The sequence below is a fragment of the Shewanella livingstonensis genome, from assembly GCF_003855395.1.
GTDB classification, from domain to species: domain Bacteria; phylum Pseudomonadota; class Gammaproteobacteria; order Enterobacterales; family Shewanellaceae; genus Shewanella; species Shewanella livingstonensis.
The window spans coordinates 4,493,980-4,609,322 of sequence record NZ_CP034015.1 but is presented as its reverse complement, the minus strand read 5'-3'; the positions used below and the strand labels follow the sequence as shown (position 1 = coordinate 4,609,322).

Annotated in this window: 97 protein-coding genes, 1 tRNA gene and 10 pseudogenes (2 of these 108 only partly in view); 57 read left to right on the top strand and 51 right to left on the bottom strand. The window is 40.8% G+C overall.

Going from position 1 to position 115,343, the window contains the following annotated elements:
• Both EGC82_RS20130 and EGC82_RS20125 read right to left on the bottom strand, forming a co-directional pair.
• A protein-coding gene (locus EGC82_RS20130) for a GGDEF domain-containing protein (protein ID WP_124732329.1) crosses the window boundary here: on the bottom strand, positions 1-511 show its beginning. Its footprint begins 656 nt before the window's first position; the window shows 511 of its 1,167 coding nt (coding positions 1-511); the start codon lies at positions 509-511; the stop codon falls past the left edge of the window.
• Positions 512-716: 205 nt separating this feature from the next.
• Entirely contained in the window at positions 717-1,715 is a 999-nt protein-coding gene (locus EGC82_RS20125; RefSeq protein ID WP_124732328.1) for a phosphotransferase, read from the bottom strand.
• Between the two features lie 266 nt (positions 1,716-1,981).
• On the opposite strand from EGC82_RS20125, the gene EGC82_RS20120 reads away from it, so the two are divergent.
• On the top strand, positions 1,982-2,548 hold the full coding sequence (locus tag EGC82_RS20120) for a porin family protein (protein WP_124732327.1): 567 nt from the start codon (positions 1,982-1,984) through the stop codon (positions 2,546-2,548).
• 62 nt (positions 2,549-2,610) lie between these two features.
• On the opposite strand, the gene EGC82_RS20115 is transcribed toward EGC82_RS20120, so the two are convergent.
• The 4 genes and pseudogenes from EGC82_RS20115 to EGC82_RS20100 all read right to left on the bottom strand — a co-directional run bounded on the left by EGC82_RS20115 (position 2,611) and on the right by EGC82_RS20100 (position 5,339).
• The gene (locus tag EGC82_RS20115; protein ID WP_244212500.1) at positions 2,611-3,177 is read right to left on the bottom strand and encodes a flavin reductase family protein; all 567 of its coding nucleotides are present in this window, start codon (positions 3,175-3,177) and stop codon (positions 2,611-2,613) included.
• Positions 3,167-4,288: an ISAs1 family transposase gene (locus EGC82_RS20110; RefSeq protein ID WP_124732326.1), complete on the bottom strand. Its 1,122-nt coding sequence runs from the start codon at positions 4,286-4,288 to the stop codon at positions 3,167-3,169. The genes EGC82_RS20115 and EGC82_RS20110 overlap by 11 nt, the downstream gene beginning before the upstream one ends.
• A 77-nt stretch (positions 4,289-4,365) precedes the next feature.
• Positions 4,366-4,470, bottom strand: a pseudogene (locus EGC82_RS20105) (flavin reductase family protein); the annotation flags it as partial.
• 125 nt (positions 4,471-4,595) lie between these two features.
• The gene (locus EGC82_RS20100; RefSeq protein WP_124732325.1) at positions 4,596-5,339 is read right to left on the bottom strand and encodes a sulfite exporter TauE/SafE family protein; all 744 of its coding nucleotides are present in this window, start codon (positions 5,337-5,339) and stop codon (positions 4,596-4,598) included.
• Positions 5,340-5,574: 235 nt separating this feature from the next.
• Between EGC82_RS20100 and EGC82_RS20095 the strand changes: the two genes are divergently transcribed.
• The 4 genes from EGC82_RS20095 to EGC82_RS20080 all read left to right on the top strand — a co-directional run bounded on the left by EGC82_RS20095 (position 5,575) and on the right by EGC82_RS20080 (position 10,166).
• Positions 5,575-6,453 (top strand): alpha/beta fold hydrolase, encoded by an 879-nt coding sequence (locus tag EGC82_RS20095; protein ID WP_124732324.1) that lies wholly within the window; start codon positions 5,575-5,577, stop codon positions 6,451-6,453.
• 310 nt (positions 6,454-6,763) lie between these two features.
• Positions 6,764-7,408, top strand: a complete 645-nt coding sequence (locus EGC82_RS20090; RefSeq protein WP_124732323.1) for an OB-fold-containig protein — start codon at positions 6,764-6,766, stop codon at positions 7,406-7,408.
• Positions 7,409-7,493: 85 nt separating this feature from the next.
• Positions 7,494-9,257: a flotillin family protein gene (locus tag EGC82_RS20085; protein ID WP_124732322.1), complete on the top strand. Its 1,764-nt coding sequence runs from the start codon at positions 7,494-7,496 to the stop codon at positions 9,255-9,257.
• 303 nt (positions 9,258-9,560) lie between these two features.
• Entirely contained in the window at positions 9,561-10,166 is a 606-nt protein-coding gene (locus tag EGC82_RS20080) for a 2-hydroxychromene-2-carboxylate isomerase (protein ID WP_124732321.1), read from the top strand.
• A 76-nt stretch (positions 10,167-10,242) separates the two neighbouring features.
• Here the strand turns inward: EGC82_RS20080 and EGC82_RS20075 are convergent, their stop codons facing one another.
• The 3 genes from EGC82_RS20075 to EGC82_RS20065 form a co-directional block, all read right to left on the bottom strand.
• Positions 10,243-11,811, bottom strand: coding sequence for a putative bifunctional diguanylate cyclase/phosphodiesterase (locus EGC82_RS20075; protein WP_124732320.1), 1,569 nt, complete (start codon positions 11,809-11,811; stop codon positions 10,243-10,245).
• Positions 11,812-12,098: 287 nt separating this feature from the next.
• Positions 12,099-12,290 carry a DUF3185 family protein gene (locus EGC82_RS20070; RefSeq protein ID WP_124732319.1) on the bottom strand — a complete coding sequence of 64 codons (192 nt, stop codon included), beginning with the start codon at positions 12,288-12,290 and terminating at the stop codon, positions 12,099-12,101.
• A gap of 220 nt (positions 12,291-12,510) precedes the next feature.
• The gene (locus EGC82_RS20065; RefSeq protein ID WP_124732318.1) at positions 12,511-12,963 is read right to left on the bottom strand and encodes a DUF1499 domain-containing protein; all 453 of its coding nucleotides are present in this window, start codon (positions 12,961-12,963) and stop codon (positions 12,511-12,513) included.
• A gap of 943 nt (positions 12,964-13,906) precedes the next feature.
• Between EGC82_RS20065 and EGC82_RS20055 the strand changes: the two genes are divergently transcribed.
• Complete coding sequence (locus EGC82_RS20055) at positions 13,907-14,551, top strand: peroxiredoxin-like family protein (protein ID WP_124732317.1); 645 nt, start codon at positions 13,907-13,909, stop codon at positions 14,549-14,551.
• A 143-nt stretch (positions 14,552-14,694) separates the two neighbouring features.
• Positions 14,695-15,015 (top strand): putative quinol monooxygenase, encoded by a 321-nt coding sequence (locus tag EGC82_RS20050; protein ID WP_124732316.1) that lies wholly within the window; start codon positions 14,695-14,697, stop codon positions 15,013-15,015.
• Between the two features lie 345 nt (positions 15,016-15,360).
• Here the strand turns inward: EGC82_RS20050 and EGC82_RS20045 are convergent, their stop codons facing one another.
• The 5 genes and pseudogenes from EGC82_RS20045 to EGC82_RS20025 form a co-directional block, all read right to left on the bottom strand.
• On the bottom strand, positions 15,361-16,338 hold the full coding sequence (locus tag EGC82_RS20045) for a transposase (protein ID WP_124732315.1): 978 nt from the start codon (positions 16,336-16,338) through the stop codon (positions 15,361-15,363).
• An 83-nt stretch (positions 16,339-16,421) separates the two neighbouring features.
• A pseudogene (locus EGC82_RS20040) lies at positions 16,422-16,961 on the bottom strand (transposase); the annotation flags it as partial.
• Between the two features lie 2 nt (positions 16,962-16,963).
• Positions 16,964-17,230: a hypothetical protein gene (locus EGC82_RS20035; protein ID WP_124732313.1), complete on the bottom strand. Its 267-nt coding sequence runs from the start codon at positions 17,228-17,230 to the stop codon at positions 16,964-16,966.
• 398 nt (positions 17,231-17,628) lie between these two features.
• Positions 17,629-17,859: a DUF7683 domain-containing protein gene (locus EGC82_RS20030; protein ID WP_124732312.1), complete on the bottom strand. Its 231-nt coding sequence runs from the start codon at positions 17,857-17,859 to the stop codon at positions 17,629-17,631.
• Positions 17,860-17,868: 9 nt separating this feature from the next.
• The gene (locus EGC82_RS20025) at positions 17,869-19,803 is read right to left on the bottom strand and encodes a colicin E3/pyocin S6 family cytotoxin (RefSeq protein ID WP_124732311.1); all 1,935 of its coding nucleotides are present in this window, start codon (positions 19,801-19,803) and stop codon (positions 17,869-17,871) included.
• Between the two features lie 85 nt (positions 19,804-19,888).
• On the opposite strand from EGC82_RS20025, the gene EGC82_RS20020 reads away from it, so the two are divergent.
• The gene (locus tag EGC82_RS20020) at positions 19,889-20,614 is read left to right on the top strand and encodes a zeta toxin family protein (RefSeq protein WP_124732310.1); all 726 of its coding nucleotides are present in this window, start codon (positions 19,889-19,891) and stop codon (positions 20,612-20,614) included.
• A 21-nt stretch (positions 20,615-20,635) separates the two neighbouring features.
• On the top strand, positions 20,636-20,800 hold the full coding sequence (locus tag EGC82_RS21305) for a hypothetical protein (RefSeq protein ID WP_164839172.1): 165 nt from the start codon (positions 20,636-20,638) through the stop codon (positions 20,798-20,800).
• 409 nt (positions 20,801-21,209) lie between these two features.
• Here the strand turns inward: EGC82_RS21305 and EGC82_RS20015 are convergent, their stop codons facing one another.
• The 3 genes from EGC82_RS20015 to EGC82_RS20005 all read right to left on the bottom strand — a co-directional run bounded on the left by EGC82_RS20015 (position 21,210) and on the right by EGC82_RS20005 (position 25,087).
• Positions 21,210-22,541 carry a tyrosine-type recombinase/integrase gene (locus EGC82_RS20015; protein ID WP_124732309.1) on the bottom strand — a complete coding sequence of 444 codons (1,332 nt, stop codon included), beginning with the start codon at positions 22,539-22,541 and terminating at the stop codon, positions 21,210-21,212.
• Positions 22,542-22,628: 87 nt separating this feature from the next.
• Positions 22,629-22,718 (bottom strand) — tRNA-Ser (locus tag EGC82_RS20010).
• Between the two features lie 212 nt (positions 22,719-22,930).
• Positions 22,931-25,087, bottom strand: coding sequence for a M3 family metallopeptidase (locus EGC82_RS20005; protein WP_124732308.1), 2,157 nt, complete (start codon positions 25,085-25,087; stop codon positions 22,931-22,933).
• 329 nt (positions 25,088-25,416) lie between these two features.
• Between EGC82_RS20005 and EGC82_RS20000 the strand changes: the two genes are divergently transcribed.
• Positions 25,417-25,677, top strand: coding sequence for a DUF5062 family protein (locus EGC82_RS20000; RefSeq protein WP_124732307.1), 261 nt, complete (start codon positions 25,417-25,419; stop codon positions 25,675-25,677).
• A 109-nt stretch (positions 25,678-25,786) separates the two neighbouring features.
• On the opposite strand, the gene EGC82_RS19995 is transcribed toward EGC82_RS20000, so the two are convergent.
• Positions 25,787-26,476, bottom strand: coding sequence for a DUF3157 family protein (locus tag EGC82_RS19995; RefSeq protein WP_124732306.1), 690 nt, complete (start codon positions 26,474-26,476; stop codon positions 25,787-25,789).
• Positions 26,477-26,795: 319 nt separating this feature from the next.
• Here EGC82_RS19995 and hcp point away from each other — a divergent pair, with 319 nt between their 5' ends.
• Positions 26,796-28,454, top strand: a complete 1,659-nt coding sequence (gene hcp / locus EGC82_RS19990) for a hydroxylamine reductase (RefSeq protein ID WP_124732305.1) — start codon at positions 26,796-26,798, stop codon at positions 28,452-28,454.
• Positions 28,455-28,567: 113 nt separating this feature from the next.
• Complete coding sequence (locus tag EGC82_RS19985) at positions 28,568-29,779, top strand: FAD-binding oxidoreductase (protein WP_124732304.1); 1,212 nt, start codon at positions 28,568-28,570, stop codon at positions 29,777-29,779.
• 125 nt (positions 29,780-29,904) lie between these two features.
• Here EGC82_RS19985 and EGC82_RS19980 read toward each other — a convergent pair whose 3' ends face one another.
• Positions 29,905-30,441, bottom strand: coding sequence for a GNAT family N-acetyltransferase (locus EGC82_RS19980; RefSeq protein WP_124732303.1), 537 nt, complete (start codon positions 30,439-30,441; stop codon positions 29,905-29,907).
• A gap of 242 nt (positions 30,442-30,683) precedes the next feature.
• Here EGC82_RS19980 and EGC82_RS19975 point away from each other — a divergent pair, with 242 nt between their 5' ends.
• Together EGC82_RS19975 and EGC82_RS19965 are read left to right on the top strand one after the other, a co-directional pair.
• Positions 30,684-31,478 carry a polysaccharide deacetylase family protein gene (locus tag EGC82_RS19975; protein ID WP_124732302.1) on the top strand — a complete coding sequence of 265 codons (795 nt, stop codon included), beginning with the start codon at positions 30,684-30,686 and terminating at the stop codon, positions 31,476-31,478.
• 306 nt (positions 31,479-31,784) lie between these two features.
• The gene (locus tag EGC82_RS19965) at positions 31,785-32,294 is read left to right on the top strand and encodes a peptidylprolyl isomerase (protein ID WP_124732301.1); all 510 of its coding nucleotides are present in this window, start codon (positions 31,785-31,787) and stop codon (positions 32,292-32,294) included.
• Positions 32,295-32,433: 139 nt separating this feature from the next.
• Here the strand turns inward: EGC82_RS19965 and EGC82_RS19960 are convergent, their stop codons facing one another.
• A complete protein-coding gene (locus EGC82_RS19960; RefSeq protein ID WP_124732300.1) occupies positions 32,434-33,642 on the bottom strand; it encodes a porin in 1,209 nt (402 codons plus the stop codon).
• Positions 33,643-34,011: 369 nt separating this feature from the next.
• On the opposite strand from EGC82_RS19960, the gene EGC82_RS19955 reads away from it, so the two are divergent.
• Positions 34,012-35,487 (top strand): MBL fold metallo-hydrolase RNA specificity domain-containing protein, encoded by a 1,476-nt coding sequence (locus tag EGC82_RS19955; protein ID WP_124732299.1) that lies wholly within the window; start codon positions 34,012-34,014, stop codon positions 35,485-35,487.
• A 58-nt stretch (positions 35,488-35,545) separates the two neighbouring features.
• On the opposite strand, the gene EGC82_RS19950 is transcribed toward EGC82_RS19955, so the two are convergent.
• The gene (locus EGC82_RS19950) at positions 35,546-35,881 is read right to left on the bottom strand and encodes a winged helix-turn-helix transcriptional regulator (RefSeq protein WP_124732298.1); all 336 of its coding nucleotides are present in this window, start codon (positions 35,879-35,881) and stop codon (positions 35,546-35,548) included.
• Between the two features lie 105 nt (positions 35,882-35,986).
• Here EGC82_RS19950 and EGC82_RS19945 point away from each other — a divergent pair, with 105 nt between their 5' ends.
• The 3 genes from EGC82_RS19945 to EGC82_RS19935 all read left to right on the top strand — a co-directional run bounded on the left by EGC82_RS19945 (position 35,987) and on the right by EGC82_RS19935 (position 38,912).
• Positions 35,987-36,754, top strand: a complete 768-nt coding sequence (locus EGC82_RS19945; RefSeq protein WP_124732297.1) for an SDR family NAD(P)-dependent oxidoreductase — start codon at positions 35,987-35,989, stop codon at positions 36,752-36,754.
• 588 nt (positions 36,755-37,342) lie between these two features.
• Positions 37,343-37,867: a DUF3087 domain-containing protein gene (locus EGC82_RS19940; RefSeq protein ID WP_124732296.1), complete on the top strand. Its 525-nt coding sequence runs from the start codon at positions 37,343-37,345 to the stop codon at positions 37,865-37,867.
• A gap of 34 nt (positions 37,868-37,901) precedes the next feature.
• On the top strand, positions 37,902-38,912 hold the full coding sequence (locus EGC82_RS19935; RefSeq protein ID WP_124732295.1) for an LLM class flavin-dependent oxidoreductase: 1,011 nt from the start codon (positions 37,902-37,904) through the stop codon (positions 38,910-38,912).
• 152 nt (positions 38,913-39,064) lie between these two features.
• Here EGC82_RS19935 and ohr read toward each other — a convergent pair whose 3' ends face one another.
• Entirely contained in the window at positions 39,065-39,487 is a 423-nt protein-coding gene (gene ohr, locus EGC82_RS19930; protein WP_124732294.1) for an organic hydroperoxide reductase Ohr, read from the bottom strand.
• Between the two features lie 391 nt (positions 39,488-39,878).
• On the opposite strand from ohr, the gene EGC82_RS19925 reads away from it, so the two are divergent.
• Positions 39,879-41,636 carry an alkaline phosphatase D family protein gene (locus EGC82_RS19925; protein ID WP_124732293.1) on the top strand — a complete coding sequence of 586 codons (1,758 nt, stop codon included), beginning with the start codon at positions 39,879-39,881 and terminating at the stop codon, positions 41,634-41,636.
• 83 nt (positions 41,637-41,719) lie between these two features.
• Here EGC82_RS19925 and EGC82_RS19920 read toward each other — a convergent pair whose 3' ends face one another.
• From EGC82_RS19920 to EGC82_RS19905, 4 genes and pseudogenes are all read right to left on the bottom strand, one after another.
• Positions 41,720-42,727, bottom strand: a complete 1,008-nt coding sequence (locus tag EGC82_RS19920) for a class I SAM-dependent rRNA methyltransferase (RefSeq protein ID WP_124732292.1) — start codon at positions 42,725-42,727, stop codon at positions 41,720-41,722.
• 91 nt (positions 42,728-42,818) lie between these two features.
• The gene (locus EGC82_RS19915; protein ID WP_124732291.1) at positions 42,819-43,211 is read right to left on the bottom strand and encodes a DUF3859 domain-containing protein; all 393 of its coding nucleotides are present in this window, start codon (positions 43,209-43,211) and stop codon (positions 42,819-42,821) included.
• A gap of 12 nt (positions 43,212-43,223) precedes the next feature.
• Positions 43,224-43,676, bottom strand: coding sequence for a type II 3-dehydroquinate dehydratase (gene aroQ / locus EGC82_RS19910; protein ID WP_124732290.1), 453 nt, complete (start codon positions 43,674-43,676; stop codon positions 43,224-43,226).
• A gap of 156 nt (positions 43,677-43,832) precedes the next feature.
• Positions 43,833-44,033 (bottom strand): annotated as a pseudogene (locus tag EGC82_RS19905) (alternative ribosome rescue aminoacyl-tRNA hydrolase ArfB); the annotation flags it as partial.
• Between the two features lie 140 nt (positions 44,034-44,173).
• Between EGC82_RS19905 and EGC82_RS19900 the strand changes: the two are divergent.
• The 6 genes from EGC82_RS19900 to EGC82_RS19875 all read left to right on the top strand — a co-directional run bounded on the left by EGC82_RS19900 (position 44,174) and on the right by EGC82_RS19875 (position 54,607).
• Entirely contained in the window at positions 44,174-46,525 is a 2,352-nt protein-coding gene (locus EGC82_RS19900; protein ID WP_124732289.1) for a hypothetical protein, read from the top strand.
• Complete coding sequence (locus EGC82_RS19895; RefSeq protein ID WP_124732288.1) at positions 46,516-48,909, top strand: integrase; 2,394 nt, start codon at positions 46,516-46,518, stop codon at positions 48,907-48,909. Before EGC82_RS19900 ends, EGC82_RS19895 begins: the two co-directional genes overlap by 10 nt.
• Positions 48,910-48,918: 9 nt before the next feature.
• A complete protein-coding gene (locus tag EGC82_RS19890; protein ID WP_124732287.1) occupies positions 48,919-49,443 on the top strand; it encodes a hypothetical protein in 525 nt (174 codons plus the stop codon).
• Position 49,444: 1 nt separating this feature from the next.
• On the top strand, positions 49,445-50,839 hold the full coding sequence (locus tag EGC82_RS19885; protein WP_124732286.1) for a site-specific integrase: 1,395 nt from the start codon (positions 49,445-49,447) through the stop codon (positions 50,837-50,839).
• Positions 50,840-50,943: 104 nt separating this feature from the next.
• The gene (locus EGC82_RS21820) at positions 50,944-51,021 is read left to right on the top strand and encodes a hypothetical protein (RefSeq protein ID WP_341867787.1); all 78 of its coding nucleotides are present in this window, start codon (positions 50,944-50,946) and stop codon (positions 51,019-51,021) included.
• A 790-nt stretch (positions 51,022-51,811) separates the two neighbouring features.
• Positions 51,812-54,607: a type I restriction endonuclease subunit R gene (locus EGC82_RS19875; protein ID WP_124732285.1), complete on the top strand. Its 2,796-nt coding sequence runs from the start codon at positions 51,812-51,814 to the stop codon at positions 54,605-54,607.
• Between the two features lie 3 nt (positions 54,608-54,610).
• Here the strand turns inward: EGC82_RS19875 and tnpC (EGC82_RS19870) are convergent, their stop codons facing one another.
• From tnpC (EGC82_RS19870) to EGC82_RS21880, 4 genes and pseudogenes are all read right to left on the bottom strand, one after another.
• Complete coding sequence (gene tnpC, locus EGC82_RS19870) at positions 54,611-56,113, bottom strand: IS66 family transposase (RefSeq protein WP_124732284.1); 1,503 nt, start codon at positions 56,111-56,113, stop codon at positions 54,611-54,613.
• Positions 56,114-56,203: 90 nt separating this feature from the next.
• Positions 56,204-56,548, bottom strand: a complete 345-nt coding sequence (gene tnpB / locus EGC82_RS19865; protein WP_124732283.1) for an IS66 family insertion sequence element accessory protein TnpB — start codon at positions 56,546-56,548, stop codon at positions 56,204-56,206.
• Positions 56,545-56,844: an IS66 family insertion sequence element accessory protein TnpA gene (tnpA, locus tag EGC82_RS19860; protein WP_124732282.1), complete on the bottom strand. Its 300-nt coding sequence runs from the start codon at positions 56,842-56,844 to the stop codon at positions 56,545-56,547. The genes tnpB and tnpA overlap by 4 nt, the downstream gene beginning before the upstream one ends.
• 174 nt (positions 56,845-57,018) lie before the next feature.
• A pseudogene (locus tag EGC82_RS21880) lies at positions 57,019-57,310 on the bottom strand (IS3 family transposase); the annotation flags it as partial.
• A gap of 552 nt (positions 57,311-57,862) precedes the next feature.
• On the opposite strand from EGC82_RS21880, the gene EGC82_RS19855 reads away from it, so the two are divergent.
• Positions 57,863-59,149, top strand: coding sequence for an IS4 family transposase (locus EGC82_RS19855; protein ID WP_124732281.1), 1,287 nt, complete (start codon positions 57,863-57,865; stop codon positions 59,147-59,149).
• A 51-nt stretch (positions 59,150-59,200) separates the two neighbouring features.
• Here EGC82_RS19855 and EGC82_RS19850 read toward each other — a convergent pair whose 3' ends face one another.
• Together EGC82_RS19850 and tnpC (EGC82_RS19845) are read right to left on the bottom strand one after the other, a co-directional pair.
• Positions 59,201-59,710, bottom strand: coding sequence for a hypothetical protein (locus tag EGC82_RS19850; protein ID WP_124732280.1), 510 nt, complete (start codon positions 59,708-59,710; stop codon positions 59,201-59,203).
• A 310-nt stretch (positions 59,711-60,020) separates the two neighbouring features.
• Positions 60,021-61,092: pseudogene (gene tnpC, locus EGC82_RS19845) on the bottom strand (IS66 family transposase); the annotation flags it as partial.
• Positions 61,093-61,141: 49 nt separating this feature from the next.
• Between tnpC (EGC82_RS19845) and EGC82_RS19840 the strand changes: the two are divergent.
• From EGC82_RS19840 to EGC82_RS19830, 3 genes and pseudogenes are all read left to right on the top strand, one after another.
• Positions 61,142-62,274 (top strand): annotated as a pseudogene (locus EGC82_RS19840) (ISAs1 family transposase).
• A gap of 95 nt (positions 62,275-62,369) precedes the next feature.
• Positions 62,370-62,882 carry a hypothetical protein gene (locus tag EGC82_RS19835; protein ID WP_124732279.1) on the top strand — a complete coding sequence of 171 codons (513 nt, stop codon included), beginning with the start codon at positions 62,370-62,372 and terminating at the stop codon, positions 62,880-62,882.
• Positions 62,869-63,582, top strand: coding sequence for a polymorphic toxin type 44 domain-containing protein (locus EGC82_RS19830; protein WP_124732278.1), 714 nt, complete (start codon positions 62,869-62,871; stop codon positions 63,580-63,582). The genes EGC82_RS19835 and EGC82_RS19830 overlap by 14 nt, the downstream gene beginning before the upstream one ends.
• 288 nt (positions 63,583-63,870) lie before the next feature.
• On the opposite strand, the pseudogene EGC82_RS19825 reads toward EGC82_RS19830, so the two are convergent.
• Positions 63,871-64,585 (bottom strand): annotated as a pseudogene (locus EGC82_RS19825) (ISAs1 family transposase); the annotation flags it as partial.
• A 194-nt stretch (positions 64,586-64,779) separates the two neighbouring features.
• Here EGC82_RS19825 and arfB (EGC82_RS19820) point away from each other — a divergent pair.
• Positions 64,780-65,193 (top strand): alternative ribosome rescue aminoacyl-tRNA hydrolase ArfB, encoded by a 414-nt coding sequence (gene arfB / locus EGC82_RS19820; RefSeq protein WP_124732277.1) that lies wholly within the window; start codon positions 64,780-64,782, stop codon positions 65,191-65,193.
• A 353-nt stretch (positions 65,194-65,546) separates the two neighbouring features.
• Here the strand turns inward: arfB (EGC82_RS19820) and arfB (EGC82_RS19815) are convergent.
• A pseudogene (gene arfB, locus EGC82_RS19815) lies at positions 65,547-65,783 on the bottom strand (alternative ribosome rescue aminoacyl-tRNA hydrolase ArfB); the annotation flags it as partial.
• Between the two features lie 326 nt (positions 65,784-66,109).
• Between arfB (EGC82_RS19815) and EGC82_RS19810 the strand changes: the two are divergent.
• The 5 genes from EGC82_RS19810 to EGC82_RS19790 all read left to right on the top strand — a co-directional run bounded on the left by EGC82_RS19810 (position 66,110) and on the right by EGC82_RS19790 (position 71,891).
• The gene (locus EGC82_RS19810) at positions 66,110-66,475 is read left to right on the top strand and encodes a SpoIIAA family protein (protein ID WP_124732276.1); all 366 of its coding nucleotides are present in this window, start codon (positions 66,110-66,112) and stop codon (positions 66,473-66,475) included.
• A 164-nt stretch (positions 66,476-66,639) separates the two neighbouring features.
• Positions 66,640-66,816 (top strand): DUF3012 domain-containing protein, encoded by a 177-nt coding sequence (locus EGC82_RS19805; RefSeq protein ID WP_124732275.1) that lies wholly within the window; start codon positions 66,640-66,642, stop codon positions 66,814-66,816.
• Positions 66,817-66,860: 44 nt separating this feature from the next.
• Complete coding sequence (locus tag EGC82_RS19800; RefSeq protein ID WP_124732720.1) at positions 66,861-67,271, top strand: hypothetical protein; 411 nt, start codon at positions 66,861-66,863, stop codon at positions 67,269-67,271.
• Between the two features lie 182 nt (positions 67,272-67,453).
• Entirely contained in the window at positions 67,454-68,686 is a 1,233-nt protein-coding gene (locus EGC82_RS19795) for an efflux RND transporter periplasmic adaptor subunit (RefSeq protein ID WP_244212499.1), read from the top strand.
• 16 nt (positions 68,687-68,702) lie between these two features.
• On the top strand, positions 68,703-71,891 hold the full coding sequence (locus EGC82_RS19790; RefSeq protein ID WP_124732274.1) for an efflux RND transporter permease subunit: 3,189 nt from the start codon (positions 68,703-68,705) through the stop codon (positions 71,889-71,891).
• Positions 71,892-72,055: 164 nt separating this feature from the next.
• Here the strand turns inward: EGC82_RS19790 and EGC82_RS19785 are convergent, their stop codons facing one another.
• Both EGC82_RS19785 and EGC82_RS19780 read right to left on the bottom strand, forming a co-directional pair.
• On the bottom strand, positions 72,056-73,282 hold the full coding sequence (locus EGC82_RS19785; protein WP_124732273.1) for a type II toxin-antitoxin system HipA family toxin: 1,227 nt from the start codon (positions 73,280-73,282) through the stop codon (positions 72,056-72,058).
• On the bottom strand, positions 73,282-73,539 hold the full coding sequence (locus EGC82_RS19780; protein WP_124732272.1) for a helix-turn-helix domain-containing protein: 258 nt from the start codon (positions 73,537-73,539) through the stop codon (positions 73,282-73,284). Before EGC82_RS19780 ends, EGC82_RS19785 begins: the two co-directional genes overlap by 1 nt.
• A gap of 420 nt (positions 73,540-73,959) precedes the next feature.
• On the opposite strand from EGC82_RS19780, the gene EGC82_RS19775 reads away from it, so the two are divergent.
• Positions 73,960-74,334 carry a BlaI/MecI/CopY family transcriptional regulator gene (locus EGC82_RS19775; RefSeq protein WP_059745746.1) on the top strand — a complete coding sequence of 125 codons (375 nt, stop codon included), beginning with the start codon at positions 73,960-73,962 and terminating at the stop codon, positions 74,332-74,334.
• Complete coding sequence (locus tag EGC82_RS19770; RefSeq protein WP_124732271.1) at positions 74,334-75,551, top strand: M56 family metallopeptidase; 1,218 nt, start codon at positions 74,334-74,336, stop codon at positions 75,549-75,551. The genes EGC82_RS19775 and EGC82_RS19770 overlap by 1 nt, the downstream gene beginning before the upstream one ends.
• Before the next feature lie 61 nt (positions 75,552-75,612).
• On the opposite strand, the gene EGC82_RS19765 is transcribed toward EGC82_RS19770, so the two are convergent.
• The gene (locus tag EGC82_RS19765; protein ID WP_124732270.1) at positions 75,613-76,821 is read right to left on the bottom strand and encodes a potassium/proton antiporter; all 1,209 of its coding nucleotides are present in this window, start codon (positions 76,819-76,821) and stop codon (positions 75,613-75,615) included.
• Between the two features lie 305 nt (positions 76,822-77,126).
• Between EGC82_RS19765 and EGC82_RS19760 the strand changes: the two genes are divergently transcribed.
• The 7 genes from EGC82_RS19760 (at position 77,127) to EGC82_RS19730 (ending at position 87,295) form a co-directional block, all read left to right on the top strand.
• Entirely contained in the window at positions 77,127-77,333 is a 207-nt protein-coding gene (locus EGC82_RS19760; protein ID WP_124732269.1) for a hypothetical protein, read from the top strand.
• A 408-nt stretch (positions 77,334-77,741) separates the two neighbouring features.
• Entirely contained in the window at positions 77,742-80,576 is a 2,835-nt protein-coding gene (locus EGC82_RS19755; RefSeq protein ID WP_124732268.1) for a hypothetical protein, read from the top strand.
• Positions 80,577-80,660: 84 nt separating this feature from the next.
• Complete coding sequence (locus EGC82_RS19750; RefSeq protein ID WP_124732267.1) at positions 80,661-83,345, top strand: TonB-dependent receptor domain-containing protein; 2,685 nt, start codon at positions 80,661-80,663, stop codon at positions 83,343-83,345.
• Positions 83,346-83,673: 328 nt separating this feature from the next.
• Positions 83,674-85,214 (top strand): IS3 family transposase gene (locus EGC82_RS19745; protein WP_124732266.1). Its coding sequence is split into 2 segments (ribosomal slippage): positions 83,674-84,139 and positions 84,139-85,214, totalling 1,542 coding nucleotides; the frame shifts between segments, so codons are not numbered across the junction.
• 180 nt (positions 85,215-85,394) lie between these two features.
• The gene (locus tag EGC82_RS19740) at positions 85,395-85,700 is read left to right on the top strand and encodes a hypothetical protein (protein WP_124732265.1); all 306 of its coding nucleotides are present in this window, start codon (positions 85,395-85,397) and stop codon (positions 85,698-85,700) included.
• Positions 85,697-86,197 carry a hypothetical protein gene (locus EGC82_RS19735; protein ID WP_124732264.1) on the top strand — a complete coding sequence of 167 codons (501 nt, stop codon included), beginning with the start codon at positions 85,697-85,699 and terminating at the stop codon, positions 86,195-86,197. The genes EGC82_RS19740 and EGC82_RS19735 overlap by 4 nt, the downstream gene beginning before the upstream one ends.
• Before the next feature lie 129 nt (positions 86,198-86,326).
• Positions 86,327-87,295, top strand: a complete 969-nt coding sequence (locus EGC82_RS19730; RefSeq protein WP_124732263.1) for a hypothetical protein — start codon at positions 86,327-86,329, stop codon at positions 87,293-87,295.
• A gap of 141 nt (positions 87,296-87,436) precedes the next feature.
• Here the strand turns inward: EGC82_RS19730 and EGC82_RS19725 are convergent, their stop codons facing one another.
• Together EGC82_RS19725 and EGC82_RS19720 are read right to left on the bottom strand one after the other, a co-directional pair.
• Complete coding sequence (locus EGC82_RS19725) at positions 87,437-88,111, bottom strand: hypothetical protein (RefSeq protein ID WP_124732262.1); 675 nt, start codon at positions 88,109-88,111, stop codon at positions 87,437-87,439.
• A gap of 96 nt (positions 88,112-88,207) precedes the next feature.
• Positions 88,208-88,786, bottom strand: coding sequence for a protein tyrosine phosphatase family protein (locus EGC82_RS19720; RefSeq protein ID WP_124732261.1), 579 nt, complete (start codon positions 88,784-88,786; stop codon positions 88,208-88,210).
• A gap of 396 nt (positions 88,787-89,182) precedes the next feature.
• Between EGC82_RS19720 and EGC82_RS19715 the strand changes: the two genes are divergently transcribed.
• Positions 89,183-89,650 (top strand): hypothetical protein, encoded by a 468-nt coding sequence (locus EGC82_RS19715; protein ID WP_124732260.1) that lies wholly within the window; start codon positions 89,183-89,185, stop codon positions 89,648-89,650.
• 177 nt (positions 89,651-89,827) lie between these two features.
• On the opposite strand, the pseudogene EGC82_RS19710 reads toward EGC82_RS19715, so the two are convergent.
• Positions 89,828-89,986: pseudogene (locus EGC82_RS19710) on the bottom strand (IS110 family transposase); the annotation flags it as partial.
• A gap of 185 nt (positions 89,987-90,171) precedes the next feature.
• On the opposite strand from EGC82_RS19710, the gene EGC82_RS19705 reads away from it, so the two are divergent.
• Positions 90,172-90,633: a lysozyme inhibitor LprI family protein gene (locus tag EGC82_RS19705; protein ID WP_124732259.1), complete on the top strand. Its 462-nt coding sequence runs from the start codon at positions 90,172-90,174 to the stop codon at positions 90,631-90,633.
• 132 nt (positions 90,634-90,765) lie between these two features.
• Here EGC82_RS19705 and EGC82_RS19700 read toward each other — a convergent pair.
• Positions 90,766-90,976, bottom strand: a pseudogene (locus EGC82_RS19700) (IS4 family transposase); the annotation flags it as partial.
• A gap of 82 nt (positions 90,977-91,058) precedes the next feature.
• On the opposite strand from EGC82_RS19700, the gene EGC82_RS19695 reads away from it, so the two are divergent.
• Positions 91,059-92,066: an MBL fold metallo-hydrolase gene (locus EGC82_RS19695; RefSeq protein WP_124732258.1), complete on the top strand. Its 1,008-nt coding sequence runs from the start codon at positions 91,059-91,061 to the stop codon at positions 92,064-92,066.
• Between the two features lie 276 nt (positions 92,067-92,342).
• On the opposite strand, the gene EGC82_RS19690 is transcribed toward EGC82_RS19695, so the two are convergent.
• From EGC82_RS19690 to EGC82_RS19680, 3 genes are all read right to left on the bottom strand, one after another.
• The gene (locus tag EGC82_RS19690) at positions 92,343-92,705 is read right to left on the bottom strand and encodes a tyrosine-type recombinase/integrase (protein WP_244212498.1); all 363 of its coding nucleotides are present in this window, start codon (positions 92,703-92,705) and stop codon (positions 92,343-92,345) included.
• A 151-nt stretch (positions 92,706-92,856) separates the two neighbouring features.
• Positions 92,857-93,717, bottom strand: coding sequence for an NAD(P)-dependent oxidoreductase (locus tag EGC82_RS19685; RefSeq protein WP_124732256.1), 861 nt, complete (start codon positions 93,715-93,717; stop codon positions 92,857-92,859).
• 246 nt (positions 93,718-93,963) lie between these two features.
• The gene (locus EGC82_RS19680) at positions 93,964-94,398 is read right to left on the bottom strand and encodes a dCMP deaminase family protein (protein WP_059745733.1); all 435 of its coding nucleotides are present in this window, start codon (positions 94,396-94,398) and stop codon (positions 93,964-93,966) included.
• 416 nt (positions 94,399-94,814) lie between these two features.
• Here EGC82_RS19680 and EGC82_RS19675 point away from each other — a divergent pair, with 416 nt between their 5' ends.
• From EGC82_RS19675 to EGC82_RS19665, 3 genes are all read left to right on the top strand, one after another.
• A complete protein-coding gene (locus EGC82_RS19675; RefSeq protein WP_124732255.1) occupies positions 94,815-95,381 on the top strand; it encodes a sugar O-acetyltransferase in 567 nt (188 codons plus the stop codon).
• 791 nt (positions 95,382-96,172) lie between these two features.
• A complete protein-coding gene (locus tag EGC82_RS19670) occupies positions 96,173-97,303 on the top strand; it encodes a DUF3800 domain-containing protein (protein ID WP_124732254.1) in 1,131 nt (376 codons plus the stop codon).
• A 105-nt stretch (positions 97,304-97,408) separates the two neighbouring features.
• Positions 97,409-97,972 carry a hypothetical protein gene (locus tag EGC82_RS19665; RefSeq protein WP_124732253.1) on the top strand — a complete coding sequence of 188 codons (564 nt, stop codon included), beginning with the start codon at positions 97,409-97,411 and terminating at the stop codon, positions 97,970-97,972.
• Positions 97,973-98,529: 557 nt separating this feature from the next.
• Here the strand turns inward: EGC82_RS19665 and EGC82_RS19660 are convergent.
• The 3 genes from EGC82_RS19660 to EGC82_RS19650 all read right to left on the bottom strand — a co-directional run bounded on the left by EGC82_RS19660 (position 98,530) and on the right by EGC82_RS19650 (position 102,223).
• Positions 98,530-100,464 (bottom strand): B12-binding domain-containing radical SAM protein, encoded by a 1,935-nt coding sequence (locus EGC82_RS19660; RefSeq protein ID WP_124732252.1) that lies wholly within the window; start codon positions 100,462-100,464, stop codon positions 98,530-98,532.
• 242 nt (positions 100,465-100,706) lie between these two features.
• Positions 100,707-101,384: a monofunctional biosynthetic peptidoglycan transglycosylase gene (gene mtgA, locus EGC82_RS19655; protein WP_124732251.1), complete on the bottom strand. Its 678-nt coding sequence runs from the start codon at positions 101,382-101,384 to the stop codon at positions 100,707-100,709.
• Positions 101,385-101,578: 194 nt separating this feature from the next.
• On the bottom strand, positions 101,579-102,223 hold the full coding sequence (locus EGC82_RS19650) for a DsbA family protein (RefSeq protein ID WP_124732250.1): 645 nt from the start codon (positions 102,221-102,223) through the stop codon (positions 101,579-101,581).
• A 280-nt stretch (positions 102,224-102,503) separates the two neighbouring features.
• Here EGC82_RS19650 and EGC82_RS19645 point away from each other — a divergent pair, with 280 nt between their 5' ends.
• The 4 genes from EGC82_RS19645 (at position 102,504) to EGC82_RS19630 (ending at position 107,589) form a co-directional block, all read left to right on the top strand.
• Positions 102,504-103,730 carry a glycerophosphodiester phosphodiesterase family protein gene (locus EGC82_RS19645; RefSeq protein WP_415837597.1) on the top strand — a complete coding sequence of 409 codons (1,227 nt, stop codon included), beginning with the start codon at positions 102,504-102,506 and terminating at the stop codon, positions 103,728-103,730.
• Positions 103,731-104,071: 341 nt separating this feature from the next.
• Positions 104,072-105,025: a TAXI family TRAP transporter solute-binding subunit gene (locus EGC82_RS19640; protein ID WP_124732248.1), complete on the top strand. Its 954-nt coding sequence runs from the start codon at positions 104,072-104,074 to the stop codon at positions 105,023-105,025.
• A gap of 105 nt (positions 105,026-105,130) precedes the next feature.
• The gene (locus EGC82_RS19635) at positions 105,131-107,185 is read left to right on the top strand and encodes a TRAP transporter permease (RefSeq protein ID WP_244212497.1); all 2,055 of its coding nucleotides are present in this window, start codon (positions 105,131-105,133) and stop codon (positions 107,183-107,185) included.
• Positions 107,185-107,589: a DUF1850 domain-containing protein gene (locus EGC82_RS19630; protein WP_124732247.1), complete on the top strand. Its 405-nt coding sequence runs from the start codon at positions 107,185-107,187 to the stop codon at positions 107,587-107,589. The genes EGC82_RS19635 and EGC82_RS19630 overlap by 1 nt, the downstream gene beginning before the upstream one ends.
• Positions 107,590-107,671: 82 nt before the next feature.
• On the opposite strand, the gene EGC82_RS19625 is transcribed toward EGC82_RS19630, so the two are convergent.
• Together EGC82_RS19625 and EGC82_RS19620 are read right to left on the bottom strand one after the other, a co-directional pair.
• A complete protein-coding gene (locus EGC82_RS19625; protein ID WP_124732246.1) occupies positions 107,672-108,595 on the bottom strand; it encodes a manganese-dependent inorganic pyrophosphatase in 924 nt (307 codons plus the stop codon).
• A gap of 404 nt (positions 108,596-108,999) precedes the next feature.
• Positions 109,000-109,461 (bottom strand): NanQ anomerase/TabA/YiaL family protein, encoded by a 462-nt coding sequence (locus EGC82_RS19620; protein WP_124732245.1) that lies wholly within the window; start codon positions 109,459-109,461, stop codon positions 109,000-109,002.
• A gap of 106 nt (positions 109,462-109,567) precedes the next feature.
• Here EGC82_RS19620 and EGC82_RS19615 point away from each other — a divergent pair, with 106 nt between their 5' ends.
• The 3 genes from EGC82_RS19615 to EGC82_RS19605 all read left to right on the top strand — a co-directional run bounded on the left by EGC82_RS19615 (position 109,568) and on the right by EGC82_RS19605 (position 112,529).
• Positions 109,568-110,623 carry a patatin-like phospholipase family protein gene (locus EGC82_RS19615; protein WP_124732244.1) on the top strand — a complete coding sequence of 352 codons (1,056 nt, stop codon included), beginning with the start codon at positions 109,568-109,570 and terminating at the stop codon, positions 110,621-110,623.
• 223 nt (positions 110,624-110,846) lie between these two features.
• Positions 110,847-111,425, top strand: a complete 579-nt coding sequence (locus EGC82_RS19610; protein ID WP_124732243.1) for an LON peptidase substrate-binding domain-containing protein — start codon at positions 110,847-110,849, stop codon at positions 111,423-111,425.
• Positions 111,426-111,548: 123 nt separating this feature from the next.
• A complete protein-coding gene (locus EGC82_RS19605; protein ID WP_124732242.1) occupies positions 111,549-112,529 on the top strand; it encodes a pseudouridine synthase in 981 nt (326 codons plus the stop codon).
• A 109-nt stretch (positions 112,530-112,638) separates the two neighbouring features.
• On the opposite strand, the gene EGC82_RS19600 is transcribed toward EGC82_RS19605, so the two are convergent.
• Both EGC82_RS19600 and EGC82_RS19595 read right to left on the bottom strand, forming a co-directional pair.
• Positions 112,639-114,033, bottom strand: a complete 1,395-nt coding sequence (locus EGC82_RS19600) for a tetrathionate reductase family octaheme c-type cytochrome (protein ID WP_124732241.1) — start codon at positions 114,031-114,033, stop codon at positions 112,639-112,641.
• A gap of 56 nt (positions 114,034-114,089) precedes the next feature.
• On the bottom strand, positions 114,090-115,343 hold the 3' portion of the coding sequence (locus EGC82_RS19595) for a DUF3373 domain-containing protein (protein WP_124732240.1). 459 nt of this gene lie beyond the right edge of the window; the window shows 1,254 of its 1,713 coding nt (coding positions 460-1,713); its start codon lies beyond the right edge, outside the window; its stop codon occupies positions 114,090-114,092.

The following is a 115,343-nucleotide window of genomic DNA, read 5'->3' as shown; positions in this document are numbered from 1 at the left end:
TGCTAGCGGCAATAAACAGACATACGGCAAAAATAAAATGTAACGCAGATGCGCCAATTTCAGCTGGGCGAGACTTGATACGATGTTGAATTATCACCACGCTAGTAATCATTAATAACACGACATCAATGTACAAATACAACGACATTCTCAGGCCTAGGTGTGGACTTATGTAGGTAAAGTAATAAGTTAGCGCCATCCCAAACACACCAAGACTTAACAGTGTCGCAGGATTTATTTTGGTGTTGGTGCGTAAGCAATGTCCCCAAGTACCGAGTAATACAGACAACATGGAGACGCTGCAACCGATCATCCAATATAGATTATGAGAAAGAAATAAGCTTTTAAATAAGCTATTAGCCCAAAGCACGCTAGAGGCTAAAAAAGACAATGAAAACATCAGCGCATATTTTTGCTTGCCCATGGTCTGCCAAGTCATTAAAAATATAATGGACAGTAAAATACTAGAAAAAAACAAGGTGATTAAAATATACGTAAAGGGACTTTCCATAAGGTTAATTCCTAGCGTATGGCCCAATAGTCAGTGAACCGAATAGAATGCGTTGTACGCTCAAATAAAGAGAGTCGGGTTTGTTGCATAATCAATCATAAGGAGGGGCAACAATGACTACAGCGTTGGTAAACTGTAGACGTCAATAGCAAGCTTAGCCAATCGTAAAACAACAATAGCCTTTAGGTGGTCAATTAATCTTCGATTAGTGGTTTTTTACTAGGGTAAGTAGTGTAATGGCCTGCTCGGTTAGCGCTTCGGTATAGGGGTTTATTTTGAAATGTTCCACACTCCAGCCTTTGACAAAACGCTGAAAATCAGCCCAGGCGACACAATATAGTGGCTGCCATGCCTGTTGTACATCAAGTGGATTGAGATGAGGATGAAACTCAGTGAGTCCTTGTGCCAGAGCAACAAAGTAATGATCAAGATAGTCATTAATTAAGCTTTCTGGCTCGTTATAGTTCAAAACACTGCTTAGTAACATGACCACGTCTTTCATCCCGCAGCCTTGACCAATATATTGAAAGTCTACCGCCGCAGCGCGATCATCGGTACTAAAACAAAAGTTAGCTAATTTTGCATCACCATGGACTAGGGTTTGGTATGTCACTTGTTTCAGGGTTTGGTCAATAAGATGAGCCGCGGACTTAAGTGGACTGTCGGCTAAAGCCGCTAACTCGTCTGGTCGTGTATCTAAATGCCAGTATGTACCAATAGGCCAAAGCTCTTTTGGCTCTACGTGCATGTATTTAGCATGAAAATGCCCTAACCACGTTAAGCACGCGAGTACGGTGGCAGTTGTGGCGGTTTTTCTAACTTGGGTAAACCCCAGGGTATGCAAGTCCTGTAATACTAATAGGGTTTCATTGGCTTGTTGGTCTACATATAAGTAACGCGGCACTGGGCAAAATGAATTAAGTGCGTGTGCATTAGCATAGTGTTGATACCAATTAGCTTCTACTTGATATGACTGTAATTTACGGTGATGCGATAGCGGCGTGTTCCACCCTTTAGGGTGCGATGCAGGTTGAGGGAAGCAGATGTATTTTACGATAACAGACAGATAAGGTTTGCCCGTTACATAGGCCCTAAATAGCTGGCCGTAACCACCCCATAGAGGTTGTATCGACTCGATATGAGTTATTGCTGTCGCGCCTATTGCATGACTAACACGTTGTAAAATACTGTCTGAAATGTTCAACGTTGTCTCAAAAAAAAGTATGCTTGGATAGATTATAACAAACTTTATGCGTTCATTTTAGCGTCTGATAATTGTCAGCTAATATAATGAATAAGGGTTGATTGTAGTAGGTTGGTATTGCTGTTAGCTATTTTGAACTCAGCAAAATACACAGTGACAGAAACCCCATTGAATTGATTATAAAGATAATTATATTAGCTGCTTACGTTAAATTATTTGTGGTAATATGCGGTCGATTTTTATTTCAATGTCATTAAGGAACAATGATGTACAAGATATCTCTTTTAGCCACAATGATGTGTGCGGTTTTAGCTACCCCTGTTTTTGCCAATACAGATATGGCCTCAGATCGCACCGGTTTTTATATCGGCGGTGCAATAAATAAAACAGAATTAGGGTCTGGTGATAGTGACAGTTCTGAATCAGCAACAGGATTCGGCGTTTATGGTGGTTATCAGTTTAACGATTGGTTTGGTTTAGAAAGTAATTTTTTTGCGGCCGATGTAGGTGAAGACGATTTTGATATCGTAGCAGGTGCACTAACGTTTGCCCCCACATTTACTGCGCGTTTCAATGAGACATTTTCGGTTTTTGTTAAAGTAGGTGTGGCATCAATGGCGGTTGTTGTTGATGGTTATTATGATGATTTTACGGCTTCTGGTATTGGCTTTACCTATGGCGTTGGGATTAATGCCGCATTAACTGAAAACCTTAACCTTCGTTTAAGCTACGATATGAGCAAAGGCGATCTTGATATTGATGAGTATGGCTATGTTGATGATATTGATGCTGAAATTGAACAATTAGCATTGGGTTTACATTACCAATTCTAATTATCAGCTCGAAGAATGCTAAAAAATAAGGCTACCAACGGGTAGCCTTAATTGTTTTACGCTTATAGTGTAGGACGATGTAAGTCGAAACGCTGCTCATCTGAAATACCATAATAAGCCGATGGCCCACCAGCACGTAATACTGGCTCTGCTAATGCCGTTTGGTAAATCCCCTCTGGGCTGAGTAAATATTTTTCAATATGTACAGCCACGACTTCACCCAGCACTAACCAACTATCGATTTTATCGCCATTAGCCGTCGTTAGCTGAATGCATTGCGACAGTTTACACTCAAAGCTAACTGGACTTTGTGCAATGCGATCTGCTTTAACAATATTACCTGCAACTGGGGTTAATCCGGCAAATTCAAACTCGTCAGTACCGTGAGCTAATGGCGCCGAGGTTTGGTTCATTTGCGCGGCTAAACTGCGGGTTGTTAAATTCCATACAAATTCGCCGGTTTCAACAATATTAGCCACGCTGTCTTTCCAGCCAACACTAGCAAAACCAATAATGGGTGGATCGTAATTAAAGCAGTTAAAGAAACTATAAGGCGCCAGGTTTCGATGGCCTTGGGCATTACGAGAAGCAATCCAACCAGGGTAAGAGCATGAAAATTCACTTGCCAAAAATAACCTTTTCAAGGTAATCGGTGTTGCGATTGGCTTTCATTTGTTTTGCTCTTACTCCTTTCTTAAAGCTTGTCTCTGACTGAAGACGATTCACTGCAACATGCCTAACACCTGCCATGATTTCCGGTGCACCATTACGTCGGATACGACAATCATCTTCTTTCATTCCAACATCAAGTTTCCAGTGCAATCCATTTTCGATACTCCAATGCTCTCGGGCACTTGCTGCCAACTCTTCTGCCGTTAACGTGGCTGAACTGATGTAGTATCTAAAATTTAACGCTTTGGATACTTTGCCTTTTTCTTTTCGATAAGAAATGATCACCCCAACTGTCGTTAACATTGGCCAATCTGCCGCTGCGGGGATTTGACTCATGTCATTGGTCACAATACAGCACCGGTACTCTTCTCTATTTCGTTGGTAATCCGCTTCCTGAAATAGCGTTCCATCCTGACACTGTCGGCTGATTTCTGGTCCTAATAATTTCTCTACCTGGGAAAACAACATAGGCTGATTGCCTTTAAGTGCCAGCAGATAATTCGCTTCTTTATCCAAAATTTTCTGAGCTATCGCTTTCTGACATCCCATGGCATCGATGGTGACTAGGCAACCTTTTATTTCTAACAAGTCAAGCAGCACTGGGATGGCGGTTATCTCATTGGATTTACAGTCGGTTTTCTGCTGTCCAAGCACCACACCATTTTCACAAGCAAATGCGCTCACCATATGAATGGCATCCTTTCTATCAGACTGATTAAATGAACCTTTTAATCTTTTTCCATCAATAGCAATCACTTGTCCAGCAGTGACCTGGTGGCACTCTTGCATCCATTTAGAGAAGCAGGATTGAAACGTACTCATATCAATAGTGCTGATAACCCTCGCTATCGTGTCATGTTTAGGAATACCATTTTCAAAAGAGACAAATTTGCGTAACCAATCGAGACGGTCGTGTCCAAAATCCTCAATTTCTTCCCAGCCTTGGCATCCAGCAATCACTGCGCTGAGGGTAAGGAATAGGATATCAAAGAGTTTATGGACAACTTTACCTTGTTGACGGGGGTCATCAATGTTTGAAAAGTACTTGAATAGCTGTAGTTGCGACATGGGTTAACTTACTTCTTACTAAAAAGAAGTATAAGATCACAAACTTAAGTCAAGGTAAAGCTTCGTGATCTTGCCCTGGCAATCCAACCAATAGGACGCGGGCCAATAATGGCATTCAGCGGATTATGTGGTAGACCATGACCTTTGCTAGGTTCATAAAAATAGCGATTATCAGTGCTCATATCTTACCTTTTTATATTGTGGAGCTTGTTATAGCGATATCAAATATTACGATGGTTTAATTAAATAGATCTATTTAATCGATCAATTTCTGAATTAACATAATAAGTAAATATTACCACATCAATTATGGTATCAGTGCCGTCCACAATAAGCGTATACCTACCACTATCATTAAGCTTAGGATGATTTTTTTAAACTGTTTTTCATCAAACTTATCTTGAATGCGCAGCCCCAGTTTTACCCCAAGCCATGCGATAGGTGCCAATGATGCTGAGACTAATAAATTACTCAAGTTAATTTGCCCTAGCATGCTGTAGGGAATTAACTTCACAGCATTCACAACCGCAAAAAAAACTACCGCAGTGCCTAAGTATTCTGTTTTAGCCAAACGCAGTGGGATTAAATAGGCATTTAATGGTGGTCCACCTGCATGGGCTACAAAGCTAGTAAAACCGGCAATGGTGGCGCAAATTTTCCCCATGAGCGAGGAGGGTTTACGTTGTGACCACTCGCCTAAGGTGAGGCCATAAATACCAAAACCTAATGAAATCACCCCAAGTAACCCGCGTAAGTATTGTTCATTAAGTTGGTCAAATAACAGGTAAGCTATAACAATACCCATAATAGCTGCAGGCAATAGTATCCATAATTGTGCTGTGTTTTGTTTCCCCCACCACGAACGCACACTTAAAAAATCCATATAAACCAATAATGGTAACATCACGGCAGCCGCAGCCGCAGGGCTAATCGCTAATGCTAACAACGGCACGGTTAACCCGCCGGCACCGCCAGCAAAACCTGACTTTGACATACCTGTGATTAATACAGCTGGAATAGCCACTAACCAAAATAATGGATCTGTTAACACCGATGCTCCCGCGCAAATCATTATTGGCAATGACTATTAGCTAATTAGAATGGATCATTTGAAATATTAGGCAGAGATAATATCACTGCCTAATGGTATATAGTCAGCTAGTGAATAGAATATTTAGGCTCAACTTAGATTAATATATAGGCTATTGAGTTAAAGTCAGAATATTGGATCTATGAGAGATTTTAATCGATGGTAAATACACTATTAGTGAAAGGATAACATCGCGATGATCACACTGAGTGAATGGCAACAGCAGGGGAAATTTGTATCAATTAACGGCCAGCAGATTTTTACTCGTTGTTCGGAAAATTGTCAGGCGCCTGTATTATTGCTTATTCATGGTTTTCCTAGCGCCAGTTGGGACTGGGAGGGCATGTGGCATCAACTTACCCAGCATTATTACGTGATCACTCTTGATATGTTGGGCTTTGGATTTTCAGATAAACCCAAAGCCGCACGTTATTTGATCTCTGAGCAAGCTGATCTTTATCAGGCATTATTACAACAGCTAGGCGTTAGCCATTATCATATTTTAGCTCATGACTATGGTGATACGGTCGCGCAAGAGCTGCTAGCAAGGCAAATTGATGGCGGCAATAATATGCACATCGCAAGTGTCTGTTTTTTAAATGGTGGCTTATTTCCTGAAACTCATAAACCAATATTAATCCAAAAATTATTACTGTCACCACTAGGGCCTTTAGTATCTAAATTGATCAATAAACAAAAGTTTGCTGCTAATTTACAGCACATATTTGGGCCATCGACACCACCAACGCCAGACGTTATCGATACTCTATGGCAATTACTAAATCACAATAATGGTTTGTCAGTGATGCATAAGCTGATTGGTTATATGACCCAACGGCAGCAAAACCGTGAACGTTGGGTTGGGGCAATGGTTAACAGCACGATACCGATAAAACTGATCGCTGGCGCGCTAGATCCGATCTCGGGTCAACATATGATCGATCATTATCGCCAATTGATCCCTAATGCCAATATCACCACCATGCCAACCTTAGGTCACTATCCGCAAGTGGAAGATGCTCAAGCGATGACTACGGCTTATTTACAGTTTAGGAGCCGTGTTAATGAGCCATAAAATATCAGATGTGACCACTTCGCTATTTATTACTTTGATAGGATATGTGCTTTATCATGCCAATATCGCGGGCGCTAAAATCCGCTCATCGCTGATATTTTAAGGGTGACCATAACAAAACTATTATGGGTAATGATCGATTTATAATAATCGATTTTAATTTAGAAATGTGGCTTTAACGCTCTATCGTGATGAAAACTAGCCAATTTGATTCGGTTTTATTCTTAAAAGCGTCATTGCTTGATATCCTATTGCAATATAACGTGATAATTTACAAATGAATGGAATTCACATCGTTAATGGAGGAACAATGCTGGCATTTTTGATCGCTCATGAAAATACGCCCTTTTCAATTGCACTGGTAATTGTTGTTATGTTGGGCATATTTGAACTAATTGCAATGATTGCTGGATTAAGCATTTTTAGTGCATTAGATAACTCGTTATCGGCAGATCTTGATGCTGATGTTGATGTTGATACTTCGGTCTCTGTAACCGGAATGACAGGCTTATTAGGCTGGCTGTGTCTTAATCGTTTGCCACTACTTATTTGGCTGGTATTGGCATTAAGTAGCTTCGCTATTACTGGCTATGTTATTAATTTTATAAGCCTACAAATCTCTGCTGAGCTGCTTACAAGACTTATTGTGGTACCTATCGCATTAATTATTACGTGTATTTCTAGCCATTTCCTCGGCAATGCTATTGCCAATATCCTTCCTAAAAATGAAACGTCGGCTATTTCTGTTAATGCTTTGGGTGGCTGTGTCGCGACGATTACTCAAGGTCGCGCAGTTAAAGGCAGGCCGACAGAGGCAATGGTGCGTGATGAATTTCAACAAAAACATTATGTATTAGTTGAACCAGAAGACGTGGGGGTTGAATTTGTCCGTGGCGTGGAAGTTGTACTATTAGCTCATAAAGGCAAGGTGTGGACTGCCGCACGAGTTAGATAACTTAAAAAATGACTCTATATTCTCAAAAATAATGTCATTGTGATGACATTATTTAATCACTCTGTTGTATTTAAAAGGAAATTAAATGGAAACGTTAATAAACTTTGATTCTGGAAGCGGCTTTATCTTGTTAATTGCTGGTCTAGTAATGTTAGGTTTAATAATCATTGGGCTTATTTTTGCTAAATTATACAAACGAGCCTCCAAAGAAATGGCATTTGTACGTACCGGTTTTGGCGGGGAAAAAATTATTAAAGATGGTGGCGCGATTGTGCTACCAGTGTTGCACGAAACCATCTCAGTCAATATGAACACCTTACGTATTGAAGTTGAAAAAACGCAAAAAGACGCGCTAATAACTAAAGACAGAATGCGCGTGGATGTTAAAGCTGACTTTTACTTACGGGTCGCGCCTAATTCTGAAGGCATCTCAATGGCAGCGCAAACACTAGGCACAAGAACTAACCGCGTCGAAGAGCTGAAAAAGCTTATGGAATCAAAGTTTGTTGATGTGTTACGCGCGGTTGCAGCTGAAATGACCATGACCGAAATGCATGAGCAAAGGTCCGATTTTGTACAGCGAGTGCAAAATAATGTCGCCAATGACCTTGAGAAAAACGGTTTAGAACTTGAGTCTGTTTCACTTACTGGTTTTGATCAAACTGAATTGCAGTTTTTTAACGAAAACAATGCATTTGATGCCGAAGGTCGTGCGCGCCTAGCTAAAATTATTGAAGAAAAACGTAAAGAAACCAATGATATTCAGCAAGAAAACCGCATAAAAATAGAGCAGAGAAATCTTGAGGCTGAAAAAGAATCCTTAGAAATTGAAAAGTCTGAAGAAGAAGCTCGCCTTATTCAACAGCAGTCACTTGAATTTAAACGTGCAGACCAAAAAGCAGAGATCATTAAGCAGAAAGAAAATAAAGCCCGCGAAGAACGTGAGGCTGAAATTACAAAAGAGCGTGCTATTGAAACCGCTCAAATTGAAAAAACCAAAGATATCGAAACCCGTGAGATTGAAAAATTTAAGTCTATTGAGCAATCTCGTATTCAGCAGCAGCGCGATATTGAAGTGTCTGAGCAAGAAAGACGCATTGCGGTAGCGGCAAAGTCGGAAGAAGAGTCGGCAGCACGCGCTCGTGCAGCTGAAGCTGAAAAAATCAAAGTCGAGAAAGAAGAAGCGGTGATTACTGCGCGTCAAACTGCCGAAGCTAATCGTCGTAAAGACATCGAAGTGATTGACGCCCGTAAGGAAGCTGAGCGCGATGCCGTGGGGGTTACCGTTAGAGCTGAATCAGAAAAACGTGCCGCAGAAGACAGAGCCAGCGCCATTTTAATCGAAGCACGTGCAAGTGCCGATGCTAAGAAGCTTCAAGCCGAAGCCGATGAAAAAGTGTATGCAGTAGAAGCGGCAGGTAAGCAAGCCTTGTACGAAGCTGAAAACGTACTGCGCGACGAACAAATTGCACTGCAAAAGTCATTAGCGATATTAAAAGCCTTACCGGAAATTGTTGCTCAATCGGTTAAGCCTCTTGAAAATATCGAAGGCATTAAAATTTTACAAGGTTATGGAACTGGCAATCAGTTTGGCACGAGTGGAGGCAATCAATCTCAAGGTGGTATTGCTGAGCAAGTAACAACGGCGGCCTTAAATTACCGTGCTAATGCACCAGTGGTTGACGCCATGCTGCGCGAATTGGGACTCGTAAATGCTGAATCAGGTAATTTAAATGATCTCCTGACAGGTAATAACGTGCTGACATCTGAAGCCGTTGACGTGATTAAATCAGCAAAAGCTGGATTTAAAGTTGATGAAGTCATCCCTGGGGTTAATCCAGCCCAATAAGTTGAGTTATTGCAGTGAAATCATAGGCTAAATAATGGCGTTGTGTTTACCTAACTCTCTTAACAATAAAAAGCGTCAATCGGCGCTTTTTATTTCTTAAGCCGCTCATTATCTAAACTCTGGTATATAAAATGGATTAACCTAGCAGGCAAAAAATCTTGATTAAAAGGTGGATATCAACTCGCGCAAATGATTGATGCCCCTGAATGAGTACGTTGTCAGTTGTGCTTAACGGGTGAGTAATATTGGCCGCAGATTATTAATATGCAACACTAAACCATTAACAACAAGGTAATGCGACTTATGAGCACAGCAATAGATTATTACTTTACTAGCCTTTCTCCTTACGCTTATTTAGGCCATAACACTTTTACTTCGTTGGCTAATCAGCACAACATCGCTATTAATTATAAGCCTATTAAGTTGGCAAAATTGTTTGGGGTATTAGGTGTGTTACCCGTAAAGCAACGGCCACAAGCCCGACAAGATTATCGCTTAATTGAACTTGGCCGTTGGTCCAAAAAACGTGATTTAGCCCTTAATCTACATCCAGCTTTTTTCCCCGCAGATCCAAGTTTGGCCGATCGATGCGCTATTGTGTTGCAGCAAACAGAACAAGATGTTGGTGAGTTTATCGGTAAGGTTTTAGCAGCATGTTGGGCCCAAGAGCAAAACATCGCCGATACAGCCGTTATCCAGCATATCCTCACTTCAATTAATGTCGATGCTGACAGTGTATTACAGCAAGCGCTGTCAACCAGCATCGATGTAATATATGAAGCTAACACGGTCGATGCTATTGAAAAAGGCGTATTGGGCGTACCCACTTACATCTACCAAAATGAACCATTTTGGGGGCAGGACAGAGTAGACTTGTTAAATGATAAGCTGAGCGAGTCACTTGATTAGATGAAAACTCAACGTAAACATTGCAATGTCTATTCACTGCAATGTTTATTGCTACAACATAGTTAGTCAATGATAACTAGCTATTTAAAATTATATCCTGAATGATAAATTCGGCGGTTTGCTTGGTATTTATTTGTGGTTTTTGGAATAAATAACCTTGCATATAAATAGGCGCAAATTGACGTAAAAAAAGTAATTGCTCTGTAGTTTCAACCCCTTCAGCCACAACATCAATATCTAATTTATGCGCAAGGTCTACAATACTCTGGTAAATACCAGCACTCTTTTGATCTTTACTGGCATCGTGTAAAAAAGATCGATCAATTTTAATCTTGTCTACGTTGAGCTGTTTTAATCGACTTAACGACGAGTAACCAGTACCAAAATCATCAATCATGACTTTTATACCAAGCGTATTTAGCGAATCGATTCTATTGATCGTTTCTGTAAAGTCGGCAATTAATGAGCTTTCTGTGATCTCTAATTCAATCTTCACATGACTATATTTAGAGATAATATATTGTGTATTGATAAGAAAGTTTATATCCAAAAACTGTCTCGCAGACACATTAATAGCGATAAACTGATCGGGTTTTAAAAAGTGATTACAGCTTGCTAATGTCGTTTTTAGTAGCCACTTAAAGAACTCCTCAGACACACCAATATCCTCTGCCAACGAGATGATCAGTTCTGGATTGATGAGAGTGCCATCTAAGTTCCAGCGCGTAAGAGTTTCATAACCTTTAATCTTTCCAGAGAGTAGACATACGATAGGTTGATAGACTAAATACAATTGCTCATTTTTAATAGCTTGTTTTAATTGCGAAGACAATCGATAGCGTTCCGTTATTTTTTGTCCTATTTCATTGGTGTAGTAACACGCGGTATCACGCTTATTACGTTTGGCTTCATACATTGCACTATCAGCGGCTACTAATAAAGCTTGAACTGAATCTCCATGTTGTGGTGAAAGGGCGACACCAATACTAAACCCCGTGGAAATACTTCGGTCATTGATATTGAAGGGAGCGTGCTGACAGCTTTCGATTCGATTAATTAAGGCCTCTATATTGGCAGAACCTTGCGGAAATACACCAATGATTAAAAACTCGTCGCCACCTAGCCGAGCCGCAGTTTCATCGTGTCTCACTACTGAAGCAAGTCTTTTTCCAACCTTTTCAATCAGTAGATCACCGGCATCGTGTCCGTAGGAGTCGTTGATATCTTTAAAATTATCTAGGTCTATGAAAATGACACACACAGTTAATGGTGATCTATTAGCGCGTTGTAATAATTTTTCTAAATGGTATTGAGCTAAGCTGCGGTTAGGTAGACCTGTAAGTGAGTCATAATATGCATGTTGAGAGACTTCTTTATTAACCTCTCTTATATCCAGTACACGCCTTATTCCGTAAATCGTTGCAACTATTGCTATCCATAGAAAGCTAAAAATAATTTCATCCATCTCCCAGTCTTCATGACTACGGGTAAATAAATACACAGATTCGACCAAATCAATTTGGAATACAAAAGAGATAATGACCATCATAACAATGAATAGTGTTCCAAAAAAGAAATCGACTCTAGCTCGTCTTTTCATCCGAATGCTTGATTTAGTTTCTGTTTCTAGACTGCGTAAATCCATTCAATATCCTAAGGTAATGGGCTTGAGTTAACAATACGCTTACTTTATTAACGGTGATACAACAATATTGCTGGTGCAAAATTAATTATTAGAGAATTATAGGAATACAAAGTAGATGGCGCTGCTGAGTGTTGAGCTAAATTTGACTGCATCGCAGTCAAATTCGTCAAACTAGCCTATTGATTGGCGAAAGGCTTATGTGTATTAATGGCACTAAAAACGATCGTTATCACACAAGATAATCATTAGTGTGGAGTACTTTTACTGCATGCTTAACCAGGGCTTATTTACTTTAGCTTGGTGATACCAATTAACATGCAAATAATACCACCAGCCATTCCTGCCCAAGCTTCTAGCGGCGTATCACCGCTCAATGCTCGCGTAACTTGAGAGCTCGCTGCATCGTAAATATTGTAGCCCCAGATAGCTAAAAAAACGCCAGCAATAACCAGTACAATACCAATAATTTTACTATTCATTCTTACTCCAGACTTTGATAATATTACAATTGATTAGACGACAACCAAGATATCTAAAACTAATATGACTAATGAAAAAATAACGCCTTAGTATAAGTCGATTCAGATAATTTTGTTTAATAACTCGATAAAAAGTCGCTTCTATCGAGTCTATTTTCGTTAAAGATAGTCGCGCTAGACGTTCACTAAACTTTATCTTATAAATCGCCTTTATAAAATATTATTGTTGCTTAAATTCATTTCTAATTTGTTCTATTCGCTCACGATTAACCCCAAAGTCTGAGCGGCCAATACGTGAAGCAGATCTGACATCTATAGTTATGTTATCAGATGCGGTTGCTGGAAAATAAAACTCAACATCATCAACAAAGCGCATTATCTGCGAGGTAAACTCTACGCGAATATAATTGTCCTCAACCACAACAATATTTGCTCGCTCTGCTGTTTTGAGTATGTGTAAAAGACGCACTTGTGCTTGTTGCGGGGTTCCGATGAAATTAATAGGTGCTATAGCATGTTCTTCATCGCTAGCTTGTTGTTGGCTATTGACGCAGTTTGGTGAATCAGGGCAAGATGCCAATTGGCTATCATTTATGCCTAATGTCGGTACCGTGCCAGTACAACCCGCTAAAAATATTAAGCTAAGTACAATAAGTGAGATCTGCTTGTTCATTGTTATCATCCTTTGAATTATAAAGTATTAATTTTAAACGTTATGTAATTCTTGAAGCCACGTGCCACAGAGACTACAACGTGTTCACAACCCACTTTAATAGTAGCCATTATGTCTGCTATTAAATCATTATAAGGCTTAATGGTCAGGCTGTTAACAACGTCATTACCAACAGATACCTTTTTAAACCTTAAAGTTGATTACAACTAAGTAATTAATTTACCACCATTAAACACTCATGTGGAAGCTTGATATCCGTCTACTGCAATACAGCTTGTCTATCAAACTGTGTTTTAGACATTCTACAGTTACTCACTAGGGCCTGTTGATCTTTGCTGGTTGAATTTTGTTCGAGTTAAAAACGTTTTAATCGAGGCGAATGGATTGATGCCTAGTCATCTAAGCAAAATGCATTCAACAAAGAGTAAAACGTTTTTAGCCGAACCCTTCGGGCAGCGTTTGTTGGCCATTTTTACTGTGTTATCGACTTTTTATGTAGAATAACTACACCTCAAAGTCTCTGCCGCGCAGTTGTATATGTGAGTAATGGCCAACAATTCGCTGCAAAAATAACCTTGAAAGATCAACAGGCCCTAGTTATCCCAGGGCGAGATCGCGAACGTTTTACGAACAGATTCAGTATGTTTTTAAAACTACATTTGTTCAGGACGTTATCACTTCATGTGTGATTGGAAGTGGTTCTGTAATGATACTATTCATTGTGAACAAAAAACGTACATTCATGCGGTTGCCCTGCTCGTTATCCCCTTTAAGTGAATGAGTGCAGCACTAAGCCAATGTATTCATTATCATTGGTATTAACACTATTAACACTATTAACCTATATAGCAATACTTTGAATGTTTGTTGAAAAAACAACTTGAACGATCACTCAAAATATGATTGAATAAGCGTTCAAAATTAATCAATATTAGGATCTAACATGGCTTTAACAGAAAAATTAAACGAATTTAAAAAAGGTTTTACTGAAAATGTACCTCAAGACATACAAGGACTAATGCAGCAAGCGACACAAAATCTTGCTGATTCAGGTATTGTATTAAACACGCCTAAAAAGGGAGATAAGCTGGCTGAATTTTCGTTGATTAATGCGCAAGGCACTGATGTGTCATTATCAAGCTTGTTAGAGAATGGTCCTGTTGTTGTTACCTTTTATCGCGGTGGCTGGTGCCCGTACTGCAATTTAGCGTTACGTGAATATCAAGCCTCACTTGAAGAAATTAAAGCACTTGGCGCAACTTTAGTTGCAATTACTCCAGAGCTAGCTGACGCATCACTTTCAACCACTGAAAAAAATGAGTTACAGTTTGAGGTATTAACAGATACTAACGCTCAATACGCTAAAGATTTAGGCCTAGTTTTTACATTACCTGAAGAGCTACGTCCTGTTTATTTATCGTTTGGTATTGCCGTAGAAGAACATAATGGTGCAAACCAGTTTGACTTACCTTTAGCAGCAACATTTGTTGTCGCGCAAGATGGCACAATAGCGAGTGCTTTTGTTGAAGTAGATTACACATTAAGACAAGAGCCTAGCGAAGTCATTAAAGTATTAAAGAGCCTATAAAAGCAGACTCAATTAGTTTAACTTTAGCTATTTTTGATCTGGTATCTACGTAAAATCTTATCATTAATAGCTAGTTAAAATTAATGGAACAATTACATAATATATTATTATTCAACAAGATTTTATAACCAAAGGAGAAGTGAATGTTTGCTGTAATTGTAAAAGTTACTATTAAACCTGAACATAAAAATGAGTTTATTGAAGCCATGTTTGATGATGCTCGCGGTTCAGTGCAAAATGAACCAAATTGCTTCCTCTTTAACATAGTTCAAGATCAAGAAGACCCTAACCTCCTTCATCTTTACGAGGTCTATAAAGATGCTGCGACCTTTGAAGAACACACAAAAACGCCTCACTTTGTCCGCTGGGTGGAAACAACAAAGAATTGGTTAGCAAAACCACTTGATATATCTACAGGTACTCACCTATTTCCAAGTGATGATTGCTGGAAAAAACAAAGTTAACTGCAGCTATCGCAATCAGCTGTTGTGCTTCTATCAGCAGCTGCAAGTAGATGAATCATTTCCCCGTTATATTTAGCCTAAAGTTAAAAATCACTAAAAAGCTAGCCACCCATTATTTGAATAAATAAAAAGCTAGCCACCCATTATTTGAATAAATAACATAACTCGTTTTCATGGCTTTGGCGAGGGTTACGCTCGATGTACTCAACTCACCAAATTTAATCAATATGGTTAAAAATTATCGTTAAATTAATGCTTTATTCTTCTTTTGAAGAATCCGGCACAGCAGGAAATCTTGATATCAATCAAGTAGAAGGAATATGGTGGTTTTTCAAGAATTAATGCTTAAGCGCACATCCAGCGCTGACAATTTGCCGCGCCTTGTCGTCGTTTTCGGTCCAAATGCTCACAGTATTCGGTTAAGGCAGGTAATGCGCCGACAGCGCCTTTAAATAATGTACCAAATTCAGTGGTGATTTTAAGCCAATTCTCTGCGGGGATGTTGAGTCTATTCAATATATCCTGACTGCTTGAGCTAATGGCGCCACGCTTATCTTCTCGAATAATCCGACCGGTATCTTCAACCAGTATAATGTAGTCTTTCACGCTGAACATGAGCCCGTTAGGCATATTGAGTCGCTCATTACCCACAAACGGTAATAACTCAGCTGGTTGCTCGCCTTTTATTGCTGAATTGATACGGCGCTGAATACTGGTGTAATCAGAGGTTTCTGGGGTTGCAGCCATTTTGGCTCTGACAGGGTTTAAATCTACATAAGCCATACAGGCTAAAACTGCGGCTTCATCAAGCAAAGCCTGAGACTTAAAACGTCCTTCCCAGAATCGGCCTGTGCACTTATCTTCTTTGTTGGCCATTCTGGCGATGGGCTCACTGAGTGAGCGCATAAACCAGCTGATATCAATTAAGCGTTGTCGATATTCGGTAATGCATTCATTAACCGTTTGAAGCTCAAGCTGGTTAAGGTCTTCCTCTTTAAGGTATTTGTGCGTGAGTAACGTGCCCTTAAAACCTTTGTGCCATTGAGTGAGCACTTCTTTATCTGACCACTGTTTTACTTTGTCAGCATCGACTTTCAACACTACATGCAAATGATTACTCATCACGACATAAGCACAGATATCAATAGCAAAGATGGTCGCTAACTCAAGAATGCGTGAATCGACCCACTCACGCCGATGTTCAAAGTTCTCACCTGTAGATTTATCAAAACCACATAAAAATGCCTTACGCACCACACGCGAGCAGCAGTGATAGTAAGGCGTATCTTCTAAACTCACGAGGGTTTGTCTTGGTCTGGCCATCTTTAATTACCGTTTGGAAAGGGTAAATAAAGCGTAGTGGAGCGCTCAATGTTTAGCCAGTTAGAATGGGTGGCCATGTTATTGCAGGCTAAAACTGCGGCTTCATCAAGCAAAGCCTGAGACTTAAAACGTCCTTCCCAGAATCGGCCTGTGCACTTATCTTCTTTGTTGGCCATTCTGGCGATGGGCTCACTGAGTGAGCGCATAAACCAGCTGATATCAATTAAGCGTTGTCGATATTCGGTAATGCATTCATTAACCGTTTGAAGCTCAAGCTGGTTAAGGTCTTCCTCTTTAAGGTATTTGTGCGTGAGTAACGTGCCCTTAAAACCTTTGTGCCATTGAGTGAGCACTTCTTTATCTGACCACTGTTTTACTTTGTCAGCATCGACTTTCAACACTACATGCAAATGATTACTCATCACGACATAAGCACAGATATCAATAGCAAAGATGGTCGCTAACTCAAGAATGCGTGAATCGACCCACTCACGCCGATGTTCAAAGTTCTCACCTGTAGATTTATCAAAACCACATAAAAATGCCTTACGCACCACACGCGAGCAGCAGTGATAGTAAGGCGTATCTTCTAAACTCACGAGGGTTTGTCTTGGTCTGGCCATCTTTAATTACCGTTTGGAAAGGGTAAATAAAGCGTAGTGGAGCGCTCAATATTTAGCCAGTTAGAATGGGTGGCCATGTTATTTAATGTCAAGGTATCAACACTGCCTAAATGGTCTCGCAGTACGTGCTGGAACGGTGATTGATTACCTAAGCTGCCCACATGGGCTTTCATCTTAATGGTGTGGTCACCAATGTAGGTTTTATCTACCGTACTGCTTAAGGTCACTTCACGCTCAAAACTGCCCACATAATACGTGGTCGATACCACGCTACCACTTTGCTGTTTAACCTGTTTATAGCGGTTACCATTGGCATCGTAACTGAATGTGCTTTTTACATTATTGCGGTCTACCGTTAACGGCTTGTTTTGGTCGTTATAGGTTAACGTTACCCCATCACCCGTGAGCCTGTTACCGTTATTGTCATAGGTGAACGTTTTTGTACCACCACGGATAAACTGCCTAATGGCGTTAGGTCCTGCATTACCGCCAGCACCTTTGCCTACACTACCGTAAAGATACTGACTGCCGTAATCGCCTTTAACAAGGATATTACCTGCGGCGTCATAGTCGTAGTTGGTATGAAATAATTATGGGTGTCTTATTTATTAGAAATTGCTAGTAATGATGAAGTTAGTGAGCAACTATAGGCTGCTCGCTAAAAAGATTAACTATATGACTCTAGGAAGTAATCAAACTTAACGAGGTTTATAGTCATATCTACCCTTTCGGATAAATGCTTCGCTGCACCTTCTTTAACTGGCCAGCACCCCTCTAATGGATTGTCAGCCTCTACACCAAGCACTTCTCTGATTTCGGGTAGAGTTAACGCAATTGATTGTTCACCAATCATTTTTTCGCCATTCTTCTCGTACCATACGACATACCACTTACTCATATTATTCACCTAAAGGAATTTCTTGATATTTCTGGATTTAATCGCATCACCTAATTGCTTGCCTGTTTGCGGGTCAAATGAACCTAGGTGCTTACCTGATTTATTGTACATTTCCAATTCGCCATGCCTCGAATCCCATTCGTAAATTTTCCCTTTCTTGTCTTTCCATCTTTCCCTAAGGCCGCCTCCACCCTGAATTGGGGTCTTAGATTTGACCCTATTAAGACCTGAAATACCGGGGATTTCTTTGGGAGCACGAATGACGTTGCTAACGTGATTTGATTGCCTAATAGTCTGGGTTGCGGCATCACCCACGGCTTCAGCGACATTGCCTAGCTTTCTAGCCTCACTAGCGAATGGTATTAGCCCAGCCCATCTCCATAAACCAGATACATCCTCGCCAGTGAAGAAGTCTTCACCAGTTACCGCAGTATATACATCGGCTGCTATGCCAACAGGAGTAAACCCAACCCCAATGGAAGCGGCATCATCAGCACCAAATCCTGAGTTGTCTTGGTTTTGATTTACATTAGTACCACTATCTCCTTTATGCAGGTTAACTGCCCCAGACACCTTACCAACTTGCGCGGTACCGCCACCATTACCGTCAAATGATATGGAAAAGTTCTTCTCGCCATTTGAGACTGAAGTTAATTTATAAGTTTCCCCATCAGCTGTCACATAGAGATTACCACTTTCATCTTTCTCAAGCTTCTCAAACGCCTTACCTGATATAACCTCGTCTAATTCTTCAGATCTATACCCAGTCGGGTCAACCCCACTCATCGGATTATTCAAAATATACGAATACGGATTAGCGCTTTGGCTATTCTCTGGGAACTGCAAAAACGGGTCAACACTTAAAAAGCGACCGATGTTGAAATCGTAAATCCGCCCGTTCATGTGAATAAGCTCTTGCTCGTTCAAATGCTCATGGTCTGTAAAGCCTTTGGTTACCCCCTGCCAGCTACTTAATAACGCATTACCTGATGCGATGTCTCTTGGACGACCAAACACATCATAACCTCGGTGCTGTAATACTGCTCCGGTTCTGGCATCCATCAAGGTATCGACACTGCCTAAATGGTCGCGCAGTACATGCTGGAACGGTGATTGATTACCTAAGCTGCCCACATGGGCTTTCATCTTAATGGTGTGGTCACCAATGTAGGTTTTATCTACCGTACTGCTTAAGGTCACTTCACGCTCAAAACTGCCCACATAATACGTGGTCGATACCACACTACCGTTTTGCTGCTTAACCTGTTTATAGCGGTTACCATTGGCATCGTAACTGAATGTACTTTTTACATTATTGCGGTCAACCGTTAACGGCTTGTTTTGGTCGTTATAGGTTAACGTTACGCCATCACCGGTGAGCCTGTTACCGTTATTGTCATAGGTGAAGGTTTTTGTACCACCACGAATAAACTGCCTAATGGCGTTAGGGCCTGCATTACCGCCAGCACCTTTGCCTACACTACCGTAAAGATACTGACTGCCGTAATCGCCTTTAACAAGGATATTACCTGCGGCGTCATAGTCATAATTAACCGCAGCATAGGTGATACCTTTGTACGTTTTAGTTGAGTCATCAACCCGCATGAGCTCGTCATAGTTGTAGCTTTCTTTGAACTGGGTAATCACATTGTGTTGAAAGGCTAAATTACCCATTCCATCATAATCATAATTTAAGTATTGCACCCCGATAGTACTGCACCCTCCAGAAGAACTGGTACAGATACTCGTCGGTGAACCGGCTAAATTACGGCTAAACTGTTGAACATAATGGTTACTGAACGTTTGTTGATTAATACTGCCAAAGGCGCTGTACTCATCGACTATGCGCAGTGATTGCTCGGAACCATCAGTAAAACGTTGGTAGTCTTCGATTAAATAACCATTGTCGTCAAAACGATAGGCGGTGGCATTGTCGATTAACATGCGTATAAAAAACTCAGATATATTTATACCCAATTTATATTGACTGGTATCATGCTGTTCTATTCTAGAAACGTTACCACAGGCTATGACAGAGCAAGAGACTGAAATTGAAACTCAAGCAATTATATTTGCAAAAGCAAATCGAACTCGTATAGCACGTGAACTAACCGATTTAGGCAAATATCCAGCAGATCAACAGCCTGTCTCTATCTTTATGTGTGGTTCTCCTGGCGCAGGTAAAACAGAGGCGTCAAAGGCGTTTATTGAAGTGTTTGATGAAACAGGAATTATAAGACTTGACCCTGATGAACTAAGAGTTTACTTCCAAGAATACACAGGTAAAAACTCGTATTTGTTTCAAAAAGCAGTCAGTTTTATAGTTGAACGCACTTTAGACAGAATTTTCAATAATGACCAAAGCTTTATTTTAGATGGAACGTTGTCAAACTTTGATGTTGCCTGCAAAAATATTGATCGCTCCTTAATGCGAAATCGAGCAGTACTCATTATTTTTGTGTATCAAGAGCCTGAATTAGCTTGGGAATTTGTACAAGCAAGAGAAAAGCTTGAAGGCCGTGGTATTTTACCCTCTATATTTATTGATCAATTCTTAAATTCACAAAAAGTCGTTAGGCAAGTCAAAACCAAATACGGTGCTTCGATTAAGATAGATTTACTTATAAAAAACAACGATGGTAGCACTCATATTTACCATGACAATATTACAGCGGTAGAGCATCATATTAGGAATGAATACACTCGCACAGAATTAATAAGGCTGTTAAACTTACCTCCTGAGCCTATTTTTTAGACTATTTTATGTGAGAAACCTATGTCGACAAATGTATCTAAAAATAAAGTTACCACATCTAAGCTTTCAGCCTTTGTTATGAACGCAAGTTCTGCAGAGAAAGAGCGTGTGTATGCTGAGGTTATCAAGAAGGCAACTGAATCACAGAATAAGGTTATTAGTGAAGCCAAATCAATAGCCATGTAACATTTCAGGCTGGATTTGTGATAACCCCAAATATACCAACAATTAGAATAATGAACTACTCAATTCAAAATTGGCACACCTTAAGTTGTTTACAATAAAAAATACCAGTAGATTGCGCCTATAGGGTTCAAAGGGCTTCCCCTTGCCCGAGCTTGTATCCGACCTTTTTGGAACAAAAAGTGGGATACAAGCGTACCGGGTTACGTACTAGTCCCACATAATTGTGGGCTGTTTTTTGCTTCGCACTCACCGACTGCGAGCCATTTTCAACAGCCAAATCTCTCGCTCTCTGCTGTAGCGAAATAATGACAGCTTTGGCAGTGTTTGTGCCTCAACTGACACTGTTACTGCCAATCGAGACAGATTGTTAATTTAGGTTTAAAGTTTATTTATTAACCACACCCGATCATCAAATTTGATAGTCAATTTTCTCAATATCCTTAAGCAATGCAGCAACGTTTATATCTTTGCCGTAACGACTGAAAGTGATGTTGGGATTAGCGTGACCGACGATTTGCGCCACGATGTGCTCACTGATATCTAATTGCTTCATTTCATCGATAAACGTGTGTCTTAGGCCGTAGGCGGTTGGACGCTGATTCGCTTGCATGCCGATTTCGGTTTGAAGCTTGGCGAGCTGTTTACAGTAAGTTTTTGACCAATCTTCAATGATGCCTACAGGTTTATAATCAAACAGCTGGGTATGTGTTGTTTTTCGTTGCTCAACAAACGCAATAAAGCCTAGCTCAAGCAAGTGCTGATGTATTGGCACATAACGTTTAGCATTGAGGTTCTTTAATCGTTGTACAGCGCCACTGTCATCAATGCTAATGCAGTGTATGCCGTCGATTAGTTTGATATCTCCAGGTTTGAGCTGGCAAGCTTCTGAAGGCCTTAAACCACCATAAAGCATCAAACGGGTGACCCATTTGAAATCGGTTGTTGAAGCCTTGAATGATGAGCTGCGAAGTAGTCGTTTAAGTTCAGTGTGCGTCCAGCGGTCTCTAGCTTGATTCGGTTTAGCTTTTGGTTTTTGTCCGACAGTAACGCTTTCAAAGGGGTTGTGGTTGCAATAGTTCATTAACTGGCACCACTTAAAGAACTGAAATATGGCAGCTAAGTACTCTTTATTGCTTTTGTAGCTTCGGCCTTGGGTCAGTAACTCATCGCGATAGGTCATCGCATCAGCACTGGTGATGTCATGCACACATTTATCATCAGTTTTAAGCTTGGTTTTAAGAATGGATTTTGATGATACGGTATCAATAAAATGCCGAGTACGCTGCTCAAGCTGCTTGATAGACAGAGGCCTAATGGCTGATTTTTGTTTTGAGATAATAAATGCGCTTAATGCTTCGTTTAACCCAATAACAGGCTTTGCTTGCGCCACAGAGGTAGTTTCACGATGCTGAGACAATTTAGTCTCTCTAATGGGGATAGAATGAGGTTTTTGCGTGATGTTGAATGTAATATCAGGATCAGCTGCATCAAACTGAGCTCTAAGATTGTTAATGACCTCATCAACGTAGCGAATAAAGTCATTAATACGGGTTTGATGGTCAATAGACTTGATGATTTTTTTGAGTGCTCCGGCAACATCAATGTTACGGATGACTGCTTCTGCTCTGTCACGAGTGAGTAAGGAGACTTTTACGTCAAAGGGAAAGCCCTTGTCGCGTAAATATTTGGCTAAACAGATACGTGTAAAGTATACGTTGTTGGGTGCTCGATAAAGATACATTGTCTGAGTCAATCCTTATGGAGAGCCCCTCAAACGCCAAAAACAAAAAAAGCCGTTGATAATCAACGGCTTTTCTCGTATTTAATGTGGCGGAGGGATAGGGATTTGAACCCTAGAACGGGATAAACCGTTGCCGGTTTTCAAGACCGGTGCATTCGACCACTCTGCCATCCCTCCGAACGCGGTGAATAATAAGGGTATTGGCGAAAATGTAAAGCCTTGAAGTGTTCAATGGCACAACAAATGTGCAAAATGAGCCAAAAAAGCTCACAACTGCACAATATTCACTCTTTTTAACAACCCACTTACTACTGTTCCGCTTTTGTTTGTTCGCTTAGCTCTCGACTTAATGAACCACTAAAATCGAGAGGCTAAGCATTTTCGGTATTTTAGTTAACTAAACCACGACGCTTTAATAAGGCATCAGTTGATGGTTTTTTGCCCGTAAAGTCGATGTAACTTTGCATCAGATCTTGGCTGTTACCTTTTGACAAAATAGTGTCGCGGTACTTTTGGCCATTTTCTAAGGTTAATCCACCGTGTGACATCATGTAAGAGAACGAGTCAGCGGCAAACACTTCAGTCCATAAGTACGCGTAGTAACCCGCAGAGTAACCGCCGCCGAAGCTGTGGCTAAAGTAGGTGGTTTTGTAGCGTGGTGGCACTGGGGTGTAATCTAAACCGTGTTTGGCTAGCGCTTGTTTTTCAAAGGCTGCAACATCAGTGATTTCTGTGTCGGCAGCTATTGAGTGCCATTCCATATCAAGTAGCGCAGCGGCTAGGTATTCAACCGTACCAAAACCTTGGTTAAAGGTATGCGACTTTAATACTTTTGCAAGTAGCTCAGCAGGGATAGGCTCGCCAGTTTGATAATGCTTAGCGTAGTTGGCTAGCACTTGTGGTTCGATGCTCCAGTCTTCGTTGGCTTGTGATGGAAACTCAACAAAGTCGCGTGCAGTTAAAGTGCCCGCTAAGCTTGGATAGTTAACTTGTGAGTATAGACCGTGAATAGCATGACCAAATTCATGGAACATAGTGCTCACTTCATCGAATGTCATCAGTGTTGGCTGACCTTCGGCTGGCTTAGGGATGTTAAGCGCGTTATAGACCACAGGCTTGGTGTTTTTCAAGAATGACTGGCTAACTAGCTCGTCCATCCATGCGCCACCACGTTTACCAGGTCGTGCATATGGGTCTAAATAGAATAGACCAATAGAACTGCCGTCTTGGTTAAATATTTCGTAAGCCGTCACGTCTTTTTGCCATACAGGCAAATCGGTGCGTGGTTTAACTGTAATGCCATAAAGCTTGTTCATCGCAAAGAATAAACCATCGTTTAATACGGTGTTCATTTCAAAGTATGGCTTAACCTGGCCGTCGTCTAAGTCATATTTAGCTTTACGTACTTTTTCTGCGTAGTAAGCCCAGTCCCACGGTTCAAGTTTGAAGTCTTTGCCGTCTTTAACGATTTCAGCTTGAATGTCTGCTGCTTCAATTTGCGCTTTAACCAGAGCTTTAGGGGCTAAGTCATCAAGAATGCCATAAACCGCTTCTGGAGTTTGGGCCATTTGATCGCCAAGGGCATAAGCCGCCCATGTTGGGTAGCCTAGTAGTTTGGCTTTTTGTGCACGCAGGTGGGCAATTTTGATGTTTAACGGTGCATTGGTGTCCATGGCGCGATACGCTGAGGTTTCCCATAGCTGTTTGCGTACATCACGGTTTTTAAGGCTAGACAGAAGCGGCTGAGTGGTGGTGTTCACTAAGGTGATCATGTAACCGGTTTTACCTGCATCTTTTGCTGCAGCGGCCAATGATGCGATGTCGCTGTCTGATAAGCCATCAAGTTGAGCTTTATCTTCAATGAGGATAACGTCATCTGTAAATGATTTTAAAACGTTTTGCGAAAAGCTGGTTTCAAATTTAGCGAGCTCACCGTTTAGCTCTCGCATGGTTGTTTTGTCTGCAACTGATAACTCAGCACCGGCACGTACAAAACGGTCGTAGTAGACTTCAACTAGGCGTAAGTCTTCGCCTTTTAGGGTGGCTTTGTTTTTATAAATAGTTTGGATGCGAGCAAATAGCTTTTCATCAAGGTAGATGTTGTCTTGGTGTGCCGTTAATTTAGGCACAATTTGCTCTTCGACACTGATAAAGTTGTCGTCTGAAATAAGCCCTGTCAGATTAAAAAACGCCCGTTGAGTACGGTCTAAAATAGCGCCGGTTTTTTCTAACGCAACCACAGTGTTTTCGAATGTAGCCGCTTCACTATTGTTGGTGATAGTGGCGATTTCAGCTTTGTGTTCTTGCATGCCTTGCTCAAATGCAGGTAAGTAATCGCTCGCTTTTAGCTTGTCGAACTGTGGAGCCATGTATTGTAAAGGACTTGGCGTTAACAGAACGTTGTCGGCAATAGCAGGTGCTTTGGTCATTGTTTTTGATGCATCTGCGGTAGTTTTGGCTGCCATGGCGGTGTCTGCTGATTGTTCTGAACACGCGCTAAGTATCAGTGCAGCACTAACTGCCGTGGTAATAAGTGTTTTACGCATTAAAATATCCTTGGGTCTGTGCCCGATTTAGGTGCTTTTATGCCTATTCTAAATGTTATTGTGACGTTGAATAGTGACAGTAAAAACGTAAAGTGATAGTACCAAACTCAAAAATAAGCTATTGCTCAGCGGGTTGGTATAACCCAATACAATACCAAGCCTGCGCCTTGCAGCAAAGGTTAATGGTATTAACTAAGATTAATTATTGTAACTAAAGTTGCTAATAGTGATGTTTATTAGATTTTGCGGCATATTGACCGCAATTGTAGTGCTAATTTGTCTGTATTCGCGTAGCTTAATAGCAATAGAGAGTACCATGAGGATGATAGATGAAAGCGGGTAAACACGATACCAAACTGCTCAAGCTCGCGATGGAGATTGGCATGGGATACGCACAAAAGCGTGGTTTTGATGATTTTGGTAAAGGTATTTCGCCAAAAGACAAAGTGGAATGTATTTATCGATTATTGGTACAAGACAACTTAATCCAGCCTTTAGCCGAAGATAAAGATGATGGTCCAAATCGCAAACATAAATTGATATTATGGATTAGTAAGCAGCTGCCGAAAGAGCATGAGTTGTTAAATTAATTGGTGTTAACACGTCGCCTCAATAACTGCGTCGTGCAAAAAAGCCCAAATGAGATATTAATTTCACTTGGGCTTTTTTATGTCATTTTTGAAAAACGGTTTCTTTGGGCTAACGAGATTCAATTTCAATAATTTTTAAGCTGATTAACTGCTTTTGCCATTGCTGCTTATTAACACCTTCTATCCAAATTGTATCACTTTGGCGATGCTGACCTTTACGCAGGTAAGTTTCTGGCATACGGAATATAGCTTCCCAGGCTTCAAGCTTTTCTGTTTTGAGCAATGCACCGTTGTCATTGTAAAAACTCACTTCAACTTCAACAACCGTGACATGTTCGTTACTGGTACTGTCAAAATCAAACACTAAGCCAAGCTTATTGCCTTGCCACTTTGTGTTAGCAAGAGTGATTTTAATGCCGTCTTTAGCTGTGCTGCTTAATAACTCTGGCTGTGCTAATGCCGCTGCCGTTAAACGTGTGGTGACGATTGCAGGGGCCACGGAATGAATTAGTGCAGGTGTTACCTCGGTGTTGGCGCTATCAACAGGCATGCCTATTGCGGCTTCTGAGGTGGCAATAGGTAATACCGTTGTAGCCGCTACAGCAGTTGCAACAGTGGCTTGAGTGACAACTACAGGTTGGTTAACGGTTTCGGTAATGATGTATTCCCAGGTGAAGTCGTCTTTTAAGCGAACATTAGCACCATTGTCTAAGGTGATCACAGCAACATTGGCAGCCATTGCCGCTGGGGCAAGTAATAAAAATAAGGCTGATGCTATAACGTTAAGCTTGGTTTTCATCTATTCATCCTGATTGAAAGTCTTTAATAGATTAATTCTACGTGTTTTTATTGGATAAATGGAAAGTTTTTAACGGCAGGCTGTAACGATCATATCGACTTATTCTGATATTAATAATAGACCATTAGGCTTGATTACCTTTACGTTGAGCTTCGTTATTGCTAGATAAAAAACGACTTATATTAGCGATTGCTAAAGGTGATACGGCTCATAAAAGCTAACATTAGTAATAAAAACGGGTTTTGATTTACAAAGTAAAGAGTAAACTCATCCTTAACATGTAAAATTTATACATGAATAATATTTGAGGAGTAGAGTTATGTTTTGTGTGCAATGTGAGCAAACCATTAGAACACCAGAAGGCAATGGCTGTAGTTACTCGCAAGGTATGTGCGGCAAGCTAGCGTCGACGTCTGATATTCAAGATTTATTAATCTATATGCTACAAGGCGTGTCGGCTTATGCTGTTAAAGCGCGTGAGTTTGGCATTGTAGACAACGACATTGACACTTTTGTGCCTAAAGCCTTTTTTGCCACGTTAACTAACGTAAACTTCGACGATGAACGCTTAATTGATTATGCCTACCAGGCACAAACGTATCGCGATCAATTAAAAGCGGCTTACATTGCAGCTTGTAAAGGCAAAGGCGTTGAGCCAGAAATGGTAAGTGGCCAAGGTGAATTATTACTGGCGACTTCAAAACCTGAAATATTAGCTCAAGCGCCGATTGCATTGCTTAATGGCGGAGACGTAAATGAAGACATTTTAGGCTTACGTTTATTATGCCTATATGGCTTAAAAGGCGCAGCGGCTTATATGGAGCATGCTCGCGTATTAGATCAAACTGATGTCGATGTGGCTGCTGAGTTCCATAAAATTATGGCATTTTTAGGCGAAGACTCTGTTGATGCAGACAAGTTATTTGCGACTGCAATGGAAATTGGCCAATTAAACTATCGCATTATGGCGATGTTAGATTTAGGCGAAACCACCTCATTTGGCCATCCTGAGCCAACACAAGTGAATACCAAATCTGTTAAAGGTAAAGCGATTTTAGTGTCTGGTCACGACATGAAAGATCTAGAGCTTATTCTTGAGCAAACTGTAGGCAAGGGCATTAATGTCTTTACTCACGGCGAAATGTTACCAGCACTTGCTTACCCAGCATTTAAAAAATACGCGCATTTAGTCGGTAACTACGGCGGCGCTTGGCAAAATCAGCAAAAAGAATTTGCCACTTTCCCAGGTGCAGTAGTGATGACCTCAAACTGTATTATCGACCCTACAGTGGGTGAGTACTCTGACCGTATTTATACCCGCAGTATCGTAGGTTGGCCTGGTGTGACTCACGTTGAAGGTGATGATTTCAGCGAAGTGATTAACAAAGCCCTTGAGCTTGAAGGCTTTGCTTATGATGAAATTCCACACATGATCACTATCGGTTTTGCTCGTAATGCCTTAATGGCAGCGGCACCAACCGTAGTTGAAAATGTTAAGAATGGTTCTATTAAGCACTTCTTCTTAATTGGTGGTTGTGATGGCGACAAGTTAGAGCGTAATTACTTTACCGATTTAGCTAAATCAGTGCCTGACGATTCAATTATTTTGACCTTAGGTTGCGGTAAGTACAAATTCAATAAATTAGACTTTGGTGACATCAATGGCATACCACGCTTATTAGATGTGGGCCAATGTAACGATGCCTATTCTGCTATTCAGTTAGCATTAGCATTAAAAGATATTTTTGAATGTGACCTTAACGATTTACCGTTGAGCCTAGTGTTGTCGTGGTTTGAGCAAAAAGCGATTGTGGTGTTGTTAACTCTGTTATCGCTTGGCGTGAAAAACATCCGTACAGGGCCTACAGCGCCAGCGTTTTTATCTGACAATCTAATGACTATTTTAGAGCAGCAGTTTGGTTTGCGTGGCACTACTGATGTTGCGTCAGACTTAAAAGCCATGATGAAAGTGGCGTAATTAGCCCTAAAAATCGTGCATTTATGTTACCCGTATTTGCACGATAACGATTACAGGCGATATGAGATGTTCATATCGCGCTCGGTGTTTTTTACTGCGTTAAAGGTGTCAAAATGAGTAGTGCTCCCTCAATTGGTTTTTCATTTTCACAAGCGCTTTCTGCCCAAGCGGCAAAAAAGGTAACTCCTGTTATCGAGGCCCCTGTTTTCAAGACCACGCCTACGGTGCAACCGCCTGTATTGACAGGCTCGAAGGCACTTTGGGCTGCCGAAAACTGGCAGCGAGGTGAGGTGCAGCTTTGCTGTGTTGAAAAATGGAATGAAACCCATGATGTGGTGAGTTTTCGATTTCAAGGGCTTGAACCGGTTAAGTTTAATTTTAAACCGGGACAGTTTATTACCTTTAAACTCGACATTAATGGCGACAAAGTTTATCGCAGTTACACTATTTCATCATCGCCTTCACGACCATTTTCGTTAGTGGTTACGGTTAAAAAAATCGCTGGTGGTTTGGTGTCTAATTACTTAACTGAGTCGCTCAATGTTGGCGATGAAGTAACGGTTACTGGCCCTGATGGAATATTTAACTTGATCGACATTGAAGCCGATAAATACTTATTGTTAAGTGCTGGTTGTGGTGTCACACCTATGCATTCTATGTCGCGCTGGCTTTGCGATACCACTACCGACAGTGATATTGCCTTTGTACACAGTGCCAAAACGGTTAATGACATTATGTTTGCCGATTCGATGGCATCAATGGCATCTCGAAGCCCGAGTTTTAATCTTAATTATGTACTTGAGTCCGACAGTAATAAGCAAGATTTAACCGCTAAACATACCTCTACAGGTTGCGAAGGTGGTCGTTTAAGCTTAGAAACCTTAGTCAAGTTAGTACCAGATTATCAACAACGTACAGTATTTGTGTGCGGACCTGAGCCCTACATGGCGGCGGTAAAATTAATGCTTGAAGCTGCCGAATTTGATATGAGTCAGTTTAATCAAGAAAGCTTTGGCGCAAGTAGCGCTCTAGGCTTAAAAGCGGCGCTAGACAGTAATCCATCAACAGAACGGTTTATGTTGAGTATTGGTGACAAGCAGGTTGAATTAAGCGGCGATCAAAGCTTACTTGACGGCATAGAGTCTGCAAAGTTACCGATGATTGCGGCTTGCCGAACGGGCGTATGTGGTGCATGTAAATGTCAGGTTGTTTCAGGCACCACAGTGTCGTCTAGCAAGATGGCATTAACCGCGGAAGAAATTGCTGCCGGTTTTGTATTGGCGTGCTCTACTAAAATGACTTCGAATGTGCAGCTAAAAATGTAGCTTAGCAGCGAAATTAATACTGAGAATCCCTTATCGACTAAGTTATTTACGGCTAAGTGGTTAAGGGATTTTTTATTAGGGAAAATATACGATTTTAATGGCTTGATAGTCGCAGAGTTTCTCGGCTAAACGTTATCTATTGATCCGCCAGCCTTGAGCAAAATCTCATACCGATTGAAGGTAAGTTCGCCTTCTTGATACTGCGAGTGATAAACCATCCCAAGCTTAGTGGCGACATTAATCGAACCAGTATTAGCATCCGCCGCATAAGCATAAACAACGTCTAAATCCATGTGTGCTTTAGCATAATCAATACATGCCTGATTGGCTTCTGTTGCTAAACCCATACCCCAGTAATCCGGGTGTAAGCGATAGCCAATATCGACGGCATTAATACGAGTTTCATTTTTAAAACCGCAAAAACCAATCACGGTGTTGGTGTCTTTAACGACTACCGCCCAACGGCCAAAACCATACTGTTGATATTCCACCAGCCAAATAGTGCGGATGATGTCTTCGGCATCAGTTAACGTGGTGCACACGCCCGCATCGCCGGTATATCGATTCACTAGCTCTGGGGTATTAAAGTGCAACACCGCAGGGGCATCTTCAAGGGTGAACTCTCTAATCATTAGCCTTGGGCTTTCTGTGATGATTTTCATTTTTATCTCCTGTAGCGACCATCATTACTGGTAATAAGGTTGGCGTTAACAATAAATGCCGCCATTCTTAGCTGTCATCATGTACCATCAATTATTGTTGTTAGTCTAATTTTGTCGCCAGCACCGTGATGATTAAATTGCTAAATTGCTTAAAAACAACAGTGGTCAGCATAGCGTGTAAGACCTTGTTAAATAGTACTCTTAAGCACGCTATATTACTTCAAGATCAAAAGGTTAGCCTTATGTTGAATGTAAAACGATATGTTATTTTGCTAATAATGTTATTAATATCAGCAAGTTTATACGCCAATGAGCCTGTAGAGTTTGTGTGGCCACATAATGCCAAAGCGGCGGTGAGCTTGTCATACGATGATGCATTAGCCAGCCAGCTTGACCATGCTATTCCTGCGCTAGGGCGCTACAAATTTAATGCATCGTTCTATTTGGTTATGTCGGCATCAACAGTTGCTAGTCGATTAAATGACTGGCGACATGTGGCTGCCTTAGGGCATGAACTAGGTAATCACTCTTTATCTCATGGCTGCAGTAAGTCGCTGCCAAACCGAGACTGGGTAGCCGACTTTGTAGATTTAGATACTCGTTCGCCGCAAGCGTTACGTCATGAACTGGAAATTGCTAATGCCTTTTTATTTGCGATTGACGGTAAATCAACGCGTACTTTTACTGTTCCGTGTGGCGATACTATGGCCGGTGGGAAAGATTATTTAACCGAGGTGAGTCCGTTATTTATGGCTGTAAAAGGGCAGGGTGTTAATGACGATAGTGAGGTGGTTTATATGCCCTCAGAGGTAAGTGGTGAGACCCTCATTAACTATGTTAAAGCTGGTGCGGAACAAGGTCAGTTAGTGAGCATTGTGTTTCATGGTATTGGCGGAGATTATTTGAGTGTCTCCAGCGAGGCCCATGAACAATTATTACAGTTTCTTGCTGCACATCCACAAGAGTATTGGGTGGATACTTTTCAAAATATAATGCGCTATAAACAACATGCTATCGCCGCAGCTAATAATCAGTAAGTGACATTAAGGTATTTTTCAATATTTTGGCTTGGTTGAGTAGAGCTGGAGCAGTATCAAGCCAGTGCCAAGTCGGGCGATACCTTACCGTCTTTGCATTCTAGTTAGTTTACGTCAGGTTATCCGTTAACGATACGTGCAGGAGTAAGCGCGATGAGGCGCACCGCGATGGATTTATTTAATCAGCTAGGGCAATAAGTTAACCGTTTTAATCGATTGGATTTCATTTAACGATATGTGTAATAGCCGCTTTCGGTTCTATATAATATAATGACGGCTATTCTCATTTTTGGAACATGGCCGTATATGATTATCTTCAGCACCAACCTTGGCGATTTTACCGTAGAGCTTGAAATGGAACGTGCACCTGTTTCGTCAAAAAACTTTTTAAAATATTGCCAAGATGGTTTTTATGAAGGCACTATATTTCATCGGGTTATTAAAGGTTTTATGGTGCAGGGGGGTGGCTTGACCGACAAAATGAAAGAGAAACCCACCCGTGATCCGATTGCCAATGAAGCCAATAAAGGTTTGAACAATGTGTTAGGTACATTGGCCATGGCGCGAACCGATGCGCCACATTCTGCTACGGGACAGTTTTTTATTAATGTTGCTGATAATGATTTTCTAGACCACGCTGCGATGACTAATGCCGGTTGGGGTTATGCTGTATTTGCTAAAGTGACTGCGGGTATGGATGTGATTCAACAGATGGAGCGTGTTAAAACGACCACCAAAGCAGGCCATGAAGACGTGCCGCGCGAGCCGATTATTGTTGAAAAAGTAACTATAATTGACGAGAAGCATGTCGCTTAATTAAGTGCGCTGCATTTCACTTAGGCATTAAGCTATTAAACATTAGCTATGAAGAACTGGCTTAAAGCAACGTAATAAAAAAGGTTCGACAGCGATGTCGAACCTTTTTTGATCGGTCAGTTAAGCCCAAATATGCAGACTACAGCGTGAAACGAACACCAATAGCTACGCCATCATCTTCAGACACTTCCATTCTGGCTTGTTGTGCTTTGTCATTGCTGGTGAAGTCACTGTAATCACGACGAGCTTCAACATACAAAACGGTATCTGGGTCAAATACATAATGTAAACCCACTACAAAAAACTGACGTTTGAATACGTCATCTGGATCGGTATTGTAGTTAGGCTGGATAACGTAGTTAGTGCCTGCATCCAAAACGTTGTACGACACAAAAGTACGAATATTGTTATCGAACTTGTATGAAAACAATGACTCAATACCCACAGCATCGTTAATTAAACGGCCGATATTATCGGTGTCATGATTTTCGTTTTTGTTGATGTTAGCAGCGGCATAAAAACCGTTTTGATCAAAGTTACCCCAGGTGATACCCATGCCGTAAATAAGATCGACAGCAGTGGATGTTCCACCGTTACCAAAGGTCACATCAAACTCACCACGGTTAAGACCGGCAGTTAGCACTAATTTGTCTGTTGCTTGATAGGTTACCGCGCCGCCATAGGTGTAGTTATATTCAACTTGTTGAGCTTCTGCTGAACCGGTAGTCCATAATGCTTCACAGTCATCTTGGGTAATACTTTCTGCGTCACAGGTATAGAAGGCGCTATTTTTAAGCTGGGCTTGCACGGCAAAGCTTATGTCGCCAAAACTGTTACGATATTGCACGGTTTTGTCGCCACGACCCACACCGTTTACTGCGCCATCATCTTTGTTATAAGTGTAAACACCCGCAGTGTTACCGTCCCATACAAAACCATAGTTTGTGCTGTAGACCACGTCATACCAAGCACCCCATTGCTTGCCAATTGTGATGCTACCGTATTTGTCATGTGATAAACCTGCATAGCCAAGACGGTTATAGAAAAACTCTTCTTGGATTGATTCAAAACGGTTGTTATACACTATGTCTGTGCTACCTACCGGATTAACACCCCATTCAAGCAAAGCGTAAGCTTTCCAATCATTTTGTAGTTGACGACTAAAACCAAAATTAATTCGAGAAGCACCGTTAACAACTTCTGTTTCGCCTTGAGTATTAATGACACGTGCATCGATGAATCCGCCAATTTTAACGGCATTAACATCATCTTTATAGATTTCGATTGCCGAGGCAGTAGGTATTACCAGAATGGTTGAAATCAATGCTGCAACTAATGTTTTATTCATTTTAATCTCTTGTCTTGTTGTTTGAGTAAGCACAGCTTAATCCGTTAATATATCTTTCCATTGAGACGACGGAGAGTAACAAACCCTCTATCGACTAACAAAGTGAAATATGCTCAAAAAAGGCGATATACATCATAAAATGCATTGTTCAATGACTTAGCTAAACCTGGTGTTAATCGCAGGTTGGCTTAAGGTTAATAATTGTAAGTAAATGTTGATTGGTGATGGCTTATGCAGTTTAGGTGATTTTTTATGGAATGAAACTAATGTTCGTTTTTTATACGTTTATTTGATATGGATCGCTATTTTATTCTGTAAATGTCATACGCTTAACTCAGCACTGTTATCGATTTTATCGGGAGCGACATCATGGACATGACTTTGCAATTTCACGGCGCCACAGAGGAGGTGACAGGGTCTTGTCATATACTCACCGTTAATGGGCAGCAAGTATTACTTGATTGTGGATTAATTCAGGGCAGTAAAGCAGATGCGTTACGTAATCACGATCCTCTTCCATTCGACGCGACACAAATCCATGCTGTGGTACTAAGCCATGCACATATTGATCATTCTGGTCGACTGCCTTATCTAATAAAGCAAGGCTTCACTGGGCCTATTTATACCCAAAAAGCCACCGCACAGTTATGCAATATTATGTTGCGTGATGCGGCTATGTTGCAAGAAAGAGACACCGACAGGCAAAATAAAAAACGCGCAAAACATGATTTAGAACCGCTTGAACCGCTATTTACCGAAGAAGATGTTGAGCACGTTATAGTGCAATTTGTTGAGGTTGATTACGGCCAACGTGTACATATTGCCGATGCGATAGAGATTTGTTTGTCTGATGCGGGACATATTTTAGGTTCGGCGGTGGTTGAGTTGTGGTTAGGTGATAAATCGACACAGAAAAAACTGGTGTTTAGTGGTGATTTAGGCCGAGCAGGCATGCCTATATTGGATGATCCAACCTTTATTGAACAAGCCGATTTAGTGTTAATGGAAAGCACTTATGGCGATAGAACTCATCGAAGTTGGCAAGAGACCTTAGTGGAGCTTAAATCGATCTTCAAAGATACCATTCATCAAAGTCGTGGCAATATTTTAATCCCCGCATTTTCGGTAGGGCGTGCCCAAGAGTTATTATATTTATTTCATTTATATGCCAAAGAGTGGGACTTATCCGGTTGGCGTATTTGCTTAGACAGCCCAATGGCAATAAAAGCGACCGAAGTCTATGTTAATAATTATCCGTTAATGGATGATGATTTTAAGCGTTTTACCCGTTTGTCACCCGGCCACCACCCGTTGTTATCTTGTGCTGAATTTATTAACAGTACCGAAGAGTCGATAGAGCTGAACGAGATCCATAAAGGACTTATTATTATCGCCGGCAGTGGTATGTGTAATGGCGGCAGGATCCGCAATCATTTTGTGCACAATCTGTGGCGCAAAGAAGCCGATATTATTATTTGTGGTTTTCAGGCTTTAGGCACACCAGGAAGGCTACTTGTTGATGGTGCGGATGCGCTGACTATTCATGGTCAGAGTGTCAAGGTGGCTGCTCGGCTTCATACGGTTGGAGGATTATCGGCTCATGCTGATCAAACTGAGTTACTGTGTTGGTATCAACATTTTAATCAATCACCACCAGTGATTCTGGTGCATGGTGAATCGAAAGCACAACAGGTGTTAATTGAAGCATTAAATCAACATCCGGCTTATAAACCTAAAAATAGTGCCATTGCCAAGCGTGGAGATTGCTTAGACTTAAACGCTTTACCTGAGTTTGTGTGGCTAAATACGCTGAGTGACAACCCTCTAGAACCATCACCATCTTGATATTGGTTAACGTGATTTAGTTTATTAATGCTGAGTTTATTAATGCTTAGTCTTGGGGCTAAGCATCAATTTCATGTTGCAGCTTTTCTATATCATCTAAAATCCGCATAAACTTCTGCCCAAACTCGGTCACTTGGTATTCTACTCTAGGAGGGATTTCAGGGTAGTTGATCTTATTTAAAATACCGAATTCGATGTTTTTCTTTAGGCATTGATTCAAGACTTTAGTGCTGAGGCCTTCCACCGATTTAACCATTTCACCGGGACGATTAATGTTATTGGCCAATAATTGATACACAGTTAATGACCATTTGCAGCCGTAAATAGTTTCGACCATACGGGCGCTTTTTTCTGGCGCTGATTTACGTGCAAATAATTTTTCTTTTGTATTCATCAATATGTACCTAAAAGTACCTATGTCACCGATTTGTACTTACTATTCAATCGGATAGTTTATCCATAAGCTTAGCACACTTACTCTTACATTAGGTGTGCATACATGACGAATTTAACTTCAGCAACAGCGCTAATTATTGGTGGCAGCAGCGGTATTGGTTTTGAAACAGCCAAGCAATTGGTCTCTCAAGGTATTGAGACCATTATTGTTGGTAACAAAGCCGATAAGCTCAATGCCGCAGTGGCACAACTGTCATTATTGGGAAGTGTCAGTGGGTTTCAAGCGAACTTATACGACAGCCAAGACTTAGCGCGTTTGCTCAAGATGATCGACTCAACTGATAATAAGATCGCTCATTTAGTCAATGCCGCGGGTTACTTTAATCCTAAGCCGTTTTTAGAGCATCAAGTGAGTGATTACGATATTTATATGGAACTGAATAAAGCGATTTTTGTTATTTCGCAAGCGGTTGCTAGAAACATGATTAAACATGGTGGTGGCAGCATAGTCAATATTGGTTCTATGTGGGCTAAACAAGCCATTAAAGCCACGCCCTCAAGTGCCTACTCTATGGCTAAAGCGGGTTTACATGCGTTAACGCAACACATGGCAATGGAGCTGGCAGATAATAACATTCGGGTTAATGCAGTATCGCCAGCGGTGGTGAGCACACCTATTTACGAAGCCTTTATTGAACCTCAAGATATGGCTGTTGTACTTGAAAGCTTTAATGCATTTCATCCTATCGGCAGAGTGGGTAACCCGACCGATATTGCCAATAGCATAGTCTTTTTGTTATCAGAGCAAGCATCTTGGGTTACTGGCGCAGTATGGGATGTTGATGGTGGCGTAATGGCCGGTCGTAACTAATTTGCAGTTTTAAAGCTTGATGCTACAAAAGCGATAGCCTTAGGATTAGTATTCATCGTCTGGCTATTGGTCCGGTCATTCAAAAGGATATTCGATATCTAACGGTTAATGTGTATTGATCCGCTAGTGCACAGCTTTTAGTATTTATTTTGGTGTTTGTTAGCCTGGGGTTATCTTGTTCGCCTAGGCTAGGGCCTGTTGATCTTTCAAGGTTATTTTTGCAGCGAATTGTTGGCCATTACTCACATTTACAACTGCGCGGCAGAGACTTTGAGGTGTAGTTATTCTACATAAAAAGTCGATAACACAGTAAAAATGGCCAACAAACGCTGCCCGAAGGGTTCGGCTAAAAACGTTTTACTCTTTGTTGAATACATTTTGCTTAGATGACTAGGCATCAATCCATTCGCCTCGATTAAAACGTTTTTAACTCGAACAAAATTCAACCAGCAAAGATCAACAGGCCCTAGCATCGCTCATATTTTTGCGGCCATTAGATTAAATCACACTTAATAAGCGTTAATATTTCATTCTATAAATAGCCCTGACACGTTAAGCTATACACAAATAAGTGACGTGAGTAGTGTGATGAAGTTAGTTAACATAGATAAAGTCCAATACCGTTCGGTTAACAATCAAGTACAAATAGGCTTAGTAGCAGCACTGGCTATTTTGTCTTTGGTGTTTGGCCAACTAATGATCCATTTTTTTGGGGTTAAATCGCTTGCAGGTGTTGAGTCGACTGGTAATTTCCATTTAAACTTTACCGGCTTCATGTTAGCGATAATGACGTGTATCTTTTTTATACGCAACTTACGTCAAAAACCAACGTTTTATGAAGTCTATTATGTGTGGCAACTCAAGCAATTACAGAACAAAATTTATCGTAAGCTCAAATCAGTCCAACAAGCCGCCAAAGACAATAACCGCGATGCATTAGTCATACTGAGCTTTTATTATCAAAGCTTAGCGTTAGTTTATAATTTAGATAACAACACCTTAACCATGTCAAACGTCAACAATGAGCTAGCTAAGTTACAACAGTGCATTGATGCCGCAGGGTTTACCATTGATGTTGATGAGTTTACTCCCGAGATGCTACAAGCCTTTTAGTACCCTCAATTCTTAGCTTAAATAAGGAGCCATGATGTCAATATTGGCTGATATTCCTTTTTCATTACTTGAACTTGCACCAATGCGTGCAGATTCCACTGTGTCTAACACCTTACAAGACAGTTTGCGTTATGCTCAATACGCCGAGCGCCTTGGGGTTAACCGTTTTTGGTTAGCTGAACACCATAATATGCCGGGCATTATTTGTTCTGCTACCTCTATTTTAATGGGTTTTATTGCCGGTGGCACAGAGCGTATTCGTGTTGGTGCTGGTGGGATTATGCTACCAAACCATCCACCCTTGGTGGTGGCAGAGCAGTTCGGTACATTGGCGAGTTTATATCCTGGGCGAATTGATTTAGGTTTGGGCCGTGCACCAGGTAGCGATCCTGTGACGAGTTTAGCGCTTAATCGTGATAACCAACGGGCAGAACACTTTCCTGATGAAGTGGGCGAGTTACAGTCGTTACTTGGCCCACGGGAACAACGTCAAAACAGCAACTATAAAGCGGTACGAGCAATCCCTGGTGAAGACACTAATGTACCTATTTGGTTATTAGGTTCGAGTTTATTCAGTGCACAATTAGCCGCAGAACGTGGCTTGCCTTATGTGTTTGCAGGTCATTTTGCACCACGTTTTCTGTTTGAAGCTGTCGCACTTTATCGTCGTGAATTTACCCCTTCAGCAGTATTGGATAAACCGTATGTGATGGTCGGCTTACCTTTAGTTGCCGCGCCTACCGATGAAGAAGCAGAGCTGCTTAGCACGACCTCGAAACAACGCATTTTAGCGTTAATTCGTGGTCAAGAAATGTGGCTTAAACCGCCAGTCTACAGCATGGATGGTTTATGGACTCAGCAAGAGAAAAGTTATGTTGATAGCTTTCTAAGCTTGTCGATTTGTGGCGGTCCCGCAACGATTAAACATCGCTTAGAGGTGTTTGTAGAGCAGCTCGGTGTTGATGAAATTATGTTTACCAATGACTTGTATGATAACGAACATCGTTTACGCGCGTTAGATATTTTAATGAGCGTGAAGCAATAGCACAACAGCGTCAACGGTTTGCTAAACCGTGACTTTGCTGATAACAACAAGAAGTATAAAAAAACCAAGACTCACATCTTGGTTTTTTATTATCTATTAGCACTCAAATATTAACACCTCAGTATTAGCAACGAAGTGTCAGCGCGATAGCATTAAATGGCTTGACCATTTACAGTCAATTTCACATCAATATTGCCACGTACAGCGTTTGAGTATGGGCAAACTTGGTGAGCTGTTTTAACTAACTGTTCAGCTTCTGCTTGGTCGAGTTCTAGTTCAACAGCCAGTGCCACTGTTAATGCAAAACCACCATTATCATTTGCGCCGATACCAACAGTAGCGGTAGTAGGAGCGGATTTGATGGCCACTTTAGTTTGGCCAGCTACGTGCAGAATTGCGTTAGAAAAACACGCGGCATAACCTGCAGCAAATAACTGTTCTGGGTTAGTAAATTCACCACTGCCACCCATTTCTTTTGGGTAACTTAACTGCAAATCAACTTTTTTGTCGTCGGTAGAAACTTGACCATTACGGCCTGCTAGTGCTGTAGCTGAAGTTGTGTATAACGCTTTCATAATAGACCTCATAAAGTATGTTAAAGATATTGTTGTACAAAATTTGTCGATTGCTTTGGCTCATATCGATATTTTATTAATGTGACCAACTGATGATCTTATCAGATGAATAACGATATTAGGTTGTGCGCAATCTAATTGTGTTTACTATAACTCTAGCTTTTAGCTTTTGCAACTACATTGTGTGCAATTTAATTTCTGTTGTATTTACTTCGTATCATTCAATTACCGCGCTCCGTATGTGCACCTTGATATTAATATGATTAGCTTGTCATACTTTTGTCACCTATCTGTCATCCTTTGCTTTCACAATAGCCGCTCATTAGACCTCTTAGGCAGTGTTAAAACATTGCTATACAAAAATAGCTAACGATAAAAATAAGGATAGCCTATGAAACGGTTTGTGAATCGTCGTGATTTTCTGGCAATGTCAGCCAAGGGTGTAGGCGCGGTAGTGGTGTCGTATGGATTAATGGGTTGCAGTAGTGATGATGATGCAGTGTCAGGGCAGTTTCTTCAAGGCGTTGCCAGCGGTGATCCTGCAACCGATGCGGTGATTTTATGGACCCGTGTGACGCCCGATATTGCCACTAAGATTACCGTCTCATGGGAAGTCGCTACCGACAGTGACTTTACGCAACTCGTTACTAACGGCCAAATGACGACAACTAAAGAGCGTGACTATACCGTTAAAGTCGACGCTGTTGGGCTGGAAGCGGGTCAGCAGTATTTTTATCGTTTTAAAGCGGGTAATACGGTATCGGAAGTGGGGCAAACACGCACATTACCCGAAGGTAGCGTGGCGTCTGTTAAGTTAGCGGTAATGTCATGTGCAAATTTTCCAGCGGGTTACTTTAATGTGTATGAAATGGCTGCGCAGCAAAATGATTTAGACGCTGTAGTGCATTTAGGTGATTACTTATATGAATATGCCCGTGGTGAATACGCCAGTGAACATGCTGCAGAACTTGGGCGTGAAGTGTTGCCAGCCGGTGAATTATTTTTATTAGACGACTACCGCACCCGTTACAGCCAATATCGTAGTGATGCGAGCTTACAAAAGCTACATGCCAAAGTACCGTTTATTACGGTGTGGGACGACCATGAGGTGGCTAATGATACCTGGAAAGACGGTGCTGAGAATCATAACGACGGCGAAGGAGATTTTGATCAACGCAAACAAGCTGCCTTGCAAGCTTACTTTGAATGGTTACCCATTCGACCATGGAGTGAAGGTAATCATGAGGAAATCTACAGAAGCTTTAATTTCGGTAATTTGGTTGATTTGCACATGCTCGATACTCGGGTATTGGCTCGCGATAAGCAGTTAGAATATAGCCAATATATTGATACCACAGGGGCATTTAACAGCGCTACATTTTTAACTGATGTCACCGATACTAACCGCACCCTGCTAGGCCAGACCCAACTATTGTGGTTACAACAAACCTTATTGCAGTCTACAGCCAAGTGGCAAGTATTAGGTCAACAGGTGTTAATGGGCAAAATGTTAATGCCAGCGGCCATTGCTACTCAACAAATGAGTATTCCGCAGTTTGCTGAGTTAGCCGGGCTTGCGCAATTAGCGGGTCGGGCACAAGCGAGCGATCCGACGTTAACCGCCCAAGAGTTAACGTATTTGCAAGCTAACCAAGCTAGATTAACCCCTGAGGTGATTGCACTACTGCAGCTACCTTCAATTCCATACAACTTAGATGCTTGGGACGGTTATGCCTACGAGCGTGAAGTTATTTATGCGACCGCTAAATCGTTAAATCACAACTTAGTTGTTATTGCTGGCGACACTCACAATGCATGGGCTAATGATTTAACCGACAGTGGCGGCGATATCGTGGGTGTAGAATTTGCCACCAGTTCGGTGTCATCACCTGGGCTTGAGTATTACTTAGGCTTATCCGATACAGAAATGCCAGCTACAGAGGCTGCGATCGTGGGTTTGATCGCCGATCTTAAATACGCCAATTTAAAGGATCGCGGCTACTTATTACTGACATTTACTGAAAATGAAGTGCGCAGTGATTGGCAATACGTCGATACGATTTTAGATAAGACATTTGTTCAATTAGATGCTCGTGGTTACAGTGCTAGCAGCGTAGCGGGTAACCCTAAAGTGACAGCAGTACCGTAATATTCTCATTCAAGCCACATGATAAATAACATTCAGCCACCGTTACGGTGGCTGAATGTTATCTATAAATCAGATAACGAGAATTAATTAATGGTTAATGCAACAATTTTTAATGGATGATTGTCATCAAATGCAGGGAAGTCTGGGTGACAGTTTAACCACTGGCTATTAGTAACTGTACGGCCTTGTTTTTCAACACAACGCACTAGGCTGTCGTACCATGTTTGGCGATCTACTTTGGCAACATTATTACAGCATACTATGGTGCCACCGATTTTAGTCGCCAATAGTGCTGGTTTAAATAAGCCTTGGTAATCATTAACCAGATCGACAATACCAAAAGCACTTTTAGCAAACCGTGGCGGATCTAAAAACACTAAATCAAATTGGGTTGCGCGCAGTTTAGGGTATTTTGGCAGTTTTTGATTACGACGTCCGCCGATAGGTAAACCTGCTAATTGGCGCAATGCCGGAAAGGCATCACTTTGGACAAATTCACACACATCAGTGACATTATTTAACTCGGCATTTTTTTGACCAGCGGCCAATGCAAATGATGAAAAATCAACATTCATTACTCGACGCGCGCCGCCCATTGCCGCTGCAATACCAACCCCACAGGTATATGAAAACAGGTTTAACACTGTTTTACCTTGGCTATTGTTGCGAACAAATTCGCGACCAATACGCATATCTAAAAACAACAGCGGGTCTTGACCTTCATGACGTAATTTTGAGGTGAACGCGATGCCATTTTCATGGATGACTTGTTCTGATTGCGAGTAGTCTTGGGCTTCATTTTCGGCGTGATTAGCCACTCGAGAATGGCTGCCAGAGCGATCGTTATAAACGATATGATAGTCCGCGTGCGCAGTCAGTAGGCTTGATATGTCTTCAAGTTGTTGCGCCGTTAAGGTTTGGTGAAATGTTTGAATCAGCCATGCATCGCCGTAACGGTCAATGTTAAGGCCATTTTCACCTTCAACGGTACCGTGAAAAACCCGATAACAATCAGTATTATCTTTGGTAGCTTGCTCAAAAAAAGTGGCACGCTTGGCTAAAGCATCGGCTAAAACAGCTTGAATGGACATGAGGGCTCATTAAATGGTGTGGCTATTGGCGCGGATTATAGCAAACATTTTAACTTAGTGAAGTTGCAGTACAGACGATTAGGCGTCGCCATTAATCTGGTAGATGCACCTTAAAGGTTTTGTCGGCAATTAATTTGCCATTTAAGGTCAGTGTCATCCGCCAGTTACCGACCTTATTATTGATTGGTGCCCAGATGCAATCACCCAGATAAAAGCGCCAATCATTTTCTTTGATAAATATCTCACCATCAAACGGTGGGCTAACATTACCGTCGTCATCGGTAATGTCAGGGTGGTAAATACAATAAGTGAGTACTTGGTTTTTAGCCTTTTTGATGCGGGTAATAAAGCCAAACTCAGTATCGATAACCGCGGGTACATGTATCGTTGCCTGCAACAAACGGGGCAAGTCATCGCTTTGATTGTCCCATTGGCTGAATATGCCACTGTAAATAATGCTCACGTCCGCTTTTAACTTACTCAAGCAATATCCTTATTAACGTTGGTGTTGATCATTTAAGTGTTTAATTGCCGCTTGCAGAGCAAAGTCATAACCTTGTGCGCCTAAGCCACAAATCACTCCTAGGGCTTTATCCGAAAAGTACGAATGGTGCCTAAAAGGTTCGCGGGCATGTACGTTAGATAAATGCACTTCTATAAACGGAATTGCTACCCCAAGTATGGCATCACGCAAAGCAACACTGGTGTGCGTAAAGGCTGCTGGATTGATAATAATAAATTGAGCGTCGGTAGCATGAATTGCATCAATCAATTGATACTCAGCATTAGACTGAACATGTTCAAGTTGAACCTCTGCTTTGGTTGCACTTTTGCTTAACTCCTCAACAATAGTTGTGAGCGTTTGGTGACCATAATGTCCAGGTTCGCGACGGCCGAGTAGATTTAGATTCGGGCCGTTGATCAATAAAATTTTTGGTATTTGGCTCATGATGATTCCTGTAAAAAACGCAAAGTAAGTCGATTTAAGCTGTAGCACAAAGGTGTTCAACAAACATTCTTACCGAAGTCGGTTATTAGGTAAACCAAAAAATATTCAACTAGAGTAATACCTTAATCGTTAAGCTATCACAGGGTCACTTTTGTACTAATAATCAGATTTATTTTGGCGCATCGCTTTAGTGGCACCACGTTGTTTTTTGGTTTCAATGCGTCGCTTTTGGCTGCCTTTTGTTGCTCTAGTAGGGATACGTGCTTTTTGCACAATGCCTACCCCTTTTACCAGTTCAATAAACTGTTCTAATGCTGTTTGACGATTAAAATCTTGGCTGCGAGACTGTTGACTTTTCCCAGAATCTTAATATTTATCAAACTACAATAAATTAAATTAAAACAGTAAGCTAGACTTAGTTTTTTCTTCTATGAAAGTTGACAACTGTCAATTGTGAACTAGTCTTTATTCTGTTATCAATTTTTTTAGGTGTCACTATGCTACCCAAGCAGCTTACTTTTTTCCCGAAGCTTAAGAATGTTTTGTCTAGTGATTATCGAGATGAATTGAACAAAATCGTTTCCTTGACAGTTAAGAAAAGCGAAATCGGCCAATTTATAAATGTATATTCAAGTTTTATTGATATTTGTATTTACACATTAGATTCTCAATATAATGCACTCGATATTAAAAATAGTGAAGTGAAAATAAATGCTCATTTATCTCTATTAATTGGATTTATTTACACTGAGTTTGAATGCTCAGCCATGACTCATTACAAATATTGTTACAACTTTAAAAAAATATTCAGTAAATTTTCTCACGATAATAATATGATTTTGAATATTATAAACATTTCCGATACTAGACTGTCGGAGGATGTAAAAGATAAAATAATTTTATATAAATCCCTGAATATCAACGCCTCTCTAATTAAATATTATTCTGGTTGGTCATGTGAGGACAAATTAGGTAATTCATACATGATACATCTTGCTACTTTTTATGATACATATGGTGAGGAATTTGCTACTAAAATTCATATGTTAATCTGTAATTATGCAAAAAAGCATAAGTCAGCAACAATTCGGACAAAGTTATATACGCTAGTTAGCCTGCTTAACGAGTTTACAGAACATTGTAAAACAAAAGATATTTTAGAATATTCATTTAAAGCTGAAAACTCAGCAGATTTCATGGAGAATGTTTTAAACTCAATGTTTTTCAAATCACTGATGAAAAATAATGATCCTAAAATATTTATAAAGAGGTGGAAGAGTGCGATAAGGATTTTTTCTGATTGCTTTATTGATACAGGTTATATTGATGAGCCATTGAAACCCTTTTTAGCGCCTGAGTTTAAAGAGCCAAAAACAAGTGAGCACAGTATTTTCATTGGTGGTGATTTGAGTGAAAAAGAAAACGAACGATGGCTTGTTGATATTCCGTTAGAAATTAAAGATGACGAGGCGCTAAGTTTGATTCATCAACGCCTTGATCGAGATCTCGAACACATCCGCATAGTATGTAATAAGAGATTTGAGGATATAAATTATCGCTTGCAACGAAACATAAAGTTCCGCGAAACAGGAAAAATAAAGCCTCATCCAAGTAATGTTACAATCAAAAATGTTATACCAATGGGTATCGATTATTTAGACAACACCGTTGCTACTTTTTATCATTATGGTTTTGGTGTGGGTGCTAGAACTACGACTTATTTGGGCTTCGACGCTCAAGGAGATACTTTACTAGAAGAATTGTGTCTACCTACATCTCAATCCTTATTATTTTTAGCCTTACTCTTAATCATTGAACATCCAAAAATAACACCCAGTTGGCTTCAAGAATGGGAGTTGTTCGATAGAAATGGAAACCAAGTAGGATTGAAACAGGCTGGGAATCATTGGATAGCTGTTAGCTTTAAAAACCGAAAAGGTGCAGTAAATGCACAGCAAGAAGTAGTTTTAACTGACTATTCTAAGTCTATCGTTGATGTACTTATTGAGCATACTAGATTTGCAAGAGAGTCATTGCAGATAAATGGTGGTAGTGATTGGCGCTTTGTCATGTTAACTGCAAATCTACAAGTCGCAAGTCGTTCAAAAAACATAGGAAAACTATTAACAGAATCAAACAGGTCTAGGCAAATATTTTATGTAGATTCATATAACGAGGATAGGCAACTAATTTTAATTAAATCTGAAGCAAAAAAACTATCACCGATTGTTACTCTTCGTAGTATTCGAAAGGCAAGAGCTTTACAAACTTACCTTGAAACACAATCTATTAATGCGGTTGCAGAGGTCTTAGGGCATAAAGAAGTGCGTTCGGAACTTATAGAAATCTATTTACCACAATCTCTGATGAATTACTTTAATAAGCGATGGGTTCGCCAATTTCAAAACGCTATTATTTTTAAATCGTTAAAGGATTCACCATATTTGTTTGATGCTTTGGATTTTAATGAGGTATCGCTAGAGGTTTTTCTAAAAAATCATAACTTAGGAGAATTGCCTATTTATCTCGAACGGGCTAGTTCTAATACTTGTAATAATAAAGAATACATCAATAATCTGGATGAGTTAGTGTTTACGCTGAGTACACCTTTATTTCAAGTTCTTTTGGCTATTCAACACATAATTGATAATGCCACCCAAGAAGATGTATTTAAACCAGTAATTAAAAAATGGTACCAATCAGCCGATTTTATTCTGAAACATTTCCTATTGAGTCAAGATTCTGAGAAATATAGAAGACCACCAAAAGAGGCTATTCCTCTTTATGAGTTAGCGCTCAATAATCCGCTAGATTTAGTTCTATTTAAAGAGAGTATATTATGTCGATAAAATTAATTGAAAGTATCGTAAATAAATCTAAAACACTCTCGGCATTTACAAGTGATGAGTTAAGGGGGTTATATAAATTTTCTGTAGAAAATAGTGATTTTAGAGCTTTAAAAGTTGCAGTGAATAATGTCACTGGGATTTATGACTATAATGAGCTAAAGCCATATTGGTTGCTGAATGATTTTTCCGCATCTAAGTGGTATATAGAAATAAAAGATAATGGTATTATTTATAAAAGAACAATAGATTGGGACGCAGTGACTTTAAATGATAATTTAAAGCTGACAGATCCACGTCACAGTCGGCTGCTAAATGCATTTAAATACTGGATTACTGCCACTGATAATCCTCGAGAAAATGCTGGAAAATTCAAAAAAGGTGTATCGGTAAATATAAGCATTCTATTAATCATTGCGATTATTAATAGCATTCTAATTCATGGTGAAGCTATACAACTTACAGAACAACATTTGTCTGGATTATCTGCTGATTTTCTTATGGCTTTAATGGTTAAGTACGGCGAAAATGGCACCTTAAATGGTCTATATGATTATACAAATAAAGTTCGTAAGTTTTTGTTAGAAAAAATATCCTGTATTAGTGCCGATGAAGCTGAGTCATTTGCGAAAAAGTATCCATATATCACTCGTTCATTACTTCCTGAGGAGAAAGTTCTAGATTTTTCAGTTATTGATAGAGTAAAAGCATGTTGTTGGCTAAACAAGAATAGCTATTACCAAAGAGAAGTTCACTTAGAAAAACTAGGCCAAATAATGCAAATTCACCTGCAAGGCAATGCGAGTATCCTTCATTCTTTTATATATGATAGTCAAATTATTCCAGTATCCAATAAAGGTGTTTCAAATTTTGATGAATTAAAACTTGTAGATATAGATGGAGTAAAAGAGTTCAAAGCCATTCCTTGTGTAGAGGAGTCAGAGTTGATGGGGGAAAACTCGATGAGGAGTACTCTTGGTGCACTCAAACTCTTGAATACTGTACAAGGGAGATATGATGTAAGCCAATTTCCACCACAAGTATTGAATGCAATAACATTTTCAAGAATAAGTGAACATATAAAACTAAAAAGAAAAGGGCGATATATAACATTACCGCCTCAATTGGTCTTTAATTTAATCGAGAGTTGTTTTGAATTCTGTCATAAATACCAAGATTCAATTCTAAATTCAGTATTTTCCTTACTCACTGAAAGAATAATCAAAAGCTCCGGAAAAAACTCTAATAAGAATTACTTTTATGGAAAAGGTCCAAATTATATTCATAATACTCCTTCTACTGAGCGTGGTGCATGGGTAATCACGGATGCTATAAAGTTAATTGATAACAAGCTAATAAAAATTGGAGTTAAAAGGTTATCCATACCATACAGCGAAGACGGAGTGTTTAAAAAAAGACGTAATAACGAAAGTTTTTTTGCTCTCTATGATGTACTAATAGGCTCAATTCAGATACTCACAGGTGCAATAATGGCAAAGCGCATTGATGAGTTGTTGACCCTAAAAAGTAATGGGAATTTGTACCCTAATATTGATCCATCGAGTGCAATAGGGGAAAAGACTGACTACGAACTAATCTCCTATTTAAAAAAATCAGGTAACGGAGGAAAGCATGGAATGAACGCAAAGATTAAACGCCCAATCCCTCGCTCATTCGCTCAAATAATATGGAAGTTAGAGCAATTTAATCAAGTTATCTCAAGAGCTGGCTTAAATAAGTCTAAGTTATCTTTATTTAATAATCTCAGCCCAAGAGAACTTGTTATAGATAAGATTAATAAGCGCTCATTCTATATGCATGTGGATGCAGTGTGTGATTATTTTGAAACCCCATTAGTGACATTTGAGAATGGTGAACAACGTCGTTATTACATTAGACAACACCAGCTTCGTCGTTTCTTTACTATGGTATTTTTTTGGTCAAAAAGCTTTGATGGTTTGGATACTTTGCGTTGGATGCTTGGGCACACAGACGTGCAACATCTTTACAATTATATTACTGAAAGTGAAACTGGTGCGGTATTAAATGGCGTAAAAGCGTCTTACATTATTGATGTTATAGAAAAAAATAAACTTGATTACATACAACAGTTAGCCGATGTAATTGCAGAGTATTATGGTGTTGACAGCGCAAATGTTTCGCTATCAACCATTGCTGATGCTGCCAGTGATTACGGAGATACTAATGACTACAAAACTATTCCGCACATTGAGCAATTAAAGCAACAAGAAAGACTTGAGTCTCAGATACTTGAGCTTTTAGACGAGGGTGTTATCTCCTTAGAACCAGAGTTTTTCACTATCGAACATGAGGGTCATAAAATAAATGACTTTACATTAATACTTCGAGTAAACAAATTAGATTAAGGTTTAACAATGAAATCGTTTGAAGTAAACCAAAAAAAAATCATTGCAACAAAGTCATTGTTACTTGAAATAATTACAGCTCCTTCAGATTTTAAAGGTATTGAAAAGCTAGTACTGGCTCTGAAATCACAAAATGGATTAGCCAAGTTCAGTGATAATGAAAGAAATATTACCCCTTGCTCGCTGAACACTCTTAAAAGTGCATCCGAGTCACTGTTAGATCGAGGCTTTCTAGAGTTGGACGAGTTACGAGTTAATGCTAAGGATGCAATTGAGACCGTTGTAATTGGATATAAGGCAATAAAGTCTACTCGAACGGGATTGAAAAATAAAGTTGATGAATTAGAGTTGAAGTTAGGCACAATGCAAAAGAGCCACTTTCTATTATCAACCTTGATTTGTGAATTACGTCGTGAGTTGAGGCAAATGGCTTATTCAAGTGATAGTGTTAAGCAAAGAAAGATCACATACCAAGAAATGAACAGCAAGATTGAAGCCAAGCTCAGTTACACGCAGAATAGCGGCGGTGCGTGAAGTGTCAGTAACTCTTTTGAAAGCATTTGAGCGTTGGGATTTCTATTCTCCGCTCGACCAAAAGTTGAAAATGGTTGATGCTAGTGACACCCCTTTTATTACTTACGATAATGGGATTCCTTGCTTCGAGGCAAATATGTATATGCTCAGGCTGTTAGTTTCTGTTATGTCCCGGCGTGTTAAGGGGGGGACATTAAGAACTTACGCAACGCATATTCATCATTTAGTGCGCTTTTGCTACCAAAACAAAATGAATTTCAGCCAACTTACGGACTCGACTTTCACACTTTTTGTCAATGGTTTACAAGCAGAAAGAGATAAGTTTGGTGAGCTTGCTCGTAGTAACAATCATGTCGTTCAGATAGCACATAGATGCCTTGATTTTTTAAGTTTTGTACAGAATTGTCATGATCTTAATAACTTCATTGGCGAGGGGAATGAAAATATATTACGAGTTAAGATTAAAATATATAAAATCCAAATCGAAGGTTCTAAGCACAAAAGGGAAGTTGAAGTTATTAGTCATGCCAGTGTCCCAACTAAGGATGCCGTTAAGCGTAGATTTCCAGTTAGTGAAGAGAGCGCACTCAAGCTTTGGGACTATATTAAAACTCAAACAAACCGAGAAAAGCGGCTTCGTGACATAGCCTTGTACCAGTGTCTAGAGCAACTTGGTGCCCGTATCACCGAGATACACTTAATCAAGATGAAAGATATTGAAGACTCTCTTAATTCAGGCACAAACCCGCACTTAAGATTAACAACTTTAAAACAGAGGGATCATGATGTCACTCGAAGTATCCCTGTTACACGAGCACTACTAGTAGACATTCAACAATATATTAATAAGGTGCGTAGTAAAATCATCAAACGCACCATAGGTCAATCTAATGACCATGGTTATTTGTTCATCTCGTTGACTACAGGGCATATGCTTCAGAGTGCAACACTGACAAAATATATGAACATATGGAAGGGACTATTAGGTATAGAGGGAGAACTACATCCTCACTTATATAGGCATGCGTTCATTACAAACAAGCTTAAAGAAATCATTTTGCAGCACAAGGAAATCAATTCAGCAGATAAGTTTCGTGAGTTCTTACTGCACACTGAGCGTTTTAAGATGCAGTTACAACAATGGGTAGGACAGAAAAACCCAAAATCGCTTGATAGATATATTAACTTAGTCTTTGCTGATTTGAATGGGTACAGTAAAACGTATAACGCGGTTCAATTAAATGATTCAGTGAAAATAGTAAAACGACAAGTTCAGCTTATTAGGCAACAATTGGAAGGTAGAGAAGTAACTATGACTGAGGGGCTACTTCTAATAGAACAATCATTATCTGCATTTGAAAGAGATATTGCGCAATCTCTAAATGAAAGTAAGTAGGGAACTTTGTATTAGAAATTTTTCTATTTATAATTGCTCTAATTATGAAGAGTGATCTTTCCCCAGTTTTGTAGACACTACATGCAGAGTTTGAGCGAAACCGTATCAGAGAGCGAACAAAAGAAGGCCTTGAGCGAGCTAAAGCCGAAGGTAAAAAGCTGGAAGGCCAGCCGCTCATATAACACCACCGCTTCTGTACAAGTTAAAAAGACGGGAGGCTTATCGCAGTCTAAAGCATCATAAGCATTAGGTTTGGGGATTGCTCAGGGCGAGATCGCGAACGTTTTGCGAACAAAAGAAGGTCATTTAATAAACTTCCGTAGTTCGATAAATCTTCATAGTTAGGATGGTTTCTAGTTCTTTTGCTTGCAGGTCAAACATAGAGTTTAAAAAGTAAGCACTCATGCGGTTGCCCTGGGGGATTGCTACAGTGAAAAGACATTGGAATAAAATGCATTAGCACAAGTCATCAAATCAAGATTTAGGGTTCTAGGGAATAACGAACTCACACTGTATAGTTATATACCTGATTACCGACAAGTAAATTGGTTAAAAAGCGAACGCTTGGTTCAAGAGTATAACCAGAAAAAAAACTGAATTTGAAAATCTATTTAAGATAATGATAGAAACTAGCTGAACTGTCCCGTTTATAACAGGGCATGCTATTGTCATGAAAAACGCCGGCTTTTAGACTTTAGAAAACGCAAATTTAAATTGTTATTTAGACGGTTATGAAGACTGTTAGAATGAAAAGAGACGTTTTCTATGTTTTCAATAGGAAAATGCAAGAGCTGTGTCTCGCTTTTGATGAATGCAACGACCTCATATGGATGCTTCGTTATGCATCGGATGGTAAAATAAATGGCTTAAGATCAGTACCTAAATTCTATTTTAAAAATAGGACTATATAGCGAAATAATATTTCAGCTTCGAGCTGTAAAATTGACAGTTTAAAGTCTTCAGGACAGTAATATGACTAAAGAACAACAAATTGAAGAAGCTTTAATTTCTAAGCTTCAAGATCTTAAATACACATATCGCCCTGATATCCGAGACAAAGCCTCTCTAGAGCAAAACTTCCGTAATAAGTTCGAACGCCATAACTTAGTCACTTTAACCGACTCTGAATTTGAACGACTTAAAAACGAAATTATTACCAGTGATGTCTTTACTTCGGCAAAACGGCTACGTGAGCGTCAAGCTTTTGAACGTGAAGATGGCACCCCAATGGATTACACGCTAGTCAATAATAAAGACTGGTGTAAAAACGATTTTGAAGTTATCAATCAATTACGCATCAATACCAAGAACAGCCACCATCGGTACGACGTGATAATACTAATGAATGGCTTACCTGTCGTACAAATAGAGCTAAAGTCTCATCAAATTGTTACCCGACGAGCCATGGAGCAAATCGTTAACTACAAAAACGACCCGGGTAATGGTTACACAAATAGCTTAATGTGTTTTATGCAGCTATTTATTGTTAGTAATGAGAATAGGACATATTACTTTGCTAATAATCAAAACCAGCATTTTACTTTTAATGCCGATGAACGCTTTTTGCCGATTTATCAATTAGCAGATAAAGACAACACAAAAATTCACAACTTGAAAGATTTTGCTGATAGTTTCTTAGCTAAATGTACCCTAGGCCAAATGATTGGACGCTACATGGTCTTAGTGCAGTCAGAACAAAAATTGATGATCATGCGTCCGTATCAAATCTATGCAGTAAAAGCTATTGTCGAGAGTATTAACGACAATCTAGGCAATGGATATATTTGGCATACAACATGCAGCGGTAAAACCTTAACTTCGTTTAAAGCCTCAACTCTGTTAAAAGACAATGAGGATATTCACAAAGTTGTATTCGTTGTAGACAGAAAAGATCTCGACCGTCAAACACGTGAAGAATTTAATAAGTTCCAAGACAAGTGTGTTGAAGAAAATACTAATACAGAAGCACTAGTGCGTCGTTTACTGTCTGATTCTAAAAAAGACAAGGTCATAGTAACCACCATTCAAAAGCTAGGCTTGGCGTTAGACGAAACAAGTGAAAAAGCCAAGCAACAACAAGAGAAAGGTAAGCTCACCTACAAACAACGTTTAGAGCACTTACGTGATAAACGCATGGTATTTATTTTTGATGAATGTCACCGTTCACAATTTGGTGAAAATCACGGCGCGATTAAAGCATTCTTCAATAATCACCAACTGTTTGGTTTTACAGGAACACCTATTTTTGATGAAAACTCATCTTTTAAACGCATTGATGGTACAACCGCTTATAACGTAACCACGCTAGATGTGTTTGAACAACCATTACATGAATACACCATCACCAATGCAATTCACGACCGTAACGTACTAAGCTTTCATATTGACTATTTTGGTAAAGAAACTAAAGCGATTACTGATAGCAACGAGGAAACAGATAACAAAAAAAAGAAAAAACCTAGAAGAGAACTCCCGCCACCAGAGGCCGTGGTAAAAGCAATTTTAGATAAACACGACCAAGCCACTGACTATCGTCGTTTCAACTCGATTTTTGCCACTTCAAAGATTGATAGTGCCATTGAATACATCAAACTATTTGAAGAACAGCAAGCGGAACGATTAGCTAGGGATGAAGACTATCGTCCTCTCAATATCGCCTGTGTGTTTTCGCCACCAGCGCAAACTTTGGCAAAAGATAAAGACGGCAATGCAAAGAACGTTAAAGATATCAAACAACTACAAGATGACTTAAAACAAGAACAAGAAGATAACAAAAATAACCCAGAAGAAAAGAAAGCGGCTCTAATCAATATTATCAGCGGCTATAACAAACAGTATCGAACCAACCACACTATCAATGAATTTGATTTGTATTATCAGGATGTTCAACAACGCATTAAAGATCACAAATATCCTGATACAGACTTACCCCGTGGGCATAAAGACAAGATCGACATCATTATCGTCGTCGATATGTTGTTAACTGGGTTTGACTCTAAATATCTGAATACTCTATACGTAGATAAAAACTTAAAATACCATGGGCTAATTCAAGCATTTTCACGCACAAACCGCGTATTAAACGACACTAAACCACACGGTAATATTTTAGACTTCCGCCTACAGGAAGACGACGTCGATACCGCTATAGCAAAATTTTCAGGTAGTGGTGAAGAAGCTAATAAAGATGTTTGGTTAGTTGACCCTGCTCCAGTAGTGGTTGAGCAGTTTAAAGAGGCCGTTGACGAATTAGAAAACTTTATGGTGAAGCATGGTTTAACCGCAACACCTGATCAAGTACCAAATTTAAAAGGTGAAGCCGCTAAAATCGACTTTGTTAGCCACTTTAAAAAAGTGCAAAAGCTCAAAACTAAAATCGATCAATACACCGATTTAAGTGAAGACGACGCCAATATCATTAACCTTTTAATGCCAATTGACAAACAACGTGGTTTTAAAGGCGCATATTTAGAAACAGCTATAGAGCTTAAATCTTTGCAGAAAAAGTCGAGCGAAGAAATTTCCCAAGAGTTGCAACAATTGGATCTAGAGCTTGTACTCTTTAGCTCTGCACTAATCGATTATGACTACATTATGGCGCTCATTGCTCGCTCTACGATGACAACATCAACTCGCAAGAAAACCGTTACTCGTGAAGAAGTCATCGATATTATTAAATCCAATGCGAATATTATGGATGATCACGAAACCATGTTGGCTTATGTCGACTCGTTACCAGTAGGTCGTAAGCGGTCAATGAACTGGTGAAGCTTATTCTGCTTCACCTAAATCAACATTCCACGGCAGCAAATCAGACATATCATCTAATGGTGCACGCTTGGGTAATTCCGTAAATAGATGACGGAAATAGTAGTAGGGATTCAAATCATTGGCACGGCAGGTCATCACCAGGCTGTATAAGTTCGCACTGGCTTTAGCGCCACCCACCGACGTCGAGAACATCCAATTTTTTCGTCCTGTGGTAAATGGCCTGATATCTCGCTCTGTAACATTATTATCAATACTGATATCCCCATCTTCAAGATAGGTCCGTAATTTAGGCCACTGATTTAATGTGTAACTAATGGCTTTGCCCAATGCCCCTTTAGGTAAAACATGTTGGCTGTTCAGCCAAGCATAAAATTCATTGAGGATAGGTTCGGCTTGTTGCTTTCTCAGCTGTTGACGCGCTTGGGAGGTTAAGTTTTTTGCCTGCTTTTCTATCCCGTAAAGTTTGGCTATGTAACTGAGCGCTTTTTCGGGTTTACCTGCTTTTTTTGAAGGCGATGCTTTTTGAGCATCGGTAAATTTCCTTCTCGCATGTGCCATACAAGCAGCTTGAGTGACCTGTTCAAGCGTATTGTAAGCACTGTAGCCATCTGTCAGGAGGTAGCCTGAGTATCCCGTTAAGAAATCCTTTACACAGGCAGCTGCACGACTCGGTTGATAGTCGTAAATAACAGCTGGGTTTTCTGCAAATTCACCACTGCGATAAACCCACATGTACGATTTAGTTTCGGCCTTTCTGTCTTCTTCACGAAGCACTTGCACCGTTGTTTCATCGGCACAAATCAGGTTTTCATTCAGGAGTTTGGCTTTCATTGCATCGATGATAATTTGGACTTTATCACCTAGTTGTACACACCAATTTGCGAGTGTGCCTCTGCTGATTTCAATACCGGAGCGATTTAAAATATCAACCTGGCGATAGAGCGGTAATGCATCAACATATTTAGCCGTGACGATTGCCGCAAACGTTTCAGCACTGCCCATGCTTTTAGGCAACATACTCGCAGGCTTAGGGGCGGTAATAACTTTATTGCTGACTTGTGTTTTTTCACATTGACGACACGTGTATTTGGTACGCTCATGACGGATAACGCTGACTTTCTGTGGAATGATTTTTAGCTCTTCACTAACTTCTTTTCCGCATTCATGAAGGGGTGTTTGGCAACATTCACAACAAGGGGCGCTGAGTTCGTGCTGATAAACTTCACGTTCAAGCGCTTCAGGTAAAGGTTTTCTGCCTGTTTTAGCCTTGGTCTTGTTTACTTTGGGCAACGCATGTTGCTGCTCAGCTTCGTTAAACGTGCCCTTGGCGACCTTTTCACTTTGTGATGAAAAGCGCTTGGACTTACTTAAGTTGAGTTGCTCAATCAGCAGCTGAACTGTCGTTTTAAGCTCAGCAATTTCTTCTGCTTGTGCACGCTCTTTTGCTTGCAGTTGCAGCAACATGGCTTTGAGTTGTGCTACGTCATCAGGTAGGTCAGTCAAGGTGGCTCAGGGCTTAAGTGGTTATCAATATCCTTAGTGTGACAGCGAAAAATGATCGTTCAAGTAGAAATTTGCGATCAACATTCGCCGTCACACTTCAAGTCCAAATATGGGTCGATGCGCCTTAGGATTATCTAATGTTAATCCCGATAATAGCCAATGTAATTGCTGCTTACTGATATGAATTGCGTCATCACATTTAGGCACCGGCCACTTAAAATGCCCTTTTTCGAGGCGACGATAATAAAGCCAAAATCCATTGGTGTCCCAGAATAGGATTTTGAGTTTATCGCGGCCCCGATTGCAGAAAATAAACCACGCCTGGCTAAATGGGTCCATCTCAAGCGTATCCGCGACGATGAGTGATAATCCATCAATCGACTTTCGCATGTCGGTGACACCTGATACTAGGTACACATTACCGGTCGGTGTCATAGCAATGCAGCAACCCAGTGTCTAATTTGAGCTTGGCTCAGCGTAGCAGGAAATTCAGCGCGAATACCGTTGGTAAAGGTAATGTTCACCGACAGAGCTTGCGTATATTCATGTTCATCGACAACGATGGGGTGCAAGGTTTGCATGGCGTCAGGAGCGCGCAGCCGCTTAGACCAATAGTAGAAGGTTTGATAACTGATGCCGCTGTCTGTACAGAATTGCTTAATGGATAGCTGGCTTTGTTTTTGTTGCTCAACAATTGATACCCAATGGGCGCGCTTTTGTTCTTGGTTCATAGTACCTCCGGTGAAAAAGGCACTATATTAAAGCGCGGGTATTATTGGTATGTGGGGTTTATTGACCGCTTACCTAAAAAAAACGATACTACAATTGTTCTGCCCCTGTTTTGTATACACTTAGCTTGGCTGATAAGATGCTCTTTCATATTAATTTGGAGATACATGACCAAGGTAGCTCTGCTTGTGTTCTCTGATTAATATAAATTTTTTATCGAGTCTGACAATGGGGATCTGTAGTTTTTAGGATCAGGTTATGCTATTAAGAAGGGCAATCTGCATTTTCAGTTCGCACATTTCAATTTATTTCGGAGTAATGGAAGATGCTTTTGGGGGGAATCCAGACGTTCTAACTTTAGCAATCTTCCCATTTATCAATGGTCGATTTACCCACCTTCATCGATTTTACTGCTTGGATGATAGAATGGTTTTTATCGAGAACTAATTGGGCAGCATCAAGTTTGAATAAGTACTAACTTTCTCATTTTCTATAATTAAAATTCATTTTAAAAATAGATGCTTAGATAGATTTTGGAACAACTAAATTGACTTTAGACTTTCTGCAGCCGACCAAAATACAACGATTTTCAGAAGAAATATTCCCAGCCAAAACTCGCTTCGCATAGCTGTTTTGTCGTGCATGCTTTTCTTGTTTGATAGAGCTGAAGTCGTTTAACATGAGATTTATACCATAAACGTTGATAGTTAAGTTATACGCTCTGTAGTGTTTATTGCAAGATTTATCACTTCAGATAATAACAACATGCTTTCAACCTCCATACTTATTAACTATGTGATTTATCATCATGGTTCTTCGCAAGCTAATCGGCAGTTTGGGGTACATTACTGTCTCATGTTGTAGGCTATCGAGTCGCGAAAGAAATGATTGTTGATGGCGAAAGCTTATGAGATCTCATAGACAGGATCTTTAGCGCAGGCATAAAAAAAGATAGAAAAAAGGCTCTTGGTGTGATCAGATTAAGTCGCCAAACACAAACTAATCACGAACCCAAAAGCCATGACTATTATCGACGCAAGCCAACACCTAAGACAACTGTTTGATGAAAATTGGTTGAACAAAACTGCCAAGCAACAAGGTTTTTGTAAGCGACTGCGTGATATTCGCCCTTTAGAGCTCGTTTCTAGTCTGGTTTCTGCTCTGGGTGATGGAAAAGTCGACGCCATCGCTGATCTGCATCGAAGCTTTAACGGTATCCATATGGATACCCGTGCAGGCGTGGCCTACAAGCCATTTCACAACCAGCTGCGAAAAGCCGAGTTTGCCGATTTTATGCAGGTTGTAACTTGCCGGGCAATGACATTGTTTAAGCAAGAACTTTGCCTAGCGTTACCAGAAAAGCTTAAGCGTTTTGAGCAAGTCTTATTACAAGACGGATCTTCTTTTGCACTCCATCCAGACTTGGCAGAGATATTCCCTAACCGATTTAAAGGCCACTCACCCGCAGGTGTCGAGTGTCACATGACAATGTCTCTGGCAGATGCACAGCCAATAAAATTGGGGATTTCGGCCGACACAGCTTCAGAGCGCGACTACTTACCCGAAGCAGAACAAATGACCCACAAACTGTTGTTGGCTGATGCGGGCTATGTCGGGTTGAAATATATGGCCGATATCGAACGCAACAATGGCTTCTACCTGATGCGTGCAACCAAGCAAATTAATCCAACGATCACCCGAGCCCTCCACTCTAAGGGGAAAGAAGTAAAAGCCTTAGCAGGACTGAAGTTAAAAGACCTGAAACAGCGGCGCGGTGCGCGAACACAAGTACTCGATCTTGATGTTCAGTGGCAACGACATGAGTGCCGCATGATTTTGTTTTGGCACAAGAAAGAAAAGCGTTACCTATGGTGGCTGACAAATTTGCCGCGTGAAGAGTTTAGCAGTGAAGACGTGATGAAACTGTACCGCATTCGCTGGCAGATTGAGCTGCTATTCAAAGAGTGGAAGAGTCACAATAACCTGAAGAAATTTGTGACGCGTCAGCCATATCTGGTCAAGGGATTGATTTGGGCTAGTCTACTGAGCTTACTGCTCAAGCGTTATATCGGGCGCATAGCCCAAAGTCGGCAAAAAGTGCGTTTATCAATGCTTAAAATAGCCAAATCTACTCAAGGTTGGTTCGAACCCGTAATGAAATCGTTGGCAAGTAAATCAATCACTCAATTAAAGGCTGATCTGGGTTGGGCAATAACATTTATCACAAAAAACTGTTGTCGAGCCCAACAATCAAAATCGAGACAAGACAATAGCTTGGAGTCGATATTTGAACATTTAAACGCTTAAGGTCCAGTCTATGTATGAGATCTGATCAAGAGACAGGATAGTATTCTGTTTTTAATCCAAGATTATTATATCCTCGAACTTTTCATTATCATAATTTATCATAGAAATTTTTATGCAACAGTCACCATGCTTTGTTATTTCACCATTTCTAACGTGTTCATATGATCCTATAGATTTTGGTTCTAATAACAACCCGTTTTTTTGATAAACTACAACATTAACCAATCCACTCCCTAACGCACCAGCGTTATAGCTTCTTAATACAATAGTGCTATTATCGTTTGCTTTATAAACAGCCTTATATTTATGACTATACGAAATGAAATCGGATATGTGGTAACAAGCCAAAATAAAACCGACAACAAAAGCCCATGATTTAACTTTCACTTTCAATAAAATAAAACTAATCAATACAAATATAAATAAACATAAATTTAATGCCACATCAAATATTTTGTAGTTATCAAAACTATAAATGTATAAATGTTTATCTGTAAACATAACAAATATAATATAAATAGCAATCAAGGTAAATAAAACAATCCCAGTAAGTTTTCTCATAGTATTTTTCTGCTAATATTTTATAGTGATATCTTAGGGTAATACTATATACATAGCCAGGGCAACCGCATTAGTGTGTGTTTTTTGAACACTATGAATTATTTCAATACTGAATCACTTCCAATCATTCATGAAGTGATAGCGTACTAATAGACTGGACCTTAAGCATTTAAATGCTCAAATATCGACTCCAAGCTGTTGTCTTGTCTCGATTTTGATTGTTGGGAACGACAACATTTTTTTGTGATAAATGTTATTGCCCAACCCTGATTAGCCTTTAATTGGTAAGCGGTCAATTAACTAGTGAAGGTTATTCTGCTTCACCTAAATCATCATTCCACGGCAGCAAATTAGACAGTTCATCTGATGGTGCACGCTTGGGTAATTCCGTAAATAGATGACGGAAATAGTAGTAGGGATTCAAATCATTGGCACGGCAGTTCATCACTAGGCTGTATAAATTCGCACTGGCTTTAGCCCCCCCACCGACGTCGAGAACATCCAGTTTTTTCGCCCTGTGGTAAACGGCCGGATATCCCGCTCTGTCACATTATTATCAATACTGATATCCCCATCTTCAAGATAGGTCAGTAATTTTGGCCATTGATTTAAGGTGTAACTAATGGCTTTACCTAATGCCCCTTTAGGTAAAATATGTTGGCTGTTTAACCAATTGTAAAACTCATTAAGGATAGGTTCGGCTTGTTGCTTTCTTTGCTGTTGACGCGCTTGTGCGGTTAAGTATTTTGCCCGCTTTTCTATGCCGTAAAGTTTGGCAATATAACTCAGTGCTTTTTCGGGTTTGCCTGCTTTTTTTGAGGGGGATATTTTTTGTGCATCGGTAAATTTACGTCTGGCATGTGCCATACAAGCGGCTTGAGTTACCTGCTCAAGCGCATTGTAAGCACTGTAGCCATCGGTCAGGAGGTAGACTGAGTATCCCGTTAGGAAATCCTTTACACAGGCGGCTGCACGATTCGGTTGATAGTCGAAATAACCGCAGGGTTTTCTGTAAATTCACCACTGCGGTAAACCTACATGTACGACTTAGTTTCGGCTTTTCTGTCTCCTTCACGAAGGGATTGTACAGTTGTTTCATCGGCACAAATGAGTTTTCGCTCAGGAAGCTTATCCTTCATTGCATCGATAATGGCTTGGACTTTATCATCTAGCTGTAGACACCAATTTACGAGTGTGCCTCTGCTTATATCAATTCCTGAGTGGTTTAAAATATCAACCTGGCGATACAGTGGTAATGCGTCCACGTATTTAGCGGTGACAATAGCGGCAAACATTTCAGCACTGCCGATGCTTTTAGACAGTATGCTCGCAGGCTTAGGGGCGGTAATGATTTTATTCCTGACTTGTGTTTTTTCACATTGAATAACTCATTATCTGATTAAGGAATAATAGTTTCCTTAGTAAATGACAATGAGCACGACTTTTCTGACACATTTTAATTCAATTACAGATCCTCGTATTGAACGTTGTAAAAAACATCAACTCATCGATATTCTTCTACTCGCTATCTGTGCAGTACTCTCTGAGGCCGAGGGGGGGAGGATATTGAGGACTTTGATCACCTTAAGCTTGATTGGCTAAAAAATACGGTACTTTCCCTGGTGGTATACCAAAGCATGACACCATCGCCCGTGTTATTTGTCGATTAAAATCAAATGAAATAGAAAAAGCCTTTCAGCCTTGAATTTCACCTCTGATAGAAACGACAGGCGCTGATATTATTGCCATTGATGGAGTGACTGCACGACGCTCATTTACTACACAAGACCGAAAAACGGCATTGCATACCGTGAGTGCATGAAGTTGCCAGCACCAATTAGTACTAGGGCAAACCGCTGTTGATAATAAAACGAATGAAATAACGGCAATACCTGAGTTACTCGCGATGTTAGATATTGAAAACAGCATCATCACGCTTGCTGCAATGGGATGCCAGCAAAGCATTGCGAAACAAACTATCAAACAAAAGGCTGATTATATTTTCGCACTTAAAGGCACTCACTCAGGCATGCAGGATGAATTAGAAGCTTGGTGGCATAAAAGTCAACGAGAAGGTTTTGATGAAAATAACATGGATGAGCACATTGAAATGAACGCTGGACATGGACGTATTGAAACAAGAACTTGCCAACAGTTATTGATAAACAAAGACTGGCTCGCTAAACCTTACAGATGTCAGGCTTGCGGAGTGTTATTCAGGTTACATCGCAAGTTCATGATAAATCAACGGGTACAGATACGATAGAAACACGTTGGTATATCAGTTCATTAGCCCAAAATGCAGCGCAAGCGCTCAATGCAGTACGAAGTCATTGGCAGGTTGAAAGCATGCATTGGATGTTAGATATGGCTTTCAGTGAATATGAGTAGAGAATACGGAAACAACAAGGCCCACAGGTATTTAATGTGATGCGTAAAATTGCCATGGTTTTACTTAAGCGAGATGATACAAATCAGCTAGCATCGCGAGGAAAAAGAAAATGGCAGGGTTAGACGATGATTATCGCTCAACCCTGTTGGAGTCTGGAATTAAAAATCGCTAGCCGTGCAGATTCAGCCCCCTGTATAACCATTACATTTGACGATCTAATACTTAATATGTTAGTTTTTTGTTTCAATTTACTTAAAGGGACTTTTTATGTTTCAAAATCTACTCAAACTAGGTGTAATAGCATTTTGCTTTTCTCTATCATTTTCTAGCTCCGCAACTCAAATAGAATGTTCAAAATTAGAAAAGAATAAGTCTGTGGAGATAGAGCTTAGTAAGTTCTATGGTTACTCTAATTGTTTTTCTTTTTATAATCTTCAACCAAACACTCAAATTGATATAGTAACTTTTTCAAAAGATAAGGTCACTAATAATATTAAGCTTTATGATATAAAAAATGGTAATAGTACTTATATATCTGAAAGTAATTCAAATGGAGAAGGAGTCAATATCATCTCATTGAATTCTACTGACAGAGATGTAGCTTTTGTATATAAACCTTTGAGTAATCTGGACTCTAATAAGAATCTACAAATTTCTTATAATGATGTAAATGATTCCATACAGGTATTTATTTCAAATGAAAATGTTGTAGATACAAGTAATTCAACTGGGAATCAAGGTGGCACTTGCAAACGAGGGATTTGTGATGAAGAACATTAATTATATATTCTTATTCTTATTCTTATTCTTGTCCTTGTTAAGTAGCAAAGTAAGCGCGACAGAAGTATGCACTGAAGCACAAGAACCCCCAGCAGGTAAACCAACTAATTTCGATATAAATGCTAGTTTAAATAAATTTGATGCTGCTAAATCAGCATTTGATGGGATTCCAAATGTTGCATATAGAAATATGCTTAAAGCATCATATATGGCTGCTCAGTTTGGACCAGGTGCACCATATGATTTAAAAAATAATCCAAATTATATGTCTTCTGAAGGATTTGGTAATTGGTTTTATGGAGCTGCGGCCCAACGTATGGGATATTCAGCAAGTCAAGCGACGAGAGCGGGTTCAATCGTCCAACAGTATCAAAATTATAGAAATACTGGACATGCTGACGTTGGCGACTTGGGTAAAATGGGTGAAGGGATTATAGATTCAGTTAACGGTATCAATCTAGATAATCCTGGAGATAAAACAAAGATTCTTGGTGGATATGATTATAGCGAAAATGTATATGAAGAAGACCCTAACTCAGATTCAAATCCTGACTCATGTAATCCTTTGTCAAGTTTAGCTAGTACTTCTGGCTATGGTGGAGGGTGGGTAGGAGGAAGTAGTACTGGCTTTTTTATGTCAACCGATACTAGCTGTATTCTCGCTTGTTCTTCTGGGTATGCAACTATAATTGATTTGTAAAAATTGAGTATTTTTTAGCTAAGACTTGATCTAACTAATATATTTAAAAATGGTAACTGTTAGTTTAGGTTTTAGCTAAATCCACCCCAATCTATGACATTTTTTCGTGTATTGATTCGTTTTATTTGATCATTTGATCATTTGATCATTTGATCATTTGATCATTTGATCATTTGATCCAAAATTTGCTATTAATTACCGTTTGATTGGCTAATATTTTCATCTTTATTAATTAAATCAAGACTATGATAAACTCCTGGACCATTGCATGAGTGCTTAATTTTTAATCTAGGCGCTTAAGCCAGCCTTTAATACCGCCTCAAGCATTAATGTATTCATAATGCATCGTTTTTGTTTTCCAACAATGCTTATTTTGGTCTACTCTGCTCGTAACATATTCAAACTCATATGACGCAGGCATGACAGATTTTCGCCCCGTGAGCGTTGTAGATTTGACATGCATCCTCACCCATACTGACATCAAGCACCCAGTGCATTGATTCTATGCCCCAATGTTCTCGAACTGCTATCGCTGCTTGTTCAGCACTTAGCTCCTTAGAGCTGATGTAATAACGGTACTCAAGCTCGATTGGTTTTCCTTTTTCAAGGTGGCAACTTTCAGCCATAACGATATTTTTTAGCCCTTTTCACTTTGAAAAGTCACCGATTAAGTTTGTACTGTCAATAACATAGTACTGGCGACACTCTTTTCGCCAATGACTGTGTTCAATTGTAGATTTGTCTGTATTGTTGGCTCGCTGGAAAGAGAAGGCTTTTACTATCGCTTCGCGCATTTTCCCCTGGTTACTTTTAACGGCAAGCAGATAGTCACCGCCATTGTTCCACAATGGTTTTGACTATCTTTGTTTGACAAGCCATTGCATCGATAGTCACTAAAGCCCCTTTGATATCTAAAATCTTTATCAACTCAGGAATAGCGGCTATCTCATTGCTTTTTGCTCTGTTTTAAGTTGACCAAGTCTAATTTTTTTGATGAAGCATAGTGTTCTGGCCTAAGTACATCCATTCCTCTGAGTTGAAATATAAGGCAAAATGAGAATAATTAGAAATCGAAGGATGGTACTATTGGAGGAATAAGAAAAATGAAAATCTTGTTTGTATAGTATAAGTTTGTACATTATCAAGCTTTCTTCTTTTAACTGTGTGTTATGGCACAACTTGTAAATAGGTAATGTTATGTTAGAAGTCTCAAGTTCCGTAATTCTTGCAGATTGGGAGATTGAACTGAATGCAATTCGATCAGCAGGTAATGGTGGGCAAAATGTAAATAAAGTAGCAACTGCCATTCATCTTCGTTTTGATATAAAACGCTCCACTTTACCCGAAAGTTACAAGGAAAAACTGCTTAACCTTTCTGATAGTAGAATATCATCAGAAGGGATTGTAATTATCAAGTCACAGCAATTCAGGACTCAGTTACAAAATAAAGAGGCTGCTTTAGAGCGCTTAAAGGAACTGATTTTATCCGCTACTGTGGTGCAAAAATCTAGGAGAGCAACTAAACCTACCAAAGGTTCAGAGCGTCGACGAATGGATAGTAAGACCAAACGTGGGGCTTCAAAATTAATGAGAAAAAAAATAGATTTATAAACAATTTATTTTTCTCTGCCAACAATACAAATACAGTATAGTGCAAACTAATTTTATATCGCAATGGTCGAAATACAATATTCTCAAATGTTTCACCAATATTGTTGTAATTTCGATGGCAACAGTAAGTGATCAAATATGTAATGACACAGACAGTTTTTGATGAATAAAAATATTCATAGTTATGCTATTACTAAGATAAAAAATGAATCGTTAGAGTTTCATAAATTATCAAAAATTGACGGTTCGTTGAGGCATTTTTAAGTATGGAGTTGCAATACATGTTGGCTATCTTGGAAAGTGAGATTACTTCTTAAGATTATAGATTGACAACTTTAAAGATAATTTTGATGGTTTCTGGGAAATTGACATTTAATAATGACTTTGCCGCTTTTAGTAATACGGTGATCGGCTTTTTCAAGCAGTTTTTGTTGATAAAACTCGGGTAAAGACGATGAAGCAATATCAAAGCTAAGTTGAGCCGCGGTTGATACTTTATTAATATGCTGGCCACCCGCACCGCTTGAGCGGACAAATTGCCATTCAATTTCGTTGTCTTGCAATATGACTCGTTGAGTAATTTGTATCATTCGGTTGTGGTGTTCCCCTTAATTAATGGCCATAAACATATAACTCGGCTTACTGTTTTTTAGCTGTATGTTTATGTGCTGTGGTTACATTCTACCTTAGTCTGGGAAGCTTTTCAGGGTTGTCTTACTGTGACATGGAGTGTAATAAGTGAATTGACTTTAGCATGGACGTTGAACTAAAAAGCCTGACAGGTCTCTGAGTTATTACATATTTAATGAAATGAATAGAATAGTTTTGCTATCATGAGCGCCATTGTCGCTTTACACGATAACATCACCGTATAAAGTCTGTTCTATGGCCTGATTACAAGGCTGGAGTTGCCATTATGTTGTGTCAAATCCCCGATATTTCCAAGGGTGTCATTAGTTTATTTGTCAGTGGCCGTTTATCGGCACAAGATTACCGTACCCGTTTACAGCCCGCCATTAAGAGTTACCGTAAAGATTGGAATCAAGTGTGTCTTTATATTGAGGCTGATGTGTTACTTGAAGGCTGGGAATTTGGTTCATTAACCGGCAGTGGTGAAGTACAGTTACCTGCGTTTGATGCGTTAGTGTTTGTAGGCGGCCCTGACTGGGTGGGTAATTCAGTAAGATTGATGGGGCCATTTATGCAAGGCGAAGTTGCTTGGTTCCCGTTAGAGCGTAAACAAGATGCGGTTGCCTGGATAAGCAAGCGTTCTGTGTGCTAAACGTTGCGTTGTGGTACCTTTCTATTAGGTAAACGATTATTTATGATCAAAATGACACATCATAAGTGTTAGCTAGTAGTAAATTGTCAGCAACTGTTGCAAAATTCATCTCCAAAGGTCAGCAGACCCTAGTATTGATTTATTACTTTAGAACAGGATTACTTATGTCATTATCAAAATTGTTTGCCGTATCAAGTGCGTTATTATTAACGCTTAGCTTAACGGCATGTGCCCCTGAAGTGGGTAGCGAAGCATGGTGTAAGCAAATGAAAGAAAAACAAAGTGGTGATTGGTCTGCCAATGAAGCAGCCGATTACGCCAAGCACTGTGTATTTAAATAATATCGTTTAGGAGTGGGTGGTTGAGTTATCGTGTTTTGCCTTTTATGGCTAATATAGCTAAGTTACTGATTGCTATTGTGCTATTACAATTTGTGGGCGCCAATATGGGCGCGCACCAGTTGCATGCGGGCAATAGTAACGAAGAGCAAAATAACCATCCGCATCTGCAATTTACCACCGAAGTGATTACCCTTACCGAATGTGTCGACTGCGCTTGCGCACTAGACGGTTTAGGTATTCATTCTGCAAATGATGACCATCAACATGCTGCTAATATCACCGATATTGAGCAAGTTGATGTATGCTTAGATTGTCAGTGTCATGGTGGTCATGTGGCATTGGCGATGCTTGGTGATAACATCATCTATGAGCATTTTTATGATGCTTATGCCAATGTTAGCTTGCACTACTTAGCACCAGAGCCATTTCCTACTTATCGTCCTCCTATCGCTTAATTCTGTTAAACACTTTTTTATTGTTTAAGCCCGCACCCAGAACCACTCACATTGCGTAAATTAACGGCTTTTTAGCCCGCTATTTTAACGCTAGTGTTGCTTGTTAAGGGTGATGGTTAAACTAATTACCGTTGATGTCCTCTGTGGCTGTTGGCGGTGTAGATTGTTTTTTAGGATTAACCATGAAAACCCAATTAGTCACGCTTCTGTCTTTACTGGCAGGATTAAATGCCAAATCCATTTTTAACTGTATCGCGAGCCATGTCGCCATTAGTGTTCAATCAACAGCAGGGATAAATAACCGAAGAAGATCGTTGCTCTGTTCTGCGATATTTGCACCATTATTTATATTATCGAGTTTGCCTGTTCAGGCGAGTAGTTCACCAGCAGAAGCCGAACACCAAGAGTCGTTGTTAAGCTTAAATACCGAGCAGCGCCAATTGGCGGGGATAGAGGTATCACAATTGAGCCTGCAAACGTTTAGTTTACAGGCTGTTGCCACTGCGCAATTAATCGTCGATAAAGACAAAACCATTACCATTGCTCCGCAATTAGACATGCAGGTACTCAAGCGTCATGTAGTGCCTGGAGAGCAGGTAACTAAAGGTCAGCCTCTGTTAACCATAGGTGGAGCAGATATTGCAGCTGCCCAAGCTGATTATATTAATGCCGCCACAGAATGGGATCGCATTAAGCGCATGAGCCCAGGCACCATTAGTGCCAGTCAGCGGATGCAAACCGAAGTTAATGCCGAATTAAAGCGGGCTATTTTAGAGTCAATCATGATGACCCCAGCGCAAATTACAGCGTTAGCCAAATCACCGAGTTCGATTGGTCAGTTTCAGCTATTAGCGTCTATAAATGGTCGGGTTCAGCAAGATGTTGCCACCGTAGGACAAGTATTAATTGCCGGTACGCCTTTGATGCAACTAACCGATGAATCGTATTTGTGGGTACAGGCAGAACTGACGCCATTACAAGCAGATCAAGTCAACATGGGCAGCGATGTTTTGGTGCGAGTGGGAAGCCGTACTCGAGAGGGTGTCATTATTGGACGTTCGCATGAAATTAACGCGCAAACCCGCACTGAGCAAGTATTAGTGCGTATGGCAAACCCGGGGCATGACTTACATGCTGGTGAGTTTGCGGAATTATACCTTGCAGCAAATCAAGGGGCAGAGCCGCTTGGGTTTATTGTGCCAGATGCGGCGTTAACACGCAGTGGTGACGGTGACTGGCAGGTGTTCATAGAACAAGATGGTGGATTTAGTGCAGTAGAAGTTTCTGTGGTGGAGCGTCAACGCGGACTGAGTTTTATTCGTGGTTTAGTACCACAAACTCGCGTTGTTGTATCTGGTGCTTTTTTCTTAGCATCTGAGCAAGCCAAATCTGGCTTTGATATCCATAACCACTAAGCGCTAAGGCATCATAATGTTATATAAATTAATTGAGATTGCCGTTGAAAAGCGGTTATTGGTGTTACTTGGATTACTGGCCACTGTGGTGGCATCGGTATTCATGTTACCAAAACTGAATTTAGATGCGTTTCCGGATGTCACCAATGTACAGGTGACTATTAATACTGAAGCGGAAGGGTTGGCGGCAGAAGAGGTCGAGAAGCTGATCAGCTATCCGGTTGAATCGGCAATGTATGCATTACCGGCAGTGACCGAGGTGCGTTCATTATCGCGTACTGGCTTATCGTTAGTGACCGTGGTGTTTGCCGAAGGTACCGATATTTATTTTGCACGTCAGCAAGTGTTTGAACAACTGCAAGCTGCAAAAGAGTCGATTCCTGCGGGTGTTGGCACCCCTGAAATTGGCCCAAACACTTCAGGTTTAGGGCAAATTTATCAATACATTTTACGGGCGGAACCCGAAACCAATATCAGCGCATCTGAGCTGCGGAGCTTAAATGACTATTTAGTGAAGCTGATATTAATGCCTGTGAGTGGTGTGACTGAAGTGCTGTCATTTGGCGGCGAGGTGTTGCAATACCAAGTGCAAGTTGACCCTAATAAACTGCGCAGTTATGGCTTGTCGCTGACCCAAGTTAGCCAAGCATTGGAAAGTAATAACCGTAATGCTGGTGGTTGGTTTATGGACCAAGGCCAGGAGCAATTAGTGGTTCGTGGTTATGGTTTGTTGCCCGCAGGTGAGGCTGGTTTGCAGGCCATTGCCGACATTCCGTTAACCGAAATCAATGGCACGCCAATACGAGTGGCCGACATTGCTAATGTGGCTTTTGGTAGCGAAATAAGAGTCGGTGCAGTGACCATGTCGCGTAGGCAGGCAGCGGCTAATGGCTCGTCGTCCGATGTACAAGCGCTAGGTGAAGTGGTTGCAGGCGTTGTGCTTAAACGCATGGGCGCCAATACCAAAGCCACTATTGATGACATCAATTCACGTATTAGTTTAATTGAACAATCCTTGCCAAAAGGAGTGTCATTTGAGGTGTTTTACGACCAGGCGGATTTAGTCGATAAAGCGGTTACAACAGTCGTAGAAGCGTTATTGATGGCCTTTGGGTTTATAGTGATTATTCTGGCGTTGTTTTTGGTCAACATCCGCGCCACCTTGTTGGTATTGCTGTCGATCCCAGTGTCGATCGGGATCGCGTTATTGATCATGTCTTATTATGGTATGTCGGCTAACTTAATGTCCTTGGGTGGTCTGGCGGTCGCAATAGGTATGCTAGTTGATGGCTCTGTGGTGATGGTTGAGAACATCTTTAAGCATGTTAGCGGCGAAACTGGCGTCAACCAATCAGCTGAAGCTTATGTTGATAGTGATGTAGATAGTGAATCAGAATCTGCAACCCAAAGCATGGCGATTAGGATCATGCTGGCGGCAAAAGAGGTGTGCAGCCCTATCTTCTTTGCAACAGCGATTATCATCGTAGTATTTATGCCGTTATTTGCCCTAGAAGGTGTAGAGGGAAAATTATTTCAACCCATGGCCGTGAGCATTATTCTTGCGATGATGGCGGCATTAGTAGTGGCGTTATTTGCGGTGCCTGCATTGGCGGTATTTCTATTTAAACGCGGTATTGTAGTGCGTCAAAGCAAAGTGTTAGCCCCCATTGATGCAGTCTATCGACGAGTACTCACACTGGTGCTATCAAACCCTAAATCGGTGATGTTAGCGGCAGTTGTTTTGTTTGCTGCAAGCATGCTGTTATTGCCAAAGCTAGGCACTGAATTTGTGCCTGAATTAGAAGAGGGCACCATCAACTTACGAGTGACACTAGCGCCTACAGCCAGTCTGGCTACTTCGGTTAACGTTGCGCCTAAAATTGAAGCCATGCTGCTGGAGTTTCCTGAGGTGGAATATGCGTTAAGTCGAATCGGAGCTCCCGAACTTGGCGGCGACCCAGAACCTGTGAGTAATATTGAAATATATATTGGTCTTAAGCCGATAGAACAATGGACATCGGCAAGCAATCGCTTTGAGCTACAGCGTTTAATGGAGCAACGGCTAGCGATATTCCCAGGATTATTGTTAACTTTCTCACAACCGATTGCTACTCGAGTCGATGAGTTGTTATCGGGCGTTAAAGCGCAGTTAGCGATTAAGATATTTGGTCCAGATTTGAGCATCTTGTCGGAAAAAGGTCAGGTGTTAACCGATTTAGTCGCTGCCATTCCTGGGGCGGTTGATGTGTCGCTAGAGCAAGTCAGCGGTGAAGCTCAGTTAGTGGTTCGACCTAAACGTGAAGTCCTTGCTCGCTATGGTATTAGCGTCGATGAAGTCATGAGTTTAGTCACTCAAGGTATTGGTGGTGCCAGTGCAGGCCAAGTGATTGATGGTAATGCCCGTTATGACATTAATCTGCGATTAGCGGCGCAATATCGTAATGCGCCAGATGCGATTGAAGACTTGCTGCTCAGTGGTGCTAATGGCGCGATTGTACGCTTGGGCGATCTCGCTGATGTGGTGATTGAAATGGCGCCGCCGAATATTCGTCGTGACGATGTACAGCGCCGAGTGGTGGTGCAGGCTAATGTATCGGGGCGTGACATGGGTTCGGTGGTCAACGATATTTATGCCATTGTGCCGCAAGCGGAGTTACCTGCGGGCTATACGGTTGTGGTGGGCGGCCAATATGAAAACCAGCAACGGGCGCAACAAAAGCTAATGTTGGTGGTGCCCATTTCTATCGCACTTATTGGCTTATTGTTGTATTTCTCGTTTGGTTCACTCAAACAAGTGACATTGATTATGGCTAACGTACCATTGGCATTAATCGGCGGCGTGGTGGCTTTATACGCCACTGGCACCTATTTGTCGGTGCCCAGTTCAATCGGCTTTATCACCTTGTTTGGTGTTGCTGTGTTGAATGGTGTGGTGCTGGTGGACTCGATTAACCAGCGCAGACAATCAGCAGATGAAAGCCTGTACGACAGTGTTTATCAAGGCACGGTAGGGCGGTTACGTCCGGTGTTAATGACGGCACTCACCTCTGCATTGGGGCTGATCCCTATCTTGTTATCATCTGGTGTGGGCAGTGAAATTCAACAACCATTAGCTGTGGTGATCATTGGCGGCTTGTTTAGCTCAACTGCTTTGACTTTACTGGTGTTGCCGACGGTTTATCAGTGGTTGTATCGGGGTAAATAGCGAGGGGTTTTATTAACAGCAATCAAGCCCAATGTACTCGTGTTTGATTGTTGTTATGTCACTTAATTCAGAGTGTATACGAAATACCAGATAGTTTATTTTAGTAGTGATATAGCTAACTTACGTATTTACTACTCATTAGTTAGCTATATAGCAATTTTTAGTTAGTCGAATTTCTTAATCCTGTCATGGCGATAGCCCTTAGGATTGTAATTTTTGCAAAGTATCTTAGACACTGCTGTATCAATTGACTCCCTTAAACCGGGGAATAACTTTGCTTCATCTGAGGCTTTAACATAATCACCGATTAAATCACTCATAGACTCAATTATTTGCTTTGGCTGCCTGACTCTATAAGAGGTGTTTTCAGCTAGCTTAAGTAATACTTGTAAATCTGGAAAAGCCTTGCTATTTGCCATCTTCAGCGCCATTTTGTTGTCGATGCTGTGGTAAATCAGCGTGTGGGTTATATCAAAAGGTGGTGAGACAAAAACCTTCGACATATCTGCAGTATACTGGAGTGAAAAATTCTTCAAATGCGCATCACCATTGCCAATCAAGCAATTAAAGACGATATATTTGTACATTTTTTCTAGTTCGTCTTGTGAGTTGGTGTATAACATTGTTGCTTTTAGTAGTGTTTCATAGCTGCCATTGTATTTAGCATCGGGATCATTATTTTTCCTAAGAAGGGTGGTAAAATCTTCATATCCCAGCTTTTGCTCAGAGTCACCTTTGTCGAATCTTTCGATTACAAATGACTCCAAGTTTTCAGATAGGTAAATATTTGGAGGGTTGAGTCCACAGTGCCGAGCAGCAGACATGCAAACAAACTCATTAACCGTCAAAAGTGGAAACTCTGGGTCAAAGGACTTAACGATGAGGTCTTTTTGCTCAACACTTCTGCCAACAATACTTTGGGCACTGGTGGGGATACTGACTTTAGGTTGTACTCCAGCTAATGAGTTTCGAAGGTAGTATTTTTCGAGTAACTGAGGGAACAAAGGCTTAACATCCTTATATGTAAGGATATCATTTAGCGTCACCGTTTCAGCTTCAGGCAGCGTTAACTCACTCTGGTAGCTTAGCATGCCAATTCCATGATCTCCTTGGAGAGCGAGTAGATACATGTCATTTACTTTGGCATATCGAGCAAGCTTTTCTGCAATATAGCGGCGATTGAAACCTTCTGGCAGGTTTTGCGTGAATATTGGATGCAACGCCCCTGAACTAAAACCATCCATTCCGTTTTGGGTCATTGTGAGGGAGATATGTTGCTTACTTTGAACGGGTTGGTAGTTGTAAATTGACCCGTAAGTGAGTAAACCCGTTTCGGTTCCAGCGGCACTGACACTGATTGACGTAATTTTATTGGGTAGGGTATTTTGCATTATTCATCCTCAGGAAACAGATCGTGAATTTCATCCCATTTTGGTAATGATTGCTTTTTTTCTGTTACTTCAAATTGAAGCCCAACTGAGTCCAAGAGCCGCTCAAATATGTCGAATGAACCAGTAAAGCGGCCATTTTCGATTTCAGATATCGTCGTTTTATTAATTCTTGTTTGTGTCGACAATTGGAGCTGAGTTAATCCTAAATATTTTCGGCTAGCACTGACCTTTTTGCCTATCGCTTCACGATTTGCCACTTTACACCCCTAAAAATAGCCATATAGCTAACAATGTAACAAAAATCATATTAGTTAGCTATATAGCAAATTAATGAAAAAGAGTTATCGATCAATATAGTTTGTATAAAACCCAGTGTTGAATAATGAGGTATTGAAGGTTTACGTTAATCCGGCTGGGCAATTTGTATGTTTTTGTGCCGTGTTGATGCCTTCCATTGAAGTAAAAATTAACCATCAGCGTTGTCAACACTAGAGCAAACATAGGCAATTACTCAAGCCGGCTTATGGCTAATGCTTAGGGTGTAGTGTTGAAATCGTAATAATATTCAACCAGCAATTTATCGGCTAATAAAATACCAATAAACCTTGCTTATTTAGGATTACAGTTGTAATCCATTTTTAGCCTAACAAGTTCTAACAACAAATGAGCGGTATCGCATGAAAGAAATCAGCAATAGTGAATTAGTCGTGTTGCAGCAGCTTTGGCAGCAGTCGCCATTAACCTCGAGTGAAGTGGTTGATGCATTAGAACAAAGCCATGACATGCATGAAAAAACGGTTAAAACCTTGCTTAATCGTTTAGTCAAAAAACAAGCTGTCAGTTTTGAAAAACAAGGTCGGGTTTACCATTACTCACCATTAATTGCCGAGCAGGACTATACCGTTAAAGAGTCGCTTTCTTTTGTGGAACGCATGTTTGCTGGCAAATTAACCCCATTGGTTGCCGGTTTTGCGCAAAAGAACAAGCTGTCGGCAGAAGATGTCGCCGAACTGCAAACCTTACTTGATGATTGGCAAAAGGAACAAAAGTGATGATTAATTGGTTTATGGAACAAACCATCTCATTGAGCGTGGTGTGTTTGGCTTTACTGGTAATGCACCGGTTGTTATTGTCTAAATTTGGGGCGCACTATACCTATTTTATGTGGATATCCGTGCCACTGTTAATCTTTGCCGATTTACTGCAAATGATATTACCGCACCACTTTAGCTGGTTTGGTAGCAATAACGCAGCCTCAATCATCCAGCAGTATTATGTGTTTGCTAGCGATACCGCTGCGTTGTCGTCAGGCTTATTTGCCCAGTTATACCTGCCTTATCTCTACGGTGCGGTTATCACGTTATTAGTCGCTAATATCATTATGGAATACGGCTATCTGCAACGGTTAATCCAGCGTGGGCGTCAGCTAGATATTCCTTCAGTAAAGCTTAACGTATTAGTCCATCCAGATATTGAATCACCCATGTTAGCAGGGTTTATTGCTCCCAGTATTTTAGTGCCAACAAGCTTTACATTACTCGATGAAAGCCAGCAGCAGGCCATTATTCAGCATGAGGTTTATCACTATCAACGTGGTGATTTATGGGCAAATGCCCTGGCTTATGGATTAACCGTATTGTTTTGGTTCAATCCGTTGATGTGGTTGAGCTATCGCCGTTTTAGACAAGATCAAGAATTGTCATGCGATGCACAAGTCACTGCCAGCATGAAAGCCCTAGCTAAAATTGCCTACAGCAGAACACTATTGGCCTATTCACAACATGCACCTTTGAGCATGTTACACACCCATTATGGGGATAAAACCATCTTAAAAGAGAGGATCTTACAGATGAAAAAGCAACATGGAAAAAGCACCTTAGCGTTGATTGGAATGACATTCGCTATTGGTGTTAGTGCCTTTATGTTTAATCAACAGGTATTTGCCGGCAATAATCTCAACGTTGAAAATAAAACCGACTCTATGGCAATGCCGGTGATAAGAATTGAGCCTAGCTATCCAATTGATGCTGCTAAAGAAGGGCTTAATGGCTATGTTCAAATGTCATTTGATATTAGTCCAAATGGCAGTGTGAACAATGTTAGAGTGACTAAGTCGTCGCCGAAACAAGTGTTTGATGCATCGGCTGTTGAGGCGCTTGAACAATGGAAGTATCAACCCTCTGCAACTGGGTTTAAAGACTTACAAGTACAGTTAGACTATGTGATCCATCAGCCTGAGAAATCAGTTGAGAGAATCACGGTAAAATAACTAATCCCAAAGATACTGAAAATGATTCAATGCCTCATTGTTATGAGGCATTGAATCATTTTTATAGATCTGGCTTTTTGGGCTGCAGTTTAAGCCCTAGTTTATTGGCTAGCGGTTCAATTGCACTCCCCTGGATGATGACCGAGAACAACACGATGAAAAACACCATGTGGATCATTTCACGGGATCCTTCTACTCCTGCTGCAGCGGGAATAAGCGCGAAAACAATTGGCGTAGCACCTTTTAATCCGATCATAGAAACAAACAAACGTTTGCGCCAATTAGCTTGTTTAAACGGTAAGTAACACAGCTGCACAGCCAGTGGGCGCGCGACGATAATAAGCAATATAGCCGGTAGCAATGATGCCATGAACACCGGCATTAATTGCTGCGGGAATATCTGTAAGCCTAAAATGATGAACATTAATGACTGCGCTAACCACGATATGCCATTAAAGAAATGCTTACTGACTTCAGCGCCCTTCTTTAAATAGTTACCGATAATCACCCCTGCAATATATACCGCAATAAGCTCGTTACCCCCTAAAATTTCGGTGCTTGATACTGTGATGGCAAAGCTTGCCAAAATAAAAACAGGAATAAGTCCGAATTCAGGCAGTTTAATGTTATTAAGTGCCCAAACGGCTAATTTACCCATTATCAATCCAACAACAGCCCCAACACCAATTTGCTGTCCAAGACTTGATAACACTGAAAGAACTGTGGGTGCGCCATTGGCACTATTGATAATAAAGTCGGTTAACATCACCACCATTAATAAAGCTACAGGGTCATTGGTAGCCGATTCGAATTCTAAAATAGTGCCAGTACCGTGTTTTAATTTAAGTTTTTTTGATTCTAAAATTGAGAATACGGCCGCCGCATCGGTAGACGACACTACCGCGGCAAATAACATGCAAGTAATGAGGTTAAAGTCGAGTAACGCATTCAAGATAAAGCCGAAAATAATGGTAGTGAGTATCACCCCAGCAGTGGATAACATGCCGCCTTCTTTCCAAGAAAACTTAATGTGTTTCATTGGCGTATTTAGACCACCGACAAAAACTATGGTGTTTAATGCTAAGGTGCCAATCACTGAGGTCAGTTGCAGGTCGTCGTATACAAAACCAAACTCACCATTACCAAATGCTAAGCCGACACCCATAAAGATTAATAACGAAGGTAAGCCTAATGTTTTGGATGGGTGATGGAGTAAAATGCCAATAGCAATAAGTATGGAGATCCCTAAAATAATAATATCTGATGGCATATGGGCACTCCCTGGCGGGTTTAAACGGGTTTAAATGGCTATTTTAACATTAAATTAGCTGAAACTCGTTTTATAAGTATTTATTAATATTAATTTACATTTCATCAATGAATTGCATTAAGCGTTATGCATTATTAACTGGTTAGAATGTCGATATAAAGCGGATGAGTTGTTTTATTTTAGCTGTAATAATGTGTGATCGGTGGTTAACGCGTTAAAAAAATTATCAGCTTAACATTTACGTTACATTTTTAGCTGTTAATATCTGCATATATCTGCTCATAGAAATACATAGCGAAATCATTATGACCATATTAATAAGTGTTTGGGGCATTATTACCTGTGGTATTGGGCTGTTTATGCTGCTTAAGCCACAAGATTTCTCTGCTGCTATTGTTCTATATAGTCGCCAAGGTTATTTTCATTATGTTGAAATTATCTCTCGATTAGTGATTGGTACTGCATTGGTACTGCATTGTTACTCGATGGGCATAACACCGCACATCCTTTAGTGTTTGAAGTTATTGGTAACTTGTTGTTTATAGTTGCAGTTATTTTGGTTTTTATGACTAAAAAACACCATAAGAAATTTGCTCTATGGTCTGCGAAACATTGTATTAGTTGGTTTAGGCCAGCTGGCGTTAGTGCGGTGGCATTTGGCCTGTGGACAGTATACGTCAGTATCAGTTAGCGGCTTTGTTTTGTTAAAAGAACAACTCAAACGTTATATTTTCGCTTTTTTTGTTAAAAATTTATGCCATTCAAATATCCTCCTAAGCTGCATAGCCATTGGACTTGCATATTTCTGTAATGTTAATGAAATGTGAGTGTCATATTTACGCAGTCTTTTTGTCATTTTTGCAGGTTAGCTTGTCATCCAGCCAACTAACTCACGCTTAAATCCGTCTTCGGAGATGACAATGCAACTGAAAAACATTTTTAAACTGACTGCACTTTCTACAGCCCTTGCTGCAACATTAGGGCTCGCTGGTTGTGGTGGTGATATTAATATCAATGCGGGTAGCGATACTGTTACACCTACTGCGCCAACACCTCCTACTGCACCTACTCAGACAGAACAACAAAAATCATACAGTGGCTTTGCAACTAAAAGCACCACAATGACAGCCGTTGATGGTAAAGAAGTTTGGGTATTAAAGGGCACGTTAGCACCTTCAACAGCAGCATCAACGATTACCACTGGTGGCCAAGATGGCGACAAAATCGTATTAGGTAATGACGTGGTATGGCAGCTTGATGGCGCAGTGATTGCCGGTGGCGATAATGCCAATGCGGTTGAGTTATCGATATTACCTGGCACCAAAATCTTAGGTGGCAGCGATTCATATTTAGTGGTTAGCCGTGGTTCTAAAATTATGGCTGATGGTACTGCAACTGCCCCTATCGTATTTACGTCTGTTGAAACGGCTTTAGGCCAAGAAGGTAAAGCGGGTCAGTGGGGTGGTTTAGTGTTATTGGGTAATGCGCCAGTAAACACCTGCCCAGATTTAACTAATTGTTCAGCGTCTTTTGAAGTGGGTAACCACAGTTACGGTGGCAATGACACTGAAGACAATTCAGGTTCAATCAAGTATGTACGCGTTGAGTTTGGTGGTTTCAAAATCAATGACACCCAAGAAATGAACGGTATTAGTTTTGCTGGTGTGGGTGCGGGTACTGAAATTGATCACGTACAAGTTCACATGAATAACGATGACGGTTTTGAATTCTGGGGTGGTAATGTTTCAGTAACAAATATCGTACTGACAGAAAACTTTGATGACTCGTTAGATTGGACTAACGGTTGGCAAGGTAGTGCGCAGCACGTTTATATTCGTCAAGCTGATAACGCATCTAACCGTGGTATTGAAGCCGACAGTAACAGTGACGCAAATGCTGTACCTATGTCCAAACCAGTGTTAGCCAACTTTACTATTCAGGTTGCTAACGGCACCAACAGTGGTGGTGACGATGCGGAAGGTATTTTATTCCGTAAAGGCACTGGCGTGAATACCTATAACATTCTTGTTAAAGGTGACGTTGATTCTGGCGAATGTTTAGAGGTTAACGACGACAATACTGTTAACAACGCCAACACTGCTGAATTGACCATGCAAAACAGCTTAATTGACTGTGTTGAACCGTTCAAAAATGCCAAGGCAGATGCTGCAGAAGGCCGTACTTTAGCGCTAGATGTTGAAGCCTGGTACAAAGGGCAAGCGGATAACCTAGTTGCCGCAGCAGATTTAACTGATTACATGCCTAATTCATCATCGATAGCATTAACGGCTGGCAAAGCAGATTTGGCTAACCTTGATGCGCGTTTGGTTAATGCTAACTATATTGGTGCATTTGATGGCACTAACGATTGGACTAAAGGCTGGACCACAGCCATTCATGATGATGTTACGCCAACACCGACTGCATTACCTGTATTAACCTCTTGTCCCGTAGGCACAGCAGCTTCAGCTGCGACAGCAGGTTTATATAAAGATGCATCAATTACCTTAATTTGTACCCTTGAAGGCAATGTTTTAAGCAACACGACTCTTCTCGCTGGCCAAAACGTAATGTACAAAATTGATGGCGGTGCAGTAGTTGTGGGTGGTGACAACACCACGCCTGCAACATTGGCTATTCAAGCGGGCACTAAGTTATTCGCGACATCTAACAGTTTTATCGCGGTGAGTCGTGGCTCAAAAATTATGGCTCAAGGCAGTGCAACTCACCCAATTGAAATGACCTCTGAAGAAGATGTGATTGCGGGTGCAAGTGGCGAACGTGGTCAATGGGGTGGATTGGTTATTCTAGGTAATGGGTTAACCAACACATGTCCTGATCATAATGCTTGTTCAGCGTCGTTTGAAGTCGGTGACTTCCCGTACGGTGGTAACAACAATGCTGATAACAGCGGTCAAATCAGCTACGTAGTGATTAAGTATGCTGGCTTTAAAGTAAATGATACTCAAGAAATGAACGGTATCTCATTTGCGGCAGTGGGCAGCGGAACTCAAGTAGACCATATTCAAATTCACGCTAACGGCGACGACGGTGTTGAGTTCTGGGGTGGTGCAGTTAACTTGAAATATGTTTACTTAACTGCCAACTTCGATGACAGCTTAGATTGGACTAACGGTTGGACAGGTAAAGCGCAGTTTGTGTATATCACTCACGAAGACGGTAATGCTAACCGTGGTATCGAAGGTGATAGCCATAAAGGTGCTATGGATACCCCAGTGTCGGCGCCAAAATTAGCTAACTTCACTATTTTACCGGGTACAGATATTGCTAACGCAAGTGGCGATAAAGGTGAAGGTATCTTGTTACGTGTTGCTACAGCCGGTGAGTTATACAACGTGCTAGTACAAGGTCGTAAAGGCACTACTGCTGAAACTGAGTCTGGCGAATGTTTAGAGTTAGATGGCTCTTACGCTGGTTTAGTCGACAACGTAAACAGCAAAACGCTAACCATGTCTCATTCAATTATCGACTGTAACGAGCCCTTTAAGTACAGCTCTGATAATGCCGCAACAGCAGACGCTGTGAATGTTGAAACCTGGTTCATGGGCCAAGAAGGTAACTCAACAGCTGCAGTGACTATCACTGACGGTATGCCAGCGGCAACGGATACAACGCTGCTTGGCACAGGTAAAGACTTAAGCACAGATGATAGCTTCTTCGAATCAACCAACTTTATTGGTGCATTCGATGGCCAGAATGACTGGCGTCAAGGTTGGGCTTACTTTCCACAGTAATCACCTCGATAACGTTAATTTGTGACCTATTAATAGCCGCCCGCAAGGGCGGCTATCTCTGAACCGCATACAGGATAGTTAAGTATGAAAACCAAGCCGAGTTTTACCGTTAATAAGTTAAGCCTTGCCATTCTCTCTGTGATTTCTGCGGCGACACTTTTAACAGCTACCCCAGTATACTCGCAAGAACCAGCGCCTGTTCGTGACCCTGGTGAAGTGATTCCAATTGAACCGATAGAAGTTATTTCAGTGACCGGGCGTTTACGTAGCTCTGCATCAGAAGCCACTGAAGAACGTCGTGAACAAATTGCTGTAGCCGATATTATGGGCTCAGAACAAATTTCAAGAACTGGTGACGGTGATGCCGCCGCCGCGCTGCGTCGTGTGACCGGTTTAACCTTAAAAGATGGCAAGTTTATTTATGTGCGTGGTTTAGGTGAGCGTTATTCAAGTACCTCACTGAATGGCGCGACAGTGCCATCGCCAGACCCGACTCGTAACGTTGTACCTTTAGATATGTTTCCTGCATCGATCATTGAATCGTTATCGGTGCAAAAGTCTGCCTCAGCCAATTCACCTGCCGCATTTGGTGGCGGGCATGTTGATATTCGCACTAAATCAATTCCGGCCGACTTCTTTTTTAAAGCGTCAGTGGGCGGCCGTTATAACACCAATGACTCAAATGACAGCTACACCTACAACGGTGGTGGCGATGATTGGACCGGCCAAGACGATGGCACTCGCAGCATGCCAAGCAACATTAATAACACCATTAATCAATATGGTGGAATTAGCCCAATTGATATCGTCAGCAATTCAAGTGGCGCTATAAATTACCCAGCAGCACAACAAGTTAACCGCGAACTAGCACTAGACATGTACCGCGATATGACGGTACACAGCCAAAGTACAGACCCTGCAATGCGCGGCGATATCGCCATTGGTGATCGTTGGGACATTACCGACGATATTATTTTTGGTGCATTGTCAGCCGTGTCTTACAAGAAGCAAGCTGAAAACTACACTAAACGTGAAGTTGAGCTTGATGGTGATAGCAGCCAAGTACAAGTTGAAAACCAGAAAGACATCGTCGGTACCGACTCAATAGTCCAAGTGTCTGGCATGCTTAACTTAGGCTTAGAGATTGGCTACAACCATAAAATCGAAACCTTCACCACTTACCTGCAAGACACTTCAGATGATGTGTCTATGGGGATTGAAGAAACCATCGATACCTTGGGTGAGCCAAATGCACTGCAAGTTTACGCCATTGATTACGAAGAACGTTCGCTTATCAGTAACCAAATTAAAGGTCATCATTTTATTGAATATTTGAATGACGCTGAATTTAATTGGAAGTTCTCCGATGCACGTTCTGAGCGTTATGCACCAAATGAAGTGTCGTATACCTACAACGTGATTTTAGACGACAGCAACCAATTATTATCACGTAACCTCAACACTCAAGATGCACCCAAGTATGTCTACAGTCGCCTAGAAGATGACAGCCAAAACTATGCTTGGGATTTTACTTACCCAATTAATTTAGACGGTGCTGTAGTTAAACTGACTACCGGTTATGAATACTTTGAGCGTACTCGTGAAAGCTATGCAACTCGTTTAGGGTTTGATGTCGACTTAAGCCCAACCGATGCCAATGGCGCTATTTTAGCGGGTGATTTTGACGAGATTTTCTCTGATAAAAACATTACCGACAATACCTTGGGGCTAGAGCTGAAAGACGCATCAACTGACACCGAAGACTACATTGCCGCCGAGAAAAACGACGCAGCGTTTTTGAGTATGGACATCGACTTTGACGATGTGTGGCGTGTCTATGCTGGTATTCGTTATGAAGATTTTCGTCGCGTCACATTGCCCATCGACCCTGATGGTGAAATATCAGATGAAGGTGGTCGTTATCAGTTATCTGACTACGTGATAGCTGAAGACGGTTGGTTCCCATCGTTGTCATTAACCTGGAAACAAACCGACACCACCCAATGGCGTTTAGGTGCGAGTAAAACCATTGTGCGTCCAGACTTACGTGAAGTGTCACCGGTTCGATTTCAAGACCCCGTTACTGGTTTTGACTTCTTCGGTAACCCAGAGTTAAAGAGTTCAGACATTCTTAACTTAGACCTACGTTGGGAATACTATTCAGATTCGGGTAATAATTTCAGCATGGGTGCATTCTATAAAGATGTAGACGCACCCATTGAGCCGATTCAACGAATTTCAGAAGCCGGGCGTCAGCTCAAGTTTTATAACGCGCAGTCGGGTTATGTGTACGGCCTTGAAACCGAGTTCTTACAAGAGCTTGAGTTTTTAGGTAGCGAAGGCAGCATTTGGGAAGACTTCTTTATTGCGGGTAACTTAACCCTAGGTGACTCAGAAATCGATATCGCTGCTAACGGCGAAATAGACCCAACCAATAAAACTCGCCGCATGACCGGACATTCACAATGGGTGGCTAACTTACAGCTAAGTTATGACTCGTCAGACAGTTATCACAGCGCCACATTAGTGTATAACGTGTTTGGTGAACGCATTGCTTACGGTGGCCGTGGTGGTTTAGACGATGTATTTGAAAAGCCATTCCATAGCCTTGATTTTACGTACAGTTTATTCCCGACAGATAGCGTTACGGTAAAAGTAAAAGCGAAAAATATCTTAGGTGAAACCACTGAATACGAACAGCAAGATCTGCAAGTGTACGCTAAAGACCCTGGCACAGAGTTCACTTTGCAATTTAGCTATGAGTATTAATAGGTTTAATCGTTACGTTTAATTATTACGTGTAATAGTACGTTCAAGAGTCACGTATAAAAGAGTACTTGTTTTTAGCGGTTTTTATTCATCATTTCAATCGCTAAAAATGTGCATGGCCACTTTCTTCGGAACAAAGAAAGTGGCCTTTTTTTGTTTAAAAATATTATTTAAGTTATGTTTATTGATGGAATTAATGCATTTTACATCAGAAGTAATAATGTAAATTATATAATCTTGTTTTATGTTTTTTTATTTGCCCCCTGTGTCAGGATAGTTGTCGCCTCAATTAATTTACAAATAAACAGGGCGCGGTAAGTTAAAGCAAGTGAATTATCAAAGGCATTCAGTTCAATTTAAAGAAGCGATATTAAACAAGCTTAGTCAAAGTGATTTGTCGGTTCGTCAGTTTGCAGAGCAAGAAGGCATTAAGCTTTCAACCCTGTATAGTTGGCAAAAGCAATTTAATACCTCAGGGTTAAACGTGTCAAAAGTCAGTTCATCAGATAAGTGGTCAAGTGAGGAAAAGTTTTCAGTGGTATTGGAAACCGCCTCTTTGTCGGCAGTTGAGTTAAGTGAATATTGCCGAGCTAAAGGGTTATACCCTGAGCAAGTTAACGAATGGAAGCAAGCTTGTATTGCCGGCAATCCAAGCACAACACTCACGAGAAAAGCCAAGATAACACCTGAGGAGAAGACCGATAAAAAACGCATTAACGAGCTCGAACGCGAATTACGTAGAAAGGATAAAGCGTTAGCAGAAGCGGCAGCTTTACTCGTCCTCGGAAAAAAGTTCGATGCCTATTGGAAAGAAAAAGAGGAAGACTGATTTCGCTGACCGATAGGCAGAAATACGCGCAATGGGTCAGCACCGCAGTAGCATCAGGTACGAGGCAAGATAAGGCCTGTGACGTGATTGGGTTATCAACAAGAACCTTACAGCGTTGGCGAATAGACGGTGAGATTGGCGCAGATAAAAGGCCTACAGTTACGCGACCAGAGCCTGGGAATAAACTGAGTCAAGACGAAAAACAGGCCGTAATTGATGTGTGTAACCGTGAAGAGTTTGCCTCATTACCGCCAAGCCAAATTGTACCTATACTCGCCGACAGAGGTGAGTATATTGCTTCTGAGTCGAGTTTTTACCGTATCTTGCATGCAGAAAACATGTTGCACCACCGAGGCAAAGCTAAGCCGAGAAATGTTCATCAAAAGCCAACCAGTTATACGGCTAAAAAAGCGAACGAAGTGTGGAGTTGGGATATCAGTTACCTGCCTACAACGGTGATAGGAAAGCACTATTATCTGTACATGATAGAAGATATTTACAGTCGAAAAATCGTCGGTTGGGAAGTTCACGACAGTGAAACAGGTGAGCAAGCTGCAGCACTACTAGAGCGTACGGTCTGGTCAGAGAAATGCTTAAAGAAAGACGTTGTGTTGCACTCAGATAATGGCGCGCCCATGAAGAGCTTGACGATGCGAGCTAAGATGTACGATTTAGGCGTTGTGACCTCACGAAGCCGTCCAAGGGTAAGTAATGACAATCCGTACTCAGAATCGCTATTTAGAACGGTAAAGTATCATCCACGTTGGCCTAGTGAAGGTTTTAAGTCGTTAGAAGCCGCGCGTAAATGGGTCAATGAATTTGTTTATTGGTACAACAACGAGCATCGCCATAGCAGGATTAAGTTTGTGACACCAAACCAGAGGCATGATGGTCTTGATGTGGGAATACTGGCGAAGCGAAAAGCGTTGTATCAGACAAAAAGAAATGAACATCCAGAGCGATGGTCAAAAGAAGAGCGAAACTGGCAGCCAATAGGCGCTGTGGAGTTAAATCCAGAGCAACACAAAGAAGCTGCTTAACAATTTAGGCGACAACTGTCTTGAAAAACGCCGTTTGCTATTTTCAATAATAAATTAAATTAATGGATTAATTGTCATGGATAGAAAGTTTGTCCAACAATAGTAGATTTAGAGCTTGATGCAACGAGTATTGAAGCAATAAATTCGATAAATGATATTTTAAAAAGTAAAGATACTGGCTTGTGGGTTACATTGCTCGGTCAATTGATTCTTATTTTTGGTGGTTTAGGCGTTAATGCCAAAGCTTCAAATAATGTAGTTGGAAATACTTTAGCTTTCAAATCTGTGTCTAGTAATACAAGTCAAACTTCTTATAGTATTTACTCTACAAACTGGGAGTATTTTTTTAAGACTTTCTCTTCGCTTGATAGGTTTGCAAACAATCAAATTGAAACAATTGCAGGTATGCAAATGTTAAGATCTGAAATCTCATCAAAGGAGAGGTTGTTTTGGAAGTCAGTCCACTATGGTTGTAAAGTAAAATGAAGATATTATCGTTTTTATTTTTTATCTTAATTACCTCATCTTCACAAGTTTTGGCTGATGAGTACTTAGATTTTGGTATGAATGTATTGAGTGATAAATTTACTGCCTTTGAAGTCAAACATGATAAATGTTTAAGTATTTCAAAAATGAATCAATTATCTGAGAACAGTATAGACATTCTGAAACAGTTACCCATTTCAGCTGGCGAGGCTTTAGGTTATTTACATCTTAAAGCGATGAGGCTTTGTGTTGGAGATGAATACACAGCGTTACTCCAAGTGCTTTTAGACTTAGAATATGAAAATAAGAAAAATCAAAATACTTTTGTCAGTCAAGAAATAGACAAAATAAAATTGTTAATATTTTCTGTTTCAGAATTGAAAGCGCAAAAAAAGTTTGATTCATTACCCGCAGGATACCGAAGTAAACTACAGTCAGTGGAAGGTATTAACAAACCATTTGATATGACAAATGCATTTGAACGAGCATGGCTATAACAAATCAGTAATCTTTAAAGTGTCGATGAATATGAGTTAGTCGTTTTTTTATCTTTTTAGTAATAATCTCGGATATTGTTGTTAGAATACACCAACTTTTGCCTGCGACTGTTCGAGTAACTCATCATTATGTTTAACCGTCTTTCTCTGTTTTTGTATTTAATATTGGCGTTATCGACCAGTGCTTGTGCGATGCCAACAGGCATGAGCCAAGCGGGCAGCATTACAGCGCCGTCTATTGACGAAGCCAGCGGATTCGCGGTATCGAGGCTCAACGACAATATATTGTGGGTACATAACGACAGTGGTGACACCGCAAGGATTTTTGCCATTGATAGCCAAGGTCATCAGTTGGCGACAGTTAACATTACAGGCGTTAAGAATAACGATTGGGAAGACATCGCCTCGTTCGTTTACCAAGGTGAATCGTATTTATTGATCGCCGATGTGGGTGATAACCAGGCGAAACGATCGCAGTATCAGCTACATCTGATCAAAGAGCCTGATTTAAGCCAACTGAATGGCCAAAAAACACTGTCGGCTAAACCCGTTTGGAGCATGACATTTACCTACCCAGATGGGTCTCACGATTGTGAATCTGTCGCGGTAGATAGTGTAAAGGGTAAAATACTGCTATTGACCAAACGCGATACGCTGCCAATATTATATGAGCTACCTTTAATTGCTCCAGCTTTAGGACACCGTGCTTCAAACAATTCATCGGTTCAAATGGTTAGCAAGCAAGCCAAAAAACTGGGCGAAATCGCGCCATTACCAACCGCGATACTCGATTATGCCAGTATCTATACCTGGATTGGTTTTGCCGGAAAACCTACAGCCATGGATATATCAGCTGATGGTTTATCGGCGGTGGTATTAACCTACACTCACGCGTTCTATTTTACTCAAACCGAGACCGAGACAGGTGATTGGTTAACGTTGTTTTCTACAACGCCACAACAGATTGCTCTGCCAGCAATAAAACAAGCCGAAGCGGTAGGATTTAGTCAAGATGGCCAGAGTATTTATATCACCTCAGAGACTATTCCTGCACCTGTGTATAAAATGGATTTGAACAGTGCTGGTACGCCGCAGTAGATAACGTTATTTGCATTGTCACTTGCCTGATATTGGCCCGATATTGACCTGGTATAGTCACAGACAAGGGCATAACGTTAAGCCTTCATCATCAAGTGCAGCATTCCTGCTGCACATAAACCATTTAACTTAATATCATTATTAGTAACTTAGACTGAGCGTCGATGGGTCATCTGTTTCAATGTAAACGGCTTTAAATTGCTTAGTACCATTTTCACCTTCAATGATATTGGTAAAGGAATAGTTGGCAGTAAATTTAGACAATTCAGCAGTGTTTTCATCATTACCATCAAAGTTAAAAGACACTAAACAAATTTTTCCAGCGCAAGAATAACGTTCAGAATAAACTTGAATATCTTCTAACTGATATAAACTTTGAGCTAAAGTGGCTTCACGTATTGCTGCATTTTCTGATTTTTCTATAGAATCAACTTGTTCAATAAACTCGTCAAAATTACTCGCTTTAAATGTATCCTCTAGAGCCGCTTTAGATACCTCACCATCTTCATTTATAAAGCCTGACGTTAACTGTTCAGAACTCTGAAAATGATTTTTATTCAAATGGGTAAATTGGTTGAAGAAATCTTCATTAACCTCGGTGACTACACTAGTGTTTAATTCAATATCATTGGGTACTTCTGCGATTATCTCATCACTTGTATTCGGTATACTATTTGATGTGGTTTGAGGCTCAGAGCTTGTTGTAGACGCGACATCTGGCAGATCAATAGAGTTAGTCGCTTGTTGACTAAAATATGAGTAACAAAAGTAAGTTAAAAATAAAACACAAATAAAGACGATAATCGATTTCAACATAGTTGTTTTTTCCTTAAAACAAACTGTAGGTACATGATGAGCCTGAAATTTGAACAACATCATCGTACCATCAATATTATCGATTTCTCTAATATATTATTGAGCTTGTACGTCTTCTATCAACTTTTTCCACTGTGGGTATTCTGCAAAGCTTTGTTGTAAATCGCCCCAGGGCGTCAGTGCCTCGGCCATTGACGGCGCGTTATTTTGGTGAGTTTGGTATAAATAATAAAATGCAGAGGCACGGTAATTAGCGGCGCAATGCACTAGCACTGGTGCATCGCCATTTTGCTGCATCAGGCTATAAAACTGCGCTAGGTTTTCTTGTGTAGGATTTTGCCAATCGACATTGATATTGTGATAGTTCATGCCCAGTTGAGTGACGATCTGTTGCTCATTTGGTAGCGCATTTGGGTTGTCGTTAGGGATCAGGTTTATTACGGTTTTAATACCAGCTTGAGCAAGTTGTTCAAATTGCTGCTCTGTGGGTAAACCCGAGGTCATCACTTGTGGGTTATTAAACTTAACCGCTTTTATATCCCCCAGTTTGCTGGTGTCGATATTCGCCGTACTTTCTGCACTATTCACTCCCACACTGTACACTCCCACGCTGAAAAACAAACAACACATTAATATGTTGGTGGGCAGTAGACGATAACGTTGCAGTATATTCATGTGATCCCCTTGGATTGAGCTAATACGTGATAACGCATGATGAACGTTTGAGGCGTTCAAGTTAACCATATCATTGTTATGTTTTCTGATAAAAGTTACCTGTCTAAAGTGACACATTGAGTAGGCCAAGCCTACCGTTATTTCGGTAATGGTGTAGAGCCAGCCAGAATCCAGCTCTAGGCGTCATCCTCGAATGCTTTTATCAGTGAGTCAGCTGTTTTTATGTTCTTCACCTATGGTCACTAACGTCGTGATGTAGAGGCCGAGTAATATTTTATCGCTTTGCAACAATAAGATAGAAAATGTAGGATGATATTAATCAATAAGTTAAGGGGATTGGCTTTACTGAGCAAGTCCTTCAATAAGCCGTTAGGGTTTCCAAGGATCAATTTTGTTATGGAGAAGATTAAAGGTATATGTTTTTTTGCCCTGACATTTTTTAGTTTTTTTGGTGTGGTTGTTTTCACCCCTGCGCTTGTTTATGAAGTTTTTCAAACGTCAGATTCTAAAAGTGTCGAAGCTGAAGTGATAGAGTCTTATTTTGGATATGAAGATCTTTTTGGTCGTGAAGCTTGCTCTTTGGAAGTTGAACTTAACATTTTATCTACCAACGAAAACGTTATTATCAGAAATGCCAAGCCAGGTGATATTGCAATATGTAGCTCAAAGAAGAAGTTTGCAGCCAATTATTATCCAGGAGATTTTACGATTGTTTTTTTATCAAAAAATGGGGAATATAATCTTGCTTTAGGTTCATACCTCGAAGCCATGACACCAGGAATAATTAGTATCACATGGTTTATATTTTTCTACTTATATATAAAAATACACCGTAAGAGGGCCTCACAAGTAAGCTCTAACTAAGAAGTTAAACAAGGACTAAAAACAGTGGGCTGTTGGCTTCGCTCCATTTTAGCGCACTATTTTTAGCCTCTTAATGGGGCGTCAGGGCTCTTGGAAATGAATAGTGCATTTACCAAAGTGTTTACAAGTTAATGTTCAAAAGCTGGGTGGCATAATTTAGTCTTGCTTATTTTAGTCAATATAAGGTTTGAAAATGTTCAATAAGTCATCTTTGTCAACACCAATTTTTTTATGAGCGCCAACTTCTCTTTTAGAATCAATGATGCAGACGTAAAGTAAACGTGGATGTAAATCGATACTACGGTAGTATCGATGTGAGTTATTATAAAGTCTCATTGAGCTTTCTTCTATTGGTTTAGTCACCTTAAGCATACCGCTGATGCGGCTTGCTAGGGAAAGGACTTAATAAGTATCAAGCTGTTAAACAAGGTCAAATAACAATTGGCTATTTGCTCCTTCATCGCTTATTTTAGCCAACCATTTTTTGTCCCTTAACAGGACGTTATATTTTAAGGCAATGTATGAAAAAATTAAGCTCACTAATAATATTAAGTATTTTTCTTTCATCTTCTGCTTGTAGTTCAGAAGTTGATATTTGTTTAGAAAAGGCACAAACACAACGTGAAATGACTCTCTGCCAGGGAGTTAATTTAACAAAGGCAGATGCTGAACTTAACAGAGTATATAATCTGATTCGGAAAGTTTATGCTGACGACAAAGAATTCTTATCTAAACTTAAAGCTTCACAACTCGCATGGATTAAATTACGTGATGCCGACTTAGAAATGAGCTTTCCTCTAGCAGACAAACAATTACAATATGGCAGCATATATCGCATGTGTGCAATGGGCATAGAAACAAAACAGACATTACAAAGAGTCGAATATCTTAAAAAATGGCTTGCAGGTGTAAAAGAAGGAGATGTATGTAGCGGCTCAATTAAGGGCACTGACGATATTAATGATTCCCTTAAAAAAATATAATTAATCGCTCAGGTATCGTAAGCTTAGTTTGCTAGACAATTGGTAAGTCGCGCATTTGTGCATGGCTTCGCCACTTTCTTACAAAGGCTTTAACTTACAAATTGCCCCTTAGCTGGGCTCTGTCGGACTCCCTTATAATGTAGGTCTGCCAGCGGTATGAACCTGCTTGATATCTTCGTTTAATGCCCTGTAAATTATCGGCGCTTTGTGAGTGTATTTTGGTCTTCGCCGTACTTTTTTCCTAATTTACAACGGATACTACCGCGCGATGTTTGATGCTGTTAGCTTGAAAGTCCTTCTGCCAGCCAAGATGCCTCGCGGCTATACCTATGCACCACGTCAATCTTTAATTTAATACCTAAGTTTATAGGTTACATAATGTGTTTTGGTTTTACATAAATACTAAGAAAAAATGAGCAAGCTAAATGAAAAAATTATCAGTGTTAATATTTACCGTTTTACTTTCCTCCTGCACATATCAACCTCATGCAAAGACTAATGCCCCTTTTGATGGTGTTAAATTTGATAACATCGAGCCCTTTGAAGATAAAAGTATATTTGATCTGCTCAAGTGGCAAATGGACAGTATGAGTGAATCTACTCCTTGGCCAGATGAAATTGATTCCAAGCAGTTTAAACCTGCTAGCCAAAGATCAGTAAAGCCGATTATTACTGTAATCAACCATGCATCAGTTCTTATTCAGGTTGATAATTTAAACATATTAACAGATCCTCAATATTCACTCAGAGCTTCACCTGTTCAATTTGCTGGACCCAAGAGAGCGGTTAAACCTGGTATTGCCTTTGATGATCTGCCTTCAATTGATATCGTTCTTATATCTCATAATCATTATGACCACCTAGATCTTGATACGCTCAAGCGCTTAAACGACAGAGATGCTCCTAAATTCGTTGCAGGGTTGAAAACAAAGTCATTTTTAGAGGATAACGGAATTAATTCGGCTGTCGATCTGGATTGGTGGCAAAGTATAACAACGAATAAAACTAAAATCACTTTTGTTCCCGCACAGCACTGGTCGGCTAGAGGCATATTCGATAAAAGAGAAATGCTTTGGGGCGGATTCTATATTGAAAATGCTTATAAGATCTACTTTGCTGGAGATACCGGATACGGGAAGTTCTTTAAAAGTATTAAAGAGAAGCTCGGTGCACCGGATCTTTCTTTGATTCCAATTGGTGCTTATGAGCCTAGGTGGTTCATGAAAGATGCCCATCTTAATCCAAAGGATTCTCTACAAGCATTTAAAGACCTAGAGAGTAAAAAGATGATTGGAATTCACTTTGGGACTTTTAAGTTAACTGATGAGGGATATAATGATCCCATTGAGACCCTTCAAGAAGAAATTAAGAAATCAAACATGGATCCTCTAAAAGTCATTATTCCTACTTTTGGAAAGTCTTATTCAATTTAGGTTTTATTATAGTCAGTTCGCTATTGATAACACTTATAAGTTTGAGGCTAAAAAAACATAGAAAATAACGATAAATGTCGTACAGCCGACACTGTATCTGGCTATTGGACAAGCCCGAACGAGGATTTCGACTTATTATAGTAAATAGTAGCATTGGTTTTTAGTGGGGGGAATTGCTTAAGTTTTTTAAAACGATCTTGGCTAATGTATAAATAACAAGCTATTTATATCAATATTTTGGCGTTGATTGTGGTTTTTATTACCGTAGGAGAGTGGTCATTTTTCCTGATGCTGACAGTGACCACTCTGGCAATGACCACTCTGCCAATGGATTGAGCGGTTACCTGCTATTTTATACTGGATCATGTCAGCTATCGAACGGCGAATATCTTGGTTTAATAATCGTCCATAACGCTGCTCACGTTGTGTGTATTCAGCCGTCGTATTGAGGCCATTGTGACAGAGTCGTATTTGCAGAGAGCATATATCCATGCCTTGATCTAAAAGGTGAGAGACAAAACAATGGCGTAATGAGTGCGAGCAGATACGTTTATGAATACGGCCTTTATTCATTGGCCCTTGTTTGTCATGATGAATGCTTGGAAAAAGCAAGATTGGGTGATGGTGTGTTTTCCGCATCTGCCGTAATGCGATCAACACACAATCTGATACAGGGTCTGAGGAAAAGTAACAAACGGTCTTTTTCGCCTTTACCATTACGTAATACCACTTAAAAGACCCTCTCTGAAGCACAATAAGTGATAATCTATTTTTCTTTAATGATTAACCTTTATTTCACTGTTTTATAAATTGCAGCTATGTCTTCATCTGCATAGCCGGCTTTGCGAGCCTGCTTGAAAGATTCGTTTGTAATCGCTGCCGTAGGCAATGTTAAATTTAATTTATCACCTAAGTCGACAGCTAATCTCATGTCTTTTTGCATATGTTTGAGCGGGAAACTTGTTGTGTAATTTTCATCTAACAACATTGTTCCTTTAATTTTAAACATTGGGTTTGCCATTGCACCTGCATCAATAATATCTAGCAACTGTTGACCATCAAGGTTTGCTTTAAGGCCAAGTGACATTCCCTCGCTAAAAATGCTTAGCATCCCACCCATAATCATATTAACGACAAGTTTCATTTTAGCACCCTGACCAATCTCACCTAGGTATGGTGACATTTTCCCCATGATTTCAAAGGCTGGTAAAGCATCATCATAAAGAGACTTGTCCCCAGCAGCTAAAATAATTAACGTGCCATCTTCAGCTGGTTTTTTCGTCCCTGAAATAGGAGCTTCTAAAAAGCGGCCCCCTGCTTTTATGATTGCTGCTGAAATAGTTTGTGAAGTCACATGGTCAACAGTGGACATATCAATGTAACTGCGACCTTCTCCAATGCCTGCTAATACTCCGTCAGGTCCATTGCAAATAGCTAACGCAGCGACAGGATCAGAAACAATAGTAAAAGTAATATCGCATGTTTCAGCAACTTGCTTTGGTGATTTACCTTGATGAGCGCCAAGTGCAACGAGTTCAGCACATTTATCACTATTTCGATTCCAGACCGTTACATCTAATCCTGCTTTAACTAAGTTTAATGCCATTGCATTACCCATAATCCCTAAGCCTATAAATCCAAATTTTTTCATAAATATATTTTCCTTAATTTAAATAGTCGGCAGGTTCAACCTTGAAGCACATAACCACTAAGGAGCTAACACTACCATCTGTTCGGCCATTAATTTGGCTGGCTTTTGTCATTGGGCTTCCTCTTGGTTGGTCATATTTTAAACAGTGGCCGCAGGCTATAAGCACAAAGAATACCGAGATAGCTAATTTTTGAATTCACTTAAGCCGTTGCTAATTTACCCTGCCAACATTCTGATCCAGTTTGGTTAATCTACTTGCATCCAATCGACTTGAACGCCCGCTTGTTCAAACATATCTTCGCTGACTTTAATCTTGTCTCCCCAGCGTGACAGGAAGTCGTCGTTGGGTTTTGGGCTATGCACGGCGCGCAATCCGGTTTGGATAATCTTGGCAGCACAATTTGGACATGGGAAGTGAGTCACCCAAATTTCACAGCTACTGAGATCGCGTTTTGCATGCAATATGGCATTTTCTTCAGCATGAAGTGTCTTTAGCAGTTTCATTTCGCGGTTATCGGTTTCGGCGCTGTCAGATATTCCGTGAGGGTAACCATTAAAGCCTAGTGATACGATGCGATTGTTTTCGGTAATTACCGCACCAACTCGGGTGGAGGGATCTTTACTCCAAGATGCTACGAGTTCGGCCATCTGTAAAAAACGTGTCGCCCATTTTGTCATCATCTTATTGCCGTTCCTATGCGTTATCTATCATATTAACTATCACTGCGTCTGGGCGCTATTTTCTATGCAGAACAATCAGAAATCAACCTAGTATATTATAATCTTGATCCTACTTACCTTTTCTTATATTTAGTAGGGTTATAGTGCGTCTTAAAGGTTGGTTAAACCCAAAATTCATCGGCTGATCAAAGCATTACTTGCTGTTTCTCTTTAGGGCTCAGTTTGTTGATAACGCACATTAATTTATGCGTTTAATCGTGCAGAAAGCTATTTCCATATATTTAACAAGGATTGAAACGTTGAACTACGGCTACAAAAAATGGATGGTATTATTAATTTTTGTTGCTCTGTAATAATATGGCTATATAGACTTAGTTTGTAGCCTTTTTTTTAGCTTAGTTTGAATAGAGTGGAATATGACAGAAAAAGAGAAAATGCTCTCAGGAGAGTATTATGATCCCGGTGATGCGGAGTTGGTTGCGTTACGCCTAAAAGCCCGTTTATTGACTGAAACGTTAAATCAAACCAGTGTGAGTGATGCTGATAAACGAGTGAACATTGTTAAATCATTGTTTGGCTCGACAGGACGTAGCATTCATATTGAGTCGTCATTTAACTGTGATTATGGTGTGAATATTCATGTCGGTGAAAATTTTTATGCCAATTTTGGCTGCGTTATTTTAGACGTTGCAGAAGTTAGAATTGGTGATAATTGTTTAATCGCACCTCAAGTAGGAATTTATACTGCCACGCATCCACTCGACCCTATTAAAAGAAACAGCGGTGTAGAGTACGGCAAACCAGTAACCATAGGCCATAATTGTTGGATTGGTGGTCACGCTACGATCAATCCCGGTGTGACGTTAGGCAATAATGTTGTTGTCGCGTCAGGCGCTGTGGTAACCAAGAGTTTTGGCGACAATGTTGTCATCGGCGGTAATCCCGCAAGAGTGATTAAAGAAATAGCGTGCTCAGACTGTTGATAATTAAGGTCAATTAATAGATTTGAATTGTGGTTAACGCAATCGTAATCAAACTGAAGAATAGTGATGTTAAATTCATCACTAAAATGGATGGCTTAGTTTTATTCTCATACAAGAGCAAAGGCAGTAAGTTATCAACTTACTCAGGTTCGTGCCATCGTCTTCCCGGCAATGCTTATGAGCCGGGATCCAGGTGTTAGTTTCTTGTAGTTTTGTACTTATGGCCTGCGGCCACTAACGTCGTGGCGCTTCACCCACACCAGAGTAAAGAGGAAACCAACGGCTGTTCCCTCTTTACTCGTTATAAAAGAATTGGCCCAGCCGCCCCGCAACATTTTCGCTATTTACAAAACAACAGCTGCGAAAAGGTCACCATTTGGTTCGATCCAGCTTTGAACCTCGTTTGTAACCGGCTTACAAATGTCGGATAAATATCCAGTGTCAACAATTTCTCCAACCTTTATGTAGTGTGTACTGGTATAAAAACAGTCGTAATGGTTACTGGCGTCTTTTTAAGTTAAATCGGCTAATAAGTAAACTAAAGTAGTACGAATAATAAATCGATAATTTTGCAACACATTGAAATTGATGTGTTTTTATTTTTTTCTAATATTGAGTTCACTTTTAACGCGCAAGCTCGCTTCTATTTGTTAGTGGAGTTAAATAAAACGGCTTTACATCAATAAGATACTAAATGTAGGATGATATTAATCAATAACTTAAACTGCCGACTTTAAATTTATTTGGCTTTTTAATAAGCCGTTATATGCATAATTAACGCTGGGGAATTCATGCAGCTTGACGTAAATGAAATGAGAAGAACTTCCATTGAGTATGAGAAGCTAGAGTGTGTCGATGATAAGTTCACCTTTTATTATGATGAATCTAATAATATTAGAAAGCTGCATTTAACATCTAAAGGACTGAATGTTGAAAAGGCGTGTAATTTTGTATTAGCTGGAATTGTTCACAAAGGTGAATACCATAGTGCAGACTTTGATTCGTTAAAGAAAAGCCTTTGCTTACAAAAATCAGCAAAGGAAATAAAGCTCAAGCACATTGGTAAAGGCTCATTTGATAGAATTCTAACATCCGAAAAACTTAATATTCTCTTAAAATGGATTCTAGATAACGATTTTTACATACATTATTTCAGTTTAAATGTTTTGTACTGGTCAATTGTTGATATCGTAGATTCAATAATAGAAAACCTCAACGTTGTAGAGCGACAGTTTTTTATACAATCTCATATGTCGATCAAAAGTGATTTATACAAGGTGATAGTAAATAATGAAGCACTATTTTTAGAAAAGCTTAGAGAATTTGAATACCCAAACATAAAAAGCGATAAAGTTAAGGAATTTTCAGGTTTTTTAGTTGGTTTTGTTAAACGTAACTCTAAAGCTTTAAGTGAAGACAGGCGATACCTTTTAACTAAATTCATGGAGTCGGCTGAAGATTCAACCGAGCTATTCTTTGTAATGAATGAAAAAGATCATATTTTAATTTCAGACTTTTTTATTTATTACTTAAGAAATACATGTCTATTCAAAAACTCCAAGCATGTTTTTGATGAAGAAAAAGAGATTGAAGTTATTTTCAATGAATATGATCTCGTTGACCAAGGAAGAATTATCAACAACTACTCTTTTGTGAAATCCGAAGAGGTTTTAGAAGTCCAGTTATCAGATGTCATGGCTGGATTATTTGCAAAGTATTCTATTTTTCTGTCGGATACGAGTAATGATCAGATAAAGGCTATAAAAAGTAGTTTAAACCAAAGGCAATTGGTTAACCTAAAGCTGATAGAAAATTTAATTGATAAGTCTGATGCGGTAAGTCGTGGATTTTTCTTTCATTGCGTCAGTGAAGATGAATATCTTAGAAACAATTACTTCATGCACAATCAAACATGCATATAACAAGTTGCAGCACTCGGATAAATTACTCGCTTCGCTCCTAATTTTCCGGTGAGCAAAGCGTTAGGCGCTCTTGCATAATGATCAATTTTAGAATGGGTGCTTAGAATGGAAATCGAGGAATATTTAGAAAAAGCTAAAAATCCTGTTTATTGGTTCAACTATGCAATGGTGCAGAAAAAAGTAGCTGATAAAATACTACATTCGATTATGGACGCCGATGTATTAAATGATACAAAAATGAGTTCAGATCTTTTGATAAATGCTCATTACCACTATGGCATTGGTATTGAAAATGGGTTAAAAGCTTTAATTATTAAGAATGCGCCAGAGAATGTTATCGTCGAGGTGAAGGGTGATAAAGCGCGTTTAAAAGGAATTGGAAAAAAGAAAAAGTTAACTCATAACTTGCTTGAGTTAGCTGAAGAAGCTGGGATATTTGAACTTGGTTTACATCAATATGAAACAGATATTAAAGCATTAAAAATGGTTTTGCGTCATTTAACCGATGCAATAAAATGGTTACCCAAATACCCTGTTCCGAGTGACAACAAATCATCGTTTGTATTCGACAACTCGATTCCTGCTGTATTAATATACGGATTCCATATCTTAGATGTAATAGAACCTTTGTTTAAGTTATTTGAAGTCGAGGGTGCCGAGTGCGCCTAACTAAGGATAGGCCGCGCGAAGAAGTGTCCTTATCCCTAGTGTTGAACAAGCCTGAACACCTAGAGTGACTCTTTATTAGTAAATAATAGCTCGAGAAAACGCGCTGTTTGATGTGATGGTTATCTGGCAACTTTTCTGTAGTCAGCAAGTTCCCTTAGCTCATTTGCTAATTATTTGAAATTTACCATGCCACCCATTGTTAGTTTTTGACTGAGTTTTTAATTTCTGCAGATTAAGATAATGCCGAAAAGCTGAATCATGATTATTTGCGAGACGACCGTCCGCCCCACGGACGGGGCGGTTGAGCTACATGGATGTACTTGTGCGTGTCGGTGAGTGAATGTAATGGTTAGCCAATCTAACGAAATGTGACTATTTCAGCTTTTGGACTAAGCGAAGCGCCACGACTTTTTTGGTCTCAGGCCATTAAAAAAATACACCTGGATCCCCGATAAAAGCACTCGAGGATGACGGCGTAGATCTGGACTCCGGCTTAAAAGCATTGCCGGAATGACGGCATCAGGGAATGACTGTTGGGTTAACCCAAACCTTTCTATTTACTCTTCTTGGCTCAAAATAAAATTGCTAATCGATTTTGAAATCATGTCTTTCTTCATCGTGGTGCGTGACACACGCTGGTCAAACCAAAAACTCATGGGTTGGTCGAAGCCGATGCCGTGCATGTAGTTGTAAAGCGCTTTGCGTAGGCCTTCGCCGAGCATGTCGTGATCGGTGCCAGTTGGGTCGGTAAAATCAACATCGTTTTCAGCAAAAAATACCTCAGGGCGTGGATCAAGGGTGATGCCAAACTGTTCTGGGTTCATGCCAATTGGGCTGTGGGCGGTGGCAACAAAACGGTGCCAGTAGGCTGACTGGAAACAACCTTGTTGCATCAACTGGCGCACCATTTCTAATGCATCAATGGTTTCTTGTTCAGTTTGAGTCGGGAAGCCATACATCAAATAAGCGTGTACCAAAATGCCCGCGTCACTAAACGCTTTGGTGACCTGGGCAACGCGCTCAACACTGACGCCTTTTTTCATCAGTTTTAATAATCTATCTGACGCTACTTCAAGGCCGCCGCTGACTGCGATACAGCCTGAGTCTGCCAATAGCTGACAACGTGCAGGGCTAAAGGTGCGTTCAAAACGAATATTGCCCCACCAGCTGATCACTACGTTACGTTCAATCAATCGTTTGGCGAATGCGAACAAGGTTTTTGGCGGTAACGCTTCATCGACAAAATGAAAACCGGTTTGGCCGGTTTCGGCGACAAGCGCTTCGATGCGGTCGACCAGAATATCTGCGCCAGCGGTATCATAGCGGTCGATATAATCTAAGCTGACATCGCAAAAGCTGCATTTACGCCAATAGCATCCGTGGGCGATGGTTAATTTATTCCAGCGGCCATCACTCCAAATGCGGTGCATTGGGTTGAGCATTTCACATAACGACAGGTATTCGGTTAATGGCAGGCCATCGTATATTGGTGCGCCGACCTCAGATTGAGGAATATCGTGTAACTCAGTATTTTGATTGAGGTGAACATAAGGCTGTCCATTTTCATCTTCTGCCAAAAAGTATGTGCGTACCAGCTCTTCAATGCCGCGCTTGCCTTCAAAATATTCTAGCAAGGTAATTAGTGGACGTTCGCCGTCATCAAGACAGATATAGTCGACAAACTCGAATACCCGCGGGTCTTTTAATGCCCGCAGCTCGGTATTGACAAAGCCGCCACCCATAACGATAGGTAAATCAGGGTTAATGGCTTTACAGGTTTGTGCAATGCGTAAGGCGCCAAGCATGTTACCGGGGAACGGCACGGTTAATGCGACCACGCTAGGCTGGGTGTCTTCTAAATATTGTTCAACGAGCTGTTCTAAAATGTCTGAGCTGAAGCTTGGTTCGCCCATTAAGGTGTCATATAGATTATCAAAGCTTGGGTTGGCTGCGGCTAAGCGTTCACCATAACGACTGACCTCAAAGTAAGGGTCAACGCCTTGGGTGATCACGTTCGACAGATCGTTAATGAATAACGTGGCGAGAAATTTAGCTTTATCTTGCACGCCAAGGTTACCAAAGGCCGCTTGCAGTACGTCGCCCGACACGGCTTCCATTTGCGCGATGGCTTCAAATGCAGGGCCTTCGGGTAAAAAACGACGGGTGTTAATTCGCATGGCTAGGCTGGGGTCTTTGCCTTGTAAAAAGCGAATAGCAGGCTCAACGGTGAGATGATAACGATCAAACTCCGCCAGAAAATCAAACACCGCATCGGGTAATTCATCATCTTCAAAGTGCTCGAAGTTTTCTTCAACATGCTGACGAATGACCTCCAGCGCAGGCGCGGTCATCATTTCAAGAAACAACTCAATGGCAGGATCTCGCTGTACCGCTTCATAGCCTCGTGAACGTAAAAAACCGGTTAAATACGCTGTTGCTGGATACGGCGTATTGAGTTGGGTCATTGGAGGGGTCATCAGAAGAACGGTCATAGCCTGCCTTTATCGTAAAGCCAATAGAAATAAGGCTGCATTCTACCAGTAAAAATCGCTCAAATCCCTTTAATTAAGGCTTTCATCTTCAACGTTCAACAGTGCTAGAGACTCGGCAGATTAGTGCCTTTTGCGCAAGATATTGCGCAGTTAACGGCTAACAGCTGAATAATGAGCAATATATTGCTCATTTTATATTTTTTAAGAGGAGGTTCGTTAAGAGCTGATTGCTTAAGTTCAGGCTATTTAAGAATAGGGGTTAAATAAGCGCTGCCCAGTTGTTTCATTTGCTGTTCAACCCATACGACACGTTGGCTAAGGTAAGGCGTTAAATAGTTTGGGTTACGATTACGCGGACTGGGCAATAATACCGCCAGTTTTGCCGCTTCTTTGCTGCTAAGATATTTGGCGGGTTTATTAAAATAATGCTGGCTAGCGGCTTCTACGCCATAAATGCCTTTGCCAAATTCGGCCACATTTACGTACACTTCTAAAATGCGTTTTTTGCCCCAAATGGCCTCAAGCCCTACGGCTAACATGGCTTCTAATCCTTTACGAACAAAGCTTTGTCCTGGCCATAATAAAAGGTTTTTGGCGGTTTGTTGGCTGATGGTACTGGCACCACGAAGACCCTGGCCATCGTCGTACTGCTGAATGGCTTTACTGATAGCGCTAAAATCGACCCCTAGGTGCTGTGGAAACAACTGATCTTCAGAGGCCACCATGGCGAGCGGAATATGTGGCGGCAACTCATCAATACTGACCCAATGTTGCGACACCGGATAAGCACTTTGCAGCATAAATGACGTTGTCGGTGGCGGGACAAATCTGAGCAACAACAACAATAGCGTCAGTAAAGCTAAAAAACGCCACGTTACGTACCAAGTCCATCCAAAAAAACCGCGCTTACGATCTGCCATTCATTGCCTCTTGTTATGTTTAACGCCGGATATCCGTTTTTAATGTGCGAGAGTATAGGATATTGAGCATCAAAACCAAATGCTAATAAAGGTCATTCTCTGTTTATCTCTTGAGGTTGGTACATCTTATAGTGGCTTACCGATTAAGTAAGCCACGACAATAAGCCATGAGGTACAAATGTGTGCTTATGAGTTTATTCGCTAGGTTGGGTTGTAGATAAGAGAGTACGGATATCTGCCAAGCTAGTTTGCCATTGATGGTAATCAAGGCGAATAGGATAAGCGTTGTTATCAACCATCAATACTAATGAAGGAAACCCTTGAATAGGCAACTGACGAGCAAGATTAATTTCTTTGATCAATTGATCTTCGGTTTGAACGGCGCTTAATTGTTCATCAAAAAGATCTGCAGGGATACCTAATTGAGTGGCAATAGCGACTAAGGTAGCAACATCTGATGGGTTGCGCGCATTTAAATAATAAGCCTGTTGGATGGCGTTAATCATTTGCTGCTCCAGTCCATATTGGCGAGCAACAATAGTGGCTCTGCAAGCGGGATACGTTGAACGTTTTGGTTGGCACTGCTGCCAAAAGTCGTGATTAAATTCTGTACCTAATTGTTGGTTAATCTTATGCCAGGTTTGTTGGAGCATTTGCTGCATTGGTTGTGGCATTGGGAGTTCAGAATCTGGCGCCAAACCGCCGACCAGGTATTTGATGTTTAGCTGTTGGCCAAATTGCTGTAGCAGTTGAGCTTGCAGGGTGTCCCATGTAGGGCGATATCCCCAACACCAACTGCACATAGGGTCGTGAACATAATAAAGTGTTGCGTTAGGCATGATAAACCTCATTGTTAATAATTGACCCCCGCTTATCTTATTCGCGCTATAGCAGTGATATTGACTGAGATCCAATGGTTAAACAGCAGTAACTAATATTGTCATATTAATTCGATATTTTAGTCATATTCATGCTGTAAGCTAGTGCTGATAATGAGTCAATCAGCCGTGCATTACAACAATCAAGCATAACCACTGACATTACAGCATGACAATATGGAGCAATAAGATGACAAGGCAAAAAAACGTAACACTGGGTGTTATTTCGGTTTTGACCAGTATGTTATGGGTCTCAGGTTGTAACAGTAACGATAATGATGACACTGCCTCAGCAGAAGTGGATAAAAGTGTCAGTGCGCAAGTCGGCCCTAGACCGCTGTTTTTAGTTGATCAAATGCAAGACAGTGAATTAAAAAGTCAATTAGCACAATGTGCTTCAAACTCATTTTACCGTACTGACTTTTCCATTGGTCATCGCGGTGCATCAATGCAATTTCCTGAGCACACTAAAGAAGCCTATCAAGCGGCAATCGATTCTGGCGCAGGTATTGTGGAATGTGACGTGACTTTTACCGCCGACAAAGCGTTAGTGTGCCGTCATTCACAATGTGATTTAGCCACAACCACCAATATTTTAGCGATACCGGTATTAGCGAATAAGTGCTCTGTGCCATTTACACCTGCCGACGCTGCCAACGGTGTTAGCGCAACCGCGACTTGTTGTACTAGCGACATCAGCCTTGCAGAATTTAAAACCTTAAAAGGTAAAATGGATGGCTTTAATCCCAAAGCCACCACGGTAGCAGAGTTTATGGATGGTACGCCAAATTGGCGTACTGACTTATATGCAGGCAATGGCACTTTAATGACTCACGCTGAAAGTATCACGCTGTTTAAAGCCGCTGGGGTAAAGATGACCCCAGAACTTAAGTCCGCCAGTGTTAGTATGCCCTATGATGGTTTTACTCAACAAGATTATGCTCAACAAATGCTAGATGAATATACCGCTGCGGGGGTCGATGCATCACAGGTATTCCCGCAATCGTTTAATTTGGAAGATGTTAAATACTGGATAGCAAACGCGCCAGAGTTTGCCGAACAAGCGGTATACCTTGATGGTCGTGATAGTGAAGCTGGATTTGATCCACAAAACAGTGCGACTTGGTCACCGAGCATGGATACCTTAGCCGCAGATGGGGTAAAGATTATCGCGCCGCCATTATGGATGTTAGTGACTTTAGATGATAACAAAGCCATCGTACCTTCTGAATATGCCAAAGCGGCTAAAGCTGCTGGCTTGAAAATTATTGCCTGGTCGCTTGAACGTTCAGGTCCACTAAGTCAAGGCGGTGGTGGTTGGTATTATCAAAGCATTGCCGATGCTATTGATAATGAGGGCGACACCTTTGAGTTGTTAGATGTGCTAGCAAAAGATGTGGGGGTTATCGGGGTATTTTCTGATTGGCCTGCAACTGTGACTTACTATGCTAACTGTATGGATATGTAACACTTAATCGTATTCTTGTTGCTTATCGGACAATAAATAATTACACACCTTAAGAAGGTGCTGACATTGTCGGCACCTTTTTTATGTTAATAACTATACTCGAGAAAGAGTATGTATTTATGGTCTGCTCAGTTTGGCTATTAAGTCAGCCATTTAAAGGCCATGGTAATGATAAAAACTCAAGATACTTTTTGATGTATGAGCGAAGTTACTGAAATAGTTTAAAAATAATATTCTTAGCGATGTTATTAGTCTTTAGTCTATATAGGTCGCTTGGTATGTCAGTGGTATTGTAAAGCACAATAAAATTCATAACCATATAAAAAATAAGGATATTATAAATGAAACTAACCAAACGCTTTTGCATGATCGGCGCCGCGGCTGCGCTATCTATCAGTACAGCAGTTATGGCGGCACCCACCTTTATTAACATTCTCACCGGCGGTACCAGTGGTGTGTATTATCCTATCGGTGTTGCACTGTCACAATTGTATAATAATGGTATTGAAGGCTCTAAAACCTCTGTTCAAGCGACTAAAGCATCGGTTGAAAATCTTAATCTATTGCAAGCGGGTCGTGGTGAGTTAGCGCTTGCACTAGGTGATTCAGTATCTGCTGCATGGGCTGGAGATGCAGAAGCCGGTTTTAAAAAACCGCTAGATAAGTTACGCGTTATTGCCGCAACCTATCCAAATTTTATTCAAATTGTGGCTAATAAAGATGCCGGCATTAACACTCTTGCTGATTTAAAAGGCAAACGTATTTCTGTTGGTGCACCTAAGTCAGGTACTGAGTTAAATGCCCGCGCTATTTTAGCTGCAGCAGGGTTAAGTTATGACGATATGGGCACCGTGGAATTTTTACCTTATGCAGAGTCTGTTGAGCTTATTAAAAACCGTCAATTAGATGCTACGCTACAATCATCTGGTCTAGGTATGGCGGCTATTCGTGATTTAGCAGCAACAATGCCCATTAACTTTGTTGCGATCCCAGCTGAAGTGGTCGCTAAAATCAATAATCCTGCTTACCAAGTTGGGGTGATTGCTGCCAATACTTACGAAGGTCAAACGACTGATATCAGCACGGTTGCGATTCAAAATTTACTGGTAACCCACAGTAAGGTGTCTGATGAAATTGCTTATCAAATGACTAAGTTGATGTTTGAAAACCTTGAACGTTTAGGCACTGCGCACTCTGCAGCAAAAGATATCAGCTTAGAAACGGCTACTAAAAACTTACCTATTCCATTGCACCCAGGTGCTGAGCGCTACTATAAAGAAGTAAATGCTCTGTAAATCATGTTTTAATTTTACTAGCGCTTGCTTGGCCAAACCAAGCAAGCGCTTAGTTGTTTTTTAGATCCCCCCAATTTTTAGCGGTAGTAAGTGCAGAGGCATACCATGAGCGATCCATCCAATAACCAGACAATGTCTGAGCAAGGCTTAAGTGCCGATACTCGAGATTGGCCTAAAGCGTTATTTTTTGTGGCACTAATTTTTTCTATTTTCCAAATTACCACCGCGGCATTTCATCCTGTTTCAACCCAAGTATTACGCGCCGTGCACGTGGGTTTTTTATTATTAGTGGTGTTTATTAGTTATCCGGGTGTTGGCAAAAGTCAGCCTTGGCAACCATTAGCCTGGTTATTGGGCTTAGCGGGTATGGCCACCGCGGTATATCAATGGGTATTTGAAGCTGACTTAATTCAGCGCTCTGGTGACTTAACTCAAAATGACATGATAATTGGTGTGGTGTTAGTCGCTTTGGTGTTTGAAGCTGCACGGCGAGTGATGGGCATTGCATTGCCGATCATCTGCGGTATATTTTTAGCTTATGGTTTGTTTGGTGAGTATTTACCCGGTGAGTTGATGCATCGAGGTTATGGTTTCGACCAAATAGTTAACCAGTTAGCCTTTGGCACAGAAGGTTTATATGGCACACCAACTTATGTCTCAGCGACCTATATCTTCTTATTTATTCTGTTTGGTGCTTTTTTAGAGCAAGCAGGGATGATCCGCTTATTTACCGATTTTGCGATGGGTTTATTTGGCCATAAAGTGGGTGGGCCGGCAAAAGTGTCGGTAGTGTCTTCAGCACTCATGGGCACCATTACCGGTTCGGGGGTTGCCAATGTGGTCACCACTGGCCAGTTCACCATTCCGCTAATGAAGCGTTTTGGCTATCGCTCGGCTTTTGCGGGTGGGGTAGAAGCCACATCCAGTATGGGTAGCCAAATTATGCCGCCGATTATGGGCGCAGTGGCCTTTATTATGGCCGAAACCATTAACGTACAATTTATTGAAATTGCTAAAGCGGCGATGATCCCCGCGGTATTGTATTTTTGCTCTGTGTTCTGGATGGTGCATTTAGAAGCCAAGCGCGCTAATTTATCGGGCCTGCCTAAAGATCAGTGTCCTGATCCGTGGGCGGCGATTAAGTTACGTTGGTACTTACTCATCCCGTTATTTATTTTGATTGGGTTGTTGTTTTCAGGGCGTACACCACTGTTTTCAGGCATGGTGGGTTTAGCGCTCACAGCCATTGTGATTCTAGGTTCGGCGATAATTTTGAACCTATCATCAAAGGCTATGAGGTTTGCTTTTTGGATAGCCTTAGGAGTGATATGTGCAGGCTTTTTCCAGTTAGGCATAGGGGTGATGTTTGGCGTTATCGCCATGCTGGTGGTGATTTGTTGGTTTGTTAAAGGCGGAAAAGAAACCCTCACATTATGTTTGCACGCATTAGTTGAAGGTGCGCGCCATGCGGTACCTGTAGGTATTGCTTGTGCACTGGTGGGAGTAATTATTGGGGTGGTATCGCTCACGGGTATTGCATCTACCTTTGCGGGTTATATTTTGGCTGTTGGTCAAGATAACCTGTTTTTATCATTAGTACTGACTATGGTGACTTGCCTTATTTTAGGTATGGGAATTCCCACTATTCCTAACTATATTATTACTAGTTCTATTGCTGCACCTGCGTTACTAGACTTAGGTGTGCCGTTAATTGTGTCGCATATGTTTGTGTTTTATTTTGGCATTATGGCTGATCTTACCCCGCCTGTGGCACTAGCGTGTTTTGCAGCTGCACCAATCGCAAAAGAGAAAGGCTTAAAAATCAGTTTATGGGCCATTCGAATTGCCATTGCTGGGTTTATTATTCCTTTTATGGCGGTATACGATCCAGCATTAATGCTTCAAAGTGGCGGCGTGTTAGATACTATTTTTGTGGTGCTTAAAGCGACCGTTGCCATTGGTATTTGGGGCGTGATATTTACCGGCTATTTATTACAAAACCTATATTGGTGGGAACGTATTTTAGGCTTTATTGCGGGTGGTTGTTTAATTTTAGCAACGCCATTAAGTGATGAGTTAGGTTTTGGTTTGGCGCTGGCGTTTATTTTACAACACGTATGGCGTGCTCGTAAGTTACAACGTTTAGCGCAGGGTGAATAATGCTAGGGCTATGTTTGGGTTTAGCTGGAACGATATGGGCACAAGTGCCTGCTGAGCAGATAACATTATCTTGGACGCATACGATTGAGAAAATTCGTTGGGCCGAAGATTATCGATTAACTAATGAAGGCTTTATTTTAGAACAAGCAAGGGTAAAAGGCAGTGGCGCAGGAATGGAAATTCCTGCCGATGCGGTGTTAAAAGATGGCAGTTGGCACTACAAACCTAATCTGCCTATTTTGCCGATGCTAAAACTTGGTCGCACCCCAGAAGCGGGTGATTATCAGTTATGTGTGTCATCGACTCAGGCTGGGCAACAATGCCATTCTATGAGTTATTGGGTGGGTGAGCCTACCACTGAGCAGCCTTCCATTGAGCTATGGGGCTGTGATATACCAAGTTAGTTAATCGACATAATAGATAGGCGTTGAAGCACAAAAAAAGCTGAATCAATTGATTCAGCTTTTTTAAGTTGCTTGCAGAGTATTACTTTGCGAATGCATCTTGCAGTGCAGGTACAACTTGTTTCTTACGGCTTAATACGCCGTCTAACCATACGCGGCCATCAACGGTAGGTTTACCGTAAGCGCGCTCAGTTAAGTCTGCTGAATCAGAAGCAACTAGCATTTCTGAACCTTCTTTCATGATGTCAGTTAGCAGTAATAAAACGCTGTGACGATTACCTTCTACTTTTAATTTAACTATATCAGCTTCTAAATCTGCTTTGATGTCGTCAAATACAGCAAGGTCGATCACTTCTAATTGACCTATACCAACCAAGTTACCGTTCATGTTGAAGTCTTTAAAGTCACGCATTACAAGTGTGCGTGGCGGAGTGCCTTCAACAGCGGATTTTACCTTGAACATTTCCATGCCTAAGGCTTTAAAGTCTTCAATACCCGCTATTTCAGCTAAGGCTTCAACGCAGCGAATATCGGCAGTAGTGCAGGTTGGCGACTTAAAAATTACCGTGTCACTTAAAATAGCGCACATCATGATACCAGCGATATTGGCTGGAATATCAACCTTGTAGAAATCGTACATCATCTTGATGATTGTGTTGCTACAACCCACTGGGCGGATCCAACATTCTAGCGGTGTAGAGGTGGTTAAGTCGCCCAATTTATGGTGATCAACAATACCCACAATCGTCGCTTGAGCGATATCATCTGGCGCTTGAGTAATTTCAGAATGGTCAACAATATAGACTTCTTCGCCAGCGTAACTGGTCTTGTATTCTGGTGCTTCAAAACCAAATTTTTGCAAAATAAATGCAGTTTCTGGTGATAATTCGCCTAAACGGGCTGCAATTGCCGGTTCATCGATTTGGTTTTTTAAATATGCTAATGCGATAGCACCACAAATTGAATCTGAATCAGGGATCTTGTGACCCACTACATACATTGCCATTGAAAGACTCTCCTATAAAGTTGTGATGATTTTAACAAGGATTGATCTTCATCGCATTAAAAAATACCACTTCAGTGGATCAGCGTACCACAGGAGTGTTATTGCTGATGATATGAGTTATTAATCAACAAAAAAAGCCCCAAGCGGAGAGTCTCGGGGCTATTTTGATTTAACACAGGGTAGACGCACATTGGTTTCTAACTTAGGAACAACGCTATTAAGATTTTCTATCGAGGTGTTCTATCAATGAGTATTATGTGCTTGTGTTAACTCTAGCTGATATCCATACAATAGCGATTTTTTAACGACAATATCCATAGTTGGACTGAGTCATCGATAGATTAAGTGATCGTTGGATTGAGTCTATCGCTATCTTTAGAGTGATGTCGTGACACTCGCAACCGCTAAACTCGAACTTTAATCACTACCTTACGGACTTTTTGCGGTATTGCGCTGGTGCCCGGCATATGAATATCACCCGGGAAAAATAGCGCAAACATGCCCGCTTTTAGCGGAATAAATGCTGCATCATCCTGGTTCGATTGATAATCGAATTCAGCGTAATCATGTTTAGCAAAATAGGCTTTAGAAGGGATTTGATTGGTTAAGGGTAAATAACCAAATTCTTCTTCTCCGCTAACCACATATTGCACATCAATATACTGTTGATGAACTTCAAAGGGTTCGATTTCTTTAGGCTTAGTTTCATAGTCATTGACGATGACGAAAATATCTTTGCCTTCAAGCGGGTAGTTGCCCACTTCAAGTTGACTAAAGTCTGTCTCTGCGAGATGAGCTAGGGCTTTTGCTAATCTCGGGCTGAGTGAAGTGTATAGGTGACGATTTGCTAAAGTATCAACAATCATAAAAATTCCGTAAGATAATAACCACAAAAAATATCATAGCGTGTTAGCGTTAAAGCATACAGTTTTACCAAGATATCAGCATTACAAATATAAGAAGGATTGTATATTGCCTGCATTACGTTTACTTGCTGGACCAACGGCTTACGAACAACTCGAAGCGAATGGCTTACAACAATCATTGTTTACTCAGATTTTTGCTGCATCAGGCGGGCCTAAATGGTTAGCGATAGCGGGCTTAGATAAATATTTATTCAGTGAGTTTTTTAAACAACGCCAGGATCCTCTTTACACCATGGGCGCATCGTCGGGTGCATGGCGTTTAGCGTGTATGGCACAACAAGATCCATTAGCCGCTTATGAAAGATTGGAGCATTTTTATATTCATCAGCGTTATGAAAAAAAGCCCACTCGTGAACAAGTGAGTGCCCAGGTATTGCAAATTGTTGATGGCATTTTAGGTGATCAACAAGGCGCGGATATTATTGCGAACCCGTTAATACGACATCATATGGTGGCCTGCCGAGCTCGTCATTTAAACCGCATTCATGCCAAGTTTGGTTTAATGGTTGGCTTGTCGATGGCGGCGGTAAGTAATGTTATTAATCGTAAAAGTCTAGGGTGGCATTTTGAGCGGGTTATTTTAAGCCACAAAGATGCAGCATCACCTTTTAGGCGTTTAAAGGATTTGCCGACCAAGCATGTTGAATTGACCCAAGACAATATACGTCATGGGTTATTAGCCAGCGGATCGATCCCGTTATTGCTTGATCCAGTCAAAGATCTACAAGGATCGCCAAAAGGCCATTATTACGATGGCGGTATTACCGATTATCATTTTGATATGCCATTGCCTGCCGCTACAGGCTTGAGTTTGTATCCACACTTTTACCCGTATATGAGCCCAGGCTGGTTTGATAAATCCTTGTTGTGGCGGAAAGCGAAAGCCAACTATCATAATGGCTTAATTTTAGCGCCAAGTAAGCAATTTATTGCCAGCTTACCGTTTGGTAAAATTCCCGATCGTGAAGATTTTAAGAATTTAGATACTGGAAGTCGGATTGCTTATTGGCAGCAAAGCGTGCAGCAAAGCCAGATACTAGCTGACGAGTTTGCCGAGATAGTCGCGTCTGGCACAATTATGGATCGTATTGAGCGTTTATAGCGCTATAATTTCTCGAGTGTTATTGAGTGTTTTTTGTACTTTTTTGAAAGATAGTCGTATTGGGCTAGGTCTATTGAGGAGTAAGGTGGGATTAATGATCGGCTATGTCGGTAATAAGCATTATATTATACGGCTTAAGTTGTTGAATTATTAACCACTGCTACACTTATTTCATTGATTTGACTTTGGTTCAGTAACTTCACCTATGGTGTCGGAGGCTGTTATGCAAACAAAAGAAGTGGCATTACTCATTCAAGATACTGTTTTATTACCCGGTGGTCGGCTTGAAATTAGAGTCGTGTCACCGAGTGATTTATCCATGGTGGCCGATGTGCTAAAAGGCTACTATGGCTTAGCATTCGCGCCAGTAAAAGTGAATAGTGAACTGCCTTGTTATATTGCGGCAACCCAATGTAATATTATTGATTTTAATCAGTTAGAGGATGGTTCTTTAAGTATTGTTGTTGAGGGTTTACAGCGGCTTAAAATTTTGTCGGCGGCAAAAAAACGAGATGGTTGCTGGATTGCCCGCGCCCTCCCTTGTGCTAACTGGTGCCATGAACCCATTGCTGGCGAGTTTGAAATTATCAGCGCCGCACTGGAACAATTTTATCAAGTGAATCCAGATTTACTGGAATTGTATTCACAAACTCATTTAGAAGATGCCGCTTGGGTGAGTCAGCGTTGGTTAGAAGTGTTACCTATGTATAACCGTGATAAGTTGATGTTGGTTGAACAGCCTAATTGCCACAAAGCCATGGATTTTGTACTGCAGTTACTTAAATCACATGTGGATGTATAACGCTTATGGTGATGAATGGAGGCTTATTGATATAGCGATAATCAAGATACATTTTCGGCCTAGCCTGATAAGATACCTCCTTGTTTTGAACCTTACCTTCATCTTTATATAGCCAAGTTGTTTATGCCTAATTCATCAAATAGCACTGCGGATCATCTTCAATCATCTTCCCAAACCCCAAACGCAGCCATTGCCGCTCAACCTTCGTATATTGTGTTGCCGCGTGCTAATGAATTAGCGGGTAAGCAATACCACACAGTACTTGAGTTTTTGATCGATCATTTTAAGCAAATCGATGCCAGTGTGTGGCAGCAACGGATCAATGATGGCAAAGTGCATTGGCAACATGGTGAGTTAATTACCACTGACAGTGCCTATCAAGCCACTGCGAAAGTGTATTATTACCGCGAAGTGCTGGCCGAAACGAAAGTGCCGTTTATTGAGCAGGTGTTGTATCAAGATAACGACACTATTATTGTTTATAAACCGCATTTTTTACCGGTAACGCCAGGTGGTAATTACGTTAACGAATGCCTAGTACATCGTTTACGTATCGCCACTCAAATTGATACTGTTGCACCGGCGCACAGGCTCGATAAAGATACGGCTGGGGTGATGTTAATGACGCTCAATCCGCTAACACGCCATGCATATCACCAGCTGTTTTTAGATGACAAGATCACTAAAGATTATCAGGCTATCGCTAAATTAACGCCTACGTTGCAGAGTGAATTAGCCGATAATACTGGTGCGCTTCCTATTCATTGGACGGTTAAAAATCGTATTGTGGCGGCCAATCCAAGCTTTACCATGCAAGTGGTTGAAGGCGAGGCCAATAGCCATTCTGAAATCAGTTTAGTGGCGGTTAAGGGGGATTTGGGATTATTTGAGTTAAGTCCTATTACCGGTAAAACTCATCAATTACGTGTACATATGCAAAGTTTAGGTATGCCGATTTTACACGACCGCTTTTATCCACTATTACAGCCTAAAGGGCCGAATAACTTTGATAAGCCGTTGCAGTTGTTGGCTAAACGCTTGCGCTTTATCGATCCAATCAGTGCTATGGAACAAGATTTTCAGTGCCAGGGATTACATTTTTAGACTCTGATTTAGCTAATAAAAAAACCGCCATCGTAAAAGTCGATGGCGGTTTTTTTGCTTTGCACTAGTCGCTTGCGTTAATCGTTTACGCTAGTAATTTACTGCATTTTTATTGAGCTTTTGTGTGTTTAATCCCTTTACGATTTTTCATTGGGTCGCCATCATAACCAAGGGCTTTCCAGTCTAAACGCTCGCCTTTGTTGTGGCAGTCATTACACTGTAGTGCTTTGTCTTTTGGTGACACCATGTGGTTGATGCGCCACCACATCTCAGTTTCAACAAAACCATGCTGACCACTATATTTGAGTCCTTTTTCTACCATGGTTGGGTTAGCTTCCATACCTAATTTAGCAGCTAAATCCCAATCAAACTTATCCCAGTAGCCACCTTCACCGTACGTTTTAGGGGTTATTAGAATATTGAGTTTAGCATCATAGATTTGCTTACCCGTGTGCACTTTAAATGGGTAGATTTTAGCTTTAGGGTCGCGAATATCACCTAATGGATAAGCCAATTTAACCGTTTTAGTTGGGTCCATTTTATCGCCAGCCATATACGCATCGGCGCGGCCATTAAACCAGGCATATTGTGGTTTAACGTCTTTTTGCCAAATAAAGCTGCCTTTCTTTTTCATAAAGGTGTGCTTGCCGTATTGGTCTGTTGTTTCAGGAAGATCTTCTCCTGCCTGTGACCAATCCCAACGCATTTTGGTGGGTTCATTTTTAGCAAATGAGGGTATGTGACACGTCTGACACGCTACCGTTTCCGAGTGGGTATTAAGCTTTGTATTTTTATGCGGCGCGCCATCATGGCAGTTTACACAACCAATTTTGTTTTCCCCACCAGGTGATACGCCCATCGAGTTACCGGTAATTTGATGATTTTCAGTAACGTGACAAGTTTGACACTGGAAGTCATTTCCATCGGTGTCCATGTGAACATCGGTCGCTTTGTCTGGATAAGACATTGATGAGTCTAAATCGCCGTGTTTAACCGCATCACCGCCGCCACCGTAAAAGTGGCAACTGCCGCAATTGTCACGCACGGGGGCACCTACATTTTGGGCAACATTGGCTAAATTGACTCTTGCTAAGGCCTCGCCTGCGCCCGCAGGATCTTTAATGTAAGTTCCTGTGGTGTCGTGGCAGACTAAGCAATCGACTTTGGTCATGTCTTTAAAGTCGAATGTTGAATCTTTCCAACCATAACCGGCATGGCAACTGGTACAACGCGGTTCGTTACCCGATATCGATACGCAAAAGTTGTTAATACTGTTCTTTTTACCGCGCATCACAGTGCGGTCAGGTAGTTTTTGCTCTAACTCCCAAGTCCAATGTGAAGATTTCATAAACTCTTCAGCATGTTCTTTATGGCAGGTTAAGCATTGTGTCGTCACTTCAGGGCCATTAGCAAAAGGCCCTTTTAGCGCCTCTTTGTGGTTAAATGCAGCCTGCGCGCTACTGCTCAATAACAGTAATACAGCCAGTGCTGATAATAGTTTCATGATGTTTGTCCTTACCCCTGAGCTTGTGCTCAGGGGGGCCAAGTTAGGGATGTAGGTTAGAAGTTAATCGTTAGTGAAGCATTAACGTCATAGGCGGTGTCGACCACGGGTAGCATTGAGAACGCGTTACCGGCAATCACATCGTCAACCTTCATTGGCGCACCTACAGGTGAGCCACTGCCGGTATATTCATAGTCGTAATACAAACCGGCTAACTTGATAAACATTTTTGGATTGATATCAAAGATATAATAGGCTTCGGCAACATGGCCGCGAGTGGCTAATTTACTGCCGATTGGGTCGTCTTGTGCCTGGGTGAAGGGACTCCAGTATTTAGAACCGTAGTTATATTCCAAGCCGAACTTTCCGTAGGGTGCAGGTATTTGCATACCGACATAAATGCCGTAACCATCTTTGGTGTCGCTATCAACAGTTTCTTTTGGCACCATAATAATTTCAGTACCCGTGCTGTTAAGTTCTGCTTCAAATATAGCATCGCTTAGCATGCCACCGAACAAACCGGCATTACCGTTAGGTTCTGCACGAGTCCAACCAAGTGAAGCAAACATTTTCATGTCGTCATCGGTTTCATAGGCATAACCTAAGCCACCTAAGTACAAATCACCAATCACACCGCTTGGTTGCACGCGGGTGACAAAGTTAAAGTTGTCAAATTTTTGCATGTCTTGATACATGGTTGGGGCAAAGATACCCGCCAGTTGAGTCGGGAATGCCATGGTGCCCGTAAAGCCATCATTGACATCTTTAGCACCGAATAAAGTGAACTGTAAGAAATGGTTACCGTCATTAATCACGTCGATATTAAACCCGCCGAGATGGGTATCTTTGGTGATGATGTCACCAAACAATTCGCCATTGCCGTACTGTGATTCAAAGCCTTGGCCATAGCAAAAACGTACTGTTTGGCCTTCAATACCGGTAATATCGCTAAGATCATAACCTAGGGTTAGACCGTCGAAGTTGAAGTTAACTAAATGACCCGATGGCGTGCCGCCTCTGAGCTCATTTTCACGATAATGATTTGGTGGACCGTAGGTTGATGGACGACGTCCAATAGAAAGGTAAGTGCCACTGCCGTTAATGTCTTTCCAGTTAAAATAGGCGCGTTCTACTTTTAATTCATCACCACTGGTGCTACCGCTACTGGTGCCATCCATGGTGAATGAATTCCATGAGTCGAATACTTTAACCCCAGCAGAGTCTCCCCAGCTTTTAAACATGGTTAAGCGTCCTGCAAAGCTGACGTTATCCCACACTTTGGCGTCAATGTTTAGGCGTAATCGAGTTGT

What these genes read in the sequence shown, in the direction of transcription:
- EGC82_RS20120 (WP_124732327.1), top strand. Translation starts at nt 1,982, where the DNA reads ATGTACAAGATATCTCTTTTAGCCACAATGATGTGTGCGGTTTTAGCT.
- EGC82_RS20110 (WP_124732326.1), bottom strand. Translation starts at nt 4,288, where the DNA reads ATGTCGCAACTACAGCTATTCAAGTACTTTTCAAACATTGATGACCCC.
- EGC82_RS20095 (WP_124732324.1), top strand. Translation starts at nt 5,575, where the DNA reads ATGATCACACTGAGTGAATGGCAACAGCAGGGGAAATTTGTATCAATT.
- EGC82_RS20090 (WP_124732323.1), top strand. Translation starts at nt 6,764, where the DNA reads ATGCTGGCATTTTTGATCGCTCATGAAAATACGCCCTTTTCAATTGCA.
- EGC82_RS20085 (WP_124732322.1), top strand. Translation starts at nt 7,494, where the DNA reads ATGGAAACGTTAATAAACTTTGATTCTGGAAGCGGCTTTATCTTGTTA.
- EGC82_RS20080 (WP_124732321.1), top strand. Translation starts at nt 9,561, where the DNA reads ATGAGCACAGCAATAGATTATTACTTTACTAGCCTTTCTCCTTACGCT.
- EGC82_RS20075 (WP_124732320.1), bottom strand. Translation starts at nt 11,811, where the DNA reads ATGGATTTACGCAGTCTAGAAACAGAAACTAAATCAAGCATTCGGATG.
- EGC82_RS20070 (WP_124732319.1), bottom strand. Translation starts at nt 12,290, where the DNA reads ATGAATAGTAAAATTATTGGTATTGTACTGGTTATTGCTGGCGTTTTT.
- EGC82_RS20065 (WP_124732318.1), bottom strand. Translation starts at nt 12,963, where the DNA reads ATGAACAAGCAGATCTCACTTATTGTACTTAGCTTAATATTTTTAGCG.
- EGC82_RS20055 (WP_124732317.1), top strand. Translation starts at nt 13,907, where the DNA reads ATGGCTTTAACAGAAAAATTAAACGAATTTAAAAAAGGTTTTACTGAA.
- EGC82_RS20050 (WP_124732316.1), top strand. Translation starts at nt 14,695, where the DNA reads ATGTTTGCTGTAATTGTAAAAGTTACTATTAAACCTGAACATAAAAAT.
- EGC82_RS20045 (WP_124732315.1), bottom strand. Translation starts at nt 16,338, where the DNA reads ATGGCCAGACCAAGACAAACCCTCGTGAGTTTAGAAGATACGCCTTAC.
- EGC82_RS20030 (WP_124732312.1), bottom strand. Translation starts at nt 17,859, where the DNA reads ATGAGTAAGTGGTATGTCGTATGGTACGAGAAGAATGGCGAAAAAATG.
- EGC82_RS20025 (WP_124732311.1), bottom strand. Translation starts at nt 19,803, where the DNA reads ATGTTAATCGACAATGCCACCGCCTATCGTTTTGACGACAATGGTTAT.
- EGC82_RS20020 (WP_124732310.1), top strand. Translation starts at nt 19,889, where the DNA reads ATGACAGAGCAAGAGACTGAAATTGAAACTCAAGCAATTATATTTGCA.
- EGC82_RS21305 (WP_164839172.1), top strand. Translation starts at nt 20,636, where the DNA reads ATGTCGACAAATGTATCTAAAAATAAAGTTACCACATCTAAGCTTTCA.
- EGC82_RS20015 (WP_124732309.1), bottom strand. Translation starts at nt 22,541, where the DNA reads ATGTATCTTTATCGAGCACCCAACAACGTATACTTTACACGTATCTGT.
- EGC82_RS20005 (WP_124732308.1), bottom strand. Translation starts at nt 25,087, where the DNA reads ATGCGTAAAACACTTATTACCACGGCAGTTAGTGCTGCACTGATACTT.
- EGC82_RS20000 (WP_124732307.1), top strand. Translation starts at nt 25,417, where the DNA reads ATGAAAGCGGGTAAACACGATACCAAACTGCTCAAGCTCGCGATGGAG.
- EGC82_RS19995 (WP_124732306.1), bottom strand. Translation starts at nt 26,476, where the DNA reads ATGAAAACCAAGCTTAACGTTATAGCATCAGCCTTATTTTTATTACTT.
- hcp (WP_124732305.1), top strand. Translation starts at nt 26,796, where the DNA reads ATGTTTTGTGTGCAATGTGAGCAAACCATTAGAACACCAGAAGGCAAT.
- EGC82_RS19985 (WP_124732304.1), top strand. Translation starts at nt 28,568, where the DNA reads ATGAGTAGTGCTCCCTCAATTGGTTTTTCATTTTCACAAGCGCTTTCT.
- EGC82_RS19980 (WP_124732303.1), bottom strand. Translation starts at nt 30,441, where the DNA reads ATGAAAATCATCACAGAAAGCCCAAGGCTAATGATTAGAGAGTTCACC.
- EGC82_RS19975 (WP_124732302.1), top strand. Translation starts at nt 30,684, where the DNA reads ATGTTGAATGTAAAACGATATGTTATTTTGCTAATAATGTTATTAATA.
- EGC82_RS19965 (WP_124732301.1), top strand. Translation starts at nt 31,785, where the DNA reads ATGATTATCTTCAGCACCAACCTTGGCGATTTTACCGTAGAGCTTGAA.
- EGC82_RS19960 (WP_124732300.1), bottom strand. Translation starts at nt 33,642, where the DNA reads ATGAATAAAACATTAGTTGCAGCATTGATTTCAACCATTCTGGTAATA.
- EGC82_RS19955 (WP_124732299.1), top strand. Translation starts at nt 34,012, where the DNA reads ATGGACATGACTTTGCAATTTCACGGCGCCACAGAGGAGGTGACAGGG.
- EGC82_RS19950 (WP_124732298.1), bottom strand. Translation starts at nt 35,881, where the DNA reads ATGAATACAAAAGAAAAATTATTTGCACGTAAATCAGCGCCAGAAAAA.
- EGC82_RS19945 (WP_124732297.1), top strand. Translation starts at nt 35,987, where the DNA reads ATGACGAATTTAACTTCAGCAACAGCGCTAATTATTGGTGGCAGCAGC.
- EGC82_RS19940 (WP_124732296.1), top strand. Translation starts at nt 37,343, where the DNA reads ATGAAGTTAGTTAACATAGATAAAGTCCAATACCGTTCGGTTAACAAT.
- EGC82_RS19935 (WP_124732295.1), top strand. Translation starts at nt 37,902, where the DNA reads ATGTCAATATTGGCTGATATTCCTTTTTCATTACTTGAACTTGCACCA.
- ohr (WP_124732294.1), bottom strand. Translation starts at nt 39,487, where the DNA reads ATGAAAGCGTTATACACAACTTCAGCTACAGCACTAGCAGGCCGTAAT.
- EGC82_RS19925 (WP_124732293.1), top strand. Translation starts at nt 39,879, where the DNA reads ATGAAACGGTTTGTGAATCGTCGTGATTTTCTGGCAATGTCAGCCAAG.
- EGC82_RS19920 (WP_124732292.1), bottom strand. Translation starts at nt 42,727, where the DNA reads ATGTCCATTCAAGCTGTTTTAGCCGATGCTTTAGCCAAGCGTGCCACT.
- aroQ (WP_124732290.1), bottom strand. Translation starts at nt 43,676, where the DNA reads ATGAGCCAAATACCAAAAATTTTATTGATCAACGGCCCGAATCTAAAT.
- EGC82_RS19900 (WP_124732289.1), top strand. Translation starts at nt 44,174, where the DNA reads ATGCTACCCAAGCAGCTTACTTTTTTCCCGAAGCTTAAGAATGTTTTG.
- EGC82_RS19895 (WP_124732288.1), top strand. Translation starts at nt 46,516, where the DNA reads ATGTCGATAAAATTAATTGAAAGTATCGTAAATAAATCTAAAACACTC.
- EGC82_RS19890 (WP_124732287.1), top strand. Translation starts at nt 48,919, where the DNA reads ATGAAATCGTTTGAAGTAAACCAAAAAAAAATCATTGCAACAAAGTCA.
- EGC82_RS19875 (WP_124732285.1), top strand. Translation starts at nt 51,812, where the DNA reads ATGACTAAAGAACAACAAATTGAAGAAGCTTTAATTTCTAAGCTTCAA.
- tnpB (WP_124732283.1), bottom strand. Translation starts at nt 56,548, where the DNA reads ATGACACCGACCGGTAATGTGTACCTAGTATCAGGTGTCACCGACATG.
- tnpA (WP_124732282.1), bottom strand. Translation starts at nt 56,844, where the DNA reads ATGAACCAAGAACAAAAGCGCGCCCATTGGGTATCAATTGTTGAGCAA.
- EGC82_RS19855 (WP_124732281.1), top strand. Translation starts at nt 57,863, where the DNA reads ATGACTATTATCGACGCAAGCCAACACCTAAGACAACTGTTTGATGAA.
- EGC82_RS19850 (WP_124732280.1), bottom strand. Translation starts at nt 59,710, where the DNA reads ATGAGAAAACTTACTGGGATTGTTTTATTTACCTTGATTGCTATTTAT.
- EGC82_RS19835 (WP_124732279.1), top strand. Translation starts at nt 62,370, where the DNA reads ATGTTTCAAAATCTACTCAAACTAGGTGTAATAGCATTTTGCTTTTCT.
- EGC82_RS19830 (WP_124732278.1), top strand. Translation starts at nt 62,869, where the DNA reads ATGAAGAACATTAATTATATATTCTTATTCTTATTCTTATTCTTGTCC.
- arfB (WP_124732277.1), top strand. Translation starts at nt 64,780, where the DNA reads ATGTTAGAAGTCTCAAGTTCCGTAATTCTTGCAGATTGGGAGATTGAA.
- EGC82_RS19810 (WP_124732276.1), top strand. Translation starts at nt 66,110, where the DNA reads ATGTTGTGTCAAATCCCCGATATTTCCAAGGGTGTCATTAGTTTATTT.
- EGC82_RS19805 (WP_124732275.1), top strand. Translation starts at nt 66,640, where the DNA reads ATGTCATTATCAAAATTGTTTGCCGTATCAAGTGCGTTATTATTAACG.
- EGC82_RS19800 (WP_124732720.1), top strand. Translation starts at nt 66,861, where the DNA reads ATGGCTAATATAGCTAAGTTACTGATTGCTATTGTGCTATTACAATTT.
- EGC82_RS19795 (WP_244212499.1), top strand. Translation starts at nt 67,454, where the DNA reads ATGAAAACCCAATTAGTCACGCTTCTGTCTTTACTGGCAGGATTAAAT.
- EGC82_RS19790 (WP_124732274.1), top strand. Translation starts at nt 68,703, where the DNA reads ATGTTATATAAATTAATTGAGATTGCCGTTGAAAAGCGGTTATTGGTG.
- EGC82_RS19785 (WP_124732273.1), bottom strand. Translation starts at nt 73,282, where the DNA reads ATGCAAAATACCCTACCCAATAAAATTACGTCAATCAGTGTCAGTGCC.
- EGC82_RS19775 (WP_059745746.1), top strand. Translation starts at nt 73,960, where the DNA reads ATGAAAGAAATCAGCAATAGTGAATTAGTCGTGTTGCAGCAGCTTTGG.
- EGC82_RS19770 (WP_124732271.1), top strand. Translation starts at nt 74,334, where the DNA reads ATGATTAATTGGTTTATGGAACAAACCATCTCATTGAGCGTGGTGTGT.
- EGC82_RS19765 (WP_124732270.1), bottom strand. Translation starts at nt 76,821, where the DNA reads ATGCCATCAGATATTATTATTTTAGGGATCTCCATACTTATTGCTATT.
- EGC82_RS19760 (WP_124732269.1), top strand. Translation starts at nt 77,127, where the DNA reads ATGACCATATTAATAAGTGTTTGGGGCATTATTACCTGTGGTATTGGG.
- EGC82_RS19755 (WP_124732268.1), top strand. Translation starts at nt 77,742, where the DNA reads ATGCAACTGAAAAACATTTTTAAACTGACTGCACTTTCTACAGCCCTT.
- EGC82_RS19750 (WP_124732267.1), top strand. Translation starts at nt 80,661, where the DNA reads ATGAAAACCAAGCCGAGTTTTACCGTTAATAAGTTAAGCCTTGCCATT.
- EGC82_RS19735 (WP_124732264.1), top strand. Translation starts at nt 85,697, where the DNA reads ATGAAGATATTATCGTTTTTATTTTTTATCTTAATTACCTCATCTTCA.
- EGC82_RS19730 (WP_124732263.1), top strand. Translation starts at nt 86,327, where the DNA reads ATGTTTAACCGTCTTTCTCTGTTTTTGTATTTAATATTGGCGTTATCG.
- EGC82_RS19725 (WP_124732262.1), bottom strand. Translation starts at nt 88,111, where the DNA reads ATGTTGAAATCGATTATCGTCTTTATTTGTGTTTTATTTTTAACTTAC.
- EGC82_RS19720 (WP_124732261.1), bottom strand. Translation starts at nt 88,786, where the DNA reads ATGAATATACTGCAACGTTATCGTCTACTGCCCACCAACATATTAATG.
- EGC82_RS19715 (WP_124732260.1), top strand. Translation starts at nt 89,183, where the DNA reads ATGGAGAAGATTAAAGGTATATGTTTTTTTGCCCTGACATTTTTTAGT.
- EGC82_RS19705 (WP_124732259.1), top strand. Translation starts at nt 90,172, where the DNA reads ATGAAAAAATTAAGCTCACTAATAATATTAAGTATTTTTCTTTCATCT.
- EGC82_RS19695 (WP_124732258.1), top strand. Translation starts at nt 91,059, where the DNA reads ATGAAAAAATTATCAGTGTTAATATTTACCGTTTTACTTTCCTCCTGC.
- EGC82_RS19690 (WP_244212498.1), bottom strand. Translation starts at nt 92,705, where the DNA reads ATGCGGAAAACACACCATCACCCAATCTTGCTTTTTCCAAGCATTCAT.
- EGC82_RS19685 (WP_124732256.1), bottom strand. Translation starts at nt 93,717, where the DNA reads ATGAAAAAATTTGGATTTATAGGCTTAGGGATTATGGGTAATGCAATG.
- EGC82_RS19680 (WP_059745733.1), bottom strand. Translation starts at nt 94,398, where the DNA reads ATGATGACAAAATGGGCGACACGTTTTTTACAGATGGCCGAACTCGTA.
- EGC82_RS19675 (WP_124732255.1), top strand. Translation starts at nt 94,815, where the DNA reads ATGACAGAAAAAGAGAAAATGCTCTCAGGAGAGTATTATGATCCCGGT.
- EGC82_RS19670 (WP_124732254.1), top strand. Translation starts at nt 96,173, where the DNA reads ATGCAGCTTGACGTAAATGAAATGAGAAGAACTTCCATTGAGTATGAG.
- EGC82_RS19665 (WP_124732253.1), top strand. Translation starts at nt 97,409, where the DNA reads ATGGAAATCGAGGAATATTTAGAAAAAGCTAAAAATCCTGTTTATTGG.
- EGC82_RS19660 (WP_124732252.1), bottom strand. Translation starts at nt 100,464, where the DNA reads ATGACCGTTCTTCTGATGACCCCTCCAATGACCCAACTCAATACGCCG.
- mtgA (WP_124732251.1), bottom strand. Translation starts at nt 101,384, where the DNA reads ATGGCAGATCGTAAGCGCGGTTTTTTTGGATGGACTTGGTACGTAACG.
- EGC82_RS19650 (WP_124732250.1), bottom strand. Translation starts at nt 102,223, where the DNA reads ATGCCTAACGCAACACTTTATTATGTTCACGACCCTATGTGCAGTTGG.
- EGC82_RS19645 (WP_415837597.1), top strand. Translation starts at nt 102,504, where the DNA reads ATGTTATGGGTCTCAGGTTGTAACAGTAACGATAATGATGACACTGCC.
- EGC82_RS19640 (WP_124732248.1), top strand. Translation starts at nt 104,072, where the DNA reads ATGAAACTAACCAAACGCTTTTGCATGATCGGCGCCGCGGCTGCGCTA.
- EGC82_RS19635 (WP_244212497.1), top strand. Translation starts at nt 105,131, where the DNA reads ATGAGCGATCCATCCAATAACCAGACAATGTCTGAGCAAGGCTTAAGT.
- EGC82_RS19630 (WP_124732247.1), top strand. Translation starts at nt 107,185, where the DNA reads ATGCTAGGGCTATGTTTGGGTTTAGCTGGAACGATATGGGCACAAGTG.
- EGC82_RS19625 (WP_124732246.1), bottom strand. Translation starts at nt 108,595, where the DNA reads ATGGCAATGTATGTAGTGGGTCACAAGATCCCTGATTCAGATTCAATT.
- EGC82_RS19620 (WP_124732245.1), bottom strand. Translation starts at nt 109,461, where the DNA reads ATGATTGTTGATACTTTAGCAAATCGTCACCTATACACTTCACTCAGC.
- EGC82_RS19610 (WP_124732243.1), top strand. Translation starts at nt 110,847, where the DNA reads ATGCAAACAAAAGAAGTGGCATTACTCATTCAAGATACTGTTTTATTA.
- EGC82_RS19605 (WP_124732242.1), top strand. Translation starts at nt 111,549, where the DNA reads ATGCCTAATTCATCAAATAGCACTGCGGATCATCTTCAATCATCTTCC.
- EGC82_RS19600 (WP_124732241.1), bottom strand. Translation starts at nt 114,033, where the DNA reads ATGAAACTATTATCAGCACTGGCTGTATTACTGTTATTGAGCAGTAGC.